General features: G+C 59.4%; 113 protein-coding genes and 2 tRNA genes (1 of these 115 only partly in view). 56 read left to right on the top strand and 59 right to left on the bottom strand.

All coding sequences use genetic code 11. From position 1 onward, the window contains the following. From ACM6IN_RS19220 to recX, 25 genes are all read left to right on the top strand, one after another. Positions 1-616 carry the 3' end of a phage tail sheath subtilisin-like domain-containing protein gene (locus ACM6IN_RS19220; RefSeq protein WP_095112479.1) on the top strand. 881 nt of this gene lie to the left of the window's left edge, so only the last 616 of its 1,497 coding nucleotides appear in the window; its start codon lies beyond the left edge, outside the window; it ends in the stop codon at positions 614-616. A gap of 67 nt (positions 617-683) precedes the next feature. Continuing rightward, positions 684-1,031 (top strand): phage tail tube protein, encoded by a 348-nt coding sequence (locus ACM6IN_RS19215; protein ID WP_007908779.1) that lies wholly within the window; start codon positions 684-686, stop codon positions 1,029-1,031. Next, a complete protein-coding gene (locus ACM6IN_RS19210; protein WP_007908778.1) occupies positions 1,028-1,324 on the top strand; it encodes a phage tail assembly protein in 297 nt (98 codons plus the stop codon). The genes ACM6IN_RS19215 and ACM6IN_RS19210 overlap by 4 nt, the downstream gene beginning before the upstream one ends. A 130-nt stretch (positions 1,325-1,454) precedes the next feature. Further along, positions 1,455-3,227 carry a phage tail protein gene (locus ACM6IN_RS19205; protein ID WP_414916538.1) on the top strand — a complete coding sequence of 591 codons (1,773 nt, stop codon included), beginning with the start codon at positions 1,455-1,457 and terminating at the stop codon, positions 3,225-3,227. After that, positions 3,214-4,449, top strand: coding sequence for a DNA circularization protein (locus tag ACM6IN_RS19200; RefSeq protein WP_007908775.1), 1,236 nt, complete (start codon positions 3,214-3,216; stop codon positions 4,447-4,449). Before ACM6IN_RS19205 ends, ACM6IN_RS19200 begins: the two co-directional genes overlap by 14 nt. A gap of 3 nt (positions 4,450-4,452) precedes the next feature. Then, positions 4,453-5,499: a phage baseplate assembly protein gene (locus ACM6IN_RS19195; protein ID WP_095112476.1), complete on the top strand. Its 1,047-nt coding sequence runs from the start codon at positions 4,453-4,455 to the stop codon at positions 5,497-5,499. Positions 5,500-5,613: 114 nt separating this feature from the next. After that, on the top strand, positions 5,614-6,123 hold the full coding sequence (locus tag ACM6IN_RS19190) for a phage baseplate assembly protein V (RefSeq protein WP_007908773.1): 510 nt from the start codon (positions 5,614-5,616) through the stop codon (positions 6,121-6,123). Beyond that, positions 6,123-6,521: a phage GP46 family protein gene (locus ACM6IN_RS19185; RefSeq protein WP_093436478.1), complete on the top strand. Its 399-nt coding sequence runs from the start codon at positions 6,123-6,125 to the stop codon at positions 6,519-6,521. Before ACM6IN_RS19190 ends, ACM6IN_RS19185 begins: the two co-directional genes overlap by 1 nt. Next, positions 6,511-7,557: a baseplate J/gp47 family protein gene (locus ACM6IN_RS19180; protein ID WP_007908770.1), complete on the top strand. Its 1,047-nt coding sequence runs from the start codon at positions 6,511-6,513 to the stop codon at positions 7,555-7,557. Before ACM6IN_RS19185 ends, ACM6IN_RS19180 begins: the two co-directional genes overlap by 11 nt. Continuing rightward, positions 7,545-8,144 carry a YmfQ family protein gene (locus tag ACM6IN_RS19175; protein ID WP_007908769.1) on the top strand — a complete coding sequence of 200 codons (600 nt, stop codon included), beginning with the start codon at positions 7,545-7,547 and terminating at the stop codon, positions 8,142-8,144. The genes ACM6IN_RS19180 and ACM6IN_RS19175 overlap by 13 nt, the downstream gene beginning before the upstream one ends. Positions 8,145-8,157: 13 nt before the next feature. Then, positions 8,158-9,315 carry a hypothetical protein gene (locus ACM6IN_RS19170; RefSeq protein WP_007908767.1) on the top strand — a complete coding sequence of 386 codons (1,158 nt, stop codon included), beginning with the start codon at positions 8,158-8,160 and terminating at the stop codon, positions 9,313-9,315. Next, a complete protein-coding gene (locus ACM6IN_RS19165; protein WP_414916537.1) occupies positions 9,312-9,827 on the top strand; it encodes a phage tail protein in 516 nt (171 codons plus the stop codon). Before ACM6IN_RS19170 ends, ACM6IN_RS19165 begins: the two co-directional genes overlap by 4 nt. A gap of 139 nt (positions 9,828-9,966) precedes the next feature. Next, complete coding sequence (locus tag ACM6IN_RS19160; protein ID WP_320335695.1) at positions 9,967-11,046, top strand: phage tail protein; 1,080 nt, start codon at positions 9,967-9,969, stop codon at positions 11,044-11,046. 7 nt (positions 11,047-11,053) lie between these two features. Then, complete coding sequence (locus tag ACM6IN_RS19155) at positions 11,054-11,620, top strand: tail fiber assembly protein (protein ID WP_414916536.1); 567 nt, start codon at positions 11,054-11,056, stop codon at positions 11,618-11,620. A gap of 22 nt (positions 11,621-11,642) precedes the next feature. After that, positions 11,643-12,569, top strand: a complete 927-nt coding sequence (locus ACM6IN_RS19150) for a hypothetical protein (protein ID WP_414916535.1) — start codon at positions 11,643-11,645, stop codon at positions 12,567-12,569. Then, positions 12,569-13,036, top strand: a complete 468-nt coding sequence (locus ACM6IN_RS19145; RefSeq protein ID WP_414916534.1) for a phage tail assembly chaperone — start codon at positions 12,569-12,571, stop codon at positions 13,034-13,036. Before ACM6IN_RS19150 ends, ACM6IN_RS19145 begins: the two co-directional genes overlap by 1 nt. 40 nt (positions 13,037-13,076) lie before the next feature. Further along, a complete protein-coding gene (locus ACM6IN_RS19140) occupies positions 13,077-14,003 on the top strand; it encodes a phage tail protein (RefSeq protein ID WP_414916533.1) in 927 nt (308 codons plus the stop codon). 2 nt (positions 14,004-14,005) lie between these two features. Beyond that, positions 14,006-14,440 (top strand): phage tail assembly chaperone, encoded by a 435-nt coding sequence (locus tag ACM6IN_RS19135; RefSeq protein WP_034154925.1) that lies wholly within the window; start codon positions 14,006-14,008, stop codon positions 14,438-14,440. A 17-nt stretch (positions 14,441-14,457) separates the two neighbouring features. After that, a complete protein-coding gene (locus ACM6IN_RS19130; protein WP_414916532.1) occupies positions 14,458-15,618 on the top strand; it encodes a hypothetical protein in 1,161 nt (386 codons plus the stop codon). After that, positions 15,618-15,872: a hypothetical protein gene (locus ACM6IN_RS19125; RefSeq protein ID WP_108225240.1), complete on the top strand. Its 255-nt coding sequence runs from the start codon at positions 15,618-15,620 to the stop codon at positions 15,870-15,872. Before ACM6IN_RS19130 ends, ACM6IN_RS19125 begins: the two co-directional genes overlap by 1 nt. A gap of 36 nt (positions 15,873-15,908) precedes the next feature. Continuing rightward, positions 15,909-16,475, top strand: coding sequence for a glycoside hydrolase family 19 protein (locus tag ACM6IN_RS19120; RefSeq protein WP_007908750.1), 567 nt, complete (start codon positions 15,909-15,911; stop codon positions 16,473-16,475). Further along, positions 16,454-16,972, top strand: a complete 519-nt coding sequence (locus ACM6IN_RS19115; protein WP_007908749.1) for a lysis system i-spanin subunit Rz — start codon at positions 16,454-16,456, stop codon at positions 16,970-16,972. The genes ACM6IN_RS19120 and ACM6IN_RS19115 overlap by 22 nt, the downstream gene beginning before the upstream one ends. Before the next feature lie 67 nt (positions 16,973-17,039). Then, positions 17,040-17,540, top strand: a complete 501-nt coding sequence (locus ACM6IN_RS19110) for a CinA family protein (protein WP_137217552.1) — start codon at positions 17,040-17,042, stop codon at positions 17,538-17,540. A gap of 83 nt (positions 17,541-17,623) precedes the next feature. After that, on the top strand, positions 17,624-18,679 hold the full coding sequence (recA, locus tag ACM6IN_RS19105) for a recombinase RecA (RefSeq protein WP_007908746.1): 1,056 nt from the start codon (positions 17,624-17,626) through the stop codon (positions 18,677-18,679). 8 nt (positions 18,680-18,687) lie between these two features. Then, entirely contained in the window at positions 18,688-19,158 is a 471-nt protein-coding gene (recX, locus tag ACM6IN_RS19100) for a recombination regulator RecX (protein WP_007908744.1), read from the top strand. Between the two features lie 55 nt (positions 19,159-19,213). Here the strand turns inward: recX and ACM6IN_RS19095 are convergent, their stop codons facing one another. Continuing rightward, on the bottom strand, positions 19,214-20,332 hold the full coding sequence (locus ACM6IN_RS19095; protein ID WP_123374624.1) for a TIGR00730 family Rossman fold protein: 1,119 nt from the start codon (positions 20,330-20,332) through the stop codon (positions 19,214-19,216). A 351-nt stretch (positions 20,333-20,683) separates the two neighbouring features. Here ACM6IN_RS19095 and ACM6IN_RS19090 point away from each other — a divergent pair, with 351 nt between their 5' ends. Continuing rightward, complete coding sequence (locus tag ACM6IN_RS19090) at positions 20,684-20,878, top strand: hypothetical protein (protein ID WP_007908740.1); 195 nt, start codon at positions 20,684-20,686, stop codon at positions 20,876-20,878. Here the strand turns inward: ACM6IN_RS19090 and ACM6IN_RS19085 are convergent, their stop codons facing one another. Then, a complete protein-coding gene (locus ACM6IN_RS19085; protein WP_007908738.1) occupies positions 20,879-21,304 on the bottom strand; it encodes a PA3611 family quorum-sensing-regulated virulence factor in 426 nt (141 codons plus the stop codon). A gap of 186 nt (positions 21,305-21,490) precedes the next feature. On the opposite strand from ACM6IN_RS19085, the gene ACM6IN_RS19080 reads away from it, so the two are divergent. From ACM6IN_RS19080 to ACM6IN_RS19070, 3 genes are all read left to right on the top strand, one after another. Beyond that, positions 21,491-22,240 carry a tRNA-uridine aminocarboxypropyltransferase gene (locus ACM6IN_RS19080; protein ID WP_414916531.1) on the top strand — a complete coding sequence of 250 codons (750 nt, stop codon included), beginning with the start codon at positions 21,491-21,493 and terminating at the stop codon, positions 22,238-22,240. A 223-nt stretch (positions 22,241-22,463) separates the two neighbouring features. Then, positions 22,464-23,114, top strand: coding sequence for a response regulator transcription factor ErdR (erdR, locus tag ACM6IN_RS19075; protein ID WP_007908734.1), 651 nt, complete (start codon positions 22,464-22,466; stop codon positions 23,112-23,114). A gap of 74 nt (positions 23,115-23,188) precedes the next feature. Continuing rightward, entirely contained in the window at positions 23,189-23,551 is a 363-nt protein-coding gene (locus ACM6IN_RS19070) for a diacylglycerol kinase (RefSeq protein ID WP_003222276.1), read from the top strand. Here ACM6IN_RS19070 and ACM6IN_RS19065 read toward each other — a convergent pair. Next, on the bottom strand, positions 23,548-24,474 hold the full coding sequence (locus ACM6IN_RS19065) for a LysR family transcriptional regulator (protein ID WP_007908725.1): 927 nt from the start codon (positions 24,472-24,474) through the stop codon (positions 23,548-23,550). The two genes, ACM6IN_RS19070 and ACM6IN_RS19065, sit on opposite strands and share 4 nt — an antisense overlap. Before the next feature lie 133 nt (positions 24,475-24,607). Between ACM6IN_RS19065 and fpr the strand changes: the two genes are divergently transcribed. Continuing rightward, the gene (gene fpr, locus ACM6IN_RS19060) at positions 24,608-25,387 is read left to right on the top strand and encodes a ferredoxin-NADP reductase (protein WP_007908723.1); all 780 of its coding nucleotides are present in this window, start codon (positions 24,608-24,610) and stop codon (positions 25,385-25,387) included. A 164-nt stretch (positions 25,388-25,551) separates the two neighbouring features. Here the strand turns inward: fpr and tsaA are convergent, their stop codons facing one another. The 6 genes from tsaA to rimO form a co-directional block, all read right to left on the bottom strand. Next, complete coding sequence (gene tsaA, locus ACM6IN_RS19055) at positions 25,552-26,259, bottom strand: tRNA (N6-threonylcarbamoyladenosine(37)-N6)-methyltransferase TrmO (RefSeq protein WP_414916530.1); 708 nt, start codon at positions 26,257-26,259, stop codon at positions 25,552-25,554. 171 nt (positions 26,260-26,430) lie between these two features. Further along, a complete protein-coding gene (locus tag ACM6IN_RS19050; protein ID WP_123374626.1) occupies positions 26,431-27,201 on the bottom strand; it encodes an SDR family oxidoreductase in 771 nt (256 codons plus the stop codon). Positions 27,202-27,330: 129 nt separating this feature from the next. Further along, a complete protein-coding gene (locus ACM6IN_RS19045; protein WP_007908719.1) occupies positions 27,331-27,801 on the bottom strand; it encodes a DUF1456 family protein in 471 nt (156 codons plus the stop codon). A gap of 72 nt (positions 27,802-27,873) precedes the next feature. Next, positions 27,874-28,584: an rRNA pseudouridine synthase gene (locus tag ACM6IN_RS19040; protein WP_042704893.1), complete on the bottom strand. Its 711-nt coding sequence runs from the start codon at positions 28,582-28,584 to the stop codon at positions 27,874-27,876. Positions 28,585-28,773: 189 nt separating this feature from the next. After that, a complete protein-coding gene (locus ACM6IN_RS19035; protein WP_007908717.1) occupies positions 28,774-29,247 on the bottom strand; it encodes a GNAT family N-acetyltransferase in 474 nt (157 codons plus the stop codon). Positions 29,248-29,683: 436 nt separating this feature from the next. After that, a complete protein-coding gene (gene rimO, locus ACM6IN_RS19030) occupies positions 29,684-31,021 on the bottom strand; it encodes a 30S ribosomal protein S12 methylthiotransferase RimO (RefSeq protein ID WP_095188906.1) in 1,338 nt (445 codons plus the stop codon). Between the two features lie 349 nt (positions 31,022-31,370). Here rimO and ACM6IN_RS19025 point away from each other — a divergent pair, with 349 nt between their 5' ends. Next, positions 31,371-33,212 (top strand): potassium transporter Kup, encoded by a 1,842-nt coding sequence (locus tag ACM6IN_RS19025; RefSeq protein ID WP_371857960.1) that lies wholly within the window; start codon positions 31,371-31,373, stop codon positions 33,210-33,212. 185 nt (positions 33,213-33,397) lie between these two features. On the opposite strand, the gene ACM6IN_RS19020 is transcribed toward ACM6IN_RS19025, so the two are convergent. Then, the gene (locus tag ACM6IN_RS19020) at positions 33,398-33,727 is read right to left on the bottom strand and encodes a DUF3077 domain-containing protein (RefSeq protein WP_414916529.1); all 330 of its coding nucleotides are present in this window, start codon (positions 33,725-33,727) and stop codon (positions 33,398-33,400) included. Positions 33,728-34,367: 640 nt separating this feature from the next. Between ACM6IN_RS19020 and ACM6IN_RS19015 the strand changes: the two genes are divergently transcribed. Beyond that, positions 34,368-35,135 (top strand): MarR family transcriptional regulator, encoded by a 768-nt coding sequence (locus tag ACM6IN_RS19015; protein ID WP_414916528.1) that lies wholly within the window; start codon positions 34,368-34,370, stop codon positions 35,133-35,135. 1 nt (position 35,136) lies between these two features. Then, positions 35,137-35,835, top strand: coding sequence for a hypothetical protein (locus ACM6IN_RS19010; RefSeq protein ID WP_007918643.1), 699 nt, complete (start codon positions 35,137-35,139; stop codon positions 35,833-35,835). 878 nt (positions 35,836-36,713) lie between these two features. On the opposite strand, the gene ACM6IN_RS19005 is transcribed toward ACM6IN_RS19010, so the two are convergent. The 4 genes from ACM6IN_RS19005 to ACM6IN_RS18990 form a co-directional block, all read right to left on the bottom strand. Further along, the gene (locus tag ACM6IN_RS19005; protein ID WP_095126537.1) at positions 36,714-38,009 is read right to left on the bottom strand and encodes a virulence factor family protein; all 1,296 of its coding nucleotides are present in this window, start codon (positions 38,007-38,009) and stop codon (positions 36,714-36,716) included. Beyond that, entirely contained in the window at positions 38,009-40,648 is a 2,640-nt protein-coding gene (gene mprF / locus ACM6IN_RS19000) for a bifunctional lysylphosphatidylglycerol flippase/synthetase MprF (protein WP_007918637.1), read from the bottom strand. The genes ACM6IN_RS19005 and mprF overlap by 1 nt, the downstream gene beginning before the upstream one ends. Positions 40,649-40,927: 279 nt before the next feature. Continuing rightward, positions 40,928-41,004: transfer RNA gene (locus ACM6IN_RS18995), tRNA-Met, on the bottom strand. 221 nt (positions 41,005-41,225) lie between these two features. Further along, positions 41,226-41,302, bottom strand: a tRNA-Met gene (locus tag ACM6IN_RS18990). A 280-nt stretch (positions 41,303-41,582) separates the two neighbouring features. On the opposite strand from ACM6IN_RS18990, the gene dinB reads away from it, so the two are divergent. Beyond that, positions 41,583-42,644, top strand: a complete 1,062-nt coding sequence (gene dinB / locus ACM6IN_RS18985; RefSeq protein ID WP_095113865.1) for a DNA polymerase IV — start codon at positions 41,583-41,585, stop codon at positions 42,642-42,644. A gap of 102 nt (positions 42,645-42,746) precedes the next feature. Here the strand turns inward: dinB and ACM6IN_RS18980 are convergent, their stop codons facing one another. The 4 genes from ACM6IN_RS18980 to ACM6IN_RS18965 form a co-directional block, all read right to left on the bottom strand. Continuing rightward, positions 42,747-43,700 carry a hypothetical protein gene (locus ACM6IN_RS18980; protein WP_007918633.1) on the bottom strand — a complete coding sequence of 318 codons (954 nt, stop codon included), beginning with the start codon at positions 43,698-43,700 and terminating at the stop codon, positions 42,747-42,749. Positions 43,701-43,717: 17 nt separating this feature from the next. Then, the gene (locus ACM6IN_RS18975) at positions 43,718-45,433 is read right to left on the bottom strand and encodes a proline--tRNA ligase (protein WP_007918631.1); all 1,716 of its coding nucleotides are present in this window, start codon (positions 45,431-45,433) and stop codon (positions 43,718-43,720) included. A gap of 129 nt (positions 45,434-45,562) precedes the next feature. Next, positions 45,563-47,122 carry an AmpG family muropeptide MFS transporter gene (locus ACM6IN_RS18970; protein WP_007918629.1) on the bottom strand — a complete coding sequence of 520 codons (1,560 nt, stop codon included), beginning with the start codon at positions 47,120-47,122 and terminating at the stop codon, positions 45,563-45,565. A gap of 43 nt (positions 47,123-47,165) precedes the next feature. After that, a complete protein-coding gene (locus ACM6IN_RS18965; RefSeq protein WP_414916527.1) occupies positions 47,166-47,519 on the bottom strand; it encodes an MGMT family protein in 354 nt (117 codons plus the stop codon). A 164-nt stretch (positions 47,520-47,683) separates the two neighbouring features. Between ACM6IN_RS18965 and ACM6IN_RS18960 the strand changes: the two genes are divergently transcribed. Next, positions 47,684-48,691 (top strand): DUF481 domain-containing protein, encoded by a 1,008-nt coding sequence (locus tag ACM6IN_RS18960; protein WP_414916526.1) that lies wholly within the window; start codon positions 47,684-47,686, stop codon positions 48,689-48,691. 164 nt (positions 48,692-48,855) lie between these two features. On the opposite strand, the gene ACM6IN_RS18955 is transcribed toward ACM6IN_RS18960, so the two are convergent. Beyond that, on the bottom strand, positions 48,856-49,065 hold the full coding sequence (locus tag ACM6IN_RS18955; protein ID WP_002554837.1) for a cold-shock protein: 210 nt from the start codon (positions 49,063-49,065) through the stop codon (positions 48,856-48,858). Positions 49,066-49,419: 354 nt separating this feature from the next. Here ACM6IN_RS18955 and dcd point away from each other — a divergent pair, with 354 nt between their 5' ends. Both dcd and ACM6IN_RS18945 read left to right on the top strand, forming a co-directional pair. After that, positions 49,420-49,986, top strand: a complete 567-nt coding sequence (gene dcd, locus ACM6IN_RS18950; protein ID WP_007918616.1) for a dCTP deaminase — start codon at positions 49,420-49,422, stop codon at positions 49,984-49,986. Positions 49,987-50,092: 106 nt separating this feature from the next. After that, positions 50,093-50,302, top strand: a complete 210-nt coding sequence (locus ACM6IN_RS18945) for a hypothetical protein (RefSeq protein ID WP_007918615.1) — start codon at positions 50,093-50,095, stop codon at positions 50,300-50,302. A gap of 46 nt (positions 50,303-50,348) precedes the next feature. Here ACM6IN_RS18945 and pdeM read toward each other — a convergent pair whose 3' ends face one another. The 11 genes from pdeM to ACM6IN_RS18890 form a co-directional block, all read right to left on the bottom strand. Next, the gene (pdeM, locus tag ACM6IN_RS18940; protein WP_095113863.1) at positions 50,349-51,005 is read right to left on the bottom strand and encodes a ligase-associated DNA damage response endonuclease PdeM; all 657 of its coding nucleotides are present in this window, start codon (positions 51,003-51,005) and stop codon (positions 50,349-50,351) included. Further along, complete coding sequence (locus tag ACM6IN_RS18935) at positions 51,002-53,491, bottom strand: ligase-associated DNA damage response DEXH box helicase (protein ID WP_414916525.1); 2,490 nt, start codon at positions 53,489-53,491, stop codon at positions 51,002-51,004. Before ACM6IN_RS18935 ends, pdeM begins: the two co-directional genes overlap by 4 nt. Positions 53,492-53,669: 178 nt before the next feature. Then, positions 53,670-54,434, bottom strand: a complete 765-nt coding sequence (locus tag ACM6IN_RS18930; protein WP_007918612.1) for an ABC transporter ATP-binding protein — start codon at positions 54,432-54,434, stop codon at positions 53,670-53,672. A gap of 13 nt (positions 54,435-54,447) precedes the next feature. Then, positions 54,448-55,566: a succinylglutamate desuccinylase/aspartoacylase family protein gene (locus ACM6IN_RS18925; RefSeq protein ID WP_414916524.1), complete on the bottom strand. Its 1,119-nt coding sequence runs from the start codon at positions 55,564-55,566 to the stop codon at positions 54,448-54,450. A gap of 12 nt (positions 55,567-55,578) precedes the next feature. Beyond that, complete coding sequence (locus ACM6IN_RS18920; RefSeq protein ID WP_016986412.1) at positions 55,579-56,289, bottom strand: ABC transporter permease; 711 nt, start codon at positions 56,287-56,289, stop codon at positions 55,579-55,581. Beyond that, positions 56,286-57,014 carry an ABC transporter permease gene (locus tag ACM6IN_RS18915; protein ID WP_007918609.1) on the bottom strand — a complete coding sequence of 243 codons (729 nt, stop codon included), beginning with the start codon at positions 57,012-57,014 and terminating at the stop codon, positions 56,286-56,288. The genes ACM6IN_RS18920 and ACM6IN_RS18915 overlap by 4 nt, the downstream gene beginning before the upstream one ends. A gap of 56 nt (positions 57,015-57,070) precedes the next feature. Beyond that, complete coding sequence (locus ACM6IN_RS18910; protein WP_007918608.1) at positions 57,071-57,853, bottom strand: transporter substrate-binding domain-containing protein; 783 nt, start codon at positions 57,851-57,853, stop codon at positions 57,071-57,073. A 324-nt stretch (positions 57,854-58,177) separates the two neighbouring features. Next, positions 58,178-59,866, bottom strand: coding sequence for an ATP-dependent DNA ligase (locus ACM6IN_RS18905; RefSeq protein ID WP_095113860.1), 1,689 nt, complete (start codon positions 59,864-59,866; stop codon positions 58,178-58,180). Further along, positions 59,863-60,897, bottom strand: coding sequence for a ligase-associated DNA damage response exonuclease (locus ACM6IN_RS18900; RefSeq protein ID WP_414916523.1), 1,035 nt, complete (start codon positions 60,895-60,897; stop codon positions 59,863-59,865). The genes ACM6IN_RS18905 and ACM6IN_RS18900 overlap by 4 nt, the downstream gene beginning before the upstream one ends. Before the next feature lie 412 nt (positions 60,898-61,309). Beyond that, the gene (locus ACM6IN_RS18895) at positions 61,310-63,760 is read right to left on the bottom strand and encodes a penicillin acylase family protein (protein ID WP_414916522.1); all 2,451 of its coding nucleotides are present in this window, start codon (positions 63,758-63,760) and stop codon (positions 61,310-61,312) included. A gap of 225 nt (positions 63,761-63,985) precedes the next feature. Then, on the bottom strand, positions 63,986-64,630 hold the full coding sequence (locus tag ACM6IN_RS18890) for a glutathione binding-like protein (protein ID WP_095113859.1): 645 nt from the start codon (positions 64,628-64,630) through the stop codon (positions 63,986-63,988). 146 nt (positions 64,631-64,776) lie between these two features. On the opposite strand from ACM6IN_RS18890, the gene ACM6IN_RS18885 reads away from it, so the two are divergent. Beyond that, the gene (locus tag ACM6IN_RS18885; protein ID WP_095113858.1) at positions 64,777-65,334 is read left to right on the top strand and encodes a cysteine hydrolase family protein; all 558 of its coding nucleotides are present in this window, start codon (positions 64,777-64,779) and stop codon (positions 65,332-65,334) included. 148 nt (positions 65,335-65,482) lie between these two features. Here ACM6IN_RS18885 and ACM6IN_RS18880 read toward each other — a convergent pair whose 3' ends face one another. The 4 genes from ACM6IN_RS18880 to ACM6IN_RS18865 form a co-directional block, all read right to left on the bottom strand. Next, positions 65,483-65,689, bottom strand: coding sequence for an SEC-C metal-binding domain-containing protein (locus tag ACM6IN_RS18880; protein WP_007918601.1), 207 nt, complete (start codon positions 65,687-65,689; stop codon positions 65,483-65,485). Further along, positions 65,686-66,180, bottom strand: coding sequence for an LEA type 2 family protein (locus ACM6IN_RS18875; protein WP_414916521.1), 495 nt, complete (start codon positions 66,178-66,180; stop codon positions 65,686-65,688). The genes ACM6IN_RS18880 and ACM6IN_RS18875 overlap by 4 nt, the downstream gene beginning before the upstream one ends. Before the next feature lie 122 nt (positions 66,181-66,302). Next, positions 66,303-66,779, bottom strand: a complete 477-nt coding sequence (locus tag ACM6IN_RS18870) for a YchJ family protein (protein ID WP_007918599.1) — start codon at positions 66,777-66,779, stop codon at positions 66,303-66,305. Positions 66,780-66,783: 4 nt separating this feature from the next. Further along, the gene (locus ACM6IN_RS18865; protein WP_414916520.1) at positions 66,784-67,281 is read right to left on the bottom strand and encodes a DUF6231 family protein; all 498 of its coding nucleotides are present in this window, start codon (positions 67,279-67,281) and stop codon (positions 66,784-66,786) included. 199 nt (positions 67,282-67,480) lie between these two features. Here ACM6IN_RS18865 and ACM6IN_RS18860 point away from each other — a divergent pair, with 199 nt between their 5' ends. The 4 genes from ACM6IN_RS18860 (at position 67,481) to ACM6IN_RS18845 (ending at position 70,186) form a co-directional block, all read left to right on the top strand. Beyond that, a complete protein-coding gene (locus ACM6IN_RS18860) occupies positions 67,481-68,176 on the top strand; it encodes an OmpA family protein (protein ID WP_007918596.1) in 696 nt (231 codons plus the stop codon). A gap of 91 nt (positions 68,177-68,267) precedes the next feature. Further along, complete coding sequence (locus tag ACM6IN_RS18855; protein WP_007918595.1) at positions 68,268-68,990, top strand: OmpA family protein; 723 nt, start codon at positions 68,268-68,270, stop codon at positions 68,988-68,990. Between the two features lie 163 nt (positions 68,991-69,153). Further along, positions 69,154-69,435, top strand: a complete 282-nt coding sequence (locus ACM6IN_RS18850) for a DUF1145 domain-containing protein (RefSeq protein WP_038358130.1) — start codon at positions 69,154-69,156, stop codon at positions 69,433-69,435. Next, complete coding sequence (locus ACM6IN_RS18845) at positions 69,428-70,186, top strand: hypothetical protein (protein ID WP_007918591.1); 759 nt, start codon at positions 69,428-69,430, stop codon at positions 70,184-70,186. The genes ACM6IN_RS18850 and ACM6IN_RS18845 overlap by 8 nt, the downstream gene beginning before the upstream one ends. A 195-nt stretch (positions 70,187-70,381) precedes the next feature. Here ACM6IN_RS18845 and ACM6IN_RS18840 read toward each other — a convergent pair whose 3' ends face one another. Beyond that, entirely contained in the window at positions 70,382-70,846 is a 465-nt protein-coding gene (locus tag ACM6IN_RS18840) for a CopD family protein (RefSeq protein WP_007918589.1), read from the bottom strand. 99 nt (positions 70,847-70,945) lie between these two features. Here ACM6IN_RS18840 and dinG point away from each other — a divergent pair, with 99 nt between their 5' ends. The 5 genes from dinG (at position 70,946) to pdxH (ending at position 78,892) form a co-directional block, all read left to right on the top strand. Next, positions 70,946-73,090: an ATP-dependent DNA helicase DinG gene (gene dinG / locus ACM6IN_RS18835; RefSeq protein WP_007918588.1), complete on the top strand. Its 2,145-nt coding sequence runs from the start codon at positions 70,946-70,948 to the stop codon at positions 73,088-73,090. A gap of 95 nt (positions 73,091-73,185) precedes the next feature. After that, on the top strand, positions 73,186-75,666 hold the full coding sequence (locus ACM6IN_RS18830) for a beta-agarase (RefSeq protein ID WP_414916519.1): 2,481 nt from the start codon (positions 73,186-73,188) through the stop codon (positions 75,664-75,666). A gap of 189 nt (positions 75,667-75,855) precedes the next feature. Next, positions 75,856-77,001, top strand: coding sequence for a serine hydrolase domain-containing protein (locus tag ACM6IN_RS18825; RefSeq protein WP_414916518.1), 1,146 nt, complete (start codon positions 75,856-75,858; stop codon positions 76,999-77,001). Positions 77,002-77,114: 113 nt separating this feature from the next. Next, on the top strand, positions 77,115-78,221 hold the full coding sequence (locus ACM6IN_RS18820) for an OmpA family protein (RefSeq protein ID WP_095113852.1): 1,107 nt from the start codon (positions 77,115-77,117) through the stop codon (positions 78,219-78,221). 23 nt (positions 78,222-78,244) lie between these two features. Next, a complete protein-coding gene (gene pdxH, locus ACM6IN_RS18815; RefSeq protein ID WP_414916517.1) occupies positions 78,245-78,892 on the top strand; it encodes a pyridoxamine 5'-phosphate oxidase in 648 nt (215 codons plus the stop codon). Positions 78,893-78,897: 5 nt separating this feature from the next. Here the strand turns inward: pdxH and ACM6IN_RS18810 are convergent, their stop codons facing one another. Further along, the gene (locus tag ACM6IN_RS18810) at positions 78,898-79,134 is read right to left on the bottom strand and encodes a hypothetical protein (protein WP_123374638.1); all 237 of its coding nucleotides are present in this window, start codon (positions 79,132-79,134) and stop codon (positions 78,898-78,900) included. A gap of 180 nt (positions 79,135-79,314) precedes the next feature. Here ACM6IN_RS18810 and ACM6IN_RS18805 point away from each other — a divergent pair, with 180 nt between their 5' ends. Beyond that, positions 79,315-79,779, top strand: coding sequence for a glycine zipper 2TM domain-containing protein (locus ACM6IN_RS18805; RefSeq protein ID WP_007918566.1), 465 nt, complete (start codon positions 79,315-79,317; stop codon positions 79,777-79,779). A gap of 60 nt (positions 79,780-79,839) precedes the next feature. Here ACM6IN_RS18805 and ACM6IN_RS18800 read toward each other — a convergent pair whose 3' ends face one another. The 6 genes from ACM6IN_RS18800 to nhaA all read right to left on the bottom strand — a co-directional run bounded on the left by ACM6IN_RS18800 (position 79,840) and on the right by nhaA (position 84,081). Then, positions 79,840-80,073 (bottom strand): hypothetical protein, encoded by a 234-nt coding sequence (locus ACM6IN_RS18800; RefSeq protein ID WP_007918565.1) that lies wholly within the window; start codon positions 80,071-80,073, stop codon positions 79,840-79,842. Positions 80,074-80,082: 9 nt separating this feature from the next. Continuing rightward, positions 80,083-80,337, bottom strand: a complete 255-nt coding sequence (locus ACM6IN_RS18795; protein WP_007918564.1) for a colicin E3-like toxin immunity protein — start codon at positions 80,335-80,337, stop codon at positions 80,083-80,085. Between the two features lie 8 nt (positions 80,338-80,345). Next, positions 80,346-81,575, bottom strand: coding sequence for an S-type pyocin domain-containing protein (locus ACM6IN_RS18790; protein WP_414916516.1), 1,230 nt, complete (start codon positions 81,573-81,575; stop codon positions 80,346-80,348). A gap of 189 nt (positions 81,576-81,764) precedes the next feature. After that, positions 81,765-82,505: a zeta toxin family protein gene (locus ACM6IN_RS18785; RefSeq protein WP_007918555.1), complete on the bottom strand. Its 741-nt coding sequence runs from the start codon at positions 82,503-82,505 to the stop codon at positions 81,765-81,767. After that, positions 82,502-82,771, bottom strand: a complete 270-nt coding sequence (locus tag ACM6IN_RS18780; RefSeq protein WP_007918554.1) for a hypothetical protein — start codon at positions 82,769-82,771, stop codon at positions 82,502-82,504. Before ACM6IN_RS18780 ends, ACM6IN_RS18785 begins: the two co-directional genes overlap by 4 nt. A 122-nt stretch (positions 82,772-82,893) precedes the next feature. Next, the gene (gene nhaA, locus ACM6IN_RS18775; RefSeq protein ID WP_414916515.1) at positions 82,894-84,081 is read right to left on the bottom strand and encodes a Na+/H+ antiporter NhaA; all 1,188 of its coding nucleotides are present in this window, start codon (positions 84,079-84,081) and stop codon (positions 82,894-82,896) included. A 251-nt stretch (positions 84,082-84,332) separates the two neighbouring features. On the opposite strand from nhaA, the gene ACM6IN_RS18770 reads away from it, so the two are divergent. Beyond that, positions 84,333-85,427 (top strand): PLP-dependent cysteine synthase family protein, encoded by a 1,095-nt coding sequence (locus ACM6IN_RS18770; protein WP_123374641.1) that lies wholly within the window; start codon positions 84,333-84,335, stop codon positions 85,425-85,427. Positions 85,428-85,557: 130 nt separating this feature from the next. Here ACM6IN_RS18770 and ACM6IN_RS18765 read toward each other — a convergent pair whose 3' ends face one another. From ACM6IN_RS18765 to ACM6IN_RS18755, 3 genes are all read right to left on the bottom strand, one after another. Continuing rightward, a complete protein-coding gene (locus ACM6IN_RS18765; RefSeq protein WP_414916514.1) occupies positions 85,558-87,171 on the bottom strand; it encodes an NAD(P)/FAD-dependent oxidoreductase in 1,614 nt (537 codons plus the stop codon). Between the two features lie 97 nt (positions 87,172-87,268). Then, positions 87,269-87,922 (bottom strand): COG3650 family protein, encoded by a 654-nt coding sequence (locus ACM6IN_RS18760; protein WP_007918549.1) that lies wholly within the window; start codon positions 87,920-87,922, stop codon positions 87,269-87,271. A 59-nt stretch (positions 87,923-87,981) separates the two neighbouring features. Then, positions 87,982-88,581 carry a short chain dehydrogenase gene (locus tag ACM6IN_RS18755; protein WP_007918548.1) on the bottom strand — a complete coding sequence of 200 codons (600 nt, stop codon included), beginning with the start codon at positions 88,579-88,581 and terminating at the stop codon, positions 87,982-87,984. A gap of 104 nt (positions 88,582-88,685) precedes the next feature. Between ACM6IN_RS18755 and ACM6IN_RS18750 the strand changes: the two genes are divergently transcribed. Next, a complete protein-coding gene (locus ACM6IN_RS18750) occupies positions 88,686-89,600 on the top strand; it encodes a LysR family transcriptional regulator (RefSeq protein WP_095113845.1) in 915 nt (304 codons plus the stop codon). A 115-nt stretch (positions 89,601-89,715) separates the two neighbouring features. Here the strand turns inward: ACM6IN_RS18750 and ACM6IN_RS18745 are convergent, their stop codons facing one another. The 9 genes from ACM6IN_RS18745 to ACM6IN_RS18705 all read right to left on the bottom strand — a co-directional run bounded on the left by ACM6IN_RS18745 (position 89,716) and on the right by ACM6IN_RS18705 (position 97,456). Next, on the bottom strand, positions 89,716-90,192 hold the full coding sequence (locus ACM6IN_RS18745; protein ID WP_095113844.1) for a DoxX family protein: 477 nt from the start codon (positions 90,190-90,192) through the stop codon (positions 89,716-89,718). Beyond that, entirely contained in the window at positions 90,189-90,947 is a 759-nt protein-coding gene (locus ACM6IN_RS18740; protein ID WP_414916513.1) for a DUF2063 domain-containing protein, read from the bottom strand. Before ACM6IN_RS18740 ends, ACM6IN_RS18745 begins: the two co-directional genes overlap by 4 nt. Next, positions 90,944-91,831 carry a DUF692 domain-containing protein gene (locus ACM6IN_RS18735; protein WP_414916512.1) on the bottom strand — a complete coding sequence of 296 codons (888 nt, stop codon included), beginning with the start codon at positions 91,829-91,831 and terminating at the stop codon, positions 90,944-90,946. Before ACM6IN_RS18735 ends, ACM6IN_RS18740 begins: the two co-directional genes overlap by 4 nt. Positions 91,832-91,856: 25 nt before the next feature. Continuing rightward, positions 91,857-92,162: a DUF2282 domain-containing protein gene (locus tag ACM6IN_RS18730; RefSeq protein ID WP_007918537.1), complete on the bottom strand. Its 306-nt coding sequence runs from the start codon at positions 92,160-92,162 to the stop codon at positions 91,857-91,859. Positions 92,163-92,454: 292 nt separating this feature from the next. Continuing rightward, positions 92,455-93,156, bottom strand: a complete 702-nt coding sequence (locus tag ACM6IN_RS18725) for an ABC transporter ATP-binding protein (RefSeq protein WP_007918536.1) — start codon at positions 93,154-93,156, stop codon at positions 92,455-92,457. Continuing rightward, positions 93,157-93,924: a high-affinity branched-chain amino acid ABC transporter ATP-binding protein LivG gene (gene livG / locus ACM6IN_RS18720; protein ID WP_007918535.1), complete on the bottom strand. Its 768-nt coding sequence runs from the start codon at positions 93,922-93,924 to the stop codon at positions 93,157-93,159. After that, positions 93,921-95,177, bottom strand: coding sequence for a high-affinity branched-chain amino acid ABC transporter permease LivM (locus ACM6IN_RS18715; RefSeq protein ID WP_038358181.1), 1,257 nt, complete (start codon positions 95,175-95,177; stop codon positions 93,921-93,923). The genes livG and ACM6IN_RS18715 overlap by 4 nt, the downstream gene beginning before the upstream one ends. After that, positions 95,174-96,097 (bottom strand): high-affinity branched-chain amino acid ABC transporter permease LivH, encoded by a 924-nt coding sequence (gene livH / locus ACM6IN_RS18710; RefSeq protein WP_007918526.1) that lies wholly within the window; start codon positions 96,095-96,097, stop codon positions 95,174-95,176. Before livH ends, ACM6IN_RS18715 begins: the two co-directional genes overlap by 4 nt. A 231-nt stretch (positions 96,098-96,328) precedes the next feature. Next, positions 96,329-97,456 carry a branched-chain amino acid ABC transporter substrate-binding protein gene (locus ACM6IN_RS18705; protein WP_007918518.1) on the bottom strand — a complete coding sequence of 376 codons (1,128 nt, stop codon included), beginning with the start codon at positions 97,454-97,456 and terminating at the stop codon, positions 96,329-96,331. 352 nt (positions 97,457-97,808) lie between these two features. Here ACM6IN_RS18705 and ACM6IN_RS18700 point away from each other — a divergent pair, with 352 nt between their 5' ends. Continuing rightward, on the top strand, positions 97,809-98,129 hold the full coding sequence (locus tag ACM6IN_RS18700; RefSeq protein WP_095113841.1) for a DUF2288 domain-containing protein: 321 nt from the start codon (positions 97,809-97,811) through the stop codon (positions 98,127-98,129). Positions 98,130-98,432: 303 nt separating this feature from the next. Here the strand turns inward: ACM6IN_RS18700 and ACM6IN_RS18695 are convergent, their stop codons facing one another. Beyond that, entirely contained in the window at positions 98,433-100,631 is a 2,199-nt protein-coding gene (locus ACM6IN_RS18695; protein WP_064119773.1) for a hypothetical protein, read from the bottom strand. Between the two features lie 197 nt (positions 100,632-100,828). Here ACM6IN_RS18695 and ACM6IN_RS18690 point away from each other — a divergent pair, with 197 nt between their 5' ends. Then, entirely contained in the window at positions 100,829-101,725 is an 897-nt protein-coding gene (locus ACM6IN_RS18690) for an NAD(P)-dependent oxidoreductase (protein WP_414916511.1), read from the top strand. Here ACM6IN_RS18690 and ACM6IN_RS18685 read toward each other — a convergent pair. Together ACM6IN_RS18685 and ACM6IN_RS18680 are read right to left on the bottom strand one after the other, a co-directional pair. Further along, positions 101,616-103,898: a putative bifunctional diguanylate cyclase/phosphodiesterase gene (locus tag ACM6IN_RS18685; protein ID WP_414916510.1), complete on the bottom strand. Its 2,283-nt coding sequence runs from the start codon at positions 103,896-103,898 to the stop codon at positions 101,616-101,618. The two genes, ACM6IN_RS18690 and ACM6IN_RS18685, sit on opposite strands and share 110 nt — an antisense overlap. A 149-nt stretch (positions 103,899-104,047) precedes the next feature. Continuing rightward, positions 104,048-104,416 (bottom strand): YkgJ family cysteine cluster protein, encoded by a 369-nt coding sequence (locus ACM6IN_RS18680; RefSeq protein WP_007918504.1) that lies wholly within the window; start codon positions 104,414-104,416, stop codon positions 104,048-104,050. A gap of 301 nt (positions 104,417-104,717) precedes the next feature. Here ACM6IN_RS18680 and ACM6IN_RS18675 point away from each other — a divergent pair, with 301 nt between their 5' ends. Beyond that, positions 104,718-106,067 (top strand): spinster family MFS transporter, encoded by a 1,350-nt coding sequence (locus tag ACM6IN_RS18675; protein ID WP_414916509.1) that lies wholly within the window; start codon positions 104,718-104,720, stop codon positions 106,065-106,067. A 186-nt stretch (positions 106,068-106,253) separates the two neighbouring features. Here ACM6IN_RS18675 and rapA read toward each other — a convergent pair whose 3' ends face one another. Continuing rightward, positions 106,254-109,100, bottom strand: a complete 2,847-nt coding sequence (rapA, locus tag ACM6IN_RS18670; RefSeq protein ID WP_095113838.1) for an RNA polymerase-associated protein RapA — start codon at positions 109,098-109,100, stop codon at positions 106,254-106,256. A 252-nt stretch (positions 109,101-109,352) separates the two neighbouring features. On the opposite strand from rapA, the gene ACM6IN_RS18665 reads away from it, so the two are divergent. The 3 genes from ACM6IN_RS18665 to ccoM all read left to right on the top strand — a co-directional run bounded on the left by ACM6IN_RS18665 (position 109,353) and on the right by ccoM (position 110,212). After that, positions 109,353-109,694 carry a hypothetical protein gene (locus ACM6IN_RS18665; protein WP_003222394.1) on the top strand — a complete coding sequence of 114 codons (342 nt, stop codon included), beginning with the start codon at positions 109,353-109,355 and terminating at the stop codon, positions 109,692-109,694. A 96-nt stretch (positions 109,695-109,790) separates the two neighbouring features. Beyond that, positions 109,791-109,952 (top strand): hypothetical protein, encoded by a 162-nt coding sequence (locus ACM6IN_RS18660; RefSeq protein ID WP_007918490.1) that lies wholly within the window; start codon positions 109,791-109,793, stop codon positions 109,950-109,952. Positions 109,953-110,098: 146 nt separating this feature from the next. Further along, complete coding sequence (gene ccoM, locus ACM6IN_RS18655; protein WP_003222396.1) at positions 110,099-110,212, top strand: cytochrome c oxidase subunit CcoM; 114 nt, start codon at positions 110,099-110,101, stop codon at positions 110,210-110,212. 116 nt (positions 110,213-110,328) lie between these two features. Here the strand turns inward: ccoM and ACM6IN_RS18650 are convergent. Continuing rightward, the coding region (locus ACM6IN_RS18650) for an integrase core domain-containing protein (RefSeq protein WP_414916508.1) at positions 110,329-110,616 on the bottom strand (288 nt) is incomplete at its 5' end.

The raw sequence follows: 110,616 nt of genomic DNA, 5'->3' as shown, positions 1-110,616 counted from the left end.
ACCGCAACCGTTCTGGGTGCAAGCCGCCGCACTGGCTGCACGCACCGCCGTGTTCATCTCCGCCGACGCTAGCCGTCCGACGCAGAGCGGCAGCCTGCCGGGCGTTGATCCGGCGCCGGCCAGCGAACGCTTCACCCTGACCGAGCGTCAGTCGCTGCTCAACTACGGCATCGCCACCGCGTACTACGAAGGCGGCTACGTGCGCATCCAGCGCTCGATCACCACCTACCAGAAAAACGCTTACGGCCAGGCCGACAACTCCTACCTGGACAGCGAAACCATGCACCAGTCGGCGTTCATCGTGCGTCGTCTGCAAAGCGTGATCACCAGCAAATACGGCCGCCACAAACTGGCCTCCGACGGCACCCGTTTCGGCGCCGGCCAGCCGATCGTGACGCCTGCGACCATTCGCGGCGAGCTGATCGCGCAGTACGCCAAGCTCGAACTGGAAGGTCACGTCGAGAACGCCGAGCTGTTCGCCGAGCACCTGATCGTCGAGCGCGACGTGCAGGATCCGAGCCGCGTGAACGTGCTGTTCCCGCCGGATTACATCAACGGTCTGCGCGTGTTCGCACTGCTCAACCAATTCCGTCTGCAGTACGACGACGCGGCTTGATCAGCGCGTTTGACGGCAAGTTTTCAGCCCACCTCGCGTGGGCTTTTTCATTCAAGGGAGTAACACCATGGGTCAACTGATTGCAGGCACCTGCTACGTCAAAGTCGACGGCGCACAACTGACCATCAATGGCGGCTGCGAAGCCCCGCTGATGGCGGTCAAACGCGAAACCGTCGTACCGGGTTTCTACAAGGAAACCGACATCGCGCCGTCGTTCAAAGTGACCGCGCTGCACACCGCCGACTTCCCGCTGAAGAAGCTGATCGAAGGCACCGACATTACCGTCACCTGCGAATTCAGCAACGGCAAAGTCTACGTGCTGGCCGGTGCGTATCTGGTCGAAGAACCAGTCTCCAAAGGCGATGACGCCACCATCGAGCTGAAGTTCGAGGGCATCAAGGGGACCTGGCAATGAGCGGCGCCGTGAAGCTTCAGGTTGCGATCGAAGCTCACGGCGAGCCCCTGACCGAACTCGTCCTGCGCCGTCCGACGGTGCAGGAAGTGCGAGCGATCAAGGCGCTGCCGTACAAGATCGACAAGAGCGAAGAAGTCAGCCTCGACATGGACGTGGCGGCCAAATACATCGCCGTGTGCGCCGGCATTCCGCCGTCGTCGGTCAACCAGCTCGATCTGGCTGACCTCAATGCGCTGAGCTGGGCCGTTGCGAGTTTTTTCATGAGTGCGGCGTCGGCGCCATCACCGACCTGATCGCCGTCGCCTATGACCTGGCCTGGTTCTGGAAGGTTGACCCCGAACAGATGATGGCCAGGCCACTGGATGTGCTCCGCGAATCGCTGGAGCACGCGCAACGGATCAATGCGATGCAGCAGGTGCAGTGATGGCAGAAGAAACCAAAGCTAAAGCGTCGGTGTTGCTTACCGGCATCGATGAACTGTCGCCCAAACTCGGCGCTTTGCGAGTCAAGGTCGAGAGCTTCAAGAACAACCTCGAACAGGCCGGCCTCGGCAAACTGGACATCAGTGGTCTGTTCAAGGGCGGCAGCGTGATCACGCCGTTTGTGGACGGGATCAAATCGGCCGCAGCGTTTCAGGGCAAATTGACTGAAGTCAGCGACACGGCAAAAACCGTCGACTTGCCCGCCACACCGAAAGTCGCTGCGCAAAACATGAACGTGTTCAGTGCGTCGATGGAAAAGGTTTCCGCAGCCGTGGACGCGGCACTGGTGCCGGCGGTGGGGGCGTTGGTGGTCGGGCTGGAACCGATGCTGACCCAGGTCAGCAGTCTGCTCGCCGACAACCCGAAACTGGTCGAAGGCCTAGCGGCGGGGGCGATTGCCTTCTCGGCGATGCAAACCGCCGTCACCGGCATGACCCAAGTGATGGACGTGATGAGCATGGTGCTCAAGACCAACCCGATCATGCTGATCGCCATGGGCATCGCGGTGGCGGCCGGTCTGATTTATGCCAACTGGACGCCGATCAGTGCTTTCTTCAAAGGCATGTGGGAGGGCGTGAAAAACATCGGTGCGAGTGCGATGGCGACGTTGCGCTCGATCCTCGATTGGCGACCGCTGGATGCACTGGCGGCGCTGTGGTTACCGGTCGCGGAGTTCTTCTCGGGCATCTGGGACAAGGTAAAAACCGTCACCGCCCCGGTGATCGACTTCTTCAAATCGGTGTTCTCGTGGACGCCCGCCGGCATGATCCTGGAAAACTGGGCGCCGCTGACCGGGCTGTTTTCGGCGATCTGGGAATTGCTCAAGGCCTTGAGTGTGCCGGTGATGGCGTTTCTCAAAGGTCTGTTCGACTGGACACCGTTGGGGATGATCATCAATAACTGGGGGGCGATCACCGGGTTCTTTGCCTCGATATGGACGGCGCTGCAACCGGCGGCGCAAGCCATCAAGGACTTCTTCGGCACGTTGTTCGACTATTCCCCGCTGGGGATGATCGTCAACAACTGGGGCGCCATCGTGACCTTCTTCGAACCGATCTGGGCCGCGTTGCAAACGTCGGCGCAGCAGATCAAAAGTTTTTTCCAGAGCTTGTTCGAATGGTCGCCGCTGGAACAGATCGCCATGTACTGGCAACCGATCAGCGAAGTGTTTTCGGCGCTGTGGGGCGTGGTGCAAGCGTTGGCCGCGCCGGTGCTGGAGTTTCTGCACACCATGTTCGAATGGACCCCGTTGGGGCAGATCATCAAGAACTGGGGGCCGATCACCGAGTGGTTCGGCGAGTTGTGGCAAAAGCTGCAAACCGTGATCGCGCCGATCAAGGAGCTGTTCGACGGCGGCTTTGCCGGACTGATCGCCAAGGTTACCGGCAAGGTTGAAACGTTCACCGAAGCGCAACGCCAGACCAATGCCGAAGGCAAAGGAGAGCTGGCGCCGGCGTTCTTCGGGGCAAGTCCTCAAACATCGGCCAACGGTGCGCTGCAGGGTGGTTCGTTACCGCAAAGTTCTGGCGCCCTGATCCAGCAAAGCGCGGCCAACAACCGTACGCAACTCGAAGGCGGCCTGACCGTGCGCTTCGAAAATGCGCCGGCCGGGCTGCGCACCGATCAACCGCAAACCAATCAACCGGGCCTGGCGCTGTCTTCGCGCATCGGCTATCGCTCGCTGTCGATGGGAGGTTCCAATGAACTGGCGTGACCGCTTGTTGCCGGCATCCTTTCGTGGTGTCGGCTTCTGGATCGATCAGGCGAAAACCCCGGTCGGTCGCAAAGGTCAGTTGCATGAATATCCGCAGCGTGACCTGCCGTTTTTCGAAGATCTCGGTCAGCAGGCCAAGACCCACGACGTCACTGCATTCATCATCGGCGCCGATTGCCTGGAGCAGCGTGACAAGCTGCTCAAGGCATTGGAGGCGGGCAGTGGTGAACTGGTGCATCCGTGGCTCGGACGCCTGCAAGTCAAGGTCGGCGAATGCGACATGACCCACACCCGCCAGGACGGCGGGTTGGTGACCTTTACCCTGAAGTTCTATCCAGACCAACCGTTGCCGTTTCCGACCGCTACCGTCAGCACACAGAAAGTGTTGCTGGCCAAGGCCGACACGCTGTTGGGTTCGGCGGTGGCACGCTTCGAGCAGGCGATGACGTTGATCAAGGCTGCGCGGATCGGCATCGCCAATCTGCGCAACAGCCTCACCGGGGTTTATGAGGTGATCAAAGAACAGCTCAAGCCGCTGATCGAGCAGTACCGGCAGATCACCGAACTGGTCAAGGCAGTGAAAGAGTTGCCCAAGGAAGTGGCGGCTGAGTTCAAAGGTTTGCTCGGCGATATCAAAGAGCTCAAGGCATTCGCGAAGGAGGGCTACCGTGGCGTGATTGCCGACGTCTCCCAACAACTCGAAGCCATCCGCAAGGCGGATGCACCGAAGATCACCACCGGCAAGGACACCAACGCCGCGGCGCAGGCCATGGCCGATCTGGTGCAGGACACGATGCTGGTCAAAGTGGCGCAGTGGGTGGCGTCGATGCCAGTGGCGACCCCCGCGGTGAAACTGTCGTCGACACCTTCGGTGGCACATCAGGCGGATCAACCGGTGACCCGTCAGGAAGTACCGGTGACCGACGAAATGAAAGCGCTGCAGAAGGCGGTCGGGGTGGCCATTGATCCAATGCTGGACAAGGCCGATCCCAAGCACCACCAGGCAATCAACGATGTCAAGGAAGCGCTGCTGGCGCATCTCAAGGCAGTGGCGTCATCCGGTGTGCGACAGGTCACTAAATCGTTCCAGGAAAGCCTGCCGGCGTTGGTTGTGGCCTACAAGCAATTTGCCGATGCCACACGAGTGACTCAAGTGACTCAGAGCAACGCGATGAACCATCCGGGCTTTTCACCCAACGACGTGAAAGTGTCCAGGGAGTGAGCCATGAGCGAGATGGATAACCGCGTCACGTTGACCGTCAACAACATGGAATACGGCGGCTGGAAAAGCGTGGAAATCACCGCTGATCTGGAGCGCCAGTTCCGCACTTTCAAACTTGACATCACCTGGCAGTGGCCGGGGCAGACGGTGGACCAGCGGATCAAGCCGGGTGACCCCTGCGAAGTGAAAATCGGCCAGGACCTGGTGCTCACCGGCTATGTGTTCAAGGCGCCGATCCGCTATGACGGACGCCAGATCAGCCTGACCATCGAGGGCAGTTCCAAGACCCAGGACCTGGTCGATTGCGCCGCCAGGAACACGCCGAACCAGTGGCAGGAACAACCGCTGCTGAGCATCGTTCAGGCGCTGGCGATGGAGTACGGGCTGATGGTGGTCAATGAAATTCCCGAGACCGCGCGGCTGACCAAACACACGATTGTGCCGGGTGAAACGGTGTTTCAGTCGATCGACCGTTTGCTCTCGCTGCTGCGGGTATTTTCCACCGATGACGAGCAGGGCCGGCTGGTGCTGGCCAAGCCGGGCAGCGGTGGGCGGGCCAGTGATGCGCTGGAGCTGGGCAAGAATATTTTGTCCGCCAGCGCGTCGATGGATTACAGCCAGGTGTTCTCCGAATACCGGGTGATCGGCCAGCAAAAAGGTTCGGACAAGAAGAGCGGGGCGGCAGTCAGCGAGGTTGAATCCAGCGCGACCGATCTGAGCTTCAAACGTCGACGCACCACGATCATCAACGAGGGCACCGCGCTGACGTTCGAACTGGCCCAGCAACGCGCCCAGTGGGAAAGCGCCACCCGTATGGGGCGGGCGCAGACCACCACGTATCAGGTGCAGGGCTGGCGCCAGGCCAACGGTGATCTTTGGCGGCACAACACGCTGGTCAAAGTCACGGATCCGGTGCTTGGGTTTGATGGCGACATGCTGATTTCCAAGGTCACTTATTCGCTGTCGGCGCAAGGCTCGGTGACCACCCTGCAAATGGCCCCGCCGCACACCTTCGATGCCAATCCCAGCCCTCCTAAAACAACCTCATAGGCCCGGAAAAGATCGCAGCCTTCGGCAGCTCCTACAGGTGTACGCCGATCTTATGTAGGAGCTGCCGAAGGCTGCGATCTTTTGACCTCGGCCCGTTTCTTACAGGAACCAAGCATGAGCCTACTGACACGCCTGCTGGCGCGCGGCACTGTCGTGCTCGCCAATTCGGCATCCAAGCTGCAATCGCTGCAAATGCGCCTCACCGCCGGTGAAGTGAACGACGACATGGAACATTTCGAACCCTACGGCTTCACCAGCCATCCGCTGGCCGGCGCCGAGGGCGTCGTCACCTTCATCGGCGGTGACCGATCCCATGCCATCGCCCTGGTCATCGCCGACCGCCGCTATCGCTTGCAAGCGCTGGCCGCTGGTGAAGTGGCGATCTACACCGACGAGGGCGACAAGATTCATTTCAAGCGCGGGCGGATCATCGATATCGAAACCGCCACGCTGAACATCCGCGCCAGCAGCGCGGTGAACTTCGATACGCCAGTGATCAATCAGACCGGCAAGATCGTCTCCAGCGGCGATCAGCTCGCCGGTGGCATCAGCCAGATCAACCACGTGCATGTCGGCGTACAGGCCGGCAACGGCCAGACCGGCGCGCCGGCAGGAGGCAAGTGATGCTGATCAGCCCAAACCTCCACGCCGCGCTGACCCGCGCCGTGCTCATCAGCCTGTTCACCTGGCGCCGCGCCGCCGATGACGACGCCCTTGACGACGAAGAGCGTTTCGGCTGGTGGGGCGACACGTTTCCCACCGTTGCCGACGACCGCATCGGCTCGCGGCTGTGGCTGTTGCGCCGGGTCAAGCTGACCCGACAAACGCAGATGGACGCCGAGTTCTATGCCCGCGAAGCCTTGCAATGGCTGATCGACGACGGCCACTGCAGCGCCATCGACATCATCAGCGAACGCCTCGACGCCCAGCGCCTGAACCTGCGCACGGTCCTGACCCTGGCTGACGGCGAACGTCTGGACATCAACCCCGATAACAGTTGGCAGGTGATCTATGCCGTTTGAAACCCCTTCGCTGCCGGTGCTGATCAAGCGCACCCAAAGCGACCTGGCCGGCGATTCGCTGCGCCAGTCCGATGCGCAAGTGCTGGCCCGTACCCTCGGTGGCGCGGCTTATGGTCTGTACGGTTATCTCGACTGGATTGCCGAGCAGATCCTGCCGGACAAGGCCGATGAATCGACCCTGGAGCGCATCGCCGCACTGCGTCTGAATCAACCGCGCAAACCCGCGCAAGTCGCCAGCGGCAGCGTCAGTTTTACCGCCACTGCCGGTGCAGTGCTGGACGTCGACACGTTGCTGCAATCGAACGACGGTCGCACCTACAAAGTCACCGCCGCGCGCACCACGGTCAACGGCAGCAACACCACTACCATCGCCGCGCTGGATGCCGGCAGCCTCGGTAATGCCGACGCCGGTCTGGCGCTGACACCGGTGCAGCCAATTACCGGTGTGGTCGGCACCAGTTTTGTCGTGCTGGCGCCGGGGCTCAGCGGCGGCGTGGCACGGGAAAGTCTGGAATCGCTGCGCTCGCGGGTGATTCGTTCCTACCGCGTGATTCCCCATGGCGGCTCGGCCAGTGATTACGAGACCTGGGCGCTGGAAGTGCCGGGCGTAACGCGCGCCTGGTGTCGTGGTGGCCTGCTCGGGCCAGGCACGGTGACGGTGTTCATCATGCGTGATGAAGACCCGCAACCGGTGCCCAACGATGAGCAATTGGCGGAGGTTCAGGCGTACATCGAACCGCTGCGTCCGGTGACTGCGGAAGTGCACGTACAGCGGCCGATTCAAGTGCCGGTGGTGTATCGCTTCAAGAGCGTCAATCCGGACACCACCGCTGTGCGCGCCGCCGTTGAAGCGCAGTTGCGCGACCTGCACAACCGCGAGGCCGACCTGGGTGTGCCGCTGCTGATCAGCCATATCCGCGAAGCCATCAGCAGCGCCGGTGGTGAGTACGATCACACCCTGACCGCGCCGGCCGCTGACGTGCCTGCCGGGCAAAGCGAACTGCTCACCTTCGGAGGTTGCGTATGGGGGGCATAAGAACCGCCGCGCAATATCAGGCGCAACTGCGCGCCTTGCTGCCCAGTGGCCCGGCGTGGGACCCGGAGCGTGTGCCGGAACTCGAAGAAGTGCTGCAAGGCGTCGCCGTCGAACTGGCCCGCCTCGATGCCCGCGCCGCCGACCTGCTCAACGAGATGGACCCGGCCGGCGTCAGCGAACTGGTGCCGGACTGGGAGCAGGTGATGAACCTGCCCGACCCGTGCCTGGGCGCCACGCCGCTGTTCGACGACCGCCGCCTCGCCGTACGCCGGCGCTTGCTCGCGGTCGGCAGCCAGGCTGTCGGTTACTACCTCGACATCGCCAAAAGCCAGGGCTACCCCAACGCGACCATCACCGAACTCGAAGCCCCACGCATGGGCCGCTCGCGTTTTGGCTCGGCGCATTGGGGCACGTGGGAAGCGCAGTTCATGTGGACGCTCAACACCGGCGGCCGCTTGCTGCTCGGCCGGCGTTACGGCGCGAGCTACTGGGGCGAGCGTTTTGGCGTCAACCCGGGCTCGGCGCTGGAATGCCTGATCCACCGCAGCGCCCCGGCGCACACCAAGGTGCACATCAATTATGACTAGGGAGGCATGAGCCATGGATTATCCGAACAGTGTTCCCAGCGCCGGCTTGGTGAACGGGAAGTTTGTCGATGAGAACCCGATGACCGGAACCCCGGGATCGCTGATTCCGGCGGACTGGGGGAATGGGGTTACGCAGGAAATCATCAACGTGATCAATGCCGGGGGGTTGACCCCGGACGAGAAGAAATACGATCAGTTGTTGCAGGCGATTCAATCGGTGACGGCCAAGGGCTGGAATCAGGATCTGGCGTTGCCACTGGTGGCGTTGCCGCTACCAACGGTAGCCACTGCCGATGGCCGGCTGACGGTCAGCCCGGCAGCTGCCGCTACCAGCGGTGGCAAGGTTTCGATCGCGGCGGGTACGTTTATCAGCCTGGGGCAGGAAGTGGTGAATGGCCAGTTGGGCCGCTCGCGCACTTTTGTGACATCGGCCTGGAGCAGCGTGGATCTGTTGCCCAGCAGCCACTACTTTCTGCGCGCGCAAGTTTCCGGTGGTGCGCTGACGTTCTACGTGCAGCGTGGCAACATTCATGACGTGACGCCCGAGTCGTTGAAAGGAACGGTAAACGGTGCCGCCGGTGGTGGGTTCCAGTCAACGGCACTGGACATGTGCCTGGCCTGGGTCGTGACCGGCGCACCGGGTTCGGTGCCGACGGTGCGAACGATTTACAATCGTGCCCGCTTGACCTGGACCCAGACCGTCAACGGGACCGGCGCGATTTTCCTGCCGCTGGATCCGCACGCACGTTCTGCCCGATTGGTTGCCGGCAATCCAACGCCGTCCTCGACGGCAGTGACGTCGGTTGCCTTTCCGTCAACGGGATGGGCGGGCGGTAACTATTGCTTCCTGTCGCCCATTATTGCGGGAAGTTCCAACAACCCCGGGGGCTGGAACCCGGCAACGGTTTCCCCTTGTGTGTTGTTTACCAACAACATCGTTAACGACGTGACGGTTTCAACCCTGGCCGCCAGTTTCGACCATGCCAATCTGCGCTCGTTGTGGCAGTGCTATCAGGCAGAACACAACCTTGGTCAGTCGAACGCCGACAGTGATGAGCTGTTACTCAGCATGGGCATCAAGAGCCACCCTGTCACCGACTACAGCGTCGGGATTGCGATCAACTTTGCAGACGCCGTGAACGTCCAACTGTCGTGGGAGCTTATTCGATGATCGTGATTCAGGAACTTCATCAGTTCGACGGCGAAATGCGCCTTCCTCAACCTTCTGCCGCCCATGACTGGGACGGTGAGAAGTGGGTCGTGAACGGCGATAAGCAGGCTGTGCTGAACGAGCAGGAAACTGAACGTCTGTGTACCAAAGTCGACGCCACCGCCGACAACATCCGCACCGCGCTGGCCGGCGACCCCCTCAAAGCCTTGGAGTACGCCCAGGCCGCCGCTGACGCGCAGGCTTATCAGGACGCCGGTTACCCGAAAAAGGAAGTGCCGCTGTCAGTCGCCGCGTGGGTTGTCAAAGGGCGCACGGCCAAACAGGCCGCCGAGCAGATTCTGAGCAAGGCCCATCAACTGACCGACCATCTGCTGGCGCTGCGTACGCTGCGCCTGAAAGCCAAAGCGCAAATTCGCGCACAGGCCGCCAAGGGCAACATGGATCTGGCGCGCAGCGCGGGTGAGGAAGCTTTGGTCGCCATTCGCGAGCTGGCCAGCGGCCTTTCCAACTAAGCCGAAAAGCCTCCGTTCAGCGTCACCCAGGCCCACTTCGTTGTGGGCTTTTTATTTTCAGAAAACGGACCGTGGACAGGCGCGCAGAAAAAGCTGTGTCGACGCCGGTCATTTGTCATTTCAAAGGAACGAGCAACCTATGGATTATCCAAAAAGCGTCCCCAGCGTCGGCCTGGTCGATGGCCGCTTCGTCGATGAAAACCCGGTGGCGGGTACGCCGGGGTCGTTGATTCCGGCGGTGTGGGGCAACAGTGTCACTCAGGAGATTCTGAGTGTGATTACTGGTGGTGGGTTGGTGGCTTCCGAGGCGGATACCGGGCAGTTGTTCAAGGCGATTCAGTCGATTGTTGGCAGCGCTAGTCCGATGCGTTCGGTCATTACTCGGGTTGGCACGTCCAGGTCATTGGCCATTGAAGAGCTGGGCCTGGTTCTGATCGATGCCGGGGCCGGTGCACTGAACGTCAGTCTGCCGCCGGCCAATACCAGCCTTGGGGTGCGCGACATCATTGTGCGGCGTGTCGATAACAGCGGTAACCGCTTGGTTGTGAGAAGTTCAACAGGCGATGTGATTAGGTTTCACACCCATTTGAATGCTGCGGGCTATCCGTTTCTCGTGTTGATGGGCGCCGGTGACTGGTGGCATTTACGCAGCGATGCAGCGGGCAATTGGTGGCCGGTCGGTCGTCTGGATGGATCCTCACTCGGCTACATAGCCTTTGAAACCACACTGGCTGTACTGCCCGGTGGCTATGCCGCGCTGAATGGTTCTTTACTGAATCGCTCGGAATGGCCTTGGCTCTGGGATCACGCGCAGCAGTCAGGCATGTTGCGTTCCGAGGCGGATCGAGGCGGTGCGTGGACGCCTGGAGACGGCGCCACCACTTTTCGCCTGCCAGAAGCCCGTGGTGAATTTTTGCGCGTTCTGGCCGAAGGCGGTTTGGTCGATTCCGGTCGTGCGGCGGGATCCTGGCAAAAAGGCTCTTTAGTTCAGGGCGACAATGGTATTGGCGACAATATTCTGTTTGCGACCCACATCAGTACCCAGAAAGCCCAGCTGGGTTTCGATATGGGCAACTACGTCGATTACGCGGGCGCCACCGTCAAATACATCACGCCTTCAGTGCCGGTTACGCCAATCACGGATGCTGATTTGCTGAACCACGGCGGTATCACGCGTCCTCGAAATATTGCCTATCCGGGTCGAATCAAACTTATCTGAGGTGCCCATGTTTAATTATCTGACTGATCATCTGGGATGTTTGACCGGCCCTGTCGAGTTTGATGTCACCCCCGGTCTTGGTGTTCAACTGCCGAGTAATGCCGTTCAACTTTCATTCGAGCTGCCGTCGCCCGAAAGCGGGCGAGTGTGGACACTGGTTAACAATGTTCCTCGAGAGCTGACAGACCGGCGTGGTGTGGTTTACCGCAAACATGATGGAGTCAGGCAAGTATGGACCGAACTGGGAGAGTTGCCTGACACCCTTACAACAGAGCCGTGGCCAGGGGAGTTCCATGTCTGGCGCGACAACGCCTGGCTATTGGATGAGCAGGCTCGCTTGGCGAGCGTAAGACAGCAATGCCTCGTTCAACGCGACGCGTTGCTTCGCGACGCCGTGCTGCGCATCGCGCCCCTGCAATATGCCGAAGACATCGGCGATGCCAGCCATGACGAACAACTGCTGCTGATCGAGTGGAAGCTCTACAGCGTCGAGCTGAACCGTATCGAAAAACAGGCCGGTTTCCCCGATGAAATTACCTGGCCAGTCGCACCCGGCACGGCCATAGCCAAGTGACTTCAGCACAGGGAACAGTGCAATGGACTATCCAAAAAGTATTTCCGGCGTGGGGCTGGTCAACGGCGGCTTCGTCGATGAAAACCCGGTGGCTGGCACACCGGGGTCGTTGATTCCGGCGGTGTGGGGCAACAGTGTCACACAGGAGATTCTCAACGCAATCAAGGCCGCCGGATTGACCCCGGATGAAGCCAAAACCGATCAACTGGCCACCGCAATCGGTGCACTGGTCGACTTCAACAAACTGAAAAATACCCCAACCACGTTGGCCGGCTATGGCATCACCGATGCAGTGGGACGGTTGCTGGCGGTCAGGCAGTTCGAATCCGTCGGTATCACGCTTTACAAACCCCATCCCCGAGCGAAACGCATACGTGTGCGCTTGGTCGGTGCGGGTGGTTCCGGTGGAGGCTGTGAGCCCGTCCCCGCCAATAATCACCGAATCGGTGGTGGCGGTGGTTCCGGCGCCTATGCGGAGAGTCTCTACGACGTGACCGCGCAAATGCTGGCTGGCGTGCCTGTGTCTTTGGGAGCTGGCGGCGCTGCAGTCAATACGACCGGGATGACCGGGGGCGGCGCTTCCTTCGGCACCTATATGAGCGCCGCTGGCGGTGCCGGCGGGCAAATCCTTTCATTCCCGGTGACAGCAACGACGGTCGGTTTCGTCATGGGCGGTGCTGGCGGACAAATCGTCACGGGTGGTGGTTTGGCCAACGCTCGTGGCACCCCAGGTGAGTTCGCGATGTACAACTTCAATTGGGGTGTGGTTTCCGGGGCCGGGGCTGCCAGCCCGTTTGACGGTGGTGGCACACGTGTAGGCGTCAATGGAAATGGCATCTCCGGCGGGCGAGGCTCCGGTGGCAGCGGCTCCTGCTCGACAAATGCTTCCGCTTCCGTCGTCAGCGGCGCCGGCGGCAATGCCTTTTGCGAAATCTGGGAGTACGAATAATGGCCGTTTATGCACGGATCGAAAACGGCGTGGTTGTCGAACGGATCGACACCGGTGACTACGCAATCAGCCAACTGTTTGCTCCATCTTTTGTTGAGTCGATGGTTCGAGTGCCGGATGGTGAGGCGGTCGAAATCGGCGCGCCGATCAGTGAGTTGCCGACAGCTGCCGACCCACTGCCCGCGCAGCAAAGTCGGGTGGTCCTCCAGGCGCCGGTTGCTGTAGACCAAGCGCCTGCCCCAGCGGAACGCAGCTGGCGTCAGGCATCCCTTTCAGCGACCGAATGGCTGGTCACTCGCCATCGCGATGAGCAGGAACTGGGGCGCGGAACCTTACTCAAGGCTGCGCAATACCTGGAACTGCTTGAGTACCGGCAAGCGCTGCGCGACTGGCCTGATTCGGCTTTTTTTCCCGCAACGGATTCCCGACCGTCAGCACCGCTTTGGCTGGCCAGCGTGATTGGCTGAGGCCTGCGCACCCACTGTATTTCAATCAAGGAGATGAACATTGGATTATCCCAAGAGTGTGCCCAGTGTCGGCCTGGTCAATGGCCAGTTTGTCGACGAAGACCCGATCGCCGGTAAACCCGGCTCGCTGATCCCGGCGACGTGGGGCAACAGCGTCACGCAAGAGATTCTTAACGTTGTTCAGGCGGCCGGTCTGACGCCGAACGAGTCGTCGAACAATCAGTTGTTGGCGGCATTGCGCAGCCCGACATTGTTCACGACGGCGCCGCAGTTTGATGGTGGACGCTCGGCAGCAACGTCCGAGTTTGTGCAACGGGCGCTGGGCAGTTATGCCAGTACTCGCAGTATATCCACCGCCACCCAATTGACTCAGGCTGATGTCGGCTGCTCGATCGGTCTGGGCGGTAACGCGGCGTACACCGTTACGCTGCCGGATGCCGCTGCGGTGCCGAACGGCGTCACGATCAGCCTGCATTGCCGTAACAGTGCGCCCGTCACGGTGGCCAGTAAAACCGGCACGCAGATCAGTCCGCAAGGGGCTTATCTGGCGTCGATCGTCATCAATAATGGTGAGAGTGCGAACTTCGTCAGAGAGTCTGGGGTGTGGGTGGTTTATGGCACTGCTGCGTTGAAGTACTCGGCGTTTGCGGCGCAACTCAATCCAAGCACTCAATTCGGCTATCAAAAATTTCCCAGTGGGTTGATCGTGCAGTGGTTGATCGGCGCATCTGACGTCAATGCAACCATGAGTCTGTCACTGCCCATCAGATTTCCTACTGCAGTCCTCGGTGGCGTGGCCAACGAGGCTTATCCCGGCGCCTGGGTTTCCAGCACCGGGACAATCTGGGGGTTCGATACGTCCGCCTCATCCACTTCTGTAGCCGTTGCACGCGTCAGGGTGGCTGACGGAACAACTGTAAGACCGGGACCAGGCGTTTCCGGTCGAATTCTGGTTTGGGGGTATTAACGATGTCTATTTACTTTTACGCACAAACCCTGGGCTTTGATCGGGTCGACAGCGCACTTCCCGAAGTGCCTGAAGGGGCGGTGGAAATCACCGAGGCGCAATACGCCGAACTGTTTGCGGGACAAGCTGCCGGAAAAGTCATCAGCGCCAGTCACTCTGGCCAGCCTGTGTTGACCGATCCTCTCAATTCCCCGATTGCGCTGGCCAACCGTGAACGCGCATGGCGCAACCAGGTGCTTCAAAACACCCAATGGTTGGTGTTCCGCGACGCTGAAGAGCTTGAAGTGGGTGAGGGCACAACCCTGCGCGCCGAAGAGATCAAACAACTGCTCGCCTATCGGCAGGCACTGCGGGACTGGCCCAATGCTCCGGACTTCCCGGACACACGCTCGCGCCCGGTAGAACCCGATTGGCTTGAAGGCTTGTCGTCCGTCTGACCCTATGAGGACTTAATGTGGACTATCCAAAAAGCGTTCCCAGCGTCGGGCTGGTGAATGGCAAATTCGTTAACGAAGACGTCGTCGCAGGATTGCCCGGATCCCTGATCCCGGCGACCTGGGGCAACAGCGTTACCGACGAGCTGTTGAACGTCGTCAAATCCGCCGGCCTTGAGCCGAGCGAAGCCGATGCAACCCAGTTGTTGCAAGCGGTGAAAAAACTCAGTCAGGCAGGTGAAGACAAACATGCCACTGACATCGGCGCGGCCAATCTCTACATGGCCAATTATGTGCCTGCCGTCACCGCATTGAAGGACGGCTTGGCGCTGCGCTTTACTGCCGGTAATGCCAATACCGGGGCGAGTACGTTTGCACCGAACGGCTTGATGCCCAAGCCGCTGGTCAGTCTTGCAGCGAGTGCGTTGCGCCCTGCCGAGATTGTCGGCGGTAGTGTGTGTTCGGTGGTGTACAGCGCAGCACTGGATAGTTGGGTGCGGGTGTATGCGAGTGGTGGCAATGCTGCAAGTGGCCGGCTCTTGGGGATCAGGACATTTACCGCGTCCGGCATCTATGTGCCAGCAGTGGGAATGAAGAACGTATGGGTCACCATCGTCGGCGGAGGTGGTGGCAGCTCGGGAATCGGTGCGACCAACTCTACCCAGGTTTCCCTTACAGGCGGTGGCGCTTCCGGTAGCTACGCACAAGCCTGGTTATCATCTGCCGCGATCGGGCAAAGCCAAATCATTACCGTGGGGGCTGGGGGCGCGGCGGGGGTTGTCGGCACAGGCGGAGGAAGTGGCGGTACCAGTTCGCTGGGTTCATTGGTTACGGCCACCGGTGGTGGCGGGTCTCCCTGGAATTCTCCGCTCACGCTTCCTGGATTCGGCTTGTATGTAGGTGGTTTTCCCAGCCAAACCTCAAGTGGCGGCAACATTGTCAATTCGGCAGGTGCGGCCGGCAATCCAGGGATGTGCCTCACCGGATCAACACTTGCCGGGCATGGCGCAAACTCACCGCTTGGCAGTGGTGGTTATGCGAGTAGCGTCGCATTGAGTGTGGCTGCCCCCGGTTCCGGTTATGGTTCAGGCGCGGGCGGGATCGCTAACACAACCAATCAGCCGGGTAGACCGGGCGCAGCAGGCGCTCCCGGTGCCGTGATCATCTACGAGTACACCTGATGAAAACCTACGCACGCATCACCCAGAACACCGTGGTCGAACTCTTCTCCACCGACGGAAATATGGCCGAGATGTTTCATCCGGATCTGCTCTGGGTCGACATCACTGAAATCACTCCGGTACCGCAAATCGACTGGACCGCCCACTTCGGTACCCTCGGTTGGGTGTTCGACGTGCCCGAAGAACTTGCACCGGACAGCACGCTGAAAACTCTGGCAAAAAAATGGCTGACGGGCATTGGCCGCCAACCATGATTCAATCGGGGCAATATCCAGGGAGGATCAAGCATTATGCAAATAACTGAAAGCAACCTTATCGACATCATGCCGAACGCCCGCTCCCAAGCGGGCGTTTTTGTTTCTGCACTCAACAGCGCGATGGCGCGCCGTCATATCGACTCGCCCAAACGCGTCGCGGCGTTCCTCGCGCAGGTCGGGCACGAGTCCGGGCAACTGCGCTATGTGCGGGAACTTGGCAACAACCAATACCTGAGCAAATACGACACCGGCACTTTGGCTTTACGTCTGGGCAATACTCCGGAGGCCGATGGCGACGGGCAGAAGTATCGTGGTCGCGGACTGATCCAGATCACTGGTCGCAGCAACTATCGCCAGTGCAGCGTTGGCCTGTTCGGTGATGAACGTCTGTTGTCCCTGCCCGAACTGCTCGAACAGCCACAATGGGCTGCCGAGTCCGCGGCATGGTTCTGGGAGCAGAACGGCTTGAATGAACTGGCCGATCGCGATCAGTTCAACACCATCACCCGGCGAATCAACGGCGGGTTGAACGGCTTGCAGGATCGCCTGGAAATCTGGGCGCGGGCGAGGGCAGTGCTATGCCAATCCCCTGGCGAGTGATCGGCATCTTATTGCTGGCCGCTGGTGCTTTTGCTGCGGCCTGGCAGTTTCAGGGGTGGCGCTACGAACGGCAATTGGCCGAGCAGGCCCGGTTAAACGCCGAAACCCTCAATCAACTGACGCAGACCGCCGCTGCAGCGCAGCAGGCCGAGCAGGATAAACGTCTGGCGTTGGAGCAGCGGCTCGCGGCCAGTGAACAAACCCATTACCGAGCGCTGAGCGATGCCCAACGTGATCAGGATCGCCTGCGCGATCGTCTTGCCACTGCTGATGTGCGCCTGTCAGTCCTTCTCGACGCCAGCGACGCTGCCCCAGGCTGCAACGTGCCAGCCACCGCCGGCGCCGGCAACGTGGATCATGCAACCGTACGCGCCCGACTTGACCCGGCGCATGCTCAACGAATTATCGCCATCACCGACACCGGCGACCGTGGACTGATCGCCTTGCAGGCGTGTCAGGCGTATGTCAGAGCGCTCGCGCCCGAACATTTTGAATGAGTCTGTGTATTGAAAGCGCAACCGGCTCGTGTACGGTGGAGGCATTCCACACGATCCGGAGCACGCCGTGAAAGAGATCACTCAACTGGCCGCCGACCTTGGCCGACGTCTGCAACTGCTCAATGCCCACGTCACCACCGCTGAGTCCTGTACCGGTGGCGGGATCGCCGAAGCCATCACGCGGATCCCGGGCAGTTCGGCGTGGTTCGAGGCGGGCTACGTCACGTATTCCAATCGACAGAAAACCCAGCAGTTGAATGTGCCAACCGAGTTGTTCGAAACGGTGGGCGCGGTCAGTCGCGAGGTGGTTGAAGCGATGGTGCGTGGTGCGCAGGACAAAAGCCTGGCGCGATTTGCCGTGGCGGTCAGCGGGGTGGCCGGGCCGGACGGTGGTTCACCGAACAAACCGGTGGGCACTGTGTGGCTGGCCTGGGGTGTTGGCGAAACGGTCACCAGTGAGGTTCAGCACTTCCCCGGCAACCGCGATGACGTCCGCCGACAAACGGTGAAGGCCGCGCTAGAGGGGCTCCTGCGACTAGCGGCACGAGAAATCGAAAATCAGGGGTAGGCGATCCGCGAACGCTGTGGAATAATACTGGCTACTTATACAGGTGTTGGCCGTCAGGCCTTATTGATTACGTGAGGACTTTAATGGACGACAACAAGAAGAAAGCCTTGGCTGCGGCCCTGGGTCAGATCGAACGTCAATTCGGCAAGGGTGCCGTGATGCGTATGGGCGATCAAGACCGTCAGGCGATCCCGGCTATCTCGACTGGCTCTCTGGGTCTGGACATCGCGCTCGGCATTGGCGGCCTGCCAAAAGGCCGTATCGTTGAAATCTACGGTCCTGAATCCTCCGGTAAAACCACACTGACCTTGTCCGTGATCGCCCAGGCTCAAAAAGCCGGCGCGACCTGCGCATTCGTCGACGCCGAACACGCCCTCGACCCTGAGTACGCCGGCAAGCTGGGCGTCAACGTCGACGACCTGCTGGTGTCGCAGCCGGACACCGGCGAACAGGCGCTGGAAATCACCGACATGCTGGTGCGCTCCAACGCCGTTGACGTGATCATCGTCGACTCCGTGGCAGCCCTGGTACCGAAGGCTGAAATCGAAGGCGAAATGGGTGACATGCACGTGGGCCTGCAAGCCCGTCTGATGTCCCAGGCGCTGCGTAAAATCACCGGTAACATCAAGAACGCCAACTGCCTGGTGATCTTCATCAACCAGATTCGTATGAAGATCGGCGTGATGTTCGGTAGCCCGGAAACCACCACCGGTGGTAACGCGCTGAAGTTCTATGCTTCGGTCCGTCTCGACATCCGCCGTACCGGCGCGGTGAAGGAAGGCGACGAAGTGGTCGGCAGCGAAACCCGCGTCAAGGTTGTGAAGAACAAGGTCGCTTCGCCGTTCCGTCAGGCCGAGTTCCAGATTCTTTACGGCAAAGGCATCTACCTCAACGGCGAGATGATCGACTTGGGCGTGCTCCACGGTTTCGTCGAGAAGTCCGGCGCCTGGTATGCCTATGAAGGCACCAAGATCGGTCAGGGCAAGGCCAACTCGGCCAAGTTCCTGGCAGACAACCCGGAAATCGCGGCGAAGCTCGAGAAGCAACTGCGTGACAAACTGCTGACGCCTGCAGTGATCGATTCCAAGGCTTCTGCAGTCAAAGAGACTGAAGACGACCTGGCCGACGCTGATATCTGATTGCAGCGATGACCACCGCCGTACTCGATACCCTCGTCGCTGTGCGGCGAACCGCCATGGACCTGCTCGCACGCCGCGAGCACGGTCGAGTCGAGCTGACGCGCAAACTGCGTCAGCGCGGCGCTGAAGCGGAGATGATCGAAACAGCCCTCGACCGTTTGACGGAAGAGGGGCTGCTTTCCGAAGCCCGTTACCTTGAAAGCTTTGTTTCCTACCGCGCCCGCTCCGGCTATGGCCCTCTGCGGATTCGTGAGGAACTGAGCCAGCGCGGTTTGCAGCGCGCCGATATCGAACTCGCCCTGCGCGAAAGCGGTATCAGTTGGCAGGAGCAACTGCAGGAAACGTGGCAACGCAAGTTCTCCGGACATTTGCCGATTGATGCGAAAGAGCGGGCCAAGCAAGGCCGGTTTCTGGCGTATCGGGGGTTCTCGATGGAGATGATCAACCGCTTGTTCAGCGGTCGCGGCATGGACGATTAAACCGCTTCAATAAAAACGGCCCGCTATGAAAATAGCGGGCCGTTTTTTTTTGCCTTCAAATTGCCTTTGACGGCTCGCGGCTGCGTTGCGCTGTTTGCGGTTTTGAATCGGCCCAGTTTTCCGGCAGATTGATGTAATCGATCAACTCCCTCAGACGCCCGTGCGTTCGGGCATTGAAAGCGAAGGCCAGTCGTGCCAGATGGCTGAACTGTGCTTCATCGTGTTCCTCGCCGGCGTAGGCGTGTTGATGAAACTGATCACTCAGGCACAAATCGGCGAACGCTTCCTGCATGTGCGCCAGCGCCTGATCGCTGAGCTTGTGATTCATACGAATCACGAATTGGCGCTTGAGCCAGCGGCTGGAGTGGAAGTTACTGTAGAACTGGTTGATCTGTTCCACCGCTTCCTCAACGGTGTAAACCAGACGCATCAGTCTCATATCGGTCGGCAGGATGTAATGGTTTTCCTCCAGTTGCTGGCGAATGAAGTCCATTGCGCCTTGCCAGAATGTGCCGCCCGGCGCATCCAGCAGCACCACCGGCACCAATGGACTTTTCCCGGTCTGGATCAATGTCAGCACTTCCAGCGCTTCATCCAGCGTGCCGAAACCGCCCGGGCACAAGACCAGCGCGTCGGCTTCTTTGACGAAAAACAGTTTGCGCGTGAAGAAGAAGTGAAACGGCAACAGATTGCCGGTGCCGTCCACCGTAGGATTGGCATGCTGCTCGAAGGGCAGGGTGATGTTGAAGCCGAGACTGTGATCGCGGCCGGCACCTTCATGCGCGGCAGCCATGATGCCGCCCCCGGCGCCAGTGATGACCATCATCCCCGAGCGGGTCAACGCCGCGCCGAGTTCACGGGCCATCGCATACAGCGGATGCTCGACCGGCGTGCGCGCCGAACCGAATACTGTGACTTTGCGTCGGCCTTTGAACTGCTCCAGGACCCGAAACGCCTGCTCCAGTTCGCGCAGGGCTTGCAAGGTAATCTTGGCATTCCAGCGGTTATGGTCTTCCTGGGCCATGCGCAGCACGGTCAGGATCATGTCGCGGTAGATGGGGATATTCGGGCTGTTGGGTGAAACTCGGTTGAGTTGTTCTTCGACCTTACTGATGAGGTCGGGACCGCTTTCCTGAAAATGACGGCTCAAGAGGTCATTCGGTTGGTAAGGCATTCAACGTCTCCTTCTGCACAGAGCGGATGGCCCTGACGAGCGGCGTCAGTGCCGCGCTGCAAAAAACACACGATCGGCAGTTCCTTGTCTGCCGTTGAAAAATGATCGGGAATACTCTGAATCTAGACCCTTGCGCGCATTTGCGCTGACTTGATCATTGCGCCGTAAAGTTTTGGCTGGCAATCGTTTGTTGATTTTCCGCGCGTTGCTTCACCGCTCGTCCGAACGTGCACCGAATGGCAAACCCTCTGATTAACTAACGTACAGGCGCCTTACGACAGCTTTAGGTCAATAACCGTACGCAAGGTGCACGCGATTCAAGGATTTGCGGGTGGCAAGGAGGCGGGACACATGGCCAGAGTGATTCTGGAGATCGATACGCAGTTGTATCGGATGTTGAAGGCATCAGCCGAGACCAATCAACTCAGTCTCGAAGAGGAGTGCTGCCGGCGGTTGGCGGGTGGCGAGCGTCGTTCGCACTATTTACAGGCTTTGCTGGCTGAACTGCGCGCCGAGGATGAACAGCGGCGCGCCAATTCGCGATAGTTACTTCTTCTTCGCCGGGGCGGCTTTCGGGCAATCCGATTCCTGATAGCTGGCGGAGCCGATCGCTTTGTTGGTTTTCACTTCCGTGAAGTCGTAACGCATGATCGCACCCTTGGCCATCAGCTTGCGGTACGACGGGTTGTTGCATACCGAGGCGCCCAACTGGAAATACACGGCTTTAGGGTCAGCGCGCATTTTGTCGGCGTGGCTCTTCTGTACGCTCAGGTGGTTGATCAACTGAGTGCCTTCAACGGTGTAGCCCTGATCAAGAATGTCTTCATTGATTGCCCGAGGCGTGCCGACGCTGCTCTGGGCGGCGACGTTGCGCAGCTCTCGGTTCAGATTCTGCTCACTCAGGGATGCAGCCTGAGCGGTGAAGGACGACGCCAGCAGAATGGCAGCGGTAGGAACGATAAGGCGCAGCATGAAACTCTCCTGATTCAGTGACTGGTGGTTCGACCAGCCCTGTGGCTGTGCGTTCAGTGGCGCCGGATTATAGGGGAGCCGGTCGGGACGGTACAGGTTTGCACTCGCCGCTCTGGTAAACTGCCCGCCTTTATAGCCTTGCCGAGTGCTGTGCGTGTCGAGTTTTCCTGCCGTAAGGCGTTGCCCGTGACCCATCATGCCCCCAACGCCGTAGCCCGCTTGCGCGATCAGCGCGAGGACGAGGGCATCAAGCCGATTCAGGCCCGTGGCTTTCGCTCCGAGCGTTGCCGCGACTGCCGGGTGATCATCAGCCATTGTTTGTGCGCCTGGCGTCCGAGTGTCGAAACCCGATCGGGCGTGTGCCTGATCATGACCGGCAAGGAAGTGTTCAAACCGAGCAACACCGGTTGGCTGATTGCCGACGTGGTGCGCGATAACCATGCGTTTATCTGGTCGCGTACCGAGCCTGATCCGCAGATGCTGGCGCTGCTCAATGATCCGCAATGGCAACCGTATCTGGTGTTTCCCGGCGAATACGTCGAGCCGTCGCGAGTGACCAATACTGTCGCGATCGATAGCAGCAAGCGCCCGTTGTTCATTCTGCTGGATGCGACCTGGACCGAAGCGCGGAAGATTTTCCGCAAGAGCCCGTATTTTGATCGCTTGCCGATTCTCAGTCTGCTGCCCGACAAACTCTCGCGTTACCGCTTGCGCCGTTCGACCCGCAGTGAGCACCTGTGCACCGCCGAAGTCGCGGCATTGTGCCTGGAACTGGCTGGTGACAGCGACGCCACCTCTGCGCTGGACGCCTATTTTGACGTGTTCAGCCAGCATTATCTGGGCGCCAAACAGCAACTGGACATGAATGAGTCAACGCCGGCTCACGCCGAGTTGTTGCCCTATATACGAAAGCCGCAGCCGGAGTTGGCCCAATAGTGGCCCATACTGTACAAGCCAGCGGCCGTGCTGCTTGACCACCCCGTCTTCGCTGGGCATGCTTGGCGCCGATTGGGGTGCGGCCAAGGTTTGAAACGCCGTGTTTGCTGTTGATTGGCGTTGAACGTGCCCCTGTAGATACCGCTTTCAAGCGGCATCTTGAGTTGCTTTGGCCAGACCGGAATGCACCGGGTCTGCCATCAAAAACAGGATCATTTGAAAAATGGCCACATACGACATCCTGATTGCCGATGACCACCCACTGTTTCGTAGCGCCCTGCATCAAGCGGTGACGCTGGGCCTTGGCCCGGACGTCCGGCTGGTAGAAGTGGCGAGCATCGCCGAGCTGGAATCTCGCCTGACCGAAAAGGCTGACTGGGATCTGGTCCTGCTGGACCTGAACATGCCAGGCGCTTTCGGGTTTTCCGGTTTGGTCATGCTGCGCGGGCAGTACCCGCAGATTCCGGTGGTGATGGTTTCGGCGCAGGAAGAAGCTTCGGTGATGGTCAAATCCCGTGAGTTCGGCGCCAGTGGTTTTATCCCCAAGTCCAGCGACCTCAGCGTGATTCAGGAGGCCGTGCGCAAAGTGCTCGATGGCGATGTTTTCTGGCCGCCGCAGGCGTTCGAGGCAGTCGCCGTTTCCGATGAAGCCAAAGCCGCCAGCGATGGTCTCGCCAGCCTGACCCCGCAGCAGTTCCGCGTCTTGACCATGGTCTGCGAAGGCCTGCTGAACAAGCAGATTGCCTATGAGCTGAGTGTGTCGGAAGCGACCATCAAGGCCCACGTCACGGCGATCTTTCGCAAGCTGAATGTGCGCACTCGTACGCAAGCGGCTTTACTGCTGCAACAACTTGAGTCAATTCCGAGCCAATAAAGGCTGGCGTCTTCACGCTTTTTTGACTTTTGTTGCTCTAGCTTTCCCACTCCTTTTTGGTTGGTTTCTACTTTATGTCACCTTTCAAGGGCCAGACCGGCCTGAAACGCATTCTCAACGCCTCCGGTTACTCGCTGGACGGGCTGCGCGCAGCCTTCACCGGTGAAGCAGCCTTTCGCCAATTGGTACTGCTCAATGTGGTGCTGATTCCGCTGACGTTCTTCCTCAATGTCAGCCGCGTTGAGCAGGCACTGTTGATTGCCGTGTGCCTGCTGGCGCTGATCGTCGAGTTGCTGAATTCGGCGGTGGAAGCGGCCATCGACCGCATTTCGCTGGAGCTGCACCCGCTGTCGAAGAACGCCAAGGACATGGGCAGCGCCGCACAATTCGTCGCACTGAGCATGATTGCGCTGGTGTGGGCAGTGATTCTGCTTTAAGCGATTGTCGGCAAAACGATCTCGTCGCTGCGCTGCACCCCGGCGGTGAAAGCGCGGCACAGCTCGAGAAATTCGCGCATGGCCGAAGTCTGGTACTTCTGCTTGTGCCAGATGAAGTAAAACTGTCGGGCCAGATCCAGGTCCGGCGTCTCCACCGGCACCAAGCTGCCGCGTCGGAACGCGTCACGCAGCGCCAGCCGCGAGATGCAGCCAATCCCCAGTCCTGATTCCACCGCGCGTTTGATCGCTTCGGTGTGTTCCAGCTCCAGACGAATATTCAGCGCACTGCGATGGTGACGCATGGCCTGATCGAAGGTCAGCCGCGTGCCGGAACCCTGTTCGCGCAGAATCCATGCCTCGTGCGTCAGCTCCTCCATGGTCGCCGTACCGCGTTGGGCCAGTGGATGCTGCGGCGCGCAGAACACCACCAGCTCATCTTCAACCCAGCTCTGCACTTCGATATCCGGGTGGCTGCAATCGCCTTCGATTAGACCCAGATCAATTTCGTAATGGGCGACTTGCTGCACGATATTGGCAGTGTTCTGCACGTGCAGCTTCACCTGACTTTCCGGGTGGCGTTGCATGAAACTGCCGATCAGCAGCGTCGCCAGGTAATTGCCGATGGTCAGCGTTGCGCCCACCGACAGCGAGCCGAAACCGGATTTGCCGTTGAGCAGGTCTTCGATTTCCTTGGCCTGATCGAGCAGCGCCACCGCTTGTGGCAACAGCTGTTTGCCGAGGGCGTTGAGGCTCAGCCGTTTGCCGGCGCGGTCGAACAGCTGGCAGCTGGATTGGCGCTCGAGCTCGGTGATCGAGGTGCTCGCGGCCGACTGCGAGAGGTTGAGCAGACCCGCAGCACGGGATACGCTTTCCTGCTGGGCGACGGCGACGAAGACTTGCAGTTGACGGAGAGTAAATCGCATATCGATATAACCGATAACCCTTATCTTAATAATCCAGTTAACAGATATTGTCGTCGCTATTAGAATGCGATGCAATTGCGCACCGTCGCCTTCAAAAGCCAGCGCAGACCCAATCTCCAGGAGTCAAACGTACATGAGCAACATGAACCACGAGCGTGTCCTCAGTGTTCATCACTGGAACGACACTCTGTTCAGCTTCAAGTGCACCCGCGATCCGGGTCTGCGCTTCGAGAACGGTCAGTTCGTGATGATCGGCCTGCAACAGCCCAACGGCCGCCCGCTTATGCGCGCTTACTCGATCGCCAGTCCGAACTGGGAAGAGCATCTGGAGTTCTTCAGCATCAAGGTGCAGGACGGCCCGCTGACTTCGCAACTGCAGCACTTGAAGGAAGGCGACGAGATCATCATCTCGAAGAAGCCTACCGGCACCCTGGTGCTGGATGACCTGAACCCGGGCAAGCACCTGTATCTGCTGAGCACCGGCACTGGCCTGGCGCCGTTCATGAGCGTCATTCAGGACCCGGAAACCTACGAGCGCTTTGAAAAAGTGATCCTGGTCCACGGCGTGCGTTACGTCAACGAAGTCGCCTACCGCGAATTCATCACCGAGCACCTGCCACAGAACGAGTTCTTCGGCGAAGCGCTGCGTGACAAGCTGATCTACTACCCGACCGTGACCCGCGAGCCTTTCGAGAATCAGGGCCGTCTGACCGACCTGATGCGCAGCGGCAAGCTGTTCAGCGACATCGGCCTGCCTCCGATCAACCCGCAGGACGACCGCGCGATGATCTGCGGCAGCCCGAGCATGCTCGACGAGACCAGCGAAGTGCTCGACAGCTTCGGCCTGAAGATCTCGGCGCGGATGCGCGAGCCGGGTGATTACCTGATCGAGCGTGCGTTCGTCGAGAAGTAATCCCCACTGAAAAAGCCCCCATTGCCTTTGCAGGCAATGGGGGCTTTTTTATGCCCGAACATTTCCCTGTAGTAGCTGCCGCAGGCTGCGATCTTTTGATCTTGCTTTTGAAGAGCAAAATCAAAAGATCGCAGCCTGCGGCAGCTCCTACATTGGGCGCGGTTTCAGACCATGGCGGGAATGACTTCGAGCACGCGGATCTGCTCCGGTGTCGAGTAATGCCAGCGCACGTCCAGATCCCAGAACTGTGCGCCATATTCACGCTCAGGCACCGGGGTTTGATAGGCCGGGCGCGGATCCTGCGCCAGGCACTGTTCAATCAGTTCAACCAAGGGTTCGCCAAGGCGCTGAGCGTGTGTGTGCGCCTGTTTCAGTGCTGAGTCCGTCCACTGCACGTCAATCAGCTGCGGTGCTGCACTGGCGATGCTGTTGGAAGCTTCGGGAATGATGTCGGCGTAAGGCACGTAGGGTTTGATGTCGAGAATCGGCGTGCCGTCGAGCAAGTCGATCCCGGAGATGAACAGCCGATGGGCTTCGACCTTGTCCAGTTTCACCACTGACTGACCGATGCCGTTCGGCCGGTGAGTCGCGCGGGTGGCGAACACGCCCATGGACTTGTTGCCGCCCAAGCGTGGAGGGCGGACTTTCAGGCGCGGTTTGTCTTCCAGTGCCTGATGAAACAGGAACAACAGCCACACATGGCTGACCTGTTCCAGACCTTGCACGGCGTCACCCTGATCGAACGGCGCCACCAGTTCCAGCACGCCACGGGCGGCGGGGGCCAGTTGTGGCTGGCGCGGGATGGCGAATTTCTCCTTGAAGCAGGAGCGCACGAAGCCGATGGGGGAGACGCTGTAAGTCATGGTTTGCATTCGAAGCGGGGCAGGGTGGGCATGATAACCCGGCGAGCTTCAAGTCTGGTGGTGGTCGGGCCGCCATCGCTGGCAAGCCGGCTCCCACAGGGTTCTCGAGTGGCTACATAATCCAAGTACACCACAAAAACCTGTGGGAGCTGGCTTGCCAGCGAAGCCGCACCGCCGATCTCAGAGACTGAACCCGCCATCCAGCGGAATAATATTCCCGGTCATATAAGCCCCAGCCGTACTCGCCAGACTGATCGCCAGCGCCGCCATCTCTTCCTCCCGCCCCCAACGCTTCATCGGAATCAAAGCCGTATCCTCAGCCAGCGCCTTCTCATCATTACCAATATGCTGAGTCATCTTGCTCGGAAACCGCCCCGGTGCGATCACATTGACGTTGATGTGCTGGCTCACCAGCTCCCGCGCCAGAATCCGCGACAATTGATGCAGGGCGGCTTTACTCGGCCCGTAGGCATACGCCTGCTCACCAAACGAAGAAATCCCCGCCACCGAACCAATGTTGATAATCCGCGCCGGATTCGCCGCTGAGCCAGCCTTGCGCAACAGCGGCAGAAATTGCTGGATGCAACTGAACACCGACGTCACGTTGAGCTGCATGACCTTCTCCCAGCCCTTGACCGGATAGCTCTCCAGCGGCGCGCCCCAAGTAGTGCCGGCGTTGTTCACCAGAATATCCAGATGCGTGATCTGCTCACCCAGGCGCGCGGCCAGCTCCTGTACGCCTTCTTCCGTCGCCAGATTCGCGGCGATGCCATGACATTTGCCCAGGACACTGAGTTCTTCAGCCGTTTGATGGCAGGCTTCGGCATCGCGCGAGCAGACATAGACGCGGGCACCAGCCTCGACAAAGGCCTTGGCGATCATCTTGCCGATACCACGTGTGCCGCCGGTCACCAGAGCGGTGCGGCCTTGCAGGGAGAAATACGGGTGCATGGCGAGTCCTGAGGATTAGGGATCAGTACACCCTAGTCGTCAGCCGCACGAAGCGGAGCCATTATTTCTGGAGGGAATGAACAATCATGCGTTGCGGCGGCGACCATCAGTCGCCACCGCAGAAGGGGATCAGGCCGGGCGAACGCGCAGGGTCAGACCCTTGAGGAAGTTGCGCAGCAACTGGTCGCCGCACGGGCGATAGTTGGTGTGGCCAACCTTGCGGAACAGTGCGCTCAGCTCAGGCTTGGACACCGGGAACTCGGCAGCCTTGAGAATCGCGTGCATGTCGTCTTCTTTCAATTCGAAGGCCACGCGCAGTTTTTTCAGAATGATGTTGTTGGTCACCGGCACTTCGATCGGCTGCGGCGGACGGCTTTCGTCCTTGCCACGCTTGAAGATCACCAGACCGTCGAGGAAGTGCGCGATGACTTCGTCCGGGCAGCGCACGAAACCTTCTTCGTCTTCTTCTTTCTTGTCGAGCCAGGTCACCACGTCGGCGAGCGCGACTTCCATGCCGCCGAGTTTGATGATCTCGACAACCTTCTTGTCGCTGATGTCGAGCATGTAGCGCACGCTGCGCAATACGTCGTTATGAATCATGTGAGTCATCCTGATAAGCGTTGTGGGCAGCACGCGGGCGCGCTACCGGAATGTGTGGCGGCAGTGGAAGTCTTAGAACTTCTCTTTGCCGGACAGGTAGCGCCATTGGCCGACCGGGACTTTGCCGATCGAGACACCGCCGATACGGATGCGGCGGATGCCGATGACCTTCAGGCCGACCGCTTCGCAGAACTGGGCGATGATGCCGGGCTGCGGATTTTTCATGGCGAAACGCAGACGGTTTTCGTTCTGCCAGCTGGCCTTGACCGGCGGCAGCTCCTTGCCCTTGTGGGTCAGGCCGTGCTGCAAACGGTTGAGGCCGTGAGCGACCATGTCACCTTCGACCTCGACCACGTATTCCTGCTCGATCTTGGCGGCGTCGGCGGTGAGCTTGCGGAGGATTTTCCAGTCCTGAGTGAACACCAGCAGGCCGCTGGCCTTGGCTTGCAAGTCGGCGCTGGCGGTCAGGCGCAGGAAGTGCCCGCGCAACGGGCGCTTGCTGAAACGGTGCTCTTCGCTGAGGGTTTCGGCGCTGAGCGACTGCATGGCAGTCTCGACGTCCATACCGGCCGGCGCGTTGAGCAGGATGGTCACCGGCTCCGGTGCGGTGGCCTTGGCGTCCTTGTCGAGCTCGACCTTCTGGTCGCCGACCTTGAATTGCGGCTCGTCAATCACTTCGCCGTCCACGGTGACCCAGCCGCCCTCAATGAACAGCTCGGCCTCCCGGCGGGAGCAACCGACCAGTTCAATGAGGCGTTTGGAGAGGCGAATCGGGTCAGTCATGACAGGGCCGTAACAAAAAAGGGGTGGGCATTGTACCTGTGTGGCGCCGGTTAAGTCCGGTTCCATTTTCACGGTGTCCGTATTCCCTGTGGGAGCTGGCTTGCCAGCGATGGCATCACCTCGGTGCATCTGTCAGACCGAGGCGTCTGCATCGCTGGCAAGCCAGCTCCCACAGGGGGCCATGGTGTGTCAGCCGTTACTGGAGCGCTGCTGGTTCTGACGCAACCGCATATGCAGCAACGGATACGGCTGGCCCATGCCATCCACCTCCGAGCGGCCGATCACTTCAAAACCCTGCTTGAAGTAAAACCCCAGTGCCTGCGGATTCTGTTCGTTGACGTCGAGTTCATCAGCATTCAGGTGCTGCATCGCGTAGTTGAGCAGTTTCTTGCCCAAGCCCTGACCGCGATGATCGGGGTCGATGAACAGCATTTCGATCTTGCCCGCCGCAACACCGGCAAACCCGGTGATGCGCTGATTGGCGTCTTTGGTGCAGATCAGCATCACCGCATCCAGATAACGGGTGAGCACCAGGTTGCGCAGCAGCTCGATATAGCTGTCCGGGAGAAAATCATGGGTCGCGCGGACCGAGGCCTCCCAGACCTGGGTCAGTTCCTGGTAATCGCTGAGTTTCGGTGTGTGGATGACCGAATGGTGACGCATGCCCGTCTGCCTCTTGTCCGTTTCAAGGGAGTCCGTCCCCCGCTAAACGATAGCCGTAAAAAAGCCCCGCATCTCGTAAAAAGAGCGGGGCTTTCCGTATTTATTGCGGTGTCTGGCTGGCTATTTCTGTCGCCAGCAAGATCTCTCCCCCTCACCCCAACCCTCTCCCCCAGAGGGGGCGAGGGGGAAGGGAGCTGATCTTCGTGCTGTTCAGAAGCTGAGTTCGACTCGATATTTCAAGTCGCCGTCATTCTGAAGAGCACCTCGATCAGTCCCCTCTCCCCCAGAGGGGGCGAGGGGGAAGGGAGCTGAACTTCGTGCTTTTCAAACCTGAGTTCGACCGGATAGCTCAGGTCGATGTACCTCGAAAGAACAACACGGTCAGCTCCCTCTCCCTCTGGGAGAGGGGTGGGGTGAGGGGCTTTTGATCTTCAGGTCAGATCTGCTCAGCCCACAGGTCATACTCGTCAGCGTCAGTAACCTTGCACCAGACCTTGTCACCCGGCTTCAGATTGCTGCCGTTATCAATAAACACGTTGCCATCGATTTCCGGGGCATCGAAGAAGCAGCGGCCAACCGCGCCTTGTTCATCAACTTCGTCCACCAGCACTTCGATTTCACGGCCGATACGCATTTGCAGGCGTGCCGAGCTGATCGCTTGCTGGTGCGCCATGAAGCGATCCCAACGATCCTGCTTGACGTCGTCCGGTACGATCTCCAGATCCAGATCATTCGCCGGAGCGCCATCCACCGGCGAGTACTGGAAGCAACCGACGCGGTCGAGCTGGGCTTCGGTCAGCCAGTTCAACAGGTACTGGAAGTCTTCTTCGGTTTCGCCCGGGAAGCCGACGATGAAAGTCGAACGGATGATCAGGTCCGGGCAGATTTCGCGCCAGTTCTTGATCCGCGCCAAGGTCTTGTCTTCGAAGGCCGGGCGTTTCATCGACTTCAACACTTTCGGGCTGGCGTGCTGGAACGGGATGTCCAGGTACGGCAGGATCTTGCCGGCGGCCATCAGCGGGATCAGCTCGTCAACGTGCGGGTACGGGTAAACGTAGTGCAGACGCACCCAGACGCCGAGGGTGCTCAGCGCTTCGCAGAGTTCGGTCATGCGGGTTTTCACCGGCGCGCCGTTCCAGAAACCGGTGCGGTATTTCACGTCAACGCCGTAGGCACTGGTGTCTTGCGAGATCACCAACAGCTCTTTGACGCCGGATTTGACCAGACGCTGAGCTTCGTCGAGCACATCACCGACCGGACGGCTGACCAGTTTGCCGCGCATCGACGGGATGATGCAGAACGAGCAGCTGTGGTTGCAGCCTTCGGAAATCTTCAGGTAGGCGTAGTGGCGCGGGGTCAGCTTGATGCCTTGCGGCGGCACCAGGTCGATCAGCGGGTTGTGATCCTGACGCGGCGGCACGACTTCGTGCACGGCGTTGACCACTTGCTCGTATTGCTGCGGACCGGTCACGGCCAGCACGCTCGGGTGCACGTTGCGGATGTTGCCTTCTTCCACGCCCATGCAACCGGTGACGATCACCTTGCCGTTTTCCTTGATCGCTTCGCCGATCACTTCCAGCGACTCAGCCTTGGCCGAATCGATGAAACCGCAGGTGTTGACGACTACAACGTCGGCGTCCTGATAGGTGGACACCACGTCATAACCTTCCATGCGCAACTGGGTCAGGATGCGCTCGGAGTCGACCAGTGCTTTCGGGCAACCCAGAGATACAAAGCCAACCTTTGGATTGGCCGGCGCAGGAGTGGTGGACATGTCTAACCTCGGTATTTTGTGACATCGCTTTCTTGGTGCGAAAGCCGACGGACGGGCGCTTAGGGCGCGCCTCTGATCAAAAAGTGCGCAATTCTAGCGGCGGGCAACGCACTTGACCAGCTTTATGCAGGGAAATACGACGAGTGCTGCGCTATGCTTCGCGCCGTTGAGCTTTACCAATTTTTTACAGTCAACAAAACGTCTGTAACAACAGGTAAAACAGCGCATGCTGCACCACAAAGCATAGTGCTTCATTCAAGAAGCCGGTTCTGAGAAGTAGGAGTGTTGGATGGGTCAGGCAAGTAGTCATGCGGCAGGCGCCGAGGGTTCGGCCTCCAAGCCGCTGAGCATGCTGGTCGCGGCGGTCGGGGTGGTTTACGGCGACATCGGCACGAGCCCGCTGTACACCCTCAAAGAAGTGTTTTCCGGCGCTTACGGCGTATCGGTCAATCACGATGGCGTGCTGGGTATTCTGTCGTTGATCTTCTGGTCGCTGATCTGGGTCGTGTCGATCAAATACATGATGTTCGTGCTGCGCGCCGACAACCAGGGCGAGGGCGGCATCATGGCGCTCACCGCACTGGCACGGCGGGCGGCGGGGCATCGCAAGAAGCTGCGCTCGTTGCTGGTGGTGTGCGGACTGATCGGCGCGGCGCTGTTTTATGGCGACAGCATGATCACCCCGGCGATTTCCGTACTGTCGGCGATTGAAGGTCTGGGGCTGGCGTTTGATGGTATCGACCATTGGGTCGTGCCGTTGTCGCTGGTGGTGCTGGTGGCGCTGTTTCTGATTCAGAAACACGGTACGGCGCGGATCGGCATTCTGTTCGGGCCGATCATGGTCACCTGGTTCCTCGTCCTCGGCGCCCTCGGTGTGTATGGCATCAGCCACGCGCCAGAAGTGTTACATGCGATGAACCCGATCTGGGCGGTGAATTTCTTCGTCGTTCATCCGGGCATGGGCGTAGCGATTCTCGGTGCCGTAGTGCTGGCGCTGACCGGTGCCGAAGCGCTGTACGCCGACATGGGCCACTTTGGCCGCAAGCCGATTGCCCGCGCGTGGTTCATCCTGGTGTTGCCGGCGCTGGTGCTCAACTACTTCGGGCAGGGCGCTTTGTTGCTGGAAAACCCGGAAGCGGCGCGTAACCCGTTCTATCTGCTGGCGCCGAGCTGGGCGCTGATTCCACTGGTCGGTCTGTCGACGCTGGCCACGGTGATTGCCTCGCAAGCGGTGATTTCCGGTGCATTTTCCCTGACCCGTCAGGCGATCCAGCTCGGTTACATCCCGCGCATGTACATCCAGCACACTTCCAGCGACGAGCAAGGCCAGATCTATATCGGCGCGGTGAACTGGGCGCTGATGGTCGGCGTGGTCCTGTTGGTGCTCGGTTTCGAATCCTCTGGCGCACTGGCCTCGGCCTATGGCGTGGCGGTGACGGGCACTATGCTGATGACCACCATTCTGGTGTCGGCAGTGATGCTGCTGCTGTGGAAATGGCCGCCGATCCTCGCGGTGCCGGTGCTGATCGGCTTCCTGCTGGTGGATGGTCTGTACTTCGCCGCCAACGTGCCGAAGATCGTTCAGGGCGGTGCCTTCCCGGTGATCGCCGGTATCGCGCTGTTTGTGCTGATGACCACCTGGAAACGCGGTAAGCAGTTGCTCGTCGATCGCCTCGACGAAGGCGCACTGCCGCTGCCGATCTTCATCAGCAGCATCCGCGTGCAACCACCGCATCGCGTGCAGGGCACCGCTGTGTTCCTCACCGCGCGCTCCGACGCCGTGCCGCACGCGCTGTTGCACAACCTGCTGCATAACCAGGTGTTGCATGAGCAAGTGGTGTTGCTGACGGTGGTCTACGAAGACATCCCGCGTGTACCGCCATCGCGACGCTTCGAAGTCGAGGCCCACGGCGAAGGCTTCTTCCGGGTGATCCTGCACTTCGGCTTCACCGACGAGCCGGATGTGCCGCAGGCGCTGAAGCTGTGTCATCTGGATGATCTGGACTTCAGCCCGATGCGCACCACGTACTTCCTCAGCCGCGAAACGGTGATTGCCTCGAAACTTGAGGGCATGGCGCGTTGGCGTGAGGCGCTGTTTGCGTTCATGTTGAAGAATGCCAACGGCAACTTGCGCTTCTTCAATCTGCCGTTGAACCGGGTGATTGAACTCGGCACGCAGGTAGAAATGTAAGCCTCGCTTCAACTGAAAAGCCCCCGTCTGCCTTGTGGCTGGCGGGGGCTTTTTGTGTCCGCTGATAAACCTCAAATCCACCACAAATCCCCTGTGGGAGCTGGCTTGCCAGCAATGAGGCTGGCACATTCAGAATCAATGTCGACTGAATCACCGCCATCGCTGGCAAGCCAGCTCCCACAAGGTTATGAGGTGGGTTCAGCCAGTTCGGTTTCGGATTCAGTCTTCGTCCGCGCAGGTCGTGGCATCAACGCCTGAATCACATCATCAATCAAGGCTTTGCCCATCACCGTCAGGTAATGCGCGGCCCAGGCATGGCGATCGGTGTCTCTGATGAAGGCAGCGTCTTCTGCGAAGGATTTGGCGAGGGACAGCAGGTCGGAGGATTGGGACAAGGCATCGATGATCGGGATGCCGGCGCGGACGTTGAAGTACGCTTGATCCGAGTGGTAGAGGAAAGGGGTGAAGCCGATGGTTGTAAGGTCTGAAGGCGTTGACGGTATTTCTTTGCTCATTGTTTTGCTCCCTAAAACGAGGAGCTGCCGCATTCGTTACCACACGAATGGGTGGCAGCTGTACGCAGGGTGGTAAACCGGGAGAGCAAAGAAACCGGCAGACCCGAAGGTCTCCCACGTACAGCTGCCATGACAGTAAATTACAGGCGTAAAAGAACGCCTGATGTCGTGATGGAGGCACTGTTGCACTTTGCCTAACCGGGTTACCACACCCGATCGCTGAATGGGTCAGCGACATCCGGAGAGTATCCCGTCGAAAAACAGCGCAATAGAGCGGCAAAGCGCCCCAACACGAGTTTCGGAGTTTGCCTACAAGGTCTGTGGGCGTCATCCGATATTGCGAGACTGGAAGTAAACGATACTAAACGTCACGCACGAACCGACGTGTGCAAAGCATTCAGGTACGTATGACGGCATCAGCGGAACAAGAATTACAGGATGAACCAAAGGACCTTCGGATCGAAAAGAAGGCCAGTGAACGACTGCTCATCTTTGATTTGGCCCACGCAATCAGCCATGACGATATGCGGGCAAGGTATGCAGCGATTAGTGATCGACCCAAGGGCTTGACGACCCGGCCTCGGCAGTGAGACAAGTGTCCACGTTTTATGGAATGTGGACACTTGAGGTTTTGAACTAAATGAAGAGTCAAGATATTTTGCTTTTGTTCAAAATGGCCAGTCTCCATGCTCAGGAAGAGAATCTCTTGGGGGAGATGGAGGCCGAGTCGAATTCGGACAGGGTCGAAGAGCTGCTCAGGCCTTATGTCGTCAGTCGAATGACCGCTGGGGCGAGTGCGGAGAAGCCATTGGTCACCTATTCCACTGATGGGGAAGACACACTCTTCCAGCGCCGCGAATTCGATTCGCCTTTCGCTGATGGGCCAGGCTGGGAGGGATGGGCGGAACCAGCATCTGATCCACCGCTGACAAGTTGGAGCGACCGCTACTCTCTGCGTGCGCTGTCCGCCTCTCTCGGGCTGAGCAAAAGCGAAGTCTCAAATGCTCTCGCCCGGTGCCGGGAATCTGGATTGCTCATTCATGACTACGATACCGGGCTTGCCAAAGTGCACCGCCGGGAACTGCTGAAAATTACCGAGCACGCGCTGAAGTACTTCTTCCCGGTCAAGCCTGGCGCGATGGTTCGTGGCATACCCACAGGCTTTGCGGCACCCGCGCTGTCCAAAAGCATCAAGAGTGCGGGTGGTTTGATTCCGGTCTGGCCGGATGCGCATGGAACCGAGCGAGGCCAAGCGATAGAGCCGCTTTACAAAACAGTGCCGGAAGCGGTGAAAAAAGACCGGATCCTTTACCACTATCTGGCGCTCGCTGATGCAATCCGTCTGGGTGGTCCGCGTGAGTGTGGTGTGGCAATCAGTATTCTGAAGGCAGGGATGGGGCTTAAATAACATGTCGTCAAACGCGGATCACAACTACGAACTTATTGAGTTCGTGGCTGAAGGCTTGGGCGAGGCGTTTCTCGCCGAAGTTGCTTTTGTTGGCGGTTGCACAACCGCCATGCTGGTTACAGATACAGCAGTGCTGGACGACATTCGTTTCACTGATGACGTTGATCTAGTGATCGAGTTGGCCGGTATCAGCGCCTGGAACCAACTCACTGAACGGCTGGCTGCCAAGGGATTCAAGATCACCGGTGAGGACGAGGTCAATTGTCGTTTTCGCTTCAATGACGTTGTTGTGGATGTCATGCCTTCCGACCCTGCAGTGCTCGGCTATGCCAACCGCTGGTTCGTCGAGGGGCTGGCGAGGGCGGATAAATTCACCCTACCCAGCGGCACTGTCATCCAGATATTCCAGCCCACATATTTTCTCGCGACGAAACTGGAAGCTTTCGCCGGTCGGGGAAATGGTGATCCTTATCACAAGGATGTCGAGGACATGATCATCTTGATCGATGGTCGGCCTGAGCTGTTGGAGGAGGTGGGCCAGGCTGACAGCGACCTTAAGGCGTTCGTCACAGATGGAATCCACAAACTGATGGCGCTCGACGGGGTTGGCTATGTGATCGAAAGTTCAGGCTCGGTGCAGGCGAATCCAGGCAGAGGGCAGATTATTCACCGGCGTTTGAAAGCGCTGGCCAGCGCATGAGATACCACTCCCGATCAATCACTGGGCAAGCCAGCAGGGCAAATAATGACTATGCCGGAGCTACCTGTGAAGGTGACAGTGGGTTTTTTGTTGTCGCGGATGGCACTTCCAGGCGCGGCAGTGGACAGCTGGCTGAAAGCTTCGTAAGCGGCATGTTGGCGGCTCATTCCACACAGATGGAGCAGGGGGGCTATCCTGCAGACCCCGCAGCTGTTGAGCGTCTATTGGGTTCAATACTGTCGGATTTTCATGCGTCGTTGCCTGCTGATCAGGCGGGAGCCATCTGTTACCTGATTGGCTTGGTAGCTCATGGCCGACTCGCCGTTGCGTACGAAGGTGACTGTTCATGCGGGATTGTGCCGCTGGCGGGAGCCATCGAGTGGATTACGCCACCTCACTGCAAGGCCAATTGGCGGCGCGACCGTTCGCACTGTGAATTGGCACAAGACCCGGCGCGAAATTCGGTAACACGATGCTTGAAGATCAATCGGGTCCCGAGCCCTGACTTTGTTTGTTGTGCACTGGACGCTGTTGAGCGCTTGGTGTTTGTCACTGATGGCTTTTGGGCGGACTTGACGCAAGTGCAGCAAAGCAGTTTGTTGGCGGCGCGGGATAGCGACTTTAGCGTTGGCGACGATGATGTCACGTGGATAGATGTCCAGCTTGGCCAGCGAGACTGACGGGTTGTCTGAATCCAGCCCAATACCCCTGTGGGAGCGAGCCTGCTCGCGAAGACGTAGTGTCAGTCGACGAATCTGTAAACTGACCCACCGCTTTCGCGAGCAGGCTCGCTCCCACAGGGGATTTTCGTGGCTGCTGAATGTAAAAAGCCCCCGCAACTGCGAAGTTGCGGGGGCTTTTTGTGGGCGTGGCTCAGATCACTCTTCGGCGACCGAGTCCTTGCTCTGACGCTTCTCGATCAAATCCACCAAACGCTTGGCCAGCGCCGGATAGTTCTCGTCGAAGTGGTGGCCGCCTGGCAGTTTCACCGCTTCACCCACTGCAGTCTTGTCCGTGCAACCGCTTTCATCCGTCTCTTCTTCACCATAGATGCACACGACCTTGGCGGCTGGCAGCTTGGCCATTTCCGGGCCGGTGGCGGCTTCTTTGCCGGCGTTACCCAGCCAGCCTTCGACTTCGATTTCGAAGCTGCCGGTGCGGGCGAAGGCCAGCAGGATGATTGCGTCGACGCGTTGCTGCTCGGTTTCTGGCAAGCGGTTGTAGATCGCTGGCAACACGTCCGCACCAAACGAGTAACCGGTGAGGATGAAGCGTTTGGTGCCCCATTTCTGCCGGTAGTGCTGCATCAGTTCGGTCAGGTCGAGCGCGCTTTGCTCCGGGCTCTTGTGCTGCCAGTAGTAGCGCAGGGTGTCGATGCCGACGACCGGGTAGCCGATCTTGGCCATTTCACCGGCGACGTCGCGGTCGAGGTCGCGCCAGCCGCCGTCACCGGAGAGGAACAGGGTCACGGTGTCTTTCGCTTGGCCGGCCGGCACTTCAACCACCGGGATCGCCAGACCGCCGTTGGCCTTGTCGCCGCCGACGAGGATCTTGCGCAGTTCGTTGTTCAGCACTTGCGGCAGGTTGATGTCGTAGTCGCTGATGCTGGTTTCGGCGTTCGGCTGATCGCGTACAAAACCCGCGCTGGCATCATCCGGGTTGTCGTTCCATGCCACCAGCCAGTGACCATGCGCGGCGGATTTCGGCAACAGGTGAGTGCAGCCAGGTTTTTCCAGCGCCAGGTCCACGGAAATCGCTTGGGCCTTGTCGTCCTTTTGCTCGGACAACCAACGCCAGGCCAATACCGCGCCGGGGCCGATACCGCTGACCAGCGTAGCCGGGCCGTTCAGTTCGCGCAGACCGGTTTGCAGGGCGCGGCTTTGCAGCAGGCAGTCCTTGGGCAGAATCACCTGAACGATTTGCGCCGAGGCGCTGCGGCTCAGGGTGGTCAGTTGTTTTTCAGAGAGTTTCTGGTCGTCGTTGACCGCGACCAGCACCTGCGCCTTGGGTTTGGTGCCGGGGATGACGCGGGTCAAAACGGTGCCGTCTGCCGCCGTAACAGGTTCGAGCGTCGGTTCTGGTGCCGGACGTTTGAGGTACCAGAAACCGCCGCCGGCAATCACGGCCAGCACGATCAGTGCGGCCAGGATGTACTTCAGGGAGCGTTGAATCATCAGCGTTTCACCAATCCAGTCAAGCCGCCCGCGATCAGGGCAGCAGTATCGGCCAGCGCCACCAGCGGATCGAGTCCGGCGGGCACGGCCATATAACGGGGTTCCCAGTCAGGCTGGAACTTGTCTTTGAAGCGGCGCAAGCCTTGGAAGTTGTACAGCTGCTCACCACGGCGGAAAACCATCGAGCCCAGACGCTGGGTCAGCGGTGCACCACGCCGGGGTTGCAACCCCGACAACGGCACCATGCCCAGGCTGAAGCGCGCGTATCCGTGACTCTTATAGTGTTGAATCAGGCCGACCATCATGAATTCCATGGTCAGCTTCGGCGCATCCGGGTGTGCGCGCATCAGGTCGAGACTGGCCAGGTCATGGCTGTAAGTCTCGAGCAGGTTGGCGAACGCCACCGGGCGGCCTTCGAAGCGAATCACCGCGATGCGGAAATGTTTCAGGTAATCGTCGCTGAAACGGCCGAGGGAGAAACCTTTCTCGCGCACGTTCTTGCCGGTAAGCCACGCATCGGAAATCACTTTCAGCTCATCCATCGGCGCCTGACCCGGCTCATGGATTTCCAGCGACAGACCATCGCGGGTGCCACGGTTCCAGGTGTAACGCAGGTCCTTCATCTCTTTGCCCTTGGCTTCCAGGTCAAAGCGCAGCAGGTCGACCCGGGCTTCTTCGCCCAGTTTGATCGCGGTCAGGCCGATGTCCATGTAGTACGGCAGGTTCTCCGCGCGCACCTGGTAGAACACCGGGCGGGCGTGGTGAATGTCGCAGAGGTCGCGGAACTGCCAGATCATCTCGGCGCGTTGCTGGCCAGGGCCGATCGGGTCGTACAGCGCCACCAGACTGCGGCCACGGCGCGCGTACATCAGGAACGCTTCGTCGTTCTGGTGAAACAGCAGTGCCTTGTCACCGGTTAGCGCCAGGCCACCGTCGGGTTGCGACGACGCCATCAGGATTTTCGCCGCACGATCAAGTTCGTCAGGCGTCGGCAGGTGGATGACCGGACGTGCGGTGCGCAGCAGCCAGGTCAGCGCGATTACCAGCAACAGCACCGCAGCGCCGAGCAGCGAACGCAGGCCGCGTGGCGCGTCAGCGTCGAGGGTGAACTGCCACCACAGTTGATGGCTGTACGGTACGTCTTGATAGGCGAACAGCAGCAACCACGTCGATGCGCCAAGGACGCACAGGCTGGCCACCAGATACAGCGGCGAGAAGGGCAGTTCGGTCAGGCGACTCGGGCGATAGAACGAGCGACGGAACACACCGAGCAGCGCAGCCGTCAGGGTCATCAGCGTTGCTTCTTCCCAGTCGAAGCCTTTAAGCAGCGAGAGCAGCGCGCCAACCAGCAACAGAATGGTGGTGAGCATCCACGCTGCCGACAGGCGCCGGCGCAGACCTTGAGCGAGCATCAGGCAGAGCACGCCGATCAGGCTGGCGCCGAAGTGCGAAGCGTCGACCAGACGATGCGGGATCAGAAAGCCGATGTGCTCCAGACGTGTGTCGATCTCGGGAGTGGCGCCGGAAAACAGCAGCACTACGCCGGACAAGAACACCAGCACCGCCAGAATCGGTGCCGCCAGACCAGACGCCGCGCGCATGGTCTGAGTCTGAAACAGGCGCTGACCTTCGTTGATCAGCAGGAATACACAGGCGACCAGCAGCGGCAGCACCACATAGATCAAGCGATACAGCAGCAACGCCGCGGCCAGTGGTGCGGCACCAAGAGTATCGGCGAAAGCGGCCAGCAGGATCGCTTCGAACACACCGACGCCGCCGGGGACGTGGCTGAGTACGCCGGCAGCCAATGCCAGCAGGTACACCAGCAGGAACGCACCAAACGGTGGCGCTTCCGGCAGCAACAGATAAAGGACAGTGGCGGCAGCCGCAACGTCGAGGGCGGTAATGATCAGTTGCAGGAACGTCAGGCGCCGACCCGGCAAGCGCAGCGTGCGGCGGCCAACCCTGACCAGCAGGTTGTCGCGCAACGGTTGTTCCGGCAGGCGCCGACGGTAGATGCCGATAGCCAGTACTGCGCCAAGCAACAGCACGACAGCGGCCACTGTGCCGAGCAGGCCTTCGGACAACCCCAGTGCCTGAGAGGCAGCAGGCAGGTCACTCAGCGTTGCCAATGCAGCCAGCGGCGGCAAGGCGCAACCCAGCGACAGACTGGCGAACAAGGTCATGTGCGCGACTTCCGACGCCCCCAGACCCAGTCGAGCATATAAACGGTAGCGAACCGAGCCGCCGGACAGCAGCGACAGACCGATTGCATTGCCAATCGCAAACGCGGTGAATCCGCCCAGCGCCAATGTGCGCGGTGGCAAGGTCACGCCGGCATAGCGACTGGCCGACCATTCGTAGCCGAGCAGAATAATGAAACCGACCACGGTCGCAGCGAAGGCGCCGATCAGCGCGGGTTTCGGTACGTCGAGAATCGAGTCGTGCAGCGCATCGAGATCGAGTTCGGCGAGCAGATGACGACAGGCAATCAGCGCAATGGCAAACAGCAGCAAAGTCACCGCCAGACCAATCGGTTGTCGGTATTTGCTCAACCGATCCAGCAAGCGCAGACGCTCGGGTTTGATCGGGTGTTCCGCTGTGACGGTGTCTTGTGGATCAGACGAGTTGGCGCGCATCAATCACCTCTTGGATTGTGCGCGACAGGATGGAGGTATCCAGCCAAGTTACCAATCCCTGTAGAAAAAAATAATCACAAAATACTACGCCTCTCACCGGGTATCGGCGAGGGCAGTTCCTGGATTGCAGAGGCCTGGCCTGCGACTCAAGCATAGTCGCAACTCAGCACTTCTGAAGATCCCAAGCGGTTCACTGCACAGTGACAGATCATTGTTGCGAAAGGACTTTTTCAACAGATACAAAAAAGGCCACTCTTTCGAGTAGCCTTTTTTGATGTTTGGTTGCGGGAGCCGGATTTGAACCGACGACCTTCGGGTTATGAGCCCGACGAGCTACCAGACTGCTCCATCCCGCGTCTGTGTGGCGGCATTCTACAGGCGAACGGCGAGGTGTCAACCGCTAATCCCGTAAAGGGTCAAATAAGTGTGCAATCGCGTCAAACGGTCGCAGGTGGTGCGTTAAGTTTCGGAAATGCAAAGAATTCCTGTTTGGCGATCCTTCTCTATAAGAAGAGGAAATCTACAAAACAGACGCGCACAAAAAAGGCCACTCTTTCGAGTAGCCTTTTTTGATGTTTGGTTGCGGGAGCCGGATTTGAACCGACGACCTTCGGGTTATGAGCCCGACGAGCTACCAGACTGCTCCATCCCGCGTCTGTGTGTCGGCATTCTACAGAGGAACGCCGGGGTGTCAACCCGCAATCTGGATAAAAACTGTTGAGGTTCAATCGGTTAGCGCTTTTTCGCGGGTGTTTGTCACGCTGCAGGTCAGGCGGGGCAAGGCTTTCAGCTCTATTGGCGGCCACTCGTCGATTGAGAAAATAAATTCAAAGGACATTTCCTACCACTTGGAAAGAACATTCATACCACTGGTGCTATATACAGGTGTCAGTGAGATACTGGCGATCCGGTTCGCCACGTTTCCTTTTCTGACATGACTCAGCGAAAAATCATCCACATTGACTGCGACTGTTTCTACGCCGCCATCGAGATGCGCGATGACCCGCGTCTGGCCGGCAAGCCGTTGGCGGTGGGTGGCTCGGCGGACCGGCGCGGGGTGATCGCCACCTGCAACTATGAAGCGCGCGCGTATGGCGTGCGTTCGGCGATGGCGTCGGGGCATGCCTTGAAACTGTGCCCGGACCTGACCATTGTCAAGCCACGTATGGATGCGTATCGCGAGGCTTCGAAAGAGATTCATACGATCTTTGCCGATTACACCGACCTGATTGAGCCGCTTTCGCTGGATGAGGCTTATCTGGATGTATCGGACAGCGCGCATTTCGGTGGCAGCGCCACACGCATCGCCCAAGACATCCGTCGTCGAGTCTCCAATCAATTGCACATCACCGTTTCTGCCGGTGTGGCGCCGAACAAGTTTTTGGCGAAAATTGCCAGTGACTGGAAAAAGCCCAACGGCTTGTTCGTGATTACGCCGGATCAGGTCGAAGACTTTGTCAGCGATTTGCCGGTAAGCAAGCTGCACGGCGTCGGCAAGGTCACCGCCGACAAACTGGGCAGGCTCGGCATCGTCGACTGCCTGCACCTGCGCGAGTGGGACAAGCTCGCGTTGGTGCGCGAATTCGGCAGTTTTGGCGAGCGACTTTGGAGTCTGGCCCGTGGGATTGATGACCGGCTGGTGCACAACGACAGCCGGCGTCAGTCAATCAGTGTGGAAAATACTTACGACGTTGATCTGCCGGATCTACGCAGTTGCCTCGACAAACTGCCGGAGCTGCTGGAAACCCTGAAAACCCGTATGGCGCGGATCGACAGCAGTTATCGGCCGGGTAAGCCGTTCGTCAAAGTGAAGTTTCATGACTTTACCCAGACGACGCTGGAGCAGGCCGGGGCAGGGCGGGATCTCGGTAGCTATCAGTTGATGCTGACGCAGGCGTTCAATCGCGGCGGGAAGCCGGTGCGGTTGTTGGGGGTGGGGGTCAGGCTTGAGGATTTGCGCGGCGGGTTTGAGCAGATGGAGTTGTTTGAGCGGTAGATTTTTGCGGAATCTAAGGGCCTCATCGCGAGCAGGCTCACTCCTACATTGAAATGCGTTCCAATGTAGGAGCTGCCGCAGGCTGCGATCTTTTAATAGGCCTTAATTCGGTCCCGGATCTGCCACCAGACGCCCGGCATCCTTGGTCAGCGACTTGAGAAACTCGGTCTGCAGCTCAGGATCGTTGCGCGTGAGTTCGATCAGGCTTTGTTCCAGCTCGCTGGCTTCTTCTTCCAGACCCAGTTCCGACAGACGTTTGACCCGGTGTACCCACTGGCTCACTTCGTCGTCTTCCAGGTCGTCGTAAATCAGCCCGTGCGCCTCCAGCAATTTGCCGCGCAGATGACTGCTGATCATCAGCGACGAATCAGAGTGCACGTCATCCTTGCTGTCTTCGACGCTGATCTGCAGCTTGCCGACATGATTGAGGTCATTTTCGGCAAACGGGCTGTCGAGCAGATTCAGACGCAGCACACCGTTACGATCGGTGGTCATGTCGAAGGTCTGCTTGCCAGCCTTGACCTGCACCGGGCGCTCGCTCCACGGCAGGCTCGAATACTCCGTGCGCTTGTCGCGCTGGACTTCATCGATACCCGCCAGGTTCTGCTGCGCGCGACCATTGGACTGCACGTTCATGAACGGATTGAGCCCGGCAAAACCGTAGCTCAGCCAGTCCTTGGTGACGCTGTCCGGCAGATTGCCGAGAGCGAAAACGTTGACCACGTTCGCGCCGACGCCGCCGACCACGGCCACCACGCCCAGCGGGATCTCGTAGACCTCCCGCCAAGGCTGGTAAGGCGTGTAGCGATCGTAGCGACGGGTGACTTCGAACTCGGTGACTTCGAAAGTCTTCTGTTCGTTGATCTTCACGCGTCGCTGCGGCAGCTCAAGCGCCTTAGGCTCGCCGACATCAATCTGCAGGCTATGGTCGAGCAACTTCCGCTCGACCCGCTCTTCGTGCTCGCTGCGTTGTGACATGTGATTGGCACAGCCGCTGACCAGCAGGGCACCGCACAGGGCGGTGCCACCGAGGCCTAAGGTGTTTCGCTTGAACATGACGTCTCTATCTGGTTTCAGCGGCGGATACGGGCCTGCAGGAAGGACAATACGTCGGCCACCGGCAATGCTTGCGCTTCGCCTTCGGTACGGCTCTTGTATTCCAGGTTGCCTTCGGCGAGGCCGCGGTCGCTGACCACGATCCGGTGAGGAATGCCGATCAGCTCCATGTCCGCGAACTTGATGCCCGGGCTGGTTTTCTTGTCGCGATCGTCCAGCAGCACTTCGAAACCGGCGGCCGTCAGTTCGGCGTACAGTTTGTCGGTGGCTTCGCGCACCTGCTCGGTTTCATAACGCAGCGGAACCAGAGCGATCTGGAACGGCGCCAGAGTGTCGCTCCAGATGATGCCGTTTTCGTCGTTGTTCTGCTCAATGGCAGCCGCCACCACGCGGGACACGCCGATGCCGTAGCAGCCCATTTCCAGGGTTACCGGCTTGCCGTTCTCGCCCAGCACTTCGCACTTCATCGCCTTGCTGTACTTGTTGCCCAGCTGGAAGATGTGGCCGACTTCGATACCGCGTTTGATTTCCAGCGTGCCTTTGCCGTCCGGGCTTGGGTCACCGGCGACTACGTTACGCAGGTCGGCCACGGTCGGAACCGGCAGATCGCGCTCCCAGTTCACGCCAAAGTAGTGCTTGTCGTCGATGTTCGCGCCGATACCGAAGTCGCTCATCAGTTCGACCGAGCGGTCGATGATGATTGGCAGCGGCAGGTTCAGCGGGCCGAGCGAACCGGCGCCGGCGCCAATGGCGTCACGCAGTTCGGCATCGGTGGCCATGACCAGCGGGCTGGCAACGCCCGGTTGCTGGGCAGCCTTGATTTCGTTGAGTTCGTGGTCGCCTCGAATCACCAGCGCGATCAGCTTGCCTTCTTCTTCGGCACGCACGATCAGGGTCTTGATGGTCTTCTCAATCGGCAGATTGAATTTTTCCACCAGCGCCGCGATGGTCTTGGTGTCTGGGGTATCGACCAGGCGCAGCTCTTCGGTCGCAGCGGCACGCGAGGTTTCGCGTGGCACCGCTTCGGCTTTTTCGATGTTCGCTGCGTAGTCGGAGCCGTTGCTGAAGACGATGTCGTCTTCGCCGGACTCGGCCAGTACGTGGAATTCGTGCGAGCCGGCGCCACCGATCGAACCGTTGTCGGCTTCCACCGGACGGAATTTCAGGCCCAGACGGCTGAACACGTTGCAGTACGCCTGGTGCATACGGTCATAAGTGACCTGCAGCGACGCCTGATCAGCGTGGAACGAGTACGCGTCCTTCATGATGAATTCACGGCCACGCATCAAACCGAAGCGTGGGCGGATTTCGTCACGGAATTTGGTCTGGATCTGGTACAGGTTGATTGGCAGCTGTTTGTAGCTGCTCAACTCGTTGCGCATCAGATCGGTGATCACTTCTTCGTGGGTCGGGCCCGCGCAGAAGTCGCGACCGTGGCGATCTTTGATGCGCAGCAGCTCAGGGCCGTATTCTTCCCAGCGCCCCGATTCCTGCCACAGCTCGGCCGGTTGGGTGCTCGGCATCAACACTTCCAGAGAGCCGGCGGCGTTCATCTCTTCGCGAACGATGGCTTCAACCTTGCGCATGACTCGCAAGCCCATCGGCAGCCAGGTGTACAGGCCCGAGGCGAGTTTGCGGATCATGCCGGCGCGCAGCATCAGCTGGTGGCTGATCACGACCGCGTCGGAAGGCGTTTCTTTCTGTGTGGCGAGCAAAAATTGACTGGTGCGCATGGTTGGCCGTTGTCGGTTGCTATGACTGGAAATGACTCCGCAGTGTACCGGCGAGTTTTGCCGACGTACAGGCGTGAGGTCAGTGGGGAGGCACGACGGCGAGATTCCTCCCGCCGTTGCCGAAACGTCTTACGATTCTTCTGCGACCGGCGTCGGCACAGGCTCGGGCGTTGGCGTCGGGCCTTCGCGGCGGCTTTCCTGAAACCAGTGCAACGCGATCAGAATCAACGTCGGCACGCCGAGCAGGGCAGTGATCAGGAAGAAGCTGTGGTAACCGAACTTCTCGACCAGAACCCCGGAATAGCCGCCCATCAGGCGCGGCAACAGCAGCATGATCGAGCTGAGCAGGGCGTATTGGGTGGCGGAGAACTTCAGGTTGGTCAGGCTCGACAGGTAGGCAACGAACGCCGACGTCGCCAGACCCGAACTGAAGTTATCGAGGGAAATGGTCACCATCAGCATCTGCAGGTTTGGACCCATGTCGGCGAGCATGACGAACAGCAGGTTGGTGGCGGCCGAGGCCGCGCCGCCGATGAACAGAATCGGCAGAATGCCGAAGCGCACGATCAGCAGACCGCCCATGCCGGCGCCGACCAGCGTCATGATCAGGCCGAAGATCTTGCTGACACTGGCAATCTGATCCTTGGTGAAACCCTGATCGATATAGAACACGTTGGCCATGACGCCCATTACCGTGTCCGACATCCGATAGGTGGCGATCAGGCCGAGCAGCAGCAGTGCCTGCCAGCGGTAGCGCAGAATGAAGTCATTGACCGGTGTCAGCACCGGTGCGAGGCCGCGACGACCCATGGTCGACAGACACAGACCGGTGAGCAGCGTATAGAGAATCGCGCGCAGGAAGGCGCGGTCTTCGAGCAGCAGGTCAAGCGGACTCATGTCGCCGAACAGCACACTGGCAAAATCGGTGTTGTAGAGCTGGGTGAACATCGCCGGTACCGAGACCAGCAAGATAATCAGCACAAACACCGACATCAGTTGATGCATGAAGGTATAGCGCCCGGCCTGCAATTGAGTGCGTAGCGGCACTGGCGGCTCGCGCATCAACAGCGTGGTCAGCAGGGCAGGAATCATCAATGCGCCGAACAGCGCGTAAGTGCCGGCCCAGGCCGAGTGCTGATAATTGAAACCTGTGGAGCCGAAGCCCTCAGCGAAAAACAGTGCGCCAGCGGTGGCCAGCAGCGCTGCTACGCGGTACCCGGACATATAACTGGCGGCGAGAGCGGCCTGGCGGTTGTCTTCGGCGATTTCCAGGCGATAGGCATCCACCGCGATATCCTGGGTGGCGGAGGCGAAGGCGACGACGACGGCAATGGCGATCAGCCAGGACAGATGCTTCTGCGGATCGCAGAAGCCCATGCCGACCAGGCCGAGAATCACCAAGGCCTGCGAGAGCACCAGCCACGAACGGCGACGGCCGAGTTTGCCCAGCAACGGCAGGCGCCATTGGTCGAGCAGTGGTGACCAGACCCATTTGAACGCATAAGCCAGGCCGATCAGGCTGGCGTAGCCGATGGTTTCACGGGCGACACCGGCTTCACGCAGCCAGACGGAAAGCGTTGAAAATACCAGCATGTACGGCAGGCCGGCGGCGAAACCGAGCAACAACAGCACGAGCGTCGAAGGACTGGCATAAGCGGCTAGCGCGGCGCGCCAGGTTTTACGGGGCATGGGCTGAAGTCTGCCTCAAGATTGCGAAAACAAAGCGCGCACTCTAACCGCTGTGCTCTACCGGACGCCAGCCATGGCGCTGAATATCCACACGATTGTTCAGGACGGTGATGCCTTCCATGCGCAATCTGGCCCGTTGTTCATCACCCGATGGGCTGCCCACCGGCAGGCTGATCCGACCGCCGGCGCCCAGCACTCGGTGCCAGGGCAGTTTGGTATCACCGGGTAGCTGGCTCAAGGTGCGGCCGACCCAGCGGGCGGCGCGCCCCACCCCGGCCAGTTCAGCTAACTGACCATAGCTGACGACTTTGCCTTCGGGCACTTGGGCGAGCGTCGAGTAGAGCGCCGTGCGTCGGATTTGCGCATCGTTTTCAACGCTGTCGAGCGGGTCTGTCACGTACGCGGTTCCTGAGCATGAACAGTTTGATGGCTTTCAGAGTAATCGGTGATCGCGCAATTGAGAAATGAACTCATCGGAAATCGTTCGGTCAGTCCTTGTCAGGGTCTTATTCCTACGGATAATGCCGACCTTTTTCGCAAACTTGAGCCTTCGATTCGCTTATGTTTTCCAGATCCTTGCTGTGCCTTGCTGTTTTCAGCGCGTCCACGCCCCTGCTTGCCGATACCGTCTGGTTGAAGAACGGTGACAAGTTGAGCGGTACCATTACGGTATTCGACGGCGGCAAGCTGTTGATCCAGACCAAATACGCCGGTGCGGTCACCATCGACTGGAAAGAGGTCAAGACGCTGGCCAGCGATCAGCACTTGCTGGTCAAACAGGATGCCTACACCGGCGAAGTGTCCAAGTCGCTGACGGCCGCCGAAGATGGCAAGGTCACCCTGGCCAATGGCGAGGCGCCGAAAACCGTCGAGCTGGCGAGCATTCAGCAGATTCTCAAACCGAAACCGGTGGTCGAGGATCTGGTCTGGAAGGGCAATGTCGACTTGGCGCTGGATTATCAGCGCGCCGAGAAGGACACCGATGACTACGATGTCGGCTTCAAGACCACGGCACGTCATGGTCGCTGGCGTCATACCGCCGAAGGCGAGTACAACCGCGAAGTGCAGGACGACGAGACCACCACCAACAACTGGCGCGCCGAATATGCACTCGACCGCTTCCTGACCGATAAATGGTTCTGGCAGGGTCGTCTGAATTACAAGCGCGATCACATCGAAGAGCTGGCGCGTCAGCGCGTGGTTGGTACCGGTCCTGGCTACCAGTTCTGGGATGACGAGTTGGGCGCGTTCTCGCTGGGCTCGCTGCTCAACCGCACGGACTATGAGTACCGCGATGGCAGCAAGGACAACTTCTACTCTGTCGCCATGAAATGGGATTACAACCGTTACCTGATTGGCAAGAAAGTCGAGTTCTTCACCAACGGTGAAGTGGGCAAACCACTGTCCGGAGTTGCTGATTACGCACTGGATGCTGAATTGGGGCTGCGTTACAAGGTCACCGACTGGGCGTCGCTCAACCTCAAGGCTGAGCGCGACATCATCAGTGGCACTAACGATGCCGATCTTAACAAGACCCGTTATACCGCCGGGTTTGGCGTGGCCTGGTAAGGCGCAAGCAAAAGATCGCAGCCTTCGGCAGCTCCTACAGAGGATTGATGTAAATCCTGTAGGAGCTGCCGAAGGCTGCGATCTTTTTTTGCGAGCTGAAAAACAGACGCCCACAAAAAAGCCCCGCTTTTAAGGGCGGGGCTCTTTTCTAAAGAAGCTACAAGTTAGATAACTTGTACTTCTTCAGCTTGCATGCCTTTCTGACCGCGGGTAGCGATGAAAGAAACCTGTTGGCCTTCTTTCAGGCTTTTGAAGCCGTCGGATTGGATAGCTTTGAAGTGAACGAACAGGTCGTCACCGGATTGTGGAGTGATGAAGCCGAAGCCTTTTTCATCGTTGAACCACTTAACGGTACCGGTTTGGCGATTAGACATGGTGTAACTCCTTGAACAAAGATAACTGCGACTCAGGAAGAACCCTGGCCGAGACTGAGTGCAAAGAGCAGGAAAAATTCTTGTAGATGGTTGGATCGAAATTCAACATATCGTGTAGAGATTCTCAGTGACACAAGCAACACAGTGACGCCACCTTAACCCAGTTTCCGAGAAGTGCCAATGCTTCTTGCGAAGGTTTCTCTGTTTTCGGGATCGGCGGTGTGACGGTTCGTCGCCAAAGCTCGTATTTCATGGGTGTTCGGCGAGAATTGCACCGCGCACTTTGAACCCGGCGGCGCGCCCGGTAAGATGCCGGACAGAATTTTTCCACCTCGCTATTCAGGACACCCCGCCATGAGCATCAAATCGGACAAGTGGATTCGCCGCATGGCGCAGGAACACGGCATGATCGAACCGTTCGTCGAGCGCCAGATGCGCGGCAGCGATGACAGCCGTGTGATCTCCTACGGTGTATCGAGCTATGGCTACGATGTACGTTGCACCAATCACTTCAAGGTGTTCACCAACATCAACTCGTCCATCGTCGACCCGAAAAACTTCGACCCGGGCAGCTTCGTCGACGTCCATAGCGACGTCTGCATCATTCCGCCGAACTCCTTTGCATTGGCCAGCACCGTCGAATACTTCCGCATTCCGCGCAATGTATTGACCATCTGCCTGGGTAAAAGCACCTACGCGCGCTGCGGCATCATCGTTAACGTCACCCCGCTTGAGCCAGAGTGGGAAGGCCACGTGACGCTGGAATTCTCCAACACCACTAACCTGCCGGCGAAAATCTACGCCAACGAAGGCGTGGCGCAGATGCTCTTCCTTGAATCCGACGAGGAATGCGAAGTGTCCTACAAGGATCGCGGTGGCAAGTACCAGGGCCAGCGTGGCGTGACCTTGCCGCGCACCTGATCGGTCCATCCGACAGATCGCGGGAATTCTTTGGCGGGCAGACACTCTATGGGGTGTACTGCCCGTTTTTGCTTTCGGCAAAACGGGCCTTCGCGAGGAGTGCCCTATGAAGATCGATCCGCAAATCACTGCCGAACTGGCAAGGCTCGAGCCCAATCAGATTGGCGTATTGGCCTGGTCCTTGTTGGCGCATCCGCCACTGAGCATGGCCGGCGGAATTCCCGGACAGCCCGATCCCGATACCCCCAACGAACAACCGACCGAGCCGGGCGAACCGACCCTTCCAGACGAGCCGCCACCGGCACCGGTTGCCTGATCTGCATTGAAAACCAATGGCCAGTCAGATGAGGTCTGTGAAGACGTCAACTGACTGGCCATATTTCGTTGTCACCGATGACGAAAATTCTGCAGTTTTGCTCCTTCTCGACCGGATATCCCCCGGTAAACGCGCCAAAGGCCGGCAGCAGGCTGATGCGTTCGCTGAGTCTGAAACACGCCAGGCGCAAGCTTTGTCGGCCCTTGCCATGTAACCGATAGACCGGATGCACATGACCGGCCAGTACGTGTCGTTCAGGATGCGGGTCCGGTTCATGTTGCAGGGCGAATGGCCCGATCAGCAGCGGTTCGGGCACGACCCGGATATTCAGCGATTCCGGCGGATCGCCCGCCCGTTTGTCGTGATTGCCGCGGATCAGTGTCATCGGCAGATCAACATGGCGCGCACGCCATTCGGCCAGTTCGCGCAAAGTCCCCACGGCATGCGAGCCGGGTCCGTGGAGAAAATCGCCAAGGAATATCAGCTGTCGGCAGGGCATTTTCGCCAGCAATCGGTCAATCACTGCAATATTGCTCGCGGTAGTGCCTTGCGGGACCGGTTGACCGAGGCTGCGGTAGGCGGCGGCTTTACCGAAATGCACATCGGCAATCAGCAAGGCCTGTTGCGCCGGCCAGTACAGGGCCTTTTCCGGCAGCAACCAGAGGTCTTCACCCGCCAGTCGCACAGGGTAGGGCGCGTTCATCGGTGTTTGCCCTTGTCGGCGGATTTTTCCAGGTCTCCAACCATCCGTCTGATGCGGTCGGCGAGTTTCTCTGAACTCATGCTTTCGCGCATGCGCTCCACCAGCAGTGGAAACCCCAGGGGTGTAGGACGCTTTATCTGATGCACGTCGAGTTTCATCCGGTTGATGTGCTCCAGTGTCTGTTCCAGACGTTGAATATCCAATTCCTCTCGTAGGACTTCTTCCCCGGCCTGTGCGAGCAACAGGTTATCGGCGTCGTATTGTTTGAACACTTCGAAGAACAAACCGCTGGACGCCTGTACCTGCCGGGTGCTTTTCGGCGCACCGGGGTAACCGGCGAAGACCAGCCCGGCAATCCGGGCGATTTCACGGAAGCGTCGCAACGCCAATTCGCCTGCGTTGAGGCTGGCCAGTACATCCTTTAACAGGTGATCGGCGTTGAACAGTTGTGTATTCAAATGCTCGGCCCAGTCGACGGGCGTGGCGCTGAGCAATTCCAGGCCGTAATCGTTCACCGCGATCGAGAACGTCACGGGCTGGCGCTGGCTGACACGCCAGGCCAGCAGGCTCGCCAGCCCCAGATGCACCTGGCGCCCGGCAAACGGGTAGAGAAAAAGGTGCCAGCCTTCGCGGGATTTCAGCACTTCGGCCAACAGATTTTCGGCGGTGGGCAAGCCAGACCAGTGCATCTGCGTTTCCAGTAACGGTCGCAACGCCTGCATTTCCGGGCCGACAAACTCACCCTGCGCGGCGGCACTGAAGCGCCTGACCACGGCTTCGGCCAACTCGTTGGAAAGTGGCATCCGCCCGCCATTCCAGCGCGGCACCGCGGCTTTCTTCGCCGTGCTGCGTTTGACGTAAGCGGTCATGTTTTCCACCCGCACCAACTCCAGTAAACGTCCGGCGAAGAGAAAACCGTCACCCGGTTTAAGCCGCGCGATAAAGCCTTCCTCGACACTGCCCAACTGTTTGCCACCGCCGCCCTTGCTCCAGAATTTCAGATGGATGCTCGCGTCACTGACGATGGTGCCGATGCTCATGCGATGGCGCCGCGCCAATCGCGCATCCGGTACGCGCCAGACGCCGTGCTCGTCCGGCTCGACCCGGCGGTAATCCGGATAGGCTGTCAGAGACATCCCGCCATGGCGTACGAAAGCTAGCGCCCAGCTCCAGTCAGCGGGTGTCAGGTCGCGATAGGCCCAGGCGCCGCGGACTTCTTCGTACAACTCTTCAGGAATAAACCCACCGCCGAGGGCCATGCTGACCAAGTGTTGCACCAGCACATCCAGCGGTTTGTGCGGTGACAGGCGTGGTTCGATGCGCCGTTGTTCGACGGCATCGCGGGCGGCGGCGGCTTCGATCAACTCAAGGCTGTGCGTCGGCACCAGCGTCACCCGCGACGTGCGGCCCGGTGCATGGCCCGAGCGTCCGGCCCGTTGCATCAGGCGCGCGACACCTTTGGCCGAGCCGATTTGCAGCACGCGCTCGACGGGCAGGAAATCCACGCCCAGGTCCAGGCTTGAAGTGCAGACTACGGCTTTCAAATGCCCGTTCTTCAAGGCCTGTTCGACCCAGTCGCGAGTCTCGCGAGACAGGGAGCTGTGATGCAACGCGATCAGCCCGGCCCAGTCCGGCCGTGCCTCCAGCAGCGCCTGATACCAGATTTCCGATTGCGCCCGCGTATTGGTGAAGACCAAGGTGCTGGCGCAAGCATCCAGTTCGGCAACGACCTGCGGCAGCATCTTCAGACCGATATGCCCGGCCCAGGGAAAACGCTCGATGGCCGGTGGGAGGAGGGTGTCGACCTTCAGCGTTTTTTCGCTTTGCCCCTGAATGCTGATGCCGCCGCCCTGTGGGATCAGCACCTGCTCGGCGTGGGATTGATTACCCAGGGTGGCCGAGACGCCCCAGACGATCAGCTCAGGCTGCCAATGCCGCAGGCGGGCGAGGGCCAGTTGCAGTTGCACGCCGCGCTTGTTGCCCAGCAGTTCGTGCCATTCATCGACGACGATCATGCGCAGAGTCGACAGCGCTACCTGTGCATCAGCGCGGGCGAGCAGCAGGGTCAGGCTTTCCGGGGTGGTGATCAGCGTGGTCGGCAGGCGTCGGCTCTGGCGGGCGCGCTCGCTGCTGCTGGTGTCGCCGGTGCGCAGACCGATGTTCCACGGGATCTGCAGGTCATCGACCGGTGTTTGCAAAGCGCGCGCGGTGTCGGCGGCGAGGGCGCGCATGGGGGTGATCCACAGCACGGTCAGCGGTTCGGCCGGTGATTTGCGTTTGCGCGGTGTTTCGACGGCAGGCTGCGAGCGCGCGAAGCGATTGAGCGCGGCAAACCACACGGCATAGGTTTTACCGGCACCGGTGCTGGCGTGGAGCAGGCCGGATTCGCCTTTTTTGACCGCCGCCCATACATCTTTCTGAAAGGCGAACGGCTTCCAGCCGCGGGCGCTGAACCAGATTTTTGCCAGGTCGGAGGATTTCGCCATGCGGGCTGCGCGCGCTCTGGAGGGGTTCTTCCAGTGACCACATCAGTTGGCGAAAGGTTTAATCAGGGTGACCGTGTAGGAGCTGCCGAAGGCTGCGATCTTTTGATCTTGATCTTGATCTCTACAAAACAAGATCAAAAGATCGTAGCCTTCGGCTGCTCCTACAGGGGAACGTGGGCTACTTGAGGTTTCCGCTGAGGAATTGTTTGAGGCGTTCGCTTTTCGGGTTGCCGAGGACTTCCTCGGGGGCGCCTTCTTCTTCCACCAGACCTTGATGCAGAAACAACACCTGGCTGGAAACCTTACGAGCGAAGCTCATCTCATGGGTCACCATGATCATGGTCCGGCCTTCTTCCGCCAGCCCTTGAATCACCTTCAACACTTCACCGACCAATTCCGGATCGAGCGCCGAGGTCGGTTCATCGAACAACATCACCTCAGGCTCCATCGCCAGCGCCCGGGCAATCGCTACGCGCTGTTGCTGGCCGCCGGAGAGAAACGCCGGGTATTGATCGGCCACTCGCGCCGGCAAACCAACCTTGTCGAGATAACGCCGCGCACGATCGTCGGCTTCCTGTTTGCTGCAACCCAACACCCGGCGCGGGGCCATGGTGATGTTTTCCAGCACGGTCATGTGGCTCCACAGGTTGAAATGCTGGAACACCATCGCCAGCCGCGTGCGCAAACGTTGCAGTTCATCGGCATCGGCGACGTGCATGCCGTGGCGGTCGGTGACCATGCGGATTGCTTGGCCATCGAGGCTCATGGCGCCGTCGTTGGGTTGTTCAAGAAAGTTGATGCAGCGCAAAAAAGTGCTTTTGCCCGAGCCGCTGGCACCGATCAGGCTGATCACGTCGCCGGTCTTGGCCTTGAGCGAAACGCCTTTGAGCACCTGATGGTCGCCATAGCTTTTGTGCAGGCCTTCAACGGTCAGTTTGTACATGGGACAGACATCCTCAAGGCGAAAGTAGGTAGCCGCTGCGATAGGCTTCAGCGCCCGCGACGTGGGCGATGACCATGCCGGCAGTGGCCATGCGTCGCAGCGAACGGGCGTACATCACGCCGGCGCTGGTGCAATGAATGGGGGTGACCCGGTCGTGGATAGGGTCGATGATTTCGGCGATCTGCTGCCCGGCTTCGAGGTATTGCCCCGCCGTGGCGGTATACACCAGCAGGCCGCCGACCGGGGTGGTCACCGGTTCCACACCGGCCAGCGGCGTGGCGGGGAACGGCAGCGGTGGTTGCGGTTTGGTCTCGCCGACGATCGCATCGGACTGGATCAGATAATCGATCAGTGCCTGGCAGTCGCGACTGGCGAGCGGATGGGTAACGTCACCCTGGCCGCGCAACTCGACGGTCACGGAGAAACTGCCCAGCGGAATCTCGAAGTGTTCGCCGAAGCGCTCTTTCAATTGCCACCACAGCAGCGTGAAGCATTCGTCGAACGACTGACCGCCGGAGTCAGTGGCCAGCAGGCTCGCCTGGGCTTCGATATAGCGCGCCAGCGGTTCGACCTGCGGCCACGCTTCGGGCGTGGTGTAGAGGTGAACCACCGATTCGAAGTCGCAGTGCAAGTCGAGCACCATATCCGCATCACAGGCCAGCCGTTGCAGGATCAGGCGCTGGGATTGCAGTTGCGTGCTGGCAGTCTGGCGGGCGAGGGCATTGCGCAGATGGCTGCGGATCAGTTCAAGGTTGTGCTGTGCATCGTCATTCAGCCTGCCCTCGATGGCGTTGCCGATTTCCTCGCTGAGGTCGACGAACCAGCGGTTGAAGTTCTGCCCGCTCTCCAGTTCGTAACGGCCCAGCGGCACGTCCATCAGCACTTGTTCGAGGCCGACCGGGTTGGCCACCGGCACCAACACGATTTGGCTGCGCAGGCGCCCGGCGGCCTCCAGCTCGGCCAGACGCTGTTTGAGATGCCAGGCGACGAGCATGCCCGGCAATTCGTCGGCATGCAGCGAAGACTGAATGTAAACCTTGCCCTTGGCCTGTTCCGGGCCGAAGTGGAAGCTGTGGATCTGTCGTGCGGTCCCCGGCAGCGGGGCCAGCAAGTCATGAATCAGGTGGCGCATTGCAAAGGTGTCCTAGTGAGTCGGCCCGAGGAAAGCCAGCCATCGGCGTTCAGCAAGGCGGAACAAGCCGACCAGCGCAAAGGTAATGGTCAGGTAGATCAGCGCGGCGATGCCGAACGACTGAAAAGTCAGGAAGGTCGCCGAGTTGGCGTCCCGGGCGACTTTCAGGATGTCGGGGATGGTCGCGGTGAAGGCCACGGTGGTCGAGTGCAGCATCAGGATCACTTCGTTGCTGTAATACGGCAACGAACGGCGCAGCGCCGACGGCATGATCACGTAGGCATACAGCTTCCAGCCGGTCAGCCCGTAAGCCTTGGCCGCTTCGACCTCGCCGTGGTTCATGCTGCGAATCGCTCCGGCGAAAATCTCCGTGGTGTAGGCGCAGGTGTTGAGGGCGAAGGCGAGGATCGTGCAGTTCATCGCATCGCGAAAGAAACTGTCGAGCAGCGGCTGCGCACGTACGGCGGCGAGGCTGTAAATGCCGGTGTAGCAGATCAACAGCTGGATATACAACGGCGTGCCACGGAACAGGTACGTGTAGAACTGCACCGGCCAGCGAATGTAGAAGTGCGGCGAAACCCGCGCGATCGATAGCGGAATCGAAACAAGGAAACCGATGAAGATCGAGGCGCTGAGCAGCCACAGCGTCATCGCCAGCCCGGTAATGTTCTGGCCATCGGTATAAAGGAAGGCTCGCCAATATTCCTGCAAAAGTTCGATCATCGTACGGCCTCCCGGGCGCCGGCGGCGTAGCGACGTTCGAGCCAGCGCAGGATGAAATTCGAGGCACTGGTGATCAGCAGATAGATCAATGCGGCGAGAACCAGGAAGTAGAACAGTTGATAAGTGCTTTTACCGGCGTCCTGCGCGGCTTTGACCAGATCGGCCAGACCAATGATCGACACCAGCGCGGTGGCCTTGAGCATCACCATCCAGTTGTTGCCGATACCCGGCAGGGCGAAGCGCATCATTTGCGGAAACACCACGAAGCGAAAGCGCTGGCCGCGTTTGAGGCCATACGCTGTGGCCGCTTCAACCTGTCCGCGCGGCACGGCGAGGATCGCGCCACGGAAGGTTTCGGTGAAATACGCACCATAAATGAAACCCAGGGTCAGCACCCCGGCGCTGAACGGGTCGATTTCGATGTATTCCCATTCCAGATAATCGGTCAGAGACGTCAGCCAGGTCTGCAGGCTGTAGAAGATCAGCAGCATCAGCACCAGATCCGGCACCCCGCGAATCAGCGTGGTGTAGAGCTGCGCGGGCAGGCGCACCAGTTTGACTTTTGACAGTTTGGCACTAGCGCCAAGCAGGCCGAGCAACACGGCCACCAACAGCGACAACGCCGATAATTTGATGGTCATCCAGGTGCCTTCCAACAGCAACGGGCCAAAACCCTTGAGGCTGAAGGCGGAGAGCCCCAGATTTTGTAAGAGGTTTTCGAACATAAATCAGCAACCTGAGCGGATGGAAAAGGCGCCCATCGAGGATGGGCGCCGGGGCATTATTTGCCGCTGTACAGATTCAGATCGCCAAAGTGTTTCTTTTGAATCTCGGCGTATTTGCCGTCATCGTGTAACGCTTTGATACCTTTATCTAAAAGCGCTTTCAGCTCAGTGTTACCTTTCTTAATACCGACAGCGGTTTTGGCTGGCAGCAATTCGCTGTCGACTGGCTTGCTGACGTCATAGTCGGCGCCCTGTGGCGACTTCAAAAAGCCCAGTTCGGCTTGCAGCATGTCCTGGATACCGGCGTCGAGACGGCCAGAGGTCAGGTCGGAATACACCTGATCCTGGTTCTGATAGGCCTGGGTTTTCACGCCGGCCTTGTCCAGCACGGCTTTGGCGTAGGCTTCCTGAATGGTGCCCTGCTCGTAGCCGACGGTTTTGCCCTTGAGGGATGCGACGTCTGCGGTGATACCGGAGCCTTTTTTGAACACATAAGCGGTCGGGCCGGAGAACAGCTCGCTGGAGAAGTCGATGACTTTTTCGCGGGCCGGGGTCACGGTCATCGACGAGATCACACCGTCGAATTTGTTGGCTTTGAGGCCCGGAATCATGCCGTCGAAGTCACTTTCGACCCACTTGCACTTGACCTTCAGTTCGGCGCAGATCGCGTTGCCCAGATCGATGTCGAAGCCCACCAGGCTGCCGTCGGCCGCTTTCGACTCGAACGGTGCGTACGAAGGGTCAACGCCAAAGCGCAACTCTTTGTATTCCTTGGCCAGCGCGGAGCCAGCGGCCATGCACAACGCCAGTGCAGAAAGGGTCAGCAATGCTTTTTTCATTATTCAATCCCTAAGAACCAATATGAGCGCTTGTGGCGCAGAATTATTGTTACTGGAACGCGTACGACCTATAGAAAGTAGCAATTTCCGAACCAGAGTCCCGAACAAGTGTTTTAAAAGGTTGGGTGCGGAGGGATGAGGGCGTTTGAATGCCCGGAACTGGGCATTGCAGAAAGCATGCACTGTTTTGTGGCTGATCGTTCCATGCGCAGCAAAGGAATGCCTCAACGGACGCTCCGCGTTTGGCTTTTGGGGGGACGCGGAGCGTCCCAGGCTGCATTCCCACGCGGGGCGTGGGAACGATCAATGTCCGGGAGATTGGGGTCAGGCCAACAGATCTTGCAAGGTCGCGAGGCTATCCGCTTCTTCCACGGTTTTATCCTGCCGCCAGCGCAACATCCTCGGGAAACGCACCGCGATGCCGCTCTTGTGCCGCCGCGACAGGGCGATGCCTTCGAAGCCCAGCTCAAACACCAGACTCGGTTTCACGCTACTCACCGGCCCAAATTTCTCCACCGTGGTCTTGCGCACAATGCTGTCGACCTGGCGCATTTCTTCATCGGTCAGCCCCGAATAGGCTTTGGCAAACGGCACCAGCGCGCGTTGGCTGGACTCGGGTGGGCCGTCCCACACGGCAAAGGTGTAATCGCTGTACAAACTGGCGCGCCGACCATGACCGCGCTGGGCGTAAATCAACACGGCATCGACACTGAACGGATCAACCTTCCATTTCCACCACACGCCCATGTCCTTGGTGCGGCCGACGCCGTACAGCGAATCCCGCGCCTTGAGCATCATGCCCTCGACACCCAAGCGCCGCGATGACTCGCGCTGGCGGGCGAGGTCGAACCAGTCGCTGCCCGTCAGCACCGGTGAGGGCAGTAATACCGGACTGTTACAGCGGGCGATGACATCTTCCAGTTGCGCGCGACGTTTGGCCTGCGGCTGGTTGCGCCAGTCTTCGTCCTGCCATTCAAGCAAGTCGTAAGCGAGCACCACCACCGGCACGTCTTCGAGGATTTTCTTGTCGAGGGTTTTGCGGCCGATGCGTTGTTGCAGCAAGGCGAAGGGTTGCACCGCCGCAGGTTCGGTCGATTGCGGATCGAAAGCATCTTCAGTACGCGGATGCGTGCTTTTCCACACGACGATTTCGCCGTCGATCACCGTGCCGTCGGGCAAGCCGTGTACCAGCACTTCCAATTCGGGAAAACGCTCGGTCACCAGTTCCTCGCCCCGCGACCAGATCCACAGCCGGCCTTCACGCTTGACCACTTGTGCACGGATGCCATCCCATTTCCATTCAATTTGCCAGTCGCTGGCCGGGCCGATCAGCGCTTCGAATTCTTCCACCGGTTGCGACAAGGCGTGGGCGAGGAAAAACGGGTAGGGCTGGCCGCCGCGCTGGGCATGCTCATCGCTGGATTCCGGGGCGATCAGTTTCAGGTAGCTGGCGGCGCTCGGCCGATTGGACAGGTCGGTGTAGCCGACCAGACGCTGCGCCACGCGTTTGCTGTCCAGCCCGGCCATCGACGCCAAGGCGCGGGTAACCAGCAGTTTCGAGACGCCGACGCGGAAACTGCCGGTGATCAATTTGATGCACAGCATCAGGCTCGATCGATCCAGTTGCGCCCACAGGGCGGGCAGTTGTCGGCTGAGGTATTCCGGAGTTTCACCGCGCAGCGGCAGGAGTTTGTCTTCGATCCATTCGGCGAGGCCGGCGTCGGAGCTGTGCAGGTTTTCCGCGAGTACCAGAGAAATGGTTTCCGCCAGGTCGCCGACCGCTTGATAGCTTTCCTCGAATAGCCACGGCTCGAGGCCGGAGACTGAGACGGCGAGTTCGCGCAGGATTCGGACCGGCACCAGTTGCCGGGGCCGCCCCCCGGAGAGGAAGTACACCGCCCACGCGGCGTCATGCGGTTCGGCCTGGGCGAAGTAAGTCTGCATTGCCGCCAGTTTGGCGTTGCTTGACGTGGTCGCGTCGAGTTCGGCGTACAACTCGGCGAATGCTCTCATGCTGGCATCTCGGCGATGGTCGGTTCGGTGGCGAGGTTTTCTTCTTCGTCATCGCCGTATTCGGTATTGAAACCCTGGGCATCCAGACCCTGTTCGCGCAGATGCCGCACGAGCACGCCGATCGAGCCGTGGGTGACCATCACCCGCTCTGCGCCGGTTTGCTCAATGGCCCAGAGCAGGCCGGGCCAGTCAGCGTGATCGGAAAGCACGAAACCACGATCGACGCCGCGCCGCCGCCGGGTGCCGCGCAAACGCATCCAGCCGCTGGCGAACGCGTCGCTGAACTCGCCGAAGCGACGCATCCAGGTGCTGCCTCCGGCCGAGGGCGGAGCGATGACCAGGGCCTGGCGCATGATCGGATCGTTTTTTTTCAAGTCGCCGGCGTAGATCGTCGGCGGCAGGTACACACCAGCCTCGCGGTAGACCCGATTCAGCGGTTCGACCGCACCGTGGCTGAGGATCGGGCCGAGGGATTCATCGATGCCGTGGAGAATCCGCTGGGCCTTGCCGAACGAGTAACAGAACAACACGCTGGCCTTGCCGGCGGCAATATTCGCCGCCCACCACTGATTGATCTCGCTGAACACCTGCGCCTGTGGCTGCCAGCGGTAGATCGGCAGGCCGAAGGTCGATTCGGTGATAAAGGTGTGGCAGCGCACCGGTTCGAACGGGGCGCAGGTGCCGTCCGGTTCGATCTTGTAATCGCCGGACGCGACCCAGACTTCGCCGCCGTATTCCAGACGCACTTGGGCCGAACCGAGCACGTGGCCGGCCGGATGAAAGCTCAAGGTGACACCGTGGTGCGTCAGGCGCTGGCCGTAGGCGAGGGTTTGCAGGTTGATGTCTTGCCCCAGACGCGCGCGCAAAATCCCTTCGCTGGCGCTGCTGGCGAGGTAATGCTGGTTGCCGGTACGAGCGTGATCGCCGTGGGCATGGGTAATGACCGAGCGCTCGACGGGGCGCCACGGATCTATGTAGAAATCTCCCGCAGGGCAATAAAGGCCTTCGGGGCGGGCGATAACAAGGTCCATGTCGTTACCAGAAATGGGGGGCTTGTTAGCTATGAGGCTGGCGCGTGTCCGGAAGTTCTATCGACTTTGAAGAGCAACCCTCACCCCAGCCCTCTCCCAGAGGGAGAGGGGGCCGACCGAGGTGTCTGGCGATTGACATCGACCTGAAAAAACCGAGTCGAGCACAGATTCTGGACCAGATCAAAAGCCCCTCACCCCAGCCCTCTCCCGGAGGGAGAGGGGGTTGACCGAGGTGTCTGGCCAGCTACATCGACCTGTAAGACCGAGTCGATTACGGATTCGGCAAGGCACGAACCGAGTTGATTCTGGATTCGGCAGTGCACGTTCAGGTCGGCGTATGACTCAAGCATCCCCCAATCAGTCCCCTCTCCCTTTGGGAGAGGGTTAGGGTGAGGGGCTTTTGCCGTTCAGCTTATTTGCCGGGAGTAAGGGTCAAACGAGTTTTGCCATAGACCCGATCAAAGTTCTGCGGCTGCATCGGCAAGCCGATGTACTGCCCCTTCAGCCACGCATCAATCCCGTTGAGGTAATTCGGACTGACCGGATTCCCGGATTGTCCCGTACCGTTCTGGCCCATCAGCGGCTCAGCCTGACCGAAGTCAACGATGAAACGCATCGACGGCGCGCGGGTGGTGGTGAAATCCTGACCCCAGGTGAACGCCGAAGTGTTCAGCGTCGTGTGATCGCCACCCGCCGCCAGAGGCCCGCGCACGATCTGTCCATTGCTGTTCTTCCACGCATAGCTGTGCAATTTGCCCCACTGCCAGGCCCGGTGATCGCCGCCCAACTGACTGTCGCCAGCGCTGATCGCCGCCGCGAAGCTACGGGCAAGAGTCAGCGCTTTATCCTCTTTCTGCGGCGTACGAATGTCATCCCAGAACGGACTGTCTTCGCGTCCCAACAGATGATCGGCCTGCGCTGCGTAGGACAAATCACCATTAGCAATAAACGCTTTCCACGCCGCGCTCGATTCCGGGCCGAGTTCGTCGAGGAAGATCTGCTTCATGCTTTCCTGCAGGAACAACTCATAGATCGCCGCATCCGCCGAGGTCGGGCTGAGCTTGCCGTCGAACGCCATCAACCGCGTGAACGCTTCACGCGCCTTGCTGCGATCCGCTTCCGGCAGAGCGTCAATCGCCTGTTTCAGCGGTTGTTTCATGCCCGGTGCTTCGAAGACTTTCTTCAACTTGGCGGCGAAGGTGGTGGTCTGGTCGTATTGCATGGCGATCACGCTACGGCTGTCGTGCTTGCCGCTGCCGGCCAGCTCCGCCAGACGCTCGCCACGCTCCGGCGCCGCCCAGGAGTTCGACAACTGCATGCCGTAACCGTGTGGAATCACGCGCTGGTTGGCGGTGCCGAGCCAGCCTTGTGCCGGGTCCTGATCGTACGGGTGCAGCATCGGGTCGGCGTAACCGTCCCAGTCATAGCGACCTTCCCAGCCCGGCGATGGCAGCAAACCTTCGCCTTCACGCCGATTGGGGAAACGCCCGGTGACTTGCCAGCCAATGTTGCTCGCATCGGCGAACACCAGATTCAGGGCGATGGCGCGGATCTCGCGGCTGGCATCCGAGGCGCGCTCGACGGTTTGTGCGCGGGTCAGGTCAAAAAATGCGTCCAGCGATTTATCGTCAGTGAAGCTCGGGGTTTGCAAGGCCAGACCGAAACCGCTGCCTTGCGCCGCCGCTTGAGCGCTGTTGAGCAACGCGCCGTGACGGGTTTCGTACACCGCTTCGCGAATCGGCCGCTGGCCTTTGACGAAGTAGGTTTCGTTGCGCACGCCCAGCGGTTGCCATTTGCCGTTGACCTCGTAGGTCAGGCTGCTGCCCTGGCGACGGATTTTTTCCAGGAACAGATCCTGGTTATCGCCGAGCACGCTGGTCGTGCTCCACGCCACTTTGCCGTTGAAGCCACCGAGAACCAGCGGCAAACCGGCGACGGTGACGCCCGCCGCCTGATATTTCGGCGCGCGGATCTGCACGAAGCTCCACAGCGACGGCGCGGCCAGCGGCCCATGGGCGTCGCTGGCCAGCAGGCTCTTGCCGCTGCGGCTGCGTTGCGGGGCGATCGCCCAGTTGTTTGAAGACGTGGTGCCCAGCAGGTTCAGCGCCGACAGTTGCTGGCTGGCGTTGCTCAGCTCGGTCAGACCGGGGATTTGCCCGTTGAGCTTGAGGCCTTGCAGCTTGTCGGCCTCGGCCAGTGGCAGGTTTTCGTCCGGCGCGGACGGCGTCAGCCAGGCCAGTTTGTCGCTGGTCACGGTTTGCGCGAGCACCAAGGATTCAATTTCTTCCGGCAGGTTGGCCGACTGGCTGAAATTCAGCAGGGCGAAAATCAGTGCCGAATCTTCCGGCTTCCAGTATTCAGGCTTGTAACCGCTGGAGGCGAGATCGCCCGGCAACTTGTCGGCGTAGCGGAACAGGTAGGCGTTGACACCCCGCGCATAGACTTCGAAGAAACGCTTGAGGCGTGGCGACGAGGCTTTGTACAGCTCGCCGGCGCTTTTCTTCAGATTGACCGCGCGCATGTAGCGGTCGGCGTCGAGCATCGACGCGCCGGACATTTCCGCCAGACGCCCCTGAGCGAGCAGGCGCAAGGTGACCATCTGGTTGATGCGGTCGCTGGCGTGCACATAGCCGAGGCTGAACAGCGCGTCGTGGAAAGTATTACTTTCGATCAACGGCATGCCCATGGCATTGCGGCGTACCGACACGTTCTGCGCCAGGCCCTTGAGCGGTTGCACACCGGAGGTCGGCGGGAGGGTGTCCTGAGCGTTCCAGGTCTGGCAACCGGACAGGCCCAAAACACCGGCCACTGCTGCGGCAACGCCGAACCGGGGAAGAAAATGTGTGAGGGCTGGCGAGGCCATGGCAAAGCTCCTGCGGGGGGTAGCGTCAGTAAAGGCGCTACGTTAGTGAGCAGGAGGGTGCCGCGCAAGCGGGCGACAGAGTTATTTCTTCAGTTCTCGACGATCGTTTCAGCGCGCAGCAAAGGAATGCCTCAACGGACGCTCCGCGTTCGGCTTTGAAGGGACGCGGAGCGTCCCGGGCTGCATTCCCACGCAGAGCGTGGGAACGATCAGAATCACGGCGATTCAGGACTTCGGTGGATTGATTTTCTGCACCAACGCGTAGGCCTTCACTGTCGCTGGGCGATCCTTGATGTGGTTGAACCAGCGCTGCACATGGGGGAAGTCTTCGAGATTCTGACTCTGCCATTTGTGCGAGACGATCCACGGATAAATCGCCATGTCGGCAATGCTGTATTCGCTGCCGGCGACAAATTCGTTATCGGCCAGTTGTTTGTTCAATACGCCATACAGCCGCGCCGTCTCATCAATGTAGCGCTTGATTGCATAGGGGATTTTTTCCGGTGCGAACTGGCTGAAATGGTGATTCTGTCCGGCCATCGGCCCCAGTCCGCCCATCTGCCAGAACAGCCATTGCAGCGCCGTTTGTCGACCGCGCAGGTCCTTGGGCAGAAACTTTCCGGTTTTCTCCGCCAGATACAAAAGAATCGCCCCGGATTCGAACAGCGACAGCGGCTCGCCACCATCGGCCGGTTCATGATCGACGATGGCCGGAATGCGGTTGTTCGGCGCGATTTTCAGAAAGTGCGGCTGGAACTGCTCACCCTGGCTGATATTGATCGGATGGACGTTGTACGGCAGGCCGGCTTCTTCAAGGAACAGGGAGATCTTGTGGCCGTTGGGGGTGGTCCAGTAATACAGATCGATCATGGAAAACTCCAAAGCAGAAATGGACGTGTGTGCGGACAGCAAACGCCGGCGTCAGGTCGTCCCGTGTGCGTTCGATAGCTTGCTTAGTAGGAAGAGGTGATGCTGAACTGCGCAGAATTCAATGACCCCGCGTGAGAAAAATCGCCATGGAGCTTCAGGCCAACGCTGCACTGATCATCATCGACCAGCAAAAAGGCATCCTGCAGCCGCGTTTGGGGCGAAGGAATAATCCTCAGGCGGAGGAGCGAATCCTTGATCTGCTGGGGCTTTGGCGGCGTAGCGGTCGGCCGGTGGTGCATGTGCAGCATTTGTCGCGCGAGCCGGATTCGGTATTTTGGCCGGAACAGGAGGGGGTGGAGTTTCAGCAGCGGTTTTTGCCGCAGGACGGTGAATGGCTGATTCAGAAACAGGTGCCCGATGCGTTTTGTGCTAGCGGGTTAGAGGCGCGGTTGCGTGAGGCGGGGATCGGGCAGTTGATCATTGTTGGCGTGGCGACGAACAACTCCGTGGAATCCACGGCGCGCACGGCGGGCAATCTGGGGTTCGATGCGTGGGTCGCGGAGGATGCCTGTTTCACCTTCGACAAGGCCGACTATTTCGGCACGCTGCGTACCGCTGAAGAGGTGCACGGGATGTCGCTGGGGAATTTGCACGGGGAGTATGCGACGGTGGTCAGTGCTGCGCAGATTCTAAAGGCTGGCTGAAAAAATTTCGCCGTATGTGCCGGCCCCTTCGCGAGCAGGCTCGCTGCCACAGTGGGCCGTATTCCAACTGAAGGAACTCGATTGACTGTGGGAGCGAGCCTGCTCGCGAAAGCGGTCTGTCAGGCGAAGAGGGTCTTCGCCCCGAGCATCAAGCGCCGTGGCACTTCTTGAATTTCTTGCCGTTGCCGCATGGGCAAGGGTCGTTGCGACCGACGTCTTTCAGGGCGTTGCGCACCGGTTCCTGGTGGGCGTGGCCGCAGTTCGGGCCGTGAACGTGGCCGTGGTCATGATCGTGATGGTCATGATCATGATCGTGGTTGCAGTCAGGGCCATGGACATGAGGTTGCTGAGTCATCGGTGTTGCTCCGGAATTAAATCGGCGGGGATTATCACGCCATTGCGCTCAAGGTGCACGTAGTGAGCGATGAATAAACCGGTTTCCATCTCACCCTGCAAACGATAGGGAATCTGCTGATTCGGATTTTTCAGCATTTTCACCACGTCTTTTACCTTCGGCCACAGGTTGGTGCGGATCGGCACCTTGAAGTAGGCACTGCGTTTCGGCCCGACCGTAAACCAGTGTTCATGCTCGCCTTCGGCCAGCAGCATGTCGGCCAGATGAATGCGGTATTCCAGGCCGCGCACGGTCAGGTCGCTGTCGTTGGGGTTGTCGATGCGAAAGTGCAGGATGAATTTCTGTTCGAGCAGTTTGGCGCGCACCACTTCGACTTTGACCAGATGCACGGCGGGGTCGACGCTGTCATCGCTGAACCACGACGCGCAACCGCCGAGATTGAGCATCAGCATCAGAATGAAGCATTGGCAGGTGCGCCGACGACCGAGCATGGTTTAACTCCCTTTGGTGCCAGTCTAGACGCTAAAAGATCGCAGCCTGCGGCAGCTCCTACAGGGGAAACGCAAATCCTGTGTAGGAGCTGCCGCAGGCTGCGATCTTTTGATCTTCAACCTCAAGCGCCGAAATACCCTGCACAGCACTTCTTGAATTTCTGCCCACTGGCGCACGGGCAACTGTCGTTGCGCCCCAGCTTCAACTGCACCGTCGGATCAATGAAGTACCAGCGCCCGGCGTTCTGCACGAACGAGGAGCGCTCGCGGTGGCTGTGCTCACCCTGATCATCGTGCCAGCGCGCGGTGAAAGTGACGAAGGCGTGTTCTGGCTGACCGCCGAGCACTTCCGAACTCTCGACCTCAAGGCCAAGCCAGGTGCTCTGCGCGCTCCAGTTACTGATCGACTGGCGATCCAGTCCCGCTTGCTGAGCAGGCAGGGTGGTCGCCACCAGATAATCGATCAAACCCAGCACATAGGCGCTGTAGCGCGAACGCATCAGCGCTTCGGCGCACGGCGCCGGGTGGCCGTCGTGATAGTGGCCGCAGCAGGCCTCCAGCAGATTGCCGCTGCCGCACGGGCAAATGGCTGTACTCATTGCATTACCACCAGTATTTCCCGAAGTTTTCCGGATTGGCCCAGAACCGTGAGTTGAGCCAGTCGGGGACTTGTTTGTAGTCAAGCAGATCATAGGTGAACAGTGTCAGCACTTGATCGTCGCGTTGAAAACGTTCACTGGCTTGCAGCGCCAGCGAATAGAAGTCGGTTTCCTGCCAGCCGCTGGCTGACAGGTCGGCCAGCACGGCGATGCGGCTGGCGTTGAGATTGCGAATCCCGCCCAACAGGTTCAGGCCATCGCGTTTGGGCAAATGTTCCAGACAATCGACCACCAGCGCCAGGTCGAAACGCTGCGCCGCCAGCTCAGCAGGCAATGTGCCCGGCGCGGCATGGGCCACGGTGGTGTCTGGATGCGCCTGTTTAAAAGCGCTCAAGGCCGGAAACTCACTGGCGCCGATCAGCAGCAGACGCGCCGGGGCGTAGCGATCCAGCAAAGCGGCCAGCGCCTGTTGCGGCGTGCGGGAAGAAATGGCGACGTTCATCAAAGCTCCTCAATCAGACCGCCAAGACTAGCCTGCCTGACGGTGCGGGCAAAGAGCCCTGTTCCGCCCGTTTGCGGCAAATGTGCCGAAGTCCTGTGAACAGGCTCGCAAACAGCGGTGGCCTATTGCTGGCGGAGATTAAAACTCCGGTCTTTACTCCCTGAATCGGTTTTAAGCCGATCCCTCAGGAGAAAACCAGATGAGCATAGTTCGGACAGCATTACCTTTGATTCTGCTAACCAGTGTGTTGACTGGTTGCGCAGGTTTACAGAAAACCGACTGGCCGACCTGTGCGGCGGTCGGTGGTGTTGTCGGTGCCGGTCTCGGCGCGACCGAAAGTTCGGCGTGGGCCGGCTACGGTGCGTTGCTGGTCGGCGGCACGGCAGCGGCCTATTGCTGGGTTCACGGTGATGGCGACGAAGACGGCGACGGTGTGCCGGACAGTCGCGACAAGTGCCCGGGCACGCCTAAAGGCGTACAGGTCGACGCTGACGGTTGCCCTCCACCAGCCCCTGCGCCGGTGGTTGAAGAAGCGGTAGTGGTCAAGGAAGAAACCATTGTCATCCGTGATGTGCACTTCCAGTTCGACAAAGCGACGCTGACCGGCCCTGACAAGCAAGTGCTCGACAAGGTCGCCACCCGCCTGAAACAGGAATCCTCGACTGCGCAACTGACCGTGACCGGTCATACCGACAGCGTGGGCAGCGATGCCTACAACAAAAAACTGTCGGATCGTCGTGCGCATTCGGTGGTGGACTACCTGATCCAGCAAGGTGTGCCACGCGCCAGCTTCGTTTCGGTGTCCGGTCTGGGTGAAAGCCAGCCAGTGGCCGACAACAAAACCGCTGACGGTCGCGCGCAAAACCGTCGTACCGAAATCAAAATCCAGCGTTAAGCCCCTCTCGCATCCGCGGCTTGTGCAGTCGCGGATGCGGGTCTTTACTCCTGTGTAACCGGTATGGGCCGGTGACACAGGAGCTTTCACAATGACTGTTTTCTCAAGGTCCGTCTTGCCGGTGCTACTGCTTGGCAGCTTGCTCACCGGTTGCGCCACCCACAGCGATGGCACTGCACCCCTCAATCAACGTACGTGGCCGATCTGCAGCCTTATCGGCGGGCTGGTCGGTGGCGGTCTCGGCGCCATTGAAAGTGGCGGCTGGGCCGGTGGCGGCGCAGCGCTGGGGATTCTTACCGGCGGACTGATCTGTTATGCCCAGGACGGCGATGAAGACGGCGACGGCGTGTTCGACCGCCGCGACCGTTGCCCGGACACCCCGGAAAATACCCCGGTCGATCACCGTGGTTGCCCGCTACCGCAATACCCGGTCACGGAAAAAGTGCCGGAGCCTGCGCCGCAAACTGAAGTCATCACCCTCAGCGATGCCGGCAACGTGCTGTTCGATTTCGACAAATCCGACCTGACCCCGGCGGCGAAAGCCCAGCTCGATACGCTGATGGACAAGCTGCGCAATGCCGACGTGGTCAGCATCAAGGTCATTGGTCACACCGACAGCAAAGGTTCGGATGCCTACAACCAGGCCTTGTCGGAACGGCGGGCGAGTAGTGTCGCGGCGTATCTGCTGAGTCAGGGGCTGGCGCCGAACAAGCTCACCAGCGAAGGGCGCGGAGAAAGTGAACCGGTGGCCGATAACGCAACCGATGAAGGGCGCGCGCAGAACCGTCGCGTGGAGTTGCATATCAATCGCTAGGACGCCTCTGTAGGGCGCAGGCTAGAGCTGCCGGACGATTATCAAAGTCGTTCCGGCAGCCATTTGGCGGCGCGGCGAAGTTTTTTCATTTGTGCCTCTGGCTTATCCCCCGCAGAAGCCGTTACTGTGCGCCCAAAGAATAATTCGCAACACGGGGGAGCGTATGAAAGTGTTCTGGGGGCTGGGGCGGTTGTTGACCCTGCTGTTCTGCTGCGTGGTGCTGGCCAATCAGCTGGTGCCGTTCGTACATCCGCTGCATCTGCTGGTCAATCTGGCCGGCGGCCTGCTGTTGCTGATTCATCTACTCGAAGTGCTGCTGTGCAATCGCAGCCTCAAAGGCCGTCCGCACCCTTGGCGTGACCGTGGCCGCATCCTGCTGTTCGGCGTATTCCACTTGCAATCCATCCCGGCCCCGGCCGCTCCGGAGGCTTCTTCCCATGCGTAAACTTTGCCTGCTCGCTGCATTTATCAGCCCATTGGCCTGTGCCCAAGTGGTCAGCGTTGAAACCAACTCGCTGATGCGTTTGCCCAACACCGCCAGCACGTTGCAGCTGGAAAAACTCGAAGTGGCCGATTACGGCACGTTGCTGATTCCTGCCAACGTGACCGAACTGACCGTGGGCGAGTTGCGTCTTGGCCATGAAGCCCGTATCGCGATCGTTCCGAGCGAGAACGCTTTGGAGATGAAGGTAGCTCGTGCAGAGCTGAGCGATGGCAGCCGGATTACTGCACGGGGTGCACCGGGGACTTATGAGAAAGCCGCCCGTGCCGGGCGCAATCTGAATCTGCAATTCAAGGCTTTGAACGCGCCGCAACTGTTGGTCGATGCCCGTGGCGGCACCGGTGCGCCGGGGTTTGTCGGCCTCGATGGCGGTAATGGCGAAGACCCGGGCTGCACCTACGGTTCGGCCGGGCACGGTTTTGATGGCAGTAACGGCAGCGACGGCCAACCGGGTGCACCGGGAGCGCTGGTGCGCCTTGAAGTGCCGCGCGAGTTTCCAGCCGAGCTGATCAAGGTCAATGTCGCGGGCGGTGCTGGCGGTCCGGCGGGTGTTGGCGGCAAAGCAGGGAAGGGTGGCAAGTCCAAGGGCTGCCTGGTGTATCGCGCCGATGGCGGCAAGAACGGCAAGGCCGGGGCGGATGGACAGCCTGGGCCAGTGGGGGCGGCGGGGGCTGTGACTGTGCAGCGCCTCTGAACGTTTTACCCTCACCCCAGCCCTCTCCCGGAGGGAGAGGGGGCCGACCGAGATGTCTGGCGTTATACATCGACCTGAAATTCCGAGTCGATTATGGATTCAGAGCCAATCGTTCAGGTCGGCGTATCCCTCAAATATCCCCCATTCAGTTCCCTCTCCCTCTGGGAGAGGGCTAGGGTGAGGGGCTTTTGATTTTCAGATCATCGGCCTTGCAGCCGCAATCGCCACCAGCACCAACCCGACAATCAGATTAAGCCCCACCACCCGGCGAATCCGCCCCAGCACTGCCGCACCCGCTGGCCAGTCCTTCGCGTCCACCGCCGTACGCAACTCCGGCAGCATCAGCCCCTGAATGCGGATAAACAGCGCCGTCATCACCACATACAAGCCCATCATCACCTGCACATATTTCGGCGCGGTCTCAAAGCCGACCTGCTGCAAATGCAACATGCCCACACCGCTGATCGGCAACAGGATCACCGCAACCCAGACCCAACGAAAAAAACCCTGAAACACTTCCACCCACAAGGTCAGGCGGGCTGGGCCGTCGAGGGCCTTCACAGCCGCCGGGCGCAGGACCATCCAGGCGAAAAACATGCCGCCGACCCAGACCAGGGCGGACAAGACATGCAGCGGGTAGACGAGGCTAAAAAGTGTCATTGGGTTACTCCGTTCTGCGCAGGATCGATTCGCGGGGTATGATAGCCGCCGATCCAAACCACTGAAAATTTATCCAGCGTTTTTTGCGCCCGACACTCAATGATCAGCACTGAACTCAAAACCACGATCCAGGGCGCCTACTCGCGTTTTCTAGAGGCCAAGAGCCTCAAGCCGCGTTACGGTCAGCGCCTGATGATCGCTGAAATCGCCAAAGTCCTCGGGGATATCGACACCGACGACGAAGGCCGGCGCAGTGGCGACCCCGCGATTGTTGCGGTGGAAGCCGGCACCGGTACTGGCAAGACAGTCGCCTACAGCCTGGCCGCGATCCCCACCGCGAAACTGGCCGGCAAGCGCCTGGTGATCGCCACCGCGACCGTCGCCCTGCAAGAGCAGATCGTCTACAAGGATTTGCCCGACCTGATGCGCAACAGCGGGCTGAATTTCAGCTTTGCGCTGGCCAAGGGCCGTGGCCGCTACATGTGCCTGTCCAAGCTCGACATGCTGTTGCAGGAAGGCCACGCGCAAACCGCCACTGCCCAGCTGTTCGAAGAAGAAGGCTTCAAGATCGAGGTCGATGAGGCCAGTCAGAAGCTGTTCACCAGCATGATCGAGAAACTCGCCGGCAATAAGTGGGACGGCGACCGTGACAGCTGGCCGAATGCGCTGGAAGACGCCGATTGGGCGCGCCTGACCACCGATCACAGCCAGTGCACCAACCGGCATTGCCCGAACTTCGGCCAGTGCGCCTTCTACAAGGCCCGCGAAGGCATGGGCAAGGTCGACGTCATCGTCACCAACCACGACATGGTCCTGGCTGACCTGGCGCTGGGCGGTGGCGCGGTACTGCCGGATCCGCGCGACACCATTTACGTGTTCGACGAAGGTCACCACCTGCCGGACAAGGCGATCGGTCACTTCGCCCACTACACACGCCTGCGTTCCACCGCCGACTGGCTGGAAACCACCGCGAAGAACCTGACCAAATTGCTGGCCCAGCACCCGCTGCCGGGCGACCTCGGCAAATTGATCGAACAAGTGCCGGAGCTGGCGCGGGAGATCAAGGCCCAGCAGCAGTTCATGTTCAGCGCCTGCGAGCAGGTCGCCGATTTCAAACCGGGCGAAGACGTCGAGGGCCGTGAGCGTCCACGCCATCGTTTCGTCGCCGGGGTGATTCCCGAGCACATGCGCGAAATGGGCATCGAGCTGAAGAAAGGCTTTGCCCGTCTCAACGATCTGTTCACGCGCCTCACCGACCTGCTCAAGGAAGGCATGGACGGCGAGGTCAACATCGGCATCGCCAGCAATCAGGCGGAAGAGTGGTACCCGCTGTTCGGCAGCCTGTTGTCCCGTGCTTCGGGCAACTGGGAGTTGTGGACAGCCTTTACCGCCGAAGATCCGGAAGACAGCCCGCCGATGGCGCGCTGGCTGACGTTGGCCGAAAGCGGTTCGCTATTCGACATCGAGGTCAACGCCAGCCCGATTCTGGCGGCGGAAACCTTGCGTCGTAGCTTGTGGAACGTGGCCTACGGCTGTCTGGTGACTTCGGCAACGCTGACCGCTCTGGGTACCTTCGACCGCTTCCGCATGCGCGCCGGCCTGCCGAAAAAAGCCGTTACCGCCGTGGTGCCGAGCCCGTTCCATCACGCCGACGCCGGTGTGTTGCGCGTGCCGGATCTGAAGGCCGACCCGCGCGATGCGGCGGCCCACACGGCAGCGATCATTCGTGAGTTACCCGATCTGGTCGAAGGTTCGCGCGGCACCCTGGTGCTGTTTTCCTCGCGCAAACAGATGCAGGACGTGTTCGACGGCCTCGACCGCGACTGGCGCAAGCAAGTGTTCATTCAAGGCAACCTGTCGAAACAGGAAACCCTGAACAAGCACAAGGCGCGGGTCGATGGCGGTGATTCCAGCGTGCTGTTCGGTCTCGCCAGTTTTGCCGAAGGTGTCGACTTGCCGGGTGCCTACTGCGAGCACGTGGTGATCGCCAAGATCCCGTTCTCGGTGCCGGATGATCCGGTCGAAGCGGCGCTGTCGGAATGGATCGAAGCCCGTGGCGGCAATCCGTTCATGGAAATCTCCGTGCCCGATGCTTCGCTGAAGCTGGTTCAGGCTTGCGGGCGTCTGCTGCGTACCGAAGAAGACCGCGGCACCATCACCTTGCTCGATCGGCGCCTGGTCACCCAGCGCTATGGCAAGGCGATCCTCAATGCGTTGCCTCCTTTCCGTCGTGAAATATCCTGAGACAACGGTGGGCAGTTTTGCCCGCCGTGTTGTCTATCTCTCTGCTATCGCTTTTCCATTGGCCATTGTTGGTCGTTAGGGAGAACTCCGTTCTTATGATCCGCCGTTCGTTGCCTGCCGTATTCGCCTTGATCTTCGCCACGCCGCTGTTCGCGGCGCCTGCGGGTCAGCAGACCTTGTTCAACTTTGTCCGTCCTGCCGACGTGGTGAAAATCGCCACCGAAAACGCGGATCTGCCGCAGGCCAACGCCGAACAGACACCGGAAGGTGAAGTGCTGCGCCGGGTGACGTTCAATCCGGTGGCCCGCCCGACCTTGCGCCTGACGCCGCAGACTGGCGCCTGGGACTGGTCGCAGTCAGGCATGATGACCTTGCGTTTGCAGAGCGCAATGGACTGGGCGGTGACGGTCTACGTGCAGATTCAGAGCAACGACGGTCGGACACTGGTCAGTCGCGTCGACTTGCCAGCAGGTCCTGCGCAAACCCTGTTGGTACCGCTAGTGGCATCGACGCCGCTGAGTCAGGGCATGAAAGCCGGGCCGCCGATGCCGATGACAGTCGATGGTCAGCGGATCCTGCTGGCCGCCAGCAGCGGCGAAATCGATCGCAGCCAAGTGGTCTCGGTGAGCCTGTCGATGGATCAGCCGAAAGTCGCCCAGAGCTTGCTGTTGGAGCGTTTCGGCGTGCAGGACGGCGATTCGGTCACCCAAGCGGTGTACGGCAATCTGGTCGACGCCTACGGGCAATCGACCCGCAGCAAGTGGCCGGAAAAGGTCAGCAACGATGAACAACTGAAATCCGCCGCCGCCAAGGAACAGCAACAGCTGAAAACCTGGCTGGCCGAGCGTGAGAAGTCCTCGCTGGACAAATTCGGTGGCTGGAACAAAGGCCCGGCGTTCAAGGCCAGCGGTTTCTTCCGCACCGAAAAACGTGATGGCCGCTGGTATCTGGTCACGCCTGAAGGGCATCCGTTTTACTCGCTGGGCGTGAACACCGTCAGCCCGCAGGTCAACCAGACCTACGTGGCCGGTCGTGAGTACATGTTCGAATCCTTGCCTAAACCTGAAGACCCGTTGGCCAAGCACTTTGGCCAGGGTGACAACCGTGGCGGCAATGGTGTTGATCAGGGCCGCGGTTATGGCAACGGGCGCTGGTACGACTTCTACGGCGCCAACCTGCAGCGCGTGTACGGTGAGCCGTGCAAAGCCGACAGTGAAAGCAAGTCCGGGGTAGCGGAAGCGGCCAAGTCTGCAGCCGCTGAAACGGCCGCCGTCCAAGCCGCCGAGCCTGCCCCAGTGCCTGCCGAGCCGAAGTCCGGCGTCGCTGAAGCGGCCAAAACCGAAACCGTACAAGCGACAACAGAAAAAGCTGCCGAACCGTGCAAGGCCACCATCGATGAGCAACAGTGGGCCAGCCACACGCTTGATCGTCTGCAAGCCTGGGGCTTCAACACGGTTGGCAACTGGAGTGCCGATTCGCTGAGTGATGCAGATCGTGTGCCGTACACCTTGCCGTTGTCGATCGTTGGCGACTACACCAGCATCAGCACCGGCAGCGACTGGTGGGGCGGCATGCCAGATCCGTTCGATCCGCGTTTCGCCATGGCCACCGAGCGCGCCGTCGCTATCGCTGCCCGCGATCATCGCGATGATCCGTGGCTGATCGGCTATTACGCCGACAACGAACTGGCCTGGGCCGGTCCCGGTGACGATCCGAAATCCCGCTACGCGCTGGCCTATGGCACGCTGAAAATGACCACCGACGTGCCGGCCAAACGCGCGTTCCTCAAGCAACTGCGCGACAAATACCGCAATCAGGCCGGGCTGTCGAAGGCATGGGGCATCGATCTGCCGGCGTGGGAATTGATGGAAGACCCGGGTTTTGTGCCTCCGCTGCCGAGCCCGGAACATCCGGAAATCGAAGCGGACTTCAAATATTTCCAGAAAGTCTTCGCTGACACCTACTTCAAAACCATTTCCGACTCGCTGAAATGGCACGCGCCGAACCAGTTGCTGCTCGGCGGCCGTTTCGCCATCAGTACGCCGGAAGCCGTGGCGTCCTGCGCGCAGTATTGCGATGTGCTGAGTTTCAATATGTACACGCTCAAACCGCAGGATGGTTATGACTTTGCTGCGTTGGGCGCTTTGGACAAACCGGTATTGATCACTGAATTCAACTTCGGCTCAGCGGATCGTGGCCCGTTCTGGGGCGGCGTCACGCCAGTGGCCAAGGAAGACGATCGCGGCCCGGCGTACGCCAACTTCCTCAAGCAGGCCTTGAGCGAACCGTCGATTGTCGGCGTGCACTGGTTCCAGTATCTCGATCAACCGGTGACCGGGCGTTTGCTCGATGGTGAGAACGGTCATTTCGGTCTGGTCGGGGTGACGGATCTGCCGTATCAGGGCTTTGTCGAATCGGTGCGCAAGAGCAACTTGCAGGCGATTGATCAGCTTGGCAAAGAGGCTGAGAAAGCGGCCGCAGCGGCGGGGCATGAGGCTGAGGGCGGGCGCAAAGGCGAGGCCGGCAAAGGGCCGGGGGCAGGGCATGCCGGTGGGCATTCGGGGAATGGTCATTAACGCGTGACGCTTTAAAAAGATCGCAGCCTGCGGCAGATCCTACTGAGAAACGCAATCCATGTAGGAGCTGCCGCAGGCTGCGATCTTTTGACTTGGCTTTCAACCGTCTGGCCCGCAGCTGTTCCCAAATCCCTCTGGGGCTGGAACAATGCGGGCCACTTTGTAGAGCGTTTTTGCGGGGAGTTGCGGGTGCAGATTCAGGGACATTACGAGCTTCAATTCGAAGCGGTGCGCGAAGCTTTTGCCGCCCTGTTCGACGATCCCCAGGAACGCGGCGCAGCCCTGTGCATCAAGGTCGGCGGAGAAACCGTCCTCGATCTTTGGTCCGGCACTGCCGACAAAGATGGTGCTGAGGCTTGGCACAGCGACACCATCGCCAACCTGTTCTCTTGCACCAAAACCTTTACCGCTGTCACCGCCCTGCAACTGGTCGCCGAAGGCAAGCTGCAACTGGATGTTCCGGTCGCCCGCTACTGGCAGGAATTCGCCGCTGCCGGCAAAGAGTCCGTGACCCTGCGCCAATTGCTCTGCCACCAGGCCGGTTTGCCGGCGCTGCGTGAATTGCTGGCGCCGGAAGCGTTGTATGACTGGCAAACCATGGTCGACGCCCTCGCTGCCGAAGCTCCGTGGTGGACGCCGGGCACTGGCCATGGTTATGCCGCGATCACTTACGGCTGGCTGATCGGCGAGTTGCTGCGCCGTGCTGACGGTCGCGGGCCGGGCGAATCCATTGTCGCCCGTGTGGCCAAACCGTTGGGCCTGGATTTCCACGTGGGCTTGGCTGACGAAGAATTCCACCGTGTGGCGCACATTGCGCGCGGTAAGGGCAATGCTGGCGATGCCGCTGCCCAACGCTTGCTGCAAGTGACCATGCGCGAGCCCACCGCGATGACCACCCGCGCTTTTACCAACCCGCCGTCGGTGCTCACCAGCACCAACAAACCGGAGTGGCGACGCATGCAGCAACCGGCGGCCAATGGCCACGGCAATGCGCGCAGTCTGGCCGGTTTCTACGCGGGCCTGCTCGATGGCAGCCTCCTCGAAAGCGACATGCTCGAAGAGCTGACCCGCGAACACAGCCTCGGCGAAGACAAGACACTGTTGACCCAGACCCGTTTCGGTCTGGGCTGCATGCTTGATCAACCGGATGTGCCCAACGCCACTTACGGTCTCGGCCCTCGTGCATTCGGTCATCCGGGCGCGGGCGGTTCCATCGGTTTCGCTGATCCTGAGCATGATGTTGCCTTCGGTTTTGTGACAAATACCCTTGGGCCGTACGTCTTGATGGATCCGCGCGCGCAGAAGCTCGCGCGGGTGCTTGCCACTTGTCTGTAAAGTTGCATCCGAGGTCCCAGGGTCGGAACCTCAAGCGGTTTTTCGTTTCAAAACGGCTGTTTATCCGGGCGAAAGTGCTCTGATTTTTCATTACTTCATTTTGTGGATTTTCAATGTCATCTAAAAAGACCCTCGCCCTGGCCCTGTGTGTAGCGATCACCGGTTGTGCACAGACCCCGAAAAACGATGCGGACGGCGGCAGTTGGTGGCCGTTCGGTTCTTCCGACAAGGTTGCGGCCAAGGAGCCAGCACCGGCTCCAGCCCCTCTGAAACCTGCGGCCACCGCACCCGTGGCCAAGACTGAAAGCAGCAACCCGTGGTACTGGCCGTTCGGTTCTGATGATGAAGCGGTCAAAGCCGACATGAAGGCTGAAGTCGCCCCGGAAGCGAAAAAACCGGCAACCGTGGCCAAAGCTGAAGCCGACGCGGGTGGCAAATGGTGGTGGCCGTTTGGCGGCAAGGATCAGCCAACCACCAAAGCCGTGCCGATGCCCGATCCGAAAGTCACTCAAGCCTGGCTCGACGACTACGAGCCGCGCCTGCGCGAAGCGGTCAAGGACAGCAATCTGCAACTCGAACGCCGTGACAACGTGCTGGTCGTGACTGCACCGGTCGAAGGCTCGTTCAACCCGGATCGTCCAGCCATGTTGCTGCCGGTCACCCTCGGCCCGTTCACCCGCGTGGCGAAAATCCTTGAAGCCGACCCGAAAACGGCCGTGCTGGTCCTTGGCCACAGCGATTCCAGTGGTGCTGCGCCTGCCAACATCAAGCTGAGCCAGGAACGTGCCCAATCGATTGCGGCGATCTTCCGTCTCAGCGGCCTGCAGCGTGATCGCCTGATGCTGCGCGGCATGGGTTCCGAAGCGCCGCGTGCCGCCAACGACAGCGTTGAGGGGCGTGCCCTGAACCGTCGCGTTGAACTGCTGGTGACCCCGCAGAACACCATGGTTGCCCTGTTGAGCAAATACAACATGCCGGCACCGAAGCCAGTGACCATGGTCGCCGCGCAAGACGTCAAGCCAGCCGCCAAACCGGTGACCCCGGCCCCAGCCGCGAAAAAAGCAGCTGTGCCAGCGACCAAAAAAGCTCCGGTGAAAAAAGCTGCTGCCAAGGCGCCGGCTAAAAAGGCCCCGGCCAAGGCCCCAGCGAAAAAGACTGCGCCAGCCAAAGCCGCCGCGACCGACAAGAAAGTCGCCGCGACCGATGCCACCAAGAAGTGATCCGCTAACGAAAGGAATGCGCCATGACCCAGGCTCTGGCAGATATGCGTCGTGATTACACCCGGGATGGTCTGACCGAGGCGCAAGCCCCGGCCGAGCCTTTTGCGCTGTTCCACCAGTGGTTCGCCGACGCGGTGAAAACCGAACAGGTGCCGGTGGAAGCCAACGCCATGACCCTGGCCACGGTCGACCAGGATGGGCGACCGCACTGTCGCATTCTGCTGCTCAAGGGCCTGGACGAGCAGGGCTTCACCTTCTTCACCAACTACGACAGCGCCAAGGGCCAGCACCTGGCGGCCAATCCGTTCGCCGCCATGACCTTTTTCTGGCCAACCCTGGAGCGCCAGGTGCGCATCGAAGGGCGGGTGGTGAAGGTCACGCCCGCGGAGTCCGATGCGTATTATCAGGTGCGTCCGCTGGGCAGCCGTCTCGGTGCCTGGGCATCACCGCAGAGCCGGGTGATCAACGGGCGCGGTGAGCTGGAAGATTTACTCAAGGCCACCGAGCAGCGTTTCTCCGATACTCAGCCCGACTGCCCGCAACACTGGGGCGGTTACCGCTTGCTGCCTGAGCGCATCGAATTCTGGCAGGGCCGTCCGAGCCGTCTGCACGATCGCCTCAACTACCGTGTGCAGGGCGCCGACTGGATTCTTGAACGTCTGGCACCCTGAGCAGTCTACCGAGCGGGATAGTCTGCCGCGGCGGCCTCCAGCCACTTCGGCAGATCCCGGCGCTTGATCTTTTGCGCCTGAGCGCGAGCCAGTTGTTCGAGCATGAAGGCACGCTTGCCCTCGTCCTCGCCGGCCAATGACAGCGCCAGGTCGCGATCCATCCAGCGTTTGATCCGCACGTACAACCACCCATGGAAGTACAAACCGGCGGCAGTGGTGACGACGATGATGAAGTAATCCATGAAAATCCTTGGTGTCGGTGGCGCAGATTTGCCAATTTGGCGCTACTGTAGGGGCTACGTCAGGGAGAGCGTGTAGGTGTCTGTACAGCGCCTGAATGAAAGCCAATTTATCCGGGCAGTGTCGTGACAGGCGTCAAGCCACGGAGTTTAATGACTATATGTTTCTTTGGAGTTGATGCTATGCGTAAGTCTGTTCTGCTGGTTGCTTCCTTTTCCACGATGGCGATGTTGCTTACCGGCTGCCAATCGAGCCTGACCGGTGACTCCTACTCCCGTGACGAAGCGCGTCGCGTGCAGACGATTCGCATGGGCACCATCGAATCCCTGCGCCCGGTGAAAATCGAAGGCACCAAAACCCCGATCGGCGGCCTCGCTGGTGCAGCGGTCGGCGGCGTCGGCGGCAGCGCCATCGGCGGCGGCAAGGGCAGCATCGTTGCTGCAGTCATCGGTGCAGTGGCGGGCGGTTTGATCGGTTCGGCAACCGAAGAAGGTCTGACCCGTACCCAGGGTGTGGAAATCACCGTACGTGAAGACGACGGCAGCATGCGTGCCTATGTGCAGCAGGTTCAGGAGAATGAAGTGTTCCGCGTAGGCGAGCGCGTGCGCATCTCCACCGTTGGCGGGACCAGCCGCGTTTCGCACTAAGCGGAATTCAGGGTAAAGAAAACCCCGATCAGGTGACTGGTCGGGGTTTTTTAATGCGTTTCAACGTCCATTGCACGTCAGTTGGAAGGTGACCTTCGGATCGAAGACATTCCTTCCCAGCAGTTTCTCCAGCGCGGCAAGCTGATCATTTGAAAGATCGTAACCCTCCCAGCCTTCCTGCTTACAAGACCAATTCATGATGGCAGCCAAGTTCTCGTCGCATCCGCTAGGCAGGTCTTCTTCAAAAACGAGAAACTCTGTTTTCCTATCGAATGCTTCAATCCTATAAATCATAAGAGACCGTCACCAGACATCGCTGTAGTCAAAAGAGATCTGATAATCGTAAGTTTTGAAGACGATGCCATGTTGAAAATACGGCTGAATGATTGGAACCCATTCTTCGAAAACATTGAAACCGCCATTGTTTATGTTGTTTTCCACCGGTATTCCCAAGGCATTCAAAACGCCCTCATCATCCCCTAAATCCTTGGAATACTCTTCGCCTTCGCACAGATCAGTTTGCTTGTCGTACCACTCTAGCCTCAGTTTTAATCCCATCATCAACCTCACAAATATTTTTTTCTGATGCTTCTTTCATCTTTCGCATCTTCGCGTCGCTCCCCCGTAAAAGGGTCAAACGCGCCTAGGTGAGTTCCGTCACTTGCTCGGTAAACCTCCAACTCTCCGTGCATCGAGTCCCACTCGTAGATTTTTCTACCTTTCGCATCTTTCCACCGTTCCCGAAGTCCTCCGCCTCCTTGTATAGGATTCTTTTTCTGCACCTTTATCAGTCCGGGAAATGCAGTGATTTCCTCTGCTTTTGGAGGCCTATGATAACTATGCCCCGCGGACGGTAAGCCTTTACGTGATGATGTACTGACTACGATGTATACCGGCCTAACACCCGAATTAGCCGGAAACACCAAAATGAAATCCCGATACTCTGGCGGATAAACCGGATTCACCAGAATTCCATCCGCCGCTTTCGTCGGCGGATAAACCCAGATGTGCGGTGCCTGCGGTGCAGCCTCCAGCGCGGGAATACCGAGGATGTCTGAGCCATCCACGGCGGGCGTCCAGATCAGCTCGACGCCTTCGCCCAGATCCGCAATGAACTGGCTGTCTCGCACGGTGAACTGCACGACATCAACCATTTCCCAATCGCGATTCTTGCCGGTGTAGAAGCCGTAGCCCTTCAGGCTGCCGTCGGCCTGCTGTTCGACCCTCAACCGAACACGCGTTCGCGCCTGTTCAAGTCCACGCAGTTGTTCGTCGGTATAGAGCGCGCTGTCACCAAGGCTCGATGGCATGAACAGCGCAACCAAACCAACTAAAGGCGCAACAGCCGCACTAGATACAGCTGCGGGCAGTGTTTCAAACACCGATCCCGCCAAAACCAGACTGCCAAATCCAGCCGGAATAGCGGTTGCACCGATTTTCTTGAGAGGAACTGCGCCGCTTTCATCGGCCTCACGCGCGCCCAGCAGGATCAGGTCGCCGTAATCCTTCAGGCTGTCGGTCGGCACCATCCCCGAAGGACTGGAGTAATCGATAATCGCATCCGGCAATTTGCAGGACTTGGCGAATACGCAGCCGGCACGGACGGGCTCTGTCTTTTTGACCGCCACCTCACGGCTGCGCTCGAAAGCCTCCTGCCGCGCCAGCATGGCGTCGTAAGCGTTTTGTCTGGCGTCGCGCTCGGCCAGTTCAGTGGCCGTCATGTAGCGGTAGGTGACGTGATGCCCGTCGCCTTGCGGTGGGTTTTGAACCCGGGGAATGTCCTTGTTGCCAGCCACTGATCGTCCTTTCGCTCATCCATCGACAGCCCTTCGCAAAGGGCTGCGCAACGTTAACGAAGCAGGAAAATGGTGGCTGTAGGACTCGTCTCTAAAGACGTGGGGATTGTTCGACGGATGCTGATCTGTAGATAGGCTGTTGTTCGAGACTCAGAGGACTGAGCCCGCAGGAAAAATTTGTTCAGCGCACTACAGTAATTTGTCGAGCACGAACTCTTTGAACCAAGGTGGCTGAGTATCTGATTTGATCTCAATCAGCTCGCCATCGGTGATCTCCGCAACCTGCGTGAGGCCTTCGCTACCTTCATCCGAGTTGTCGAAAATGTAGGCTCTGTTGGAGGTCAGGATGGCATCAGACAGAAGCTCCAAAGATCTCCAGTACCTCGCCTCTATCTTTTCAGGAGGAACGCTGTGCCCACCTTGTTTAACACGATACGCAACCCTGGCAATGTTGATCTGAGGGTCGGCGGTAGCGACGTAGTAAACATAAACCCGGTAACCGGAAGCATGAGCTTCGGCGAGCAGTTTGACCTTGTCAGAGGACGACATGACAGTTTCAAACGTAAAGCTGATTCGCTCTTTGATCAAAGATCTTCGTATGAAGTCGGAAAGGGCTGATGCGACGTACGAGTCGATTACAGTATTTGCGAAGCTAAGCCGTTCACCGTCGATTGTCAGGGAATCCAGCTTTGCCAATGAGTGAGGGGATTTCTTGAGTAGAGCGTGCTCACGAAAGAATTCAAAGATGTCTTCTTTGTGAGCTTCGATGCGATAGGAGGTGAAGTCAAAATACCCTGTATCTTTGATTGAGCGTTCTATGTCATCAGGATTTATGTAATTTCCCAGCAAATGCGCTGGAACCAGTCGATTGAACGTGCTTTTTCCTGACCCGTTCGGGCCTGCGAATATCCGTATTCTCGGTGTGCTCAAGAATTAACCTGTTTCGAGGATTTGTTGATGTGCAGGCGGGTGCCGCTTTTCAGGTTTCCATAGGTACCGATTGTGCGCAAAACAACAGAACTCTTCTCTGTCACTTCAAATAGCTGACCATCTTTAGCAACGAGCACTGCAGCACCATTGGCGAGCGCCATTCTGTAGGCGTTGCTGAATGCCTTCAGAGCGATGTCCGGAATCCGAGACTCCTGTATGGAAATCTGATCGTCCGTCATTGGGCGTTTTTCTGCTTTACGTGACATGGATGACTCCAGAATCGGTGCTGAGAAGGTGCGGCTGTCGACCAAAGATATAGCACACTTGCGAGGTTCAGAGCCAAGCCCCTCTGGATAGAAGGGCCTCGACTTTTGTAGAAAAATGCGTCTCAAGCGTTTTTCAGAGTATTCCGGCGACTCGCCGCCGCCGTCACCGCATAACCAATCAGCGCCGCCAGAATCGAGCCGGTCAAAATGCCCATCCGGTCCATGCCAGCGTAGTCACTCACACCCGGCTCAAACGCCAGCGAACCGACAAACAGGCTCATGGTGAAGCCGATACCGCAAAGGATAGCTACGCCCATGACCTGGCCCCAGTTGGCGCCTTGGGGCAGGGTGGCGATGCCGATCTTCACGGCCAGCCATGTCAGGCCGAAAACACCGACCGTCTTGCCCAACAGCAGGCCCACCGCGATGCCCATCGGCACATGGTGAGTGAAGCTTTCTACGGTGACGCCGCTCAGCGACAGGCCGGCGTTGGCGAAGGCGAACAGCGGCAGGATGCCGTAGGCCACCCACGGATGTAGCGCATGTTCGAGGGTCAGCAACGGCGACGGCTCGGCGTTTTTCGTGCGCAATGGAATGCAGAAGGCCAGGGTTACGCCCGCCAGCGTGGCGTGGACACCGCTCTTGAGGACGCAGACCCAGAGGATCAAGCCGATGATCATGTACGGCCCAAGCTTGACCACCCCGAGCCGGTTCATCGCCACCAGCGCTGCAATGCACGCTGCCGCCAGCCCCAGCGACAGAGTCGACAGTTCGCCGGAGTAGAAGATCGCGATGATCACGATGGCGCCGAGGTCATCGATGATTGCCAGGGTCATCAGAAACAGCTTCAGCGATACCGGCACGCGCTTGCCGAGCAAGGCCAGCACGCCGAGGGCGAAGGCGATGTCGGTCGCGGTCGGGATCGCCCAGCCGTCGAGGGCTGCCGGATTGTCACGGTTGAGGAACCAGTAGATCAGCGCCGGCACCAGCATGCCGCCGATAGCGGCTGCACCGGGCAGGACGATCTGTGAAGGCTTTGACAGTTGGCCGTCGAGGACTTCGCGTTTCACTTCCAGGCCGATGAGCAGGAAGAACATCGCCATCAGACCGTCGTTGATCCACAGCAGCAGGGGTTTAGCGATTTTCAACGCACCGATCTGCGCCACCACCGGGGTGTCGAGCAGGCCGGTGTACAGCCACGACAGTGGCGAGTTGTTGATAATCAGGGCGAGGACAGCAGCGGCGATCAATAACAGACCGCTGGCAGCTTCCAACTGAAAGAAACGCGTGAAAGTGCTACGCAGAGGCAAGGTCGCTCTCCATCGAATAGTCAAAAAGGTGGGACACCCTAACCCGTACTGTTAGTTGTTAAAACAAAAGTTATATTCTTTTTTGTTATATGGCGTTACAAGGCGTCTGGCTCAAGCCACGCTGAGCCTAGCAGTTGCCTGACATATTGAGACTCAGCTGTATCTGTGCGCGCTATAGGATTTTTCCTAAGCTGATGAGCGAGCCATTCGAATAGATTCCTCTCCTGCCCGATTCAACGAGAACCATCACCATGAGCGACAACCGACAGTGGGCCCGCGAAGCCATCCGCATCATCGAGGCGGATTTTCAGCGCAGCGCCGACACCCACCTGATCCCTTTGCCGCTGCCAGGTTTTGCGGGTATCGAGTTGTATTTCAAGGATGAGTCCAGTCATCCGACCGGCAGCCTTAAACATCGCCTGGCTCGTTCGCTGTTTCTCTATGCATTGTGTAACGGCTGGCTCAAGCCCGGCGCCCCGGTGATCGAGGCGTCCAGCGGTTCTACAGCCATTTCCGAGGCGTACTTTGCACGGATGCTCGGTTTGCCGTTTATAGCGGTGATGCCGGCGACCACCTCGAAAGAGAAGATCGCCCAGATCGCGTTCTACGGTGGTCAGAGCCATCTGGTGAAAGATCCGACGCAGATCTACGCCGAATCCGAGCGTTTGGCCCGCGAGCATGGCGGCCACTTCATCGACCAGTTCACCTACGCTGAACGCGCCACCGACTGGCGCGCGAACAACAACATTGCCGAATCGATCTTCCAGCAGATGCGTTACGAGAAGCACCCGGAACCGAGCTGGCTGATTTCCAGCCCCGGCACCGGCGGCACCACCGCGACTCTGGGTCGTTATGTGCGTTATCGCCAGCATTGCACCCGCGTGTTGTGCGCGGATGCCGAGCGTTCGGTGTTCTTCGATTACTACCAGACCGGCGACGCCGGTTTGCGCCTGGAGTGCGGTTCGCGCATTGAAGGCATTGGCCGGCCACGCGTTGAGGCGTCGTTCCTGCCCAAGGTGATTGATGCAATGGTCAAAGTGCCCGACGCCTTGTCGCTGGCGGCCATGCATTATCTGGCGCAGCGGCTGGGGCGGCATGTCGGCGGGTCGAGCGGGACCAACCTGATCGGCGCCTTGATGGCGGCGCAGCAGATGAAAGCGGCGGGGGAGTCGGGGTCGATCGTGGCGATCTTGTGCGATGGTGGCGAGCGGTATGCCGACACCTATTACGATCAGGATTGGTTGAAGGCGCAGGGGTATGAATTGAATGGGTTGATCGAAGCGGTGGCGGCGAGTGCCGAGCGCGGTGAGGCGCTGCCGACTTCAGTGCTACGCGCCAACATCTGAAGAAATACACATAACAATGTGGGAGCTGGCTTGCCAGCGATAGCAGAGGGTCAGTCAACATCTATGTTGAATCTGATTCCTTCATCGCTGGCAAGCCAGCTCCCACAGGGTTTCGTGTCGGTTCAGATGATTAGTCAGTCAGGCCGAGGATGTCGCGTGCCACGGCTTCGGCAATGCGAATTCCGTCAACACCTGCCGACAGAATCCCACCCGCATAACCCGCGCCTTCACCGGCCGGGAACAAGCCCTTCACGTTCATGCTCTGCAGCGTCTCGTTACGGGTAATGCGCAACGGCGACGAAGTACGCGTCTCGATCCCGGTCAACACCGCATCATGCAGCGAATACCCGCGAATCTGTTTCTCGAACGCCGGCAAGGCTTCGCGGATTGCCTCGATGGCAAAGTCCGGCAAGGCCAGGGCCAGATCGCCCAGCGCCACACCCGGTTTGTACGACGGCTCGACTTCACCCAGCTCGGTCGAAGGAATGTCGTTGATAAAGTCGCCAACCAGTTGCGCCGGCGCCTTGTAATCGCTGCCACCGAGAATGAACGCGTGGGATTCCAGGCGTTCCTGCAACTCGATCCCTGCCAGCGGGCCGCCCGGATAATCGACTTCCGGGGTGATGCCGACAACGATGCCGGAGTTGGCGTTGCGCTCGTTACGCGAGTACTGGCTCATGCCGTTGGTGACCACGCGGTTCGGCTCGGACGTCGCCGCGACCACGGTGCCGCCCGGGCACATGCAGAAGCTATAGACCGAGCGGCCGTTCTTGGCGTGGTGCACCAGTTTGTAGTCGGCGGCCCCCAGTTTCGGGTGGCCGGCGTACTTGCCCAGGCGCGCACGGTCGATCAGCGATTGCGGGTGTTCGATGCGGAAACCCACCGAAAACGGCTTGGCTTCCATGAACACGCCACGGCTGTGGAGCATGCGGAAGGTGTCGCGGGCGCTGTGGCCGAGGGCCAGAACCACGTGTTTCGAATGCAGGGTTTCGCCGCTGGCCAGCTCGACGCCGACCAGTTGGCCGTCTTCGATCAGCACGTCGGTGACGCGTTCCTGGAAGCGCACTTCACCGCCAAGTTCGCGGATCTGCTCGCGCATGTTTTCAACCATACCGGTCAGACGGAATGTACCGATGTGCGGCTTGCTGACGTAGAGGATTTCTTCCGGCGCGCCAGCCTTGACGAACTCGTGCAGGACTTTGCGGCCGAGGAACTTCGGATCCTTGATCTGGCTGTACAGCTTGCCGTCGGAGAACGTGCCCGCGCCGCCTTCGCCGAACTGCACGTTGGACTCGGGGTTGAGCACGCTTTTACGCCACAGGCCCCAGGTGTCCTTGGTGCGCTGGCGGACTTCGGTGCCGCGCTCTAGGACGATCGGTTTGAAGCCCATTTGCGCCAGCAGCAGGCCGGCGAAGATCCCGCACGGGCCGAAACCGACGACGATCGGGCGCTGGCTCAGGTCGCTTGGCGCCTGGCCGACGAACTTGTAGCTGACATCCGGCGCCACGTTGACGTTACGGTCGTCGGCGAACTTGCCCAACACTTTGGCCTCGTCGCGCACTTGGAGGTCGATGGTGTAGATGAAGCACAGTTCGGAGGACTTTTTGCGCGCGTCGTAGCTGCGCTTGAACAAGGTGAAATCGAGCAGGTCATCGCTGGCGATGCCCAGGCGTTGCACGATGGCAACGCGCAGGTCTTCTTCGGGATGGTCGATTGGCAGCTTGAGTTCAGTGATTCGTAACATGGCGAGGATCCGGGTTCGCGGGGCGCACAACTGCGCCAGGGCGTTTGAAGGCCGCGATTATAAGCCGCAAAGGCCGGATCCGGTGAGGCTAAAACGCTCAGTCGTTACGCGATCCGCCGAAATACCCGCAACCACGCTGCACCTGGCCGTCGATGCGCAACTCGGCGCTCATGTGCTGCACGCTGCCGGTGCTGCTGTCGACGCAGCGTTGCGGCGCGACCCACAACTCGATGCGCTGGTTATTGGCTTCGCTGCTCAGATTGAAGCGACCGTCGCCCAATTGATCTTCAATATACGGCACGGCAAGTGGCGGCTGACCTGCGCGGTCGATGACCATGCCTTTGCCGCTGACTTTGACATTCCATTCCGGACCGTGACCGGCGGCGCGCAGGATCAGCAGTTTGAAATTCGGATCATCACAGGCAGTGCCGGAACGCTCGACGCGATACAGCTGCGTCAGGTCGAGTCGATCACCGGCGACTTTGCCACGGACGTCGGCAAACAGTTTGCCTTGCTCGTCGGCGAGGGTTGCAGCCTCTTGCAGAATGCTGGTGCCACCAATGTCATTGACGACGAGTTGGCGCTGATCCTGGCATGGCTGGAACACCAGTTTGCCGTCAGCGGCGGTCAGTTGACCCTGCATCCGTGTCTGCCCGACGTGCGAGGCACTTTCTCGCTGGCCATCGAGCAACTGGCAAGCGGCAAACAACGGCAGCAGGGCAACAAGGACTAACGAACGGGCAACACGCATCTTCGGCTCTCCAGACAAGTGCCGCCACGTTACGCAGCCTGACCGTTCATCACAAGGGTTTAGCCCACGTGAAATGTCTGACCTGTCTGCAGGCCTTCGACACTTTTCGCGTAGGCCAATGCCACATCTGCCGCAGGAACCGGCTTGTAACCACGGAAATACGGAGCGTAGCTGCCCATGGCTTCGAGCAGTACGGTCGGGCTGATCGAGTTCACTCGCAGGCCACGCGGCAATTCAATGGCCGCTGCGCGTACAAAACTGTCCAGCGCACCATTGACCAACGCTGCCGAGGCGCCGCTGCGGATCGGATCGTGGCTGAGCACGCCGGTGGTGAAGGTGAATGACGCGCCGTCGTTGGCGAACTCGCGGCCAATCAGCAGCAGATTGACCTGGCCCATCAGTTTGTCTTTGAGGCCGAGAGCGAAGCTGTCTTCCGTCATCTCACCCAGCGGTGCGAAGGTGACGTTGCCGGCGGCGCACACCAGTGCGTCGAACTTGCCGGTTTTTTCGAACAACTGGCGGATCGATGCACTGTCGCTGATATCCACCTGCAAGTCACCGCTGTTGCGGCCGATGCGGATGACTTCGTGGCGTTGCGAGAGTTCTTTGTCCACCGCCGAACCAATGGTGCCGCCAGCGCCTATCAACAGAATCTTCATCGAGCTGTACCTCAAGTGATTGAACGAGGTTTCAGTCTAGAGTGGTTTTTTCTGTGGATAAGCGCGCTAATAGGCAACCTTTGGTTTTCAAATGGAAACAATCCATGAGCGAAATGGATGATCTGGCGGCGTTCGCGGTGCTGATCGAAGCGGGCAGTTTTACCTTGGCGGCGCAGCAATTGGGCTGTAGCAAAGGGCAGTTGTCCAAGCGCATCAGCCAGCTCGAAGCGCGGTTTTCTGTGGTGTTGCTGCAACGCACCACTCGACGCTTGAGCCTGACCGCTGCCGGCGCAGCATTGTTACCACAAGCGCAGGCGCTGGTCGTCCAGGTGGAAAGGGCGCGTCAGGCCTTGGCGCGGTTGAAGGACGATATGGCCGGCCCGGTGCGCATGACGGTGCCGGTTTCGTTGGGGGAAACCTTCTTCGATGGTTTGTTGCTGGAGTTCTCGCATCAATACCCTGAGGTGCAGATTGAGCTGGAGCTGAACAACAGTTACCGCGATCTGTCACGGGACGGCTTTGATCTGGCGATCCGCAGTGAGGTGGCCAATGACGAACGGCTGGTGGCCAAGCCGTTGTTGGCCTGGCAGGAAATGACCTGCGCCAGCCCGGCGTATCTCGAGCGTTTCGGTGAACCGCTGACGCCACAGGCTCTGGCCGAGCATCGCTGCTTGCTCAACAGCCACTACAGCGGACGTGAGGAATGGCTGTATCACCAGCAGCATGAATTGTTACGGGTGCGAGTATCAGGACCGTTTGCCAGCAACCATTACAACTTGCTGAAGAAAGCCGCACTCAGTGGCGCCGGGATTGCGCGGTTGCCTTCCTACTTGCTGCAGGCGGAATTGGCTGACGGCCGATTGCGCTGGCTCCTGCGTGACTTTCAGACCCGACGTATGCCGATGTACCTGGTGCATCCGTATCAGGGTGGATTACCAAAACGCACGCAAGTGCTCGCGGATTATCTGATCGGTTGGTTCAAGCGCAGCGGCGAGGCGCTGGATCGACTTCAGCACTGATCATATGAACATAAACCCCATGTAGGAGCTGCCGAAGGCTGCGATTTTTTGATTTTGTTTTTTTCAAAGCAAGATCAAAAGATCGCAGCCTTCAGCAGCGCCTACAGGTCGGCGTTCAGTTGGTGAAGTGGCGGGCGATCAGATGATCAATCGACAACTTGCCCGGCCCCGTCGCCATCAAATACAACAACACCGCCGCCCAGGTGCCGTGAGTCGGATAGGCATCGGGATACACAAACAGTTGAATGGTCAGGGTCATGCCCAACAACGCCAGCGCCGAAAACCGCGTAGCGAAGCCAATCAGAATCAGCATCGGAAAGAAGTGCTCGGCGAACGCCGCCATGTGCGCGGCAATCTCTGGCGACAGTAGCGGTACGTGGTATTCGCTCTTGAACAACGGAATCGTCGAGTCGGCGAGACGTGGCCAGCCGAGTTGAAAGCTGCCGTCGATCAGATCGATGGCCAGGCCTTCAACCTTGGTCTGCCCTGATTTCCAGAACACCGCGGCAATCGAGAAACGCGCAATGAACGCGATCAGGCTGTGGGGGATTTTTTCCAGCAGCGCGATGGCGCGGGTGATGAGCGTTTTCATGGCAGTTCCTTGTTGTTCAAGTGGGTGATGGCGTTGCGCGCGATCAGCAAGCCGAGGGTTTGCGCGAGGTCGAACTCAGGGCTGTTTTCAGCCGCTGCCAGCAGTGGCTGGCCCTCGATCAGGTTGCGGATAAACCTGCTGGCGCCGGGGTCGAGGGCAAACACTTCGACGTCCAGGTCATTGCGCAACACCAGCGCGTGTTGCCTTTGGTTGATGTCGACGCCTTCCAGCGTCGAGCCTTGCTGATGTGCGCCCCAGATCGCCACCACGGCAAAGGCTGAGTCGAGCAGGTGAAGGGAGGGGTGAAATTCGAAGCGCAATTCAGTCAGCGTTTGCGCATCAGCCAGCGCTGCCGTGATTTCTTCTGGCCGGACGGGCAGGGTGTCGGCCGCGTGGTAGGCGAGGGTGCGCAAGTGCTCAAGGCGCGCCACGTCTGCCAGATAAGGCACGCCGCCGGCCGGTTCAAACGCTGCAATGAAGTCCGCAAATGTTTCTCCGTAGCGACTCATCAACGGACTCTGCGGCGGCAGCTGTTGTACGAAAACGGCCGCCATGGCGTGGAAGAATTCATCGCCGACCAATTGCGCAACCACCGGGCAACTGTCGCTCAACGCATTGATCAGCGAAGCCTGTACGTTGTTGCGATACACCGCGAAACGGCTCGCCGGATCAGCACCGTTGGCGCTGCACAGGCCTTCGGGGCAGGTTAACCGGGTGTCGATCAGCGCGGCAGCGAAAGCGCGTTGAGTACTCATGTGCGTGCTCCAGCATCCAGCAAAAGTGCATCAGCTTGCTGAGCTTCCGCCAGTAGCACCGCAAACGCCGGCACTTGATTGTCGCGCTCGATCAACGTCGCCACCGGACCGATGCGTTGCAGCACTTGCCGGTACAAACCCCAGACGGCTTGATCGATCGGCGCGCCGTGATCGTCGATCAGCAAGCGATCGCCAAGGCTGTCGCTATCTTCGGCGAACCCGGCCAGATGAATTTCACCCACCGTGTGTAATGGCAGCGCATCGAGATACGCCAGTGGATCACGCTGATGGTTCACGCAGGAAACGTAGACATTGTTGACGTCCAGCAACAGTCCACAGCCGCTGCGGTGTACGACCTCGGCGATGAAGTCAGGCTCATCGATGGTCGAACGCTGAAAGGCCAGATAGGTCGCTGGATTCTCCAGCAACATGGGACGTTTGAGTGTGTTCTGCACCTGATCAATATGCTCGCAAACGCGGTTCAGCGTCGGCGTGTCATAGGCCAGTGGCAGCAGGTCATTGAGAAACACCGGGCCGTGGCTCGACCAGGCCAGATGTTCGGAAAAGGCTTGCGGTTGATAGCGCTGAATCAGCTCGGCAAGGCGTTGAAGATGTTGTTTATCCAACGGCCCTTCAGCACCGATGGACAAGCCAACACCGTGCAGCGACAGCGGATACTGCTCGCGGATCAAACCGAGAAAATGATGAAACGGACCGCCGGCCACCATGTAGTTTTCGGCGTGGACTTCGAAGAAACCGATGTCCGGTTGTGAGCCGAGCACTTCACGAAAGTGCCCGGTCTTGAGCCCCAGCCCGGCACGGGACGGGAGCCCGGTGCGGGCTGCCTGAGTGCCGGAGGGAACATGGTCGTTGATTGTGAGCATGATCGTCACTCAGGCAGACCAACGATCAGGACTTGGCTTTGAAGGCTTCCATCTGACCGAAACCGGTCGGCGAAGTCTTGCTCTCGGTGGTGGCGCAGGTGCCCTTTGGAACGAGTTTCCAGGCATTGGCCTGATAGTCCATTTTCGACGTGCCGGCACAGGTAGTGCCTGCACCGGCGGCGCAATCGTTATGACCTTTCATGGCCACGCCGAAGCATTTTTCCATGTCGGCGTCAGCGGCGTGGACGGTCGATACAGCAGCCATGCTCAGGGCAGAACCGAGGGCCAGAACCAGGGCGGTGGCGGACAGGGTGCGAGTGGTAGCAGTCATGATGTTTCTCCAGTCTTGGTCAGGGTTTTTACAAGCGCGTTTGCGCTTGCTTGTCCCTCTAGAGAAACGAGGTGGCATTGCGTTACAGCCCGCTCATAATCTTTTTTGGAAAAACGCAAAACCCTGTAGGAGTGAGCCTGCTCGCGATGGCGTCATGTCAGATACTGGCGATGTTGAATGACACGACGCCATCGCGAGCAGGCTCACTCCTACAAGGGATTTTTGGAGAATCTGAAATCGTGCAGGCACAAAAAAACGGCCCGAAGGCCGTTTGTTTGTTTGGCGACATGCATCAACCGCCGAGATACGCCTCGCGTACTTTCGGGTCGGTCAGCAGCGCTTCACCGGTGCCTTGCATGACCACGCGACCGTTCTCCAGAACGTACGCCCGGTCAGCGATTTTCAGCGCCTGGTTGGCGTTCTGCTCGACCAGAAACACCGTCACACCATCCTTGCGCAGCATTTCGATGATGTCGAAAATCTGCTGGATGATGATCGGTGCCAGGCCCAGCGACGGCTCGTCGAGCAGCAACAGTTTCGGCTTGCTCATCAACGCACGGCCGATAGCGAGCATCTGCTGTTCGCCGCCGGACATGGTGCCGCCGCGCTGGTTGAAGCGTTCTTTCAGGCGCGGGAACAGGCCAAGGACCTTGTCCATTTGCTCCTGATAGTCGCCCTTGTCGGTGAAGAAGCCGCCCATGGAGAGGTTTTCTTCAACGGTCAGACGGGCGAACACCCGACGACCTTCCGGCACCACGGCAATGCTCTTGCGCATGATCTGCGACGAGTCCTGGCCGACCAGTTCCTCACCCATGTAGCGGATGCTGCCGCTGTGCGCCTGCGGCGAACCGCAGAGCGTCATCAGCAACGTCGACTTGCCGGCACCGTTGGCGCCGATCAGGGTCACGATCTCGCCCTGACGGACTTCGACGTTGACGTTGTGCAGGGCCTGGATCTTGCCGTAGAAGGTGGAAACGTTTTCGAACTGCAGCATTTACGCTTCCCCCAGGTAGGCTTTGATCACTTCAGGATTGTCGCGGATCTGTTCCGGCGTGCCGTCAGCCAGAGGCGTGCCCTGGTTGATCACGACGATGTGGTCGGAAATGCTCATGACCAGTTTCATGTCGTGTTCGATCAACAGCACCGTCACGTTGTGCTCTTCACGCAGCACGCTGATCAGCGCCTTGAGGTCTTCGGTTTCTTTCGGGTTCAGACCAGCGGCCGGTTCGTCGAGCATGAGGATCCGCGGACGGGTCATCATGCAGCGGGCGATCTCCAGACGCCGTTGCTGACCGTAGGCCAGGGTGCCGGCGGTACGGTTGGCGAACTCTTTGAGGTTGACCTTTTCCAGCCAGTACTCGGCAAACTCCATGGCCTCGCGCTCGCTTTTGCGGAACGCCGGGGTCTTGAACAGGCCGGACAGGAAGTTGGTGTTGAGGTGACGGTGTTGGGCGATCAACAGGTTCTCGACCGCCGTCATGTCCTTGAACAAGCGCACGTTCTGGAAGGTACGCACCACGCCTTTGAGGGCGATCTTGTGGCCCGGCAGGCCTTGAATCGGCTCGCCGTCCAGCAGGATGCTGCCGCCGGTGGGCTGATAGAAACCGGTCAGGCAGTTGAACACGGTGGTCTTGCCCGCGCCGTTCGGCCCGATCAATGCAACCACCTGTTTCTCTTTGACGGTCAGGGCCACACCGTTGACCGCGAGCAAACCGCCGAAGCGCATGCTCAGGTTTTCGACTTTAAGGATCTCGCGGCTCATTTTCGCAACTCCATGTGTGGGCGTTGCATCGGCAGCAGACCTTGTGGACGCCAAATCATCATCAACACCATCAGGGCACCGAACATCAACATGCGGTACTCGCTGAACTCACGCATCATTTCCGGCAACAGGATCATCACCACGGCCGCCAGGATCACGCCCAACTGCGAGCCCATGCCACCCAACACAACGATGGCGAGGATGATCGCCGACTCGATGAAGGTGAACGACTCCGGCGTCACCAGACCCTGACGCGCAGCGAAGAAGCTACCGGCGAAACCGGCGAATGCAGCGCCGAGAGTGAACGCGGAGAGCTTGATGATCGTTGGATTCAGACCCAGTGCACGGCAAGCGATTTCATCTTCACGCAGCGCTTCCCACGCACGGCCGATCGGCATGCGCAGCAGACGGTTGATGACGAACAGCGCCGCCAGCGCCAGCAGTAGCGCAACCAGGTAGAGGAAAATCACCTTGTTGATCGAGTTGTATTGCAGGCCGAAATACTCGTGGAAGGTTTGCATGCCTTCCGCAGCCTTGCGTTCAAAGGTCAGACCGAAGAACGTCGGTTTCTCGATGTTGCTGATGCCGTTCGGGCCACCGGTGATGTCGGTCAGGTTACGCAGGAACAGACGGATGATCTCACCGAAACCAAGGGTCACAATCGCCAGATAGTCACCGCGCAAACGCAGCACCGGGAAGCCCAGCAGGAAGCCGAACGTCGCCGCCATCAGGCCGGCAATCGGCAGGCAGATCCAGAAGCTCAGGCCGTAGTAGTGCGACAGCAGCGCGTAGCTGTAGGCACCCACGGCGTAGAAGCCGACGTAACCGAGGTCGAGCAGACCGGCCAGACCGACGACGATGTTCAGACCGAGGCCGAGCATCACGTAGATCAGGATCAGCGTCGCGATATCCACCGCGCCACGGGAGCCGAAGAACGGCCACACCAGCGCCACCAGGATCAGCGCAATGATGAAATAGCGCTGGGTGGTTGGCAGGGTGAGGAAGTTGCTCGCCTTGGCCGGAATCAGCGGCAGGCCCGGCGACGCACGCCAGGCTTTGCTGATCTGCTGGTTGAACAGCACGCGCAGGAACATCAGCACCGAACAGATGGCGATGGTCGCCAGCACGGTCGGGCTGGTGTTGTGCACTTCCAGGTTGATGCCGACGATGGTCAGTTTCAAACCGAGTACCGGGTAGGCCACGGCCCACACCAGCAAGGCACTGAACAGTGCCTGTTTAAGATTCCTAGTCATACTTTCTCAACCTCCGGACGGCCCAGAATGCCGGTCGGACGGAACAACAGCACCAGAACCAACAAGCCGAAAGCCACGACATCCTTGTACTGGTCGCCGAAGATATCGGCACCAAAGGCTTCTGCCACCCCAAGCACCAGCCCGCCGAGCATGGCGCCGGGGATGCTGCCGATACCGCCAAGTACCGCAGCGGTGAAGGCTTTGAGGCCGACGAGGAAACCGGCGTTCGGGTTGATCACCCCGTATTGCATGCTCAGCAGCACAGCCGCAACGGCTGCCAGCGCGGCACCAATGACGAAGGTCAGGGCGATGATGTTGTTGGTGTTGATGCCGAGCAGGTTGGCCATCTTGATGTCTTCGGCGCAGGCGCGGCAGGCGCGACCCAGGCGAGAGCGGGAGATGAACAGCGTCAGGCCGAGCATGGCGATCAGGGTCACCACGAACACCACGATTTGCATGTAGGAAATCAGCACTTCTTGTGCGCCACCTGGGCCGAAGGCAATGTTGCCCGGAATCAGGTTGGGGATAGCTTTGTCCTTGGAGTCTTGCGCCAGCAGAACCGTGTTCTGCAGGAAGATCGACATACCGATCGCGGAAATCAGCGGGATCAGACGGTTGCTGCCGCGCAGGGGGCGGTAGGCGATCCGTTCGATGCTGTAACCGTAGGAACTGGTGACGACGATGCTGGCGATGAACGCCGCCGTCATCAACAGCGGGACACTGTCGAGTCCCATCATGGTCAACCCGGCGATGGCGATGAACGCCACGTAAGAGCCGATCATGTACACCTCGCCGTGGGCGAAGTTGATCATTCCAATGATGCCGTAAACCATCGTGTAGCCGATGGCGATCAAGGCATACATGCTGCCAACGTTCAGGCCGTTAACCAGCTGTTGGAAGAAGTGATAGATGTCAGGCATTACAGCGCTCCTAAAAACCTGATACGCATTTCACTGGTGGAGTCATTTTCCCGCCCGGCCCCGTGGATCTTTATCCACTTCGAATCCGGGTTTTGCCAGCGAACCGCTGATGACGGTTTTGAGATTTTCAGGTGGGGAGACTGGCGGATCACGCCAGCGCGGCCCAATACATTCGTAAAACAAAGCCCACGGCACGCCGTGGGCTTTATTGGCAGTCAGTCAGGCAGCGCCTTACTGAGGCGATACTTCAGTTTTAGGTTTGCCGTTGTGCCACTCGTAGACCACGAATTTGAAGTCTTTCAAGTCGCCCTTGGCGTCGAAGCTCAGGTCGCCAGTCGGGGTCTTGAAGGTACCGGCGTGAATGGCTTCAGCCACTTTGGTCGCGTCTTCGGACTTGGCTGCCTTGATGCCTTCGGCAATCACTTCAACCGCCGAGTAGGACGGGAACACGAACGGACCGCTTGGATCTTCTTTCTTCGCTTTGAAGGCATCGGCCAGGGCGATGTTGGCTGGATCCTGGTCGAAGGATTTCGGCAGGGTCACCAGCAGGCCTTCGGACGCGTCCTTGGCGATCTGAGTGATCGAGTCGTTACCCACGCCTTCCGGACCCATGAACTTGGCTTTCAGGCCCTTTTCCTGGGCTTGACGCAGGATCAGACCCAGCTCCGGGTGGTAGCCGCCGTAGTAGACGAAATCGACGTTGGCTTGCTTGAGTTTGGCGATGATCGCCGAGAAGTCTTTGTCGCCGGCGTTGACGCCTTCGAACACGGCAACTTTGGTGCCTTTCTTCTCGAGGGTCGATTTCACCGCGGTGGCGATGCCTTCACCGTACTGTTGCTTGTCGTGCAGGACGCCGACAATTTTCGGTTTCACGTGGTCGGCAATGTAGTTACCGGCGGCAGGGCCCTGGGCGCTGTCCAGACCGATGGTGCGGAAGACCATTTTGTAACCACGGGCGGTGATGTCCGGGCTGGTGGCAGCCGGGGTGATCATGATCACGCCTTCGTCTTCGTAGATGTCCGAAGCCGGTTGAGTGGAGCTGGAGCACAGGTGACCGACGACGAACTTGACGCCGTCGTTGACGACCTTGTTCGCAACCGCTACCGCTTGTTTTGGATCGCAGGCATCGTCGTATTCAACGGCTTCAAGTTTCTTGCCGTCGACGCCGCCCTTGGCGTTGATTTGCTCGATGGCCATTTTTGCGCCACTGAACTGCATGTCGCCGTACTGGGCTACTGGACCGGTTTTAGGACCGGCGATACCGATTTTGATGGTGTCAGCTGCGAACGAATGGCTGGCAACCCCGGCCAGAACCATAGCGGCAAACAGTTTGGAAATCTGCTTAGTAGCCTTAGTCATAGTGCTCCACTCTTACTGTTGTAATTTTTTTGAGTTCTGGCGCCGTAGCAGCAGAACCGGGTCAGATATCTTTGCGATACCCTCCGGAAATGCCCCCGGCAACTGTACCGGTACAGTGTAGAGCGCCGGTTGTCAGCCTGGGAAGCGGGCGCCGAGGGGCAAAACTTGGGGGTGTCGCATTTTTGAATGAAAAAGACAGAATTGCGGCGGGGCGTTGGTGGGCATATAGCCCAATCAGCAGCATTCCCTGGCGTTCCTGCTCTTTTCGTTCGGTACAGCCATTTGCAACCGGGTTTTGCTGACGGACCACCGACGTTATTATTCGCGTCGATTTCTTTTCCGGACAGCTCCCATGAATCAAGAACCTAGCACCCTCTATGCCAAGCTGCTTGGTGAAACCGCATCTATTACCTGGAAAGAGTTGGAGCCGTTCTTCGCCAAGGGTGCCCTATTGTGGGTCGACCCCGCGCTCGATTTGATCGCCGCTGCCGAGGCCGTGGCGTCGGATGAAGGCGAGAAAGTGGCTGCCTGGCTGGCCGCAGACAAAGTCGCCAAGCTGTCTGAATCGCGGGCGCTGGATCTTTTCGAACGTGATCCACAGCTGTGGGCAGTGGTGGTTTCGCCGTGGATTCTGATCCAGGAAAGGGCGGTCGCTGCTGGCGTCGCACCTTGATGGTGCGACCGGCCGTCAGCGGAAAGTGTGTAGCGGAGTAGCGTGATGGCACGTTGCCGTGAAGAATCGCCACAAGCGCGGGTGACCTCACGGTGACGTAAACGTAACGGGAACAGTTTAGTAAGCAGCCTAACGGCTGCTTAATTGTTTCTGGATATTGGAAAGGCTGAAATCTTCAGTGAATTTCAGGGCCTCTTCGCTGGCAAGCCAGCTCCCACAGGTTTTGTGGTTTACACAATAATTGTGTTCACCCGGACCCTGTGGGAGCTGGCTTGCCAGCGATGGCGGCGACTCGGCCTTCGATCAGACCGTAAACGACTTGCCGGTATGGTTATTCAGCGAAATAACCTTGGTCTTGCCAATCCGGTGACGATAGATCTCGCGCAAATACTTGATCGACTTCTTCACGCAATCACGCGACAGGCGAATGTCATTGATCGAGACAAACTTCTCTTTGTCGTTGATCAGCTCGCGGTACTTCTTCTCGTACATCGGTTTGATCGCGTACCAGTTGGTGTCGAGGATCTTCGCCGGGTTCTCGAATTCGTTGAGCAGGTCGTCGATGCGATCTTCGTCGAATTCTTCGTTGATGATGAAATCAAGAATCGAGTTGTCGAGGGTCTCGTCGAAGCGGTACGGGTTCTTCGCGAAGCAACGCTTGATAAACGCGACGATCAGGGTCAGGAAGTCGTCCGACAGGCACGGGCTCTTCGCAATCAACGTGGTCAGCGACAGGTTGGCCGAGGCGCCGATTACCAGTGCGTAACGCTTGAGCGTGGTGTTGGGGAACAGGCTGTTGAGGTGCGTCTTCAACCGGTTCAGGTCCATGTACGACAGCTTGTAGTCTTTCGGCAGCGAAACGATCGAGACCACCGACGAGCAGTTCTTGAAGAAGTGCAGGTCGTGCAGGGCCGCGGCGTCGTAGCCGGAGTTCTTGTACTGCTCCAGCGAAGCGCGATAACGCTTGGACTCGATTGGCAGCAGACTGATGCCTTCGATGGCCTGAGTCACTTTGTTGAAATGCGGCAGATCGATCGAGCGGAAGAACAGGTCATCGATGTTCAGACGCTGCGGCTCTTTATCGAACACCTTGAATTTGTCGCTGCTCGGCGGCGGGGTTTCCGGTACCACCGACTCTGCGTAGGCAATCGCCACCGGGCCTGCCAGGCTCATGAACAGGTCGTTGGCGTCGAGGCGAATGGTTTCGCCAATGTCGATGCCGGCGCGGCGGAAGTAGTTCTGGTCGTAGTCAGTGGTGACTGCCTGCGCCGTGAGAATGTTGAAGATCTGCTGCGAGATGTACTGGTTGGCGTGCTTCTCCATCGCATTGACATCAATGTTCTGGATGTTGCCGTCATCGCTTTCTTCGGCGTAACGCATGATGTCGTTGGAGATCAGCATCATTGCGTTCCATGGGCGGATACGCCCCATGACGCTGGCTTCGCTACTGTCTTCATTGGCGAAGTTGTAGGAGAAATCCCATTCTTCCGAAAGGTATTTGCACAGCAGGCGCCCGGCGTTGATGTGCAGCGCCTCGGACATTTCGCTGCGGTGATCGGAAATGTTCGGCAGCACGCAGATGCCGCTGGTGAAGATCGGCTCGAACACGAACGAATGACCGCTCTTGCCGTCATGTTCGTCCATCGGCTTGGTGTCGAACGTCTTGTTCATGTACGAGTGCTGCTGGGCCAGACCGAACTCCGAAGCCATGCCGGAACCGGTACCGCCGCCGGCACTGAAGATCGAGAAATACAGGCGCGACTGGTTGGCCTTGATGCCGCAGCTATCGATCAGGTACGAATGAATCATTTTCCAGTCAGGGCTGGAGAAGCGCTGGGTGTCCTTGTTGAGGATGATCTTCGCCAGGTACTGGCCGAGGATCGGCGCGTTACCGGCGCCACCGGCGTGGACTTCGGACAAGTCCATGATCTTCATTTTGCTGTAGTCGCGCAGGAAGCCGCTTTTCTCGCCCTTGCGCGAGAAACGGATGCGCCCGGCGATGTCCTTGTCGAGGTCGCCGAGCATCACCAGCGGTTCGACTAGAAACACCGGTTTGGTCGATTTGTTCGGGCCGATGCGCAGGTTGTTCTTGATCCACTGCGCCGGGCTGTAACCCTTGTCGGCCAGTCGGCGATCCGCCGCGCGGTCTTCGTTATTGAATTCGTTGAGGTAGAACTTGCGCGCGTTGTACACCAGCTCCGCGACATCAAGGGCGATGTTCGAGCCGCAGCGACCGAGGCCGATCAGGCACACCGAGGGGAATTCCTGGTCGTTGTGCTGTTCGTTGTCGCCTTCCAGGTGCGGTGGGCGCGGGAACACCAGATCACGCAGGCCGTCGAGGTTGTCGAGGATGCGGTCGGTATTGGTTTCGGTGAAGTACAGGTATTGCTGGGTTGACAGCGGGCGCGACGGGACCAATGGCTTCGACGATGACGGGCTGTTGGCGGCGGGGCTCAAAGTCAGATCGGATACCGCAGTGGCGGGATTATTTTTAGAAGTCATTGTGCGCCATATACCTGGACTGGTTGGCTCGCTGGCCAGTTGCCTGCGAACCTCACGGAATAAGATCTCGCGTCTTTTAATTGCGCGAATTGAGCCCGAGCGTCAGGGTTTTGGCCTGACTGTCGCTGGGGGGAATCCTTTCCTGATCGTTGATGAATCGGCCATTATTCGGCGATCTTTAATCGAAAAGAGGCAAAATGATGTCAACGCTACCTTCGTTGGGGTTCGCCGGAATCGGTCTGATGGGCCTGCCCATGTGCCGCCGTTTGTTGGCGGCGGGTTACCCGCTGACCGTGTGGAATCGCAACCCGGCCAAGTGCGCGCCACTGGTCGAGGCCGGTGCCCGGCAGGTGGCGACTGCCGCTGAATTGTGCGAACACGCCGACGTGGTGATGTTGTGTCTGGCCGATACGGCAGTGGTTCGCGAGGTGGTATTTGGCGCGGGCGGTATCGCCGAAGGCGCGAAAAGCGGCCAGTTGCTGGTGGACTTTTCCAGCCTTGAACCGACGGCTACTCGCGAAATGGCGACAGAACTGGTGGAGAAAACCGGCATGGCCTGGCTGGATTCACCGGTGTCCGGCGGCGTGGTCGGTGCCGAGGCGGGCAGTTTGGCTATCATGGTCGGCGGCGATGCGGCAAATCTGGAGCGTGTGCGCCCGGTATTGCTCAACCTCGGTCAGCGCGTCACGCACATGGGCGGCATCGGCGCGGGGCAGGTGACCAAGGCCTGCAACCAGATGATCGTCGCCTGCAACGCACTGGTGATCGCCGAAGTGGTGGCGCTGGCGGAGCAGGCCGGGGTCGATGCGAGCCTGATCGCCGAGGCGCTGGCGGGTGGTTTTGCCGATTCGAAACCGTTGCAGATCCTCGCCCCGCAAATGGCCGAAAGCCGTTTCGAACCGATCAAATGGCACGTGCGCACCTTGCTCAAGGATCTTGATACGGCAGTGAAGTTTTCCCGCGAACAGGGTTCGGCGACGCCGATCAGCGGATTGGCCGCACAACTGATGCGCCTGCATGGGGCGCAAGGTTATTTGGCGCAGGATCCAGCGACACTGGTGCAAATGTACCGCGCGCCAGAATCAACGGATTGACCGCGTGTGAGTGTTTGCGCTGATTGATTTCTTCCAGCACCGGGCGCAGCTCGTCCAGCGGCACCGGACGGCTGAGCAGGTAACCCTGAATGAAGTCGCAGCCTGAGCGTTCAAGGAATTCGTACTGTTCCAGGCTTTCGACGCCTTCGGTGACCACTTGCAAATGCAGGGTGTGCGCCATGACGATGATCGCCTGGACGATCTCCATGTCGGCGGTCGCCGTGGGAATATCGAGGATGAACGAGCGGTCGATCTTCAAGGTGTTGAGCGGCAGGCGCTTGAGGTAGGCCAGCGACGAGTAGCCGGTGCCGAAGTCGTCGATCGACAGCGATACACCCAGGGCACGAATCTGCCGCAGTAACACCAGGGTGTTGGCGATGTTGCCCATCAGCGCGTTTTCGGTGACTTCCAGTTCCAGCCGCTCCGGTGCCACCCCGGCGGTGCGCAAGGCACTTTCGATTTCGTTGGCCAGCTCATCCCGGGTGAGATTGAGTGGCGAGCAGTTCCAGGCGATTTTCAGTTCTTCGCAGCCATGGCGCGACAGTTCACCCAGATCCTTGCACGCGCGGCGCAGCACCCAGTTGTCCAGTTCGGCGATCAAGCCGTTGTTTTCGGCAATCGAGATGAAACGATCCGGGGTCAGCAAGCCATGCAGCGGATGCTGCCAGCGAATCAGCGCTTCAAGCTTGGTGACGCGGCCGGTTTTCAGTTCGAAGATCGGTTGGTAATACAGCATCAAACCGTTTTCTTCGCGCAGGGCATGGCGCAGTTCTTCTTCCAGTTGCAGCTCGAAGCTGGCGCGGGTCTTGAGGTTGGAACTGAAAAAGTGCAGGCCGTTACGTCCTGCGCCCTTGGATTGATACAACGCCAGGTCGGCGTGCTTGAGCAGTTCTTCGCAGGTGGTGCCGTCCTCCGGAAACAGACTGATGCCGATGCTGGTGGTCATCACCATGCGGCGCCCGGCCAGCTCGATCGGCTCCTTCATCTTGAGCATGATGCGCTGGGCCATGTTGCGGGCCTCTTCGCGGTCATGCAGGTTGATGAGGATGCAGAACTCGTCGCCGCCGAAGCGCGCGACCACGTCTTCATGGCTGCGCACCGAACCTTTGATGTGATTGGCGATGACCTTGAGCAGCTCGTCACCAGCGTCATGGCCGAGGCTGTCGTTGATCCGCTTGAAGTGGTCGATGTCGAGAAACATCACCGCGAGCATGCCGCCCTCGGTGGCTTTCTGGCAGAGTTTCTCGGCAAAGATCTGGTTGAACCCGCGGCGGTTGATCAGGTTGGTCAGGGCGTCGTAGTTGGCCGCTTGTTGCAGCGACATGCGCGCCTGATCGAGCTGGCTGAGCAGGGCGTTGACGCGGCGCAGATCCTCTTCTTTGTTCTGCAGTTTCTTGTCGGCCAGCGCCGCACTGATCGCGCTGCCAAGGATCAGCAGGATGATCAGCGCAACGGTCAGGCCCAGTTGCAGATGCCCGTTATCGCCGCCGCTCGCTGTCGGGCCTCCCTCGGGAAGAACCAGATCCAGCGCAGCCATGCCGGTGAAATGCATGCTGATGATGCCGGCGCCGAGAATCAGCGCAGCGCTGTACTTGAGCAACTGATGCGCGACGCCGCTGCCTTCGCTGAGATAGCGGGCCACCCACAGCGCTGCGAAACTGGCGCCGATGGCGATCGCCACAGACAGCGCGAACAGTCCTGGATGATAGTAAGCGGTGGCGCTCGACTTCATCGCCGCCATGCCAACGTAATGCATGCCGGCGATGCCCAGGCCGATGACAAACGCGGTTTTCAAGCAATGCAATGCACTCGGCTGCGCTTCGCTAAGGGTTTGCATGGCCAGCCAAGAGGCGAGCAGGGCGATCAGCAACGAGAAAAGGGTGATGCCAAGGTCGTACTGAATGTCGATCGGTGTCTGGAAAGCCAGCATGCCGATGAAATGCATGGCCCAGATGCCGCCGGCCAGGCAGGTCGCGCCGATCCAGCGCCAGATCCGCCGCGACCCCGGATCTTCGGCATTTACAACGCGCTCAGCCATATCCAGAGTGGCGAAACTGGCTGCGCAGGCGACCAGATAAGCAACCATCACCAGGAAAGGGTTGTGACTGCAATCGAGGATGACCTGCCCGCTCTCCGGCAGCTCGGTAACAAACTGCAAACCAAGCCACTCCATAGCATGCCCCGTCTCTGAAGTCGTCCCGAGTGCGCGTTGAACGCAGCTGAATGTCAGGAGTATAGAGGCCGATTTCGGGGTGCAAGCGGTAGTGGCACATTGGCGCTAATGATTTCGGCATTAGCGTCATAGCGATTGGCGCTAAAGGCTTACGCGATCTGTTCGAAAGGGATTTGCGCCCAGTCCGGCTGCAGCGGCGGCAAGCCGAAACGTGCACGGGCCTTGTCGCAGTCGACATTCTGTTCGCCGTTTTCCCATGAAGATTCGAATTCACGGCAGGGGCTGGAGCGCAGTTCATAAATCGAGCACTTCACCTCGCTGCCGACTTCACCGACCAGCGCCGTGCAACGTGGCGATTTGCAGTCGGTGCCGTTCATCGCCACCCGGCTTGGACTGATCTGTGTGACCAGTTCATCAGGCACCGTGCCGCCGGAAGATGAGCACTCACCCCAAAAGAAAGACACGCGAAAATGGGAACAGCAGGCACCGCAATTCAGACACGGACTGACTTCAGACATGGGCGAGGGTATCAAAGGGATTGATCGGGAGATCCGGACGGATCCGGCGGCCATTCTAGGCTTTGCCGCGGACTTGGGAAGGGGGGCGCGAAACTATTTTTTTGTGGCAAGGTTTTGCCGCAAAAGCCCCGGTTTTCGGGGGATTACAGACTTATCAAGGGCTTACGTTTCGTTACAGTGCCATGGGCAGATATCAGGCAGACGAATGATCACAGACAGCCTTTGCGTGGCTGACTAGATTGCAGGTTCCGGGCTCGGATGCGTTGGCAGTGAAGCCCTATAACAATAAAGAGACGGACCCATGCAGAACTCGACCCAAGCGGCGAATGCCTGGCGCATTCTGTTCCTGCTGTTCCTCGCCAACCTGTTCAACTTCTTCGACCGCACCATTCCAGCGATCATCATCGAGCCGATCCGCATGGAATGGCACCTCAGCGACTTCCAGTTGGGGATCGTCGGCACCGCATTCACCATTGTTTACGCCATCGCCGGCCTGCCGCTGGGGCGAATGGCCGATACCGGTTCGCGCAGCAAGCTGATGGGCTGGGGCCTGGCGACGTGGAGTGCGCTGACGGCGGTCAACGGTCTGGTCGGCAGTTTCTGGAGTTTCCTGATCGTGCGCATGGGCATCGGCATTGGTGAGGCCAGTTATGCACCGGCGGCCAACTCGCTGATTGGCGATCTGTTTCCGGCTCATCGGCGGGCGCGGGCCATGGGCATCTTCATGCTCGGTTTGCCGTTGGGCCTGTTGCTGGCGTTCTTCACCATTGGCTGGATGGTGAAGGCGTTTGACAGCTGGCGCGCGCCGTTCTTTATTGCAGCGGTGCCGGGGCTGATTCTGGCGATCTTCATGTTCTTCATCAAAGAGCCGAAGCGCGGCGCAGCGGAGACCGTGCAGGTTTCGCAAGAGAAAGTCGACAAGCCGATCCGCCGTATTCTGGCGGTGCCGACCTTTCTCTGGCTGGTGATGGCCGGGTTGTGCTTCAACTTCGCCACCTATGCCTGCAACTCGTTTCTGGTGCCGATGCTGCAGCGCTATTTCCTCATGCCGTTGCAGGAAGCGGCGGTGGCGACCGGGATGATTGTCGGCGTGACCGGACTGGTCGGTTTGACCCTGGGCGGCTGGATTGCCGACAAGATTCACCAGCGCGTGGCCAATGGGCGGCTGCTGTTTGCCGCGTTCAGTCTGATTATCTCGACGCTGTGTACGGCGTGGGCGCTGCATTCGGGGCGTATCGAGATTGGTGTGTTTGTCGCGCTGTTCAGTGTTGGTTGGCTGTTTGCCTACAACTTTTACACATGTGTTTATACAGCGATTCAGGACGTGGTCGAACCGCGCCTGCGGGCCACGGCAATGGCGTTGTTCTTTGCCGGGTTGTATCTGCTCGGCGGTGGCTTGGGGCCGGTGGTGGTGGGTGGTTTGTCGGATCACTTTGCACACACGGCGATGCTGGCGGCCGGTGCGGAGCAGATGACCGAGGCCTTTAAGGCAGTCGGCCTGCATGATGCGATGTACCTGATTCCGGTGGCGCTGTTTCTGACCATGGTGTTTCTGTTTCTGGCGGCGCGGTGTTTTGTGCGCGATGCGCATCGGATGAAGGAGGGCTTGGTTGCTGTGGTTGAGCCTGAGGTTGCAGCGGCGACCGCATAGCCGTCATCGCTGGCAAGCCAGCTCCCACAGTGACCGAGTCGTACACATAATCTGTAAACGACCCGAAACCTGTGGGAGCTGGCTTGCCAGCGATGAGGCCATCAGCATCAGCTGAAAAATCACAGGCAACAAAAAAGGCCCGCATTGCTGCAGGCCTTCTTGTTTTCAGCGCTGGAGCAGGGCGGTTTAGCCCGCTACCAACACCCGAATCGCTTCCAGTCGCAACGCAGCCTTATCCAGCATCGCCAGACCTTGCTCACGCTGTTCACGCAGCGCCACCAGTTCGCTGTCGCGCACGGTCGGGTTGACCGCTTGCAACGCGGTCAGGCGCGCCAGTTCTTCGTCGGTGTCGGCCGCCAGACGGCGACGCGCCTCGGCCACGCGCTCGGCGTGACGCGGGGCGATCTTGTCTTCACCGGCGTTGATCCGTGGCGTCAGCTGATCGCGCTGGGCCTGGATGAACTTGTTGGCGCTGGCACGTGGCACGCTTTCCAGCTGATCGTTCAAGGTTTCGAACGAGACGCGCGCCGACAGGTCGTTGCCGTTGGCATCAAGCAGGCAGCGCAGGGCGGCCGGCGGCAGGTAACGGCCCAGTTGCAGCGAACGCGGCGCTACCACTTCGCTGACATAAAGCAGTTCGAGCAGCACGGTGCCTGGCTTCAACGCCTTGTTCTTGATCAGCGCGACGGCGGTGTTGCCCATCGAACCGGACAGCACCAGATCCATGCCGCCCTGCACCATCGGGTGTTCCCAGGTGATGAACTGCATGTCTTCGCGCGACAGCGCCTGGTTGCGGTCGTAGGTGATGGTCACGCCTTCGTCGTCGCCCAGCGGGAAGCTGGCGTCGAGCATCTTCTCGCTCGGCTTGAGGATCAGGGCGTTTTCCGAATGGTCTTCGCTGTCGATGCCGAACGCGTCGAACAGGGTTTCCATGTAGATCGGCAGGGCGAACTGATCGTCTTGCTCAAGGATGTCCTCGACCAGCGCTTCACCTTCGCCAGCGCCGCCGGAGTTGAGCTCCAGCAAACGGTCACGGCCGGTGTGCAACTCGGCTTCCAGACGCTCGCGCTCGCTGCGCGCTTCGTCGATCAGCGCTTGCCACTCGCTGTCGTCGGCTTCTTCGAGCAACGGCAGCAGGCGCGGGCCGAACTGATGCTGCAAGGCGTTGCCGGTCGGGCAGGTGTTGAGGAACGCGTTCAGCGCTTCGTGATACCACTGGAACAGGCGCTCTTGCGGGCTGGTTTCCAGGTACGGCACGTGCAGTTCGATGATGTGCTTCTGGCCGATCCGGTCGAGACGCCCGATCCGCTGCTCGAGCAGGTCCGGGTGCGACGGCAGATCGAACAGCACCAGGTGGTGAGCGAACTGGAAGTTGCGACCTTCACTGCCGATTTCCGAGCAGATCAGCACTTGTGCGCCGAACTCTTCGTCGGCGAAGTAAGCGGCGGCGCGGTCACGCTCAAGGATGTTCATGCCTTCATGGAACACCGTGGCCGGGATGCCGGAACGCACGCGCAGGGCGTCTTCCAGGTCCATCGCGGTTTCGGCGTGGGCGCAGATCACCAGCACTTTGGTGCGCTTGAGCATTTTCAGCTGATCGATCAGCCACTCGACACGCGGGTCGAATTTCCACCAGCGCTCTTCTTCGCTGGCGTCCGGCTGGGCCTGGAAGCTGACTTCAGGGTACAGCTCAGCGTGTTCGCCCAGCGGCAGTTCGAGGTATTCGTCCGGGCACGGCAGCGGGTACGGGTGCAGTTTGCGCTCCGGGAAACCCTGCACGGCGGCGCGGGTATTACGGAACAGCACGCGACCGGTGCCGTGGCGATCGAGCAGTTCGCGCACGAGGCGGGCGCTGGCTTCGGTGTCGCCATCGTTGACCGCGGTCAGCAGGGCTTCGCCTTCGTTGCCGAGGAAGCCGTGAATGGTTTTGTGCGCTTCGGCCGAGAGTCGGCCCTTGTCGAGCAGTTCCTGCACGGCTTCGGCCACCGGGCGATAGTTGTCGCTCTCGGCGCGGAAGGCAGCCAGGTCGTGGAAACGGTTCGGGTCGAGCAGGCGCAGACGGGCGAAGTGGCTGTCCTGACCGAGTTGTTCCGGGGTGGCGGTGAGCAGCAGCACGCCCGGGATGACTTCGGCGAGTTGCTCGACCAGCGAGTATTCCGGGCTGGCCTTTTCTTCGTGCCAGACCAAGTGGTGCGCTTCGTCGACCACCAGCAGATCCCAACCGGCAGCAAACAGTGCGTCCTGAGCCTTCTCGTCATCGACCAGCCACTCCAGCGCGACCAGCGCCAGTTGCGTGTCTTCGAACGGGTTGGTGGCATCGCTTTCGATGAAGCGTTCTTCGTCGAACAGCGCGACCTGCAGGTTGAAGCGGCGGCGCATCTCCACCAGCCACTGGTGCTGGAGGTTTTCCGGGACGAGGATCAGCACGCGGTTGGCGCGGCCCGAGAGCAGTTGGCGATGGATCACCAGACCGGCTTCGATGGTTTTACCCAGACCCACTTCGTCCGCCAGCAAAACGCGCGGGGCGATACGGTCGGCGACTTCACGGGCGATGTGCAATTGGTGCGCGATTGGCTGCGCGCGAACGCCACCCAGGCCCCAGAGCGATGATTGCAACTGGCGGCTGGTGTGTTCGAGAGTGTTGTAACGCAGCGAGAACCACGCCAGCGGATCGATCTGGCCGGCGAACAGACGGTCGCTGGCCAGACGGAACTGGATGAAGTTCGACAGCTGGGTTTCCGGCAGGGTGACGGCTTCGTTCTGCCCGTTGAGACCGTGATAGACCATCAGGCCGTCGACATCGTCGACTTGCTGCACGGTCATCTTCCAGCCTTCGAAGTGGGTGATGCTGTCACCCGGCGAGAACCGCACGCGGGTCAGGGGCGCATTCCGTAGCGCGTACTGGCGGGTTTCGCCAGTGGCCGGGTAAAGCACGGTCAACAAGCGGCCGTCCTGTGCCAGAACGGTGCCTAAACCAAGCTCTGCTTCGCTGTCACTGATCCAGCGTTGCCCCGGTTGATACTGCTGCGCCATGCTGCCTGACTCCCACCTTGAAAAAGCGGGCTATCTTAACGGAATGAGGGCTTCAGGGCCAAAGATTACTGGCGTAGGAGCTGCCGCAGGCTGCGATCTTTTGATCTTTGAGAACCCTTGAGGTTTGAGCTGTCTGATAAAGATCGCAGCCTTCGGCAGCTCCTACACGTGCCAAGTGCGTCACAGATTTGCGACGGATGGCTCAAGGCGCCTTTGCCGCAGCCGATAGCCTGCTGACAGGAGACCCCATATATGTTGCCACCGATGCTCCCCCTGAGCGCTGTGCCGATCACTTCCCAGCAGGATCCGATCCGCCAGCGGCCGGACATTCCTCCGGTGGTGCCGGTGCAGGAAAGCTCCAACGAAAGCACGATCGATTTGCAAAAGCGCGATCCTGAAGAGGATCGACTGCTGGCGCGTGAAGAGCAGCGCCGTCAGCAAGAACGTGATCGCCGTCGTCGCGAAGCCGATGAAGACCCCGAAGAACATCTCGCCGTGCCCGGCACCGAATTGAATGCTGACAACACCGTGCCGGTGGTGCCGCTGATGGAAGATCAGCCGCGTCAGGGCTTATGGGTCGATATCGAGATCTGATCTTCGGCTGGTCAGCGCTGGTGTGACGTTGCATTATTGGCGCAGTCCTGCCGGTGATGTGGCAGTTGTGATTCTTTCAAGTGATTTACTGACGCCATGAGCCAAGACGACAAACTGATTGACCTCAGTACTGAACGCGCCAAGCGCGTGCATGACATTAAAGAGAAGCGGCTGAACGAAGTGCGCCAGGCGTTCGAACAGGCGATGCCGTTGGGAAAAGCCAAGAAAAAGTCGAAAAACAAGCCGAAAAAGCGTTGATCTCTGCCTGCATCCGTTGATGCAGGTCATTTAATTTCCCTCCTTTACTCTCCTTCGTTGCTGGTATTGATCCCGGTCAATTTGTGCGCCTGTGTGTTTGGTAACTTAGTTCCATCGCAGCAGAGCAGAGGCCCAGGAGGCCAGTCATGTTTTTCGATAACGTGGTGTTTGCCGGGGTCCTGACTGTAGGGCTGATGGTTCTGTTTTTTGCAGGGTTTGGATTTTTTATCTGGAAGGATGCGAATAAGCGCAAGAAGTGATTCTTCTGGATTGATGAGCACGCAAGGCATTTTGGGGCGACTTCGGTTGCCCCTTTTTTTTGTGTCTTGGCGGCCTTTGGGCCGACCATGCTTTGGGTGTGCTTTGTGTGCAGTGGTCAACTAATTCCGGACACCTCGATAGGTGGTTTTGACGCCATCGCCCGCTCGTAAACGGTCGGTGGCAGATATCCCCGTTTCGAGTGCAGCCGTTCGTTGTTGTAAAACCCAACGATGTATTCGGTGATGTCGCGGATCGCTTCAGCGTGGTTCGCGTAGTCACGTCGCCATACTCGCTCCATTTTCAAACTCAAAAAGAAGCGCTCCATCACTGCATTGTCCCAGCAATTACCTTTACGGCTCATGCTCTGCTGCATGTCGTTTCTTGCCAGTAATTCTCTGTAAGT

Source organism: Pseudomonas sp. IT-P395 (genome assembly GCF_949767675.1).
Classification (GTDB): domain Bacteria; phylum Pseudomonadota; class Gammaproteobacteria; order Pseudomonadales; family Pseudomonadaceae; genus Aquipseudomonas.
The sequence above is the reverse complement of the archived record's forward strand: the minus strand, read 5'-3'. Positions and strand labels throughout refer to the sequence as shown.

Excerpts from the sequence above, each read along its gene's own strand:
- ACM6IN_RS18695 (WP_064119773.1), bottom strand. The coding sequence starts at position 100,631 with ATGACTTCTAAAAATAATCCCGCCACTGCGGTATCCGATCTGACTTTG.
- ACM6IN_RS18900 (WP_414916523.1), bottom strand. The coding sequence starts at position 60,897 with ATGGACCTTGTTATCGCCCGCCCCGAAGGCCTTTATTGCCCTGCGGGA.
- rimO (WP_095188906.1), bottom strand. The coding sequence starts at position 31,021 with ATGTCCACCACTCCTGCGCCGGCCAATCCAAAGGTTGGCTTTGTATCT.
- ACM6IN_RS18795 (WP_007918564.1), bottom strand. The coding sequence starts at position 80,337 with ATGGGATTAAAACTGAGGCTAGAGTGGTACGACAAGCAAACTGATCTG.
- ACM6IN_RS18820 (WP_095113852.1), top strand. The coding sequence starts at position 77,115 with ATGTCATCTAAAAAGACCCTCGCCCTGGCCCTGTGTGTAGCGATCACC.
- ACM6IN_RS18725 (WP_007918536.1), bottom strand. The coding sequence starts at position 93,156 with ATGCTGCAGTTCGAAAACGTTTCCACCTTCTACGGCAAGATCCAGGCC.
- ACM6IN_RS18690 (WP_414916511.1), top strand. The coding sequence starts at position 100,829 with ATGATGTCAACGCTACCTTCGTTGGGGTTCGCCGGAATCGGTCTGATG.
- ACM6IN_RS18660 (WP_007918490.1), top strand. The coding sequence starts at position 109,791 with ATGAGCCAAGACGACAAACTGATTGACCTCAGTACTGAACGCGCCAAG.
- pdxH (WP_414916517.1), top strand. The coding sequence starts at position 78,245 with ATGACCCAGGCTCTGGCAGATATGCGTCGTGATTACACCCGGGATGGT.
- ACM6IN_RS18975 (WP_007918631.1), bottom strand. The coding sequence starts at position 45,433 with ATGCGCACCAGTCAATTTTTGCTCGCCACACAGAAAGAAACGCCTTCC.
- dinG (WP_007918588.1), top strand. The coding sequence starts at position 70,946 with ATGATCAGCACTGAACTCAAAACCACGATCCAGGGCGCCTACTCGCGT.
- ACM6IN_RS19050 (WP_123374626.1), bottom strand. The coding sequence starts at position 27,201 with ATGCACCCGTATTTCTCCCTGCAAGGCCGCACCGCTCTGGTGACCGGC.
- ACM6IN_RS18875 (WP_414916521.1), bottom strand. The coding sequence starts at position 66,180 with ATGCTCGGTCGTCGGCGCACCTGCCAATGCTTCATTCTGATGCTGATG.
- ACM6IN_RS18960 (WP_414916526.1), top strand. The coding sequence starts at position 47,684 with ATGTTTTCCAGATCCTTGCTGTGCCTTGCTGTTTTCAGCGCGTCCACG.
- ACM6IN_RS18890 (WP_095113859.1), bottom strand. The coding sequence starts at position 64,630 with ATGATCGATCTGTATTACTGGACCACCCCCAACGGCCACAAGATCTCC.
- ACM6IN_RS19150 (WP_414916535.1), top strand. The coding sequence starts at position 11,643 with ATGGACTATCCAAAAAGTATTTCCGGCGTGGGGCTGGTCAACGGCGGC.
- ACM6IN_RS18905 (WP_095113860.1), bottom strand. The coding sequence starts at position 59,866 with ATGAGAGCATTCGCCGAGTTGTACGCCGAACTCGACGCGACCACGTCA.
- ACM6IN_RS19005 (WP_095126537.1), bottom strand. The coding sequence starts at position 38,009 with ATGATTCAACGCTCCCTGAAGTACATCCTGGCCGCACTGATCGTGCTG.
- ACM6IN_RS18935 (WP_414916525.1), bottom strand. The coding sequence starts at position 53,491 with ATGGCGAAATCCTCCGACCTGGCAAAAATCTGGTTCAGCGCCCGCGGC.
- ACM6IN_RS18730 (WP_007918537.1), bottom strand. The coding sequence starts at position 92,162 with ATGACTGCTACCACTCGCACCCTGTCCGCCACCGCCCTGGTTCTGGCC.
- ACM6IN_RS19165 (WP_414916537.1), top strand. The coding sequence starts at position 9,312 with ATGATCGTGATTCAGGAACTTCATCAGTTCGACGGCGAAATGCGCCTT.
- ACM6IN_RS19015 (WP_414916528.1), top strand. The coding sequence starts at position 34,368 with ATGAAGAGTCAAGATATTTTGCTTTTGTTCAAAATGGCCAGTCTCCAT.
- ACM6IN_RS18770 (WP_123374641.1), top strand. The coding sequence starts at position 84,333 with ATGAGCGACAACCGACAGTGGGCCCGCGAAGCCATCCGCATCATCGAG.
- ACM6IN_RS18955 (WP_002554837.1), bottom strand. The coding sequence starts at position 49,065 with ATGTCTAATCGCCAAACCGGTACCGTTAAGTGGTTCAACGATGAAAAA.
- ACM6IN_RS18860 (WP_007918596.1), top strand. The coding sequence starts at position 67,481 with ATGAGCATAGTTCGGACAGCATTACCTTTGATTCTGCTAACCAGTGTG.
- recA (WP_007908746.1), top strand. The coding sequence starts at position 17,624 with ATGGACGACAACAAGAAGAAAGCCTTGGCTGCGGCCCTGGGTCAGATC.
- ACM6IN_RS19145 (WP_414916534.1), top strand. The coding sequence starts at position 12,569 with ATGGCCGTTTATGCACGGATCGAAAACGGCGTGGTTGTCGAACGGATC.
- ACM6IN_RS18685 (WP_414916510.1), bottom strand. The coding sequence starts at position 103,898 with ATGGAGTGGCTTGGTTTGCAGTTTGTTACCGAGCTGCCGGAGAGCGGG.
- ACM6IN_RS18880 (WP_007918601.1), bottom strand. The coding sequence starts at position 65,689 with ATGACTCAGCAACCTCATGTCCATGGCCCTGACTGCAACCACGATCAT.
- ACM6IN_RS19065 (WP_007908725.1), bottom strand. The coding sequence starts at position 24,474 with ATGCGATTTACTCTCCGTCAACTGCAAGTCTTCGTCGCCGTCGCCCAG.
- ACM6IN_RS18840 (WP_007918589.1), bottom strand. The coding sequence starts at position 70,846 with ATGACACTTTTTAGCCTCGTCTACCCGCTGCATGTCTTGTCCGCCCTG.
- ACM6IN_RS18745 (WP_095113844.1), bottom strand. The coding sequence starts at position 90,192 with ATGAAAACGCTCATCACCCGCGCCATCGCGCTGCTGGAAAAAATCCCC.
- ACM6IN_RS18980 (WP_007918633.1), bottom strand. The coding sequence starts at position 43,700 with ATGTTCAAGCGAAACACCTTAGGCCTCGGTGGCACCGCCCTGTGCGGT.
- ACM6IN_RS19120 (WP_007908750.1), top strand. The coding sequence starts at position 15,909 with ATGCAAATAACTGAAAGCAACCTTATCGACATCATGCCGAACGCCCGC.
- ACM6IN_RS18850 (WP_038358130.1), top strand. The coding sequence starts at position 69,154 with ATGAAAGTGTTCTGGGGGCTGGGGCGGTTGTTGACCCTGCTGTTCTGC.
- ACM6IN_RS18885 (WP_095113858.1), top strand. The coding sequence starts at position 64,777 with ATGGAGCTTCAGGCCAACGCTGCACTGATCATCATCGACCAGCAAAAA.
- ccoM (WP_003222396.1), top strand. The coding sequence starts at position 110,099 with ATGTTTTTCGATAACGTGGTGTTTGCCGGGGTCCTGACTGTAGGGCTG.
- ACM6IN_RS18805 (WP_007918566.1), top strand. The coding sequence starts at position 79,315 with ATGCGTAAGTCTGTTCTGCTGGTTGCTTCCTTTTCCACGATGGCGATG.
- ACM6IN_RS18865 (WP_414916520.1), bottom strand. The coding sequence starts at position 67,281 with ATGAACGTCGCCATTTCTTCCCGCACGCCGCAACAGGCGCTGGCCGCT.
- ACM6IN_RS18855 (WP_007918595.1), top strand. The coding sequence starts at position 68,268 with ATGACTGTTTTCTCAAGGTCCGTCTTGCCGGTGCTACTGCTTGGCAGC.
- ACM6IN_RS18665 (WP_003222394.1), top strand. The coding sequence starts at position 109,353 with ATGTTGCCACCGATGCTCCCCCTGAGCGCTGTGCCGATCACTTCCCAG.
- ACM6IN_RS18970 (WP_007918629.1), bottom strand. The coding sequence starts at position 47,122 with ATGCCCCGTAAAACCTGGCGCGCCGCGCTAGCCGCTTATGCCAGTCCT.
- dinB (WP_095113865.1), top strand. The coding sequence starts at position 41,583 with ATGACTCAGCGAAAAATCATCCACATTGACTGCGACTGTTTCTACGCC.
- ACM6IN_RS19095 (WP_123374624.1), bottom strand. The coding sequence starts at position 20,332 with ATGCCTTACCAACCGAATGACCTCTTGAGCCGTCATTTTCAGGAAAGC.
- ACM6IN_RS19045 (WP_007908719.1), bottom strand. The coding sequence starts at position 27,801 with ATGATTCATAACGACGTATTGCGCAGCGTGCGCTACATGCTCGACATC.
- ACM6IN_RS18910 (WP_007918608.1), bottom strand. The coding sequence starts at position 57,853 with ATGAAAAAAGCATTGCTGACCCTTTCTGCACTGGCGTTGTGCATGGCC.
- ACM6IN_RS19040 (WP_042704893.1), bottom strand. The coding sequence starts at position 28,584 with ATGACTGACCCGATTCGCCTCTCCAAACGCCTCATTGAACTGGTCGGT.
- dcd (WP_007918616.1), top strand. The coding sequence starts at position 49,420 with ATGAGCATCAAATCGGACAAGTGGATTCGCCGCATGGCGCAGGAACAC.
- ACM6IN_RS18945 (WP_007918615.1), top strand. The coding sequence starts at position 50,093 with ATGAAGATCGATCCGCAAATCACTGCCGAACTGGCAAGGCTCGAGCCC.
- ACM6IN_RS19215 (WP_007908779.1), top strand. The coding sequence starts at position 684 with ATGGGTCAACTGATTGCAGGCACCTGCTACGTCAAAGTCGACGGCGCA.
- ACM6IN_RS18870 (WP_007918599.1), bottom strand. The coding sequence starts at position 66,779 with ATGAGTACAGCCATTTGCCCGTGCGGCAGCGGCAATCTGCTGGAGGCC.
- ACM6IN_RS18780 (WP_007918554.1), bottom strand. The coding sequence starts at position 82,771 with ATGTCACGTAAAGCAGAAAAACGCCCAATGACGGACGATCAGATTTCC.
- ACM6IN_RS19170 (WP_007908767.1), top strand. The coding sequence starts at position 8,158 with ATGGATTATCCGAACAGTGTTCCCAGCGCCGGCTTGGTGAACGGGAAG.
- ACM6IN_RS18800 (WP_007918565.1), bottom strand. The coding sequence starts at position 80,073 with ATGATTTATAGGATTGAAGCATTCGATAGGAAAACAGAGTTTCTCGTT.
- ACM6IN_RS18930 (WP_007918612.1), bottom strand. The coding sequence starts at position 54,434 with ATGTACAAACTGACCGTTGAAGGCCTGCACAAAAGCTATGGCGACCAT.
- ACM6IN_RS18715 (WP_038358181.1), bottom strand. The coding sequence starts at position 95,177 with ATGACTAGGAATCTTAAACAGGCACTGTTCAGTGCCTTGCTGGTGTGG.
- ACM6IN_RS19010 (WP_007918643.1), top strand. The coding sequence starts at position 35,137 with ATGTCGTCAAACGCGGATCACAACTACGAACTTATTGAGTTCGTGGCT.
- recX (WP_007908744.1), top strand. The coding sequence starts at position 18,688 with ATGACCACCGCCGTACTCGATACCCTCGTCGCTGTGCGGCGAACCGCC.
- ACM6IN_RS19115 (WP_007908749.1), top strand. The coding sequence starts at position 16,454 with ATGCCAATCCCCTGGCGAGTGATCGGCATCTTATTGCTGGCCGCTGGT.
- ACM6IN_RS18680 (WP_007918504.1), bottom strand. The coding sequence starts at position 104,416 with ATGTCTGAAGTCAGTCCGTGTCTGAATTGCGGTGCCTGCTGTTCCCAT.
- ACM6IN_RS18675 (WP_414916509.1), top strand. The coding sequence starts at position 104,718 with ATGCAGAACTCGACCCAAGCGGCGAATGCCTGGCGCATTCTGTTCCTG.
- ACM6IN_RS19135 (WP_034154925.1), top strand. The coding sequence starts at position 14,006 with ATGTCTATTTACTTTTACGCACAAACCCTGGGCTTTGATCGGGTCGAC.
- ACM6IN_RS19160 (WP_320335695.1), top strand. The coding sequence starts at position 9,967 with ATGGATTATCCAAAAAGCGTCCCCAGCGTCGGCCTGGTCGATGGCCGC.
- ACM6IN_RS19020 (WP_414916529.1), bottom strand. The coding sequence starts at position 33,727 with ATGAGCAAAGAAATACCGTCAACGCCTTCAGACCTTACAACCATCGGC.
- erdR (WP_007908734.1), top strand. The coding sequence starts at position 22,464 with ATGGCCACATACGACATCCTGATTGCCGATGACCACCCACTGTTTCGT.
- ACM6IN_RS18735 (WP_414916512.1), bottom strand. The coding sequence starts at position 91,831 with ATGCTCACAATCAACGACCATGTTCCCTCCGGCACTCAGGCAGCCCGC.
- ACM6IN_RS18810 (WP_123374638.1), bottom strand. The coding sequence starts at position 79,134 with ATGGATTACTTCATCATCGTCGTCACCACTGCCGCCGGTTTGTACTTC.
- ACM6IN_RS18755 (WP_007918548.1), bottom strand. The coding sequence starts at position 88,581 with ATGAAGATTCTGTTGATAGGCGCTGGCGGCACCATTGGTTCGGCGGTG.
- ACM6IN_RS18895 (WP_414916522.1), bottom strand. The coding sequence starts at position 63,760 with ATGGCCTCGCCAGCCCTCACACATTTTCTTCCCCGGTTCGGCGTTGCC.
- ACM6IN_RS19205 (WP_414916538.1), top strand. The coding sequence starts at position 1,455 with ATGGCAGAAGAAACCAAAGCTAAAGCGTCGGTGTTGCTTACCGGCATC.
- ACM6IN_RS18765 (WP_414916514.1), bottom strand. The coding sequence starts at position 87,171 with ATGTTACGAATCACTGAACTCAAGCTGCCAATCGACCATCCCGAAGAA.
- ACM6IN_RS19070 (WP_003222276.1), top strand. The coding sequence starts at position 23,189 with ATGTCACCTTTCAAGGGCCAGACCGGCCTGAAACGCATTCTCAACGCC.
- ACM6IN_RS19185 (WP_093436478.1), top strand. The coding sequence starts at position 6,123 with ATGCTGATCAGCCCAAACCTCCACGCCGCGCTGACCCGCGCCGTGCTC.
- ACM6IN_RS19175 (WP_007908769.1), top strand. The coding sequence starts at position 7,545 with ATGGGGGGCATAAGAACCGCCGCGCAATATCAGGCGCAACTGCGCGCC.
- fpr (WP_007908723.1), top strand. The coding sequence starts at position 24,608 with ATGAGCAACATGAACCACGAGCGTGTCCTCAGTGTTCATCACTGGAAC.
- livG (WP_007918535.1), bottom strand. The coding sequence starts at position 93,924 with ATGAGCCGCGAGATCCTTAAAGTCGAAAACCTGAGCATGCGCTTCGGC.
- ACM6IN_RS19190 (WP_007908773.1), top strand. The coding sequence starts at position 5,614 with ATGAGCCTACTGACACGCCTGCTGGCGCGCGGCACTGTCGTGCTCGCC.
- ACM6IN_RS18705 (WP_007918518.1), bottom strand. The coding sequence starts at position 97,456 with ATGACTAAGGCTACTAAGCAGATTTCCAAACTGTTTGCCGCTATGGTT.
- ACM6IN_RS18925 (WP_414916524.1), bottom strand. The coding sequence starts at position 55,566 with ATGCGCCACCTGATTCATGACTTGCTGGCCCCGCTGCCGGGGACCGCA.
- ACM6IN_RS19195 (WP_095112476.1), top strand. The coding sequence starts at position 4,453 with ATGAGCGAGATGGATAACCGCGTCACGTTGACCGTCAACAACATGGAA.
- ACM6IN_RS18845 (WP_007918591.1), top strand. The coding sequence starts at position 69,428 with ATGCGTAAACTTTGCCTGCTCGCTGCATTTATCAGCCCATTGGCCTGT.
- ACM6IN_RS19200 (WP_007908775.1), top strand. The coding sequence starts at position 3,214 with ATGAACTGGCGTGACCGCTTGTTGCCGGCATCCTTTCGTGGTGTCGGC.
- ACM6IN_RS18750 (WP_095113845.1), top strand. The coding sequence starts at position 88,686 with ATGAGCGAAATGGATGATCTGGCGGCGTTCGCGGTGCTGATCGAAGCG.
- ACM6IN_RS19155 (WP_414916536.1), top strand. The coding sequence starts at position 11,054 with ATGTTTAATTATCTGACTGATCATCTGGGATGTTTGACCGGCCCTGTC.
- pdeM (WP_095113863.1), bottom strand. The coding sequence starts at position 51,005 with ATGAACGCGCCCTACCCTGTGCGACTGGCGGGTGAAGACCTCTGGTTG.
- ACM6IN_RS19090 (WP_007908740.1), top strand. The coding sequence starts at position 20,684 with ATGGCCAGAGTGATTCTGGAGATCGATACGCAGTTGTATCGGATGTTG.
- ACM6IN_RS18915 (WP_007918609.1), bottom strand. The coding sequence starts at position 57,014 with ATGTTCGAAAACCTCTTACAAAATCTGGGGCTCTCCGCCTTCAGCCTC.
- livH (WP_007918526.1), bottom strand. The coding sequence starts at position 96,097 with ATGCCTGACATCTATCACTTCTTCCAACAGCTGGTTAACGGCCTGAAC.
- ACM6IN_RS19125 (WP_108225240.1), top strand. The coding sequence starts at position 15,618 with ATGAAAACCTACGCACGCATCACCCAGAACACCGTGGTCGAACTCTTC.
- ACM6IN_RS19210 (WP_007908778.1), top strand. The coding sequence starts at position 1,028 with ATGAGCGGCGCCGTGAAGCTTCAGGTTGCGATCGAAGCTCACGGCGAG.
- ACM6IN_RS19035 (WP_007908717.1), bottom strand. The coding sequence starts at position 29,247 with ATGCGTCACCATTCGGTCATCCACACACCGAAACTCAGCGATTACCAG.
- ACM6IN_RS18830 (WP_414916519.1), top strand. The coding sequence starts at position 73,186 with ATGATCCGCCGTTCGTTGCCTGCCGTATTCGCCTTGATCTTCGCCACG.
- ACM6IN_RS19180 (WP_007908770.1), top strand. The coding sequence starts at position 6,511 with ATGCCGTTTGAAACCCCTTCGCTGCCGGTGCTGATCAAGCGCACCCAA.
- tsaA (WP_414916530.1), bottom strand. The coding sequence starts at position 26,259 with ATGCAAACCATGACTTACAGCGTCTCCCCCATCGGCTTCGTGCGCTCC.
- rapA (WP_095113838.1), bottom strand. The coding sequence starts at position 109,100 with ATGGCGCAGCAGTATCAACCGGGGCAACGCTGGATCAGTGACAGCGAA.
- ACM6IN_RS18760 (WP_007918549.1), bottom strand. The coding sequence starts at position 87,922 with ATGCGTGTTGCCCGTTCGTTAGTCCTTGTTGCCCTGCTGCCGTTGTTT.
- ACM6IN_RS19085 (WP_007908738.1), bottom strand. The coding sequence starts at position 21,304 with ATGCTGCGCCTTATCGTTCCTACCGCTGCCATTCTGCTGGCGTCGTCC.
- ACM6IN_RS19025 (WP_371857960.1), top strand. The coding sequence starts at position 31,371 with ATGCTGGTCGCGGCGGTCGGGGTGGTTTACGGCGACATCGGCACGAGC.
- ACM6IN_RS18700 (WP_095113841.1), top strand. The coding sequence starts at position 97,809 with ATGAATCAAGAACCTAGCACCCTCTATGCCAAGCTGCTTGGTGAAACC.
- ACM6IN_RS18740 (WP_414916513.1), bottom strand. The coding sequence starts at position 90,947 with ATGAGTACTCAACGCGCTTTCGCTGCCGCGCTGATCGACACCCGGTTA.
- mprF (WP_007918637.1), bottom strand. The coding sequence starts at position 40,648 with ATGCGCGCCAACTCGTCTGATCCACAAGACACCGTCACAGCGGAACAC.
- ACM6IN_RS18920 (WP_016986412.1), bottom strand. The coding sequence starts at position 56,289 with ATGATCGAACTTTTGCAGGAATATTGGCGAGCCTTCCTTTATACCGAT.